Origin of the sequence: Mesorhizobium sp. WSM4306 (assembly GCF_007003975.1) — a bacterium.
Taxonomy (GTDB): domain Bacteria; phylum Pseudomonadota; class Alphaproteobacteria; order Rhizobiales; family Rhizobiaceae; genus Mesorhizobium.
In genome coordinates this window covers 112,281-204,339 of the sequence record NZ_VFTC01000008.1, presented here as the reverse complement: position 1 = coordinate 204,339, position 92,059 = coordinate 112,281, and the positions used below count along the sequence as shown (strand labels likewise).

Here is a 92,059-nt window from a genome sequence, read left to right as displayed (position 1 = left end):
GCTTGCCGCGCTGGTTGGTCGGCTTTGCCAGGTTGTCGGCGATGCCACCATCAACAAGCAGCGCAGAAGTGCCGCGCACGACGTCGAGACACGCGCCAGCATCGAGGCGATGCTGGCCTTCCTCAAGCGCGAGCAGCGGCGGCTGGAAGGCGAGATTGCCTCGATGATCGATGACGATCCGCTGTGGGCAAGGCTGGAGCAGGCCTTCCGTTCGCTCAAGGGCGTGGCCGGCCGCACCGTCGCCCGCCTGATGGCCGAACTGCCCGAGATCGGCCTCATCTCCAACAAGGCCATTGCCAAGCTGGCAGGCCTCGCCCCCATCGCCAACGACAGCGGCAGGCGCACCGGCAACAGGCATGTGCGCGGCGGACGCGCCGGGCCGCGTGGCATCCTCTTCATCGTCGCAGCCATCGTGGCCAAATTCGATCCTCATCTCAAAGCTTTCGCTCAACGGTTGCAACAGGCGGGAAAGCCCAAAATGCTCATCCGCATCGCACTCGCCAGAAAACTTCTCGTCATCCTCAATGCAAAAGCACGCGACGCGAGAACCGAATTCGCAAATGCAACTTGACACCCCAGATAGTCGCTCTCCCCCATTTCATGGGGGCGAGGAAACGCCAATCTCTGCGGCCGCGCCCTTAACAAGCTTGGGTTCCTCGCCCCCACAAAGTGGGGGAGAGGTGGCTCGGCGAAGCCGAGACGGAGAGGGGGCTGGCACCACTCACCCCGGAAAGATCGTAAATCCGCCATCGACGCGGATGACCTGGCCGTTGATAAAGCGCGCGCGCGGGCCGGCGAGAAAGGCCACCGCCTCGGCGATCTCTTCCGGCTCCGCATAGCGGTTCAGCGATCTCCGGCTCGAATCCATTCGCTCGGGATCGACCACGCGGGTCGCCTGGAAGCGTGCCGTCTTGGTGGCGCCGGGGCTGACCGCATTGATGCGCACGCCGTCGTCGATCAGTTCCTTGGCGAGGCAGCGCGTGTAATGCACGACCGCGGCCTTCAACGTGGAGTAGACGACCTCGGGCGAGCAGCCGAGGTGGGCTGCCGCCGACGCGATGTTGATGACGGAGCCGCCGCCGCGCTGCTTCATCGGCGGCACGAAGGCCTGGCAGACCAGCATCGTGCCGATCAGATTGTTCTCGGTGAGCACGCGGATGTCGTCCAGTTCGATGTCCAGCGCGTTGTTCGGGTTCGGCTTGCCGCCCTTGGCGCCGATGTCGCCGCCGGCACAATTGACCAGCACATGCACGTCGCCGAGATCGGCCTCGATCTTGCGCTTCATCTCGGCCACCGCCTTCTGGTCGCCAATGTTGCCGGTCACCGAGGTGACCTTCGTGCCATGCCGCTTCAGGCGCTCGACCACTTCGCCGAGATTGGCGAACTCGCCATATTTGGCCGGCGCCGTTTCGTCCATGTCGTGGATCGCTACATTGGCGCCGAGTTCCGCCAGGCGCTCGGCCATCACGCGGCCGAGGCCACGGCCGGAGCCGGTGACGAAGGCGGTCAATCCATCGAGTTCACGTGCCATCATCAGATCTTCTCCATCAAACCAAGGTTGCGCATGTTGGCGGCGCTGCGCCGGATCATGTCGAGCTCATAGGAAACCAGGGAAGCGTCGTCTTCGCGCTCCCAGGGGGTGCGGTAATCGGCATCGTCGGGCAGCCGGTTGCGCTGCGCTGCCGCCAGGCAGGCGGCGAATTCGCGCGCCGACTTCTCGGGATAGCCGTGCCACCAGTCGTCGCTGAAGAAGCGCACATGCCTCGCCTCCAGGGCGCCGGGTTCAAGAACGGCGGTCATGCGATCGTGGTGTTGGCGCAGAATGGCGAACAGCTCGGCAAACGGCACCGCCCCATCGCCGATGGCGCAACGGATCAGCCGGTAGCCTTCCCCAGTGAACTGCACACGGTAATCCTTGAGGTGGACATGGCGGACATAAGGTGCGATCCGCCGTGTAAAATCGAGCGGCGCTTCGCCGACCGGGAATGTGTTGCCGGTATCGAAGGTGACGCCGACACTTTCGCCACCGAGCGCGCAGAAATTGACCAGTTCCTGGCTGGTGAAATCCTGGTGGTTCTCGATCGCGAGGACATAACCTTCGGCATTCGCTCGCGGACCCCATTCCTGCAGTCTCTCTCGGATGATGCCGGCGTACTCGCTCCATTTTTCGCCGGCAGCGTTGCGGTCGCCACACAGAACCGGCGTCAGCGCCGTCCGGATGAGCTTGGCCCGGAGCAGGCGTGCCGCCCGAAATGCGTCGTCGAGCGGTTCGCCCACCAGAAGGCCGCCGCTGACGATCGGCGTGATCCCAAGGCCGGCGAGCCTTTCGCGCAGCGCGATCACCGCGTCGTCGGAAAGCTCGCTCAGCCATGGCACCCAGATCTCCAGCACAAGCGCGCCAAGTTCGGTCGCCAGCGCGATGAAACCTTCGAGCCCCGCTGGCCTCGGATTGGCGCGTGGCGTGCCGCGGCCCTGGAGGCCGAGATGATAGGTCAGGCCGTAGGGGTTCAGGCCAACCTTGAGCATGAAGCGATCCTTTGGTTCGGTCATCGCAGGCCGGCATCCACGGTGATCGACTGTTTGGTGATCATGCGGCTGTCGTCGGCAGCGAGGAACAGCACCGTGCGCGCGATCTCGTCGCCCAGCAGAACCCTAGGGATCAACTGGCGCTGCACGACCTGGTCGACCGAGGCCTGCGTCTTGTACCAAAGCTGCCTTTGCCGGTCGGTGATGACGGCGCCTGGCTCGATGGCGTTGACGCGGATGTTGTCGGGCCCGAACGCCCGCGCCAGCGCGAATGTCAGCCCGATCACGCCAGCCTTGGCCGTCGCATAGGGCGCTATGTCAGCCGCGCCGAAACGCCAGGCGATCGAGGAAAAATTGACGATCGAACCAAAGCCCAATTCCTTCATGTGCGGATGCACGGCCTGGGAGGCAAAGAAGTGGTGCCGCAGGTTCACGTCCTGGGCGTGGTCCCAGTATTCCTGCGTCACCTCGGCGACCGGGTGGCGATTGTCGTCGGCGGCGTTGTTGACCAGCACCGCGACAGGTCCGAGGCGGTCGCGCACCGTGCCGATCGCGGCCTGGAGGGCAGGGATGTCGGTCACGTCGCAGCGCATGAACAGCGGCGTGTGCGATGCCGTAGAGGCGAGTTCGCGCGCAAGTGCGGCGCCGGCCTCCTGCTGCAGATCGAGAAACGCGACGCGCGCGCCATTGGCGGCGAAGGCGCGGACCGTGTCGGCGCCGATGCCCGACGCGCCGCCGGTGATCAGCACGACACGGTCAGCCAGGCTCGGATAGGTGGCAAAGGACAAGGCGAAACTCTTTCAGATCAGGCGTTGGGTCGTCGGGTCGAACAGGCAGGCACGCGCCATGTCGATGCCGAGCGTCACCGTCTCGCCCATGCGTGGCGTGCCGTCGGGGTCGAAACGGCCGGTGATCTCCTTGCCGCCCAGTCGCAGAACGGCCATGGTCTCGGCACCTGTCGGCTCGACCAGTTCGACCACGGCATCGATCTGCGCGATGCCTGGCTTGCGGCGCGCCAGATCGGGATCGAACCGGTAGATGTGCTCCGGCCGGATGCCGAGAATGAGCTGTCGCGGCGTATCGGAGGCAAGCGCCTGGACGATCGGCAGGCTGGCCGTCTTGCCGTCGGCGCTCTGCAGGGCAACAGAAGGGCGACCGCCTTCCTGGCTGAGCTCGGCCGGCAGAAAATTCATCGCCGGCGAACCCATAAAGCCGGCGACGAACATGTTGGCCGGACGGTTGTAGATCGTGGCCGGCTCATCGAATTGCTGGACCTCGCCCTGATGCATCACGGCGATGCGGGACGCCAGCGTCATCGCCTCGACCTGGTCGTGGGTGACGTAGACCGTCGTCTTGCCGACGCGGTTATGCAGCTTCTTGATTTCGGTGCGCATGTCGACGCGCAGCTTGGCGTCGAGATTGGAAAGCGGCTCGTCGAACAGGAACAGTTTGGGATCACGCACCAGCGCCCGGCCCATTGCAACGCGCTGGCGCTGGCCGCCAGAAAGCTGGCCGGGCTTTCGCCCAAGCAGCGGTTCGATCTGCAGGAAAGCGGCGACCCGCTTGACGGCCTCGTCCTGCTGCGGCTTGGGCACGCGGCGGCTTTCCATGCCGAAGGTGATGTTCTCGCGCACCGTCATCGTCGGGTAAAGCGCGTAGGACTGGAACACCATGGCGATGTCGCGGTCCTTCGGCGCAACAGAATTGACCAATCTGCCGTCGATGCGGATCTCGCCGGAGGTAACAGATTCCAGCCCGGCGATCATCGCCAGCAGGGTGGACTTGCCGCAGCCAGACGGCCCGACCAGCGCGATGAACTCGCCGTTCTGCGCCTCGAGATCGATGCCCTTCAGCACCTCGACCGCACCGAAGTTCTTGCGCAGCGATCGGATGGTCAATGTCGACATGCAATGCCCTTCTTCCGGGACGGGACGATCGGCGACATCAGACAGGCTTCGCTCACTTGATCGCGCCTCACTTGATCGCGGCTCACTTGATCGCACCCTGGGTCAGGCCGCGGACGAAATACTTGCCGCCGAAGAGATAGATCAGCAGCGGCGGCAGCGCGCCGATCAGCACGGCGGCGCTCATGACATCGTAGGCGCGCACATTCGTGCCGCTTGCCGTCAGCGCGACCAGCGCGGCGGTGATCGGCTGTTGCTGCCCGGAGGTGAAGACGACACCGAACAGATATTCGTTCCAGATGCCGGTGAACTGCCAGATCACCGTGACGATCAGGATCGGTGAGGAGAGCGGCAGAATGATCTTGCGGAAGATGCGCCAGAAGCCGGCGCCGTCGATGCGCGCCGCCTTGATCAGGTCATCGGGGATGCTGACATAGTAGTTGCGGCAGAACAGGGTGGTGAACGAAATGCCCTGGATGACATGGATGAGGACGAGCCCGTAGACCGAATTGCTGAGGCCCAGATTGCCGAGGATGAACGCCCACGGCATCAACGAAATCTGGCCCGGAATGAAGACGCCGAGCAGCATGCAGGTGAACAGCGCTTCCGAACCCCTGAAACGCCATTTCGACAGGATGTAGCCGTTCATCGCGCCGACCGCTGTCGAGATGATCGTCGCCGGGATGGTCATTTTCAGAGAGTTGTAGAAGTTGCGCTGCATGCCCTCGCAGGTGCCGCCGATGCAATAGGTGCTCCAGGCCTGGCCCCAGGCGTCGAGGCGGAAGCTGCGTGGCAGCGAGATCAGCCCGTTGCGCGCGATCTCTTGCTGATCGCGGAATGAATTCAGCACCACGACCAGCAACGGGACCAGGTAGATCGCAGCGAAGATGACCAGCAGCCCATAGATGACGAAACGGGTGAGGAAATGACGGCGCGCCGCAACCGTGGCAGCGCGACGATCGAGCGACTGGTCCAGCGCTGCGTCAGCCATGGCCGGCTTCCTTGCGCCGCCGCCAGACCACCCAGAACGAATAGGGCACCAGCACCACGGCAAGAGCGGCAAGCATCATGATGGCGGCAGCTGCACCTTCGCCGATCTGGCCGCGTTGGAACATCAGGTCATAGACGTAGATGGCGGGGAAGGTGGTCGAGATTCCCGGACCGCCTTTGGTGAGGGCCGCCACGAGGTCGAAGGTCTTGATGGCGAACTGGATCTGGATGACGGCGACCGCCAGGAAGATCGGCGCAATCGTTGGCAGAAGCACTTTGCGATAGATGCGGAATGTCGATGCGCCGTCTATCTGCGCCGCCTTGATGAGGTCCTGATCCACCGAGCGCAGACCGGCGAGGAACAGCGCCATGGCGAAGCCCGAGGCCTGCCAGACACCGGTGATGATCACTGCGTAGATCGCATAGTGCCGGTCGCTGGCGAGTGCGAAACTGAAGCTCGTCCAGCCGAAACCACGCACCAGCGCCTGGATGCCGTCGACCGGGTTGTAGAGCCAGCTCCAGACCGTGCCGGTGACGATGAAGGAGACGGCCAGCGGATAGAGGAAGATCGTGCGCCAGGCCGCTTCGCCGCGCACGCGCTGGTCGATCAGGATCGCCAGCAGCAATCCCACGGCCATCGAGCCGACAATGTAGAAACCGCTGAACAAGAACAGGTTGTTGTAGGCGATGTTCCAGCGCCGGTTCGCCCACAGCGACGCGTAGTTGTCCAGGCCGACGAAGCCGTAGGTCGGCAGCAGCGAGGAGTTCGAGAGCGAGATGTAGAGCGTCCAGCCGGTGAACACGAAGACGTAGACGAAGCTCGCCACCAGGGAAGGGCCGAGCACCAGCAGGGGCATTGCGGAGCCCAGCCGCTCGCGCCAGGGGCGGGCGGGCGCCGGGACCGACAGGATCAGGTCGTGATTTGACATTCAGGGCGCGGAACTTGGATGGAGGAAGGCCGGGTGCGGAGACATTGCGCCCGGCCGTTTCCCGTCTACTTCTGTGCTTCGGCCGCGTCGGCCATCGCATTGGCGCCGTCCTCGGCCGACATGTCGGGCGTGGCCACGAACTCGGTGATGGAGTCCATGATCGCCCCGCGCATCTTCTGCGGGATGGTCATGTTGTGGGCCATCGAGCGCACCAGCGTGCCTTCCTTGATCGACGCCTGCAGATCCTTCTGCGAGAGCTGCTGGCACGGATTGAAGCCCTTCGACAGATCGATATCCAGGCGTGAGGGGATTGAGCCCTTGGCCTGGTTGAAGACCGTCTGGAACTCGGGCGACAGGATCAGGCTGGCAAGCAGCTTCTGGCCGTCGATGTAATCCTGGTCCTTCTGCTTGAAGAACACGACCGAGTCCGAGTTGAGGATGAAGCCGGGTTTGCCCCAATCGGTCGGCGCCTGGGCGCAGACATAGTCGGTGCCTTCCTTGAAGCCGGCGGCGGTCAAAAGGCCGATCGTCCAGTCGCCCATGATGTGGAACGCCGCGTCGCCCTTGCCGACGAGCGCCGACATCGAATCCCAGTCACGGCCAACCATGCCCGGATCCATGTACTTGCTCGTCATCAGCCGCATCTGCTCGAAGGCCTTGACCATCCCCGGGCTGCGCATGGATTCGACATCGCCTTCGACGAAGGCCTTGCGATAGAGATCGATGTCCTGGCCGTAGAGCACGACCTCGAACACCGTCGAATCCGTCCAGTCGGCGGTCGAATGCGAGATGCAGATCTTGCCTGAGGCGACGATCTTGTCGCAGGCCGCATTGAACTCGGCCCAGGTCTTCGGCATTTCCGCCACGCCGGCGGCCTGCATGACCTTCGGCGAGGCCCAGAGCCAGTTGATGCGGTGGATGTTCATGGGTGCGGCGACCCATTTGCCGGTTGGCTTCATCACCGGCAGCAATTCCGGCGCGACCACTTTCTCCCATCCTTCCGAGGCTGCCAGCTCGTCGAGATCGGCGGTCATGCCGGTCTCGTTCCACTCGGCGATTTCCGGGCCTTTGAGCTGCACGGCAGGCGGGGCATTGCCGGCGATCACGTCGGCACGCAGCTTGGCCAGCGTATTGGCCGTGTGACCGGCGATCGAGGTCTGTTCCCATTTGCCGCCCTTGGCGGTGAACATCTCGCCGAGCTTTGCGATCGCCTGCGCGTCCGATCCGGTCGCCCATTGGTGCAAAAGGTTCGTCTTGGGTTCGGCGAAGGCTGCCCCGGCGACAAAGGTGCAGGCAGCAGCAGCGGCCGCAAGCGCGGTCATGACGGACTTCATGGTTTCACTCCCATATAAAGTTGCACGGTTCGTATCGACCGCTTATGGCCGCGGTTTGAGGCCGCCGCCGGCGAGATGCGTTAATCTCGAGTTCTTTCCAAGATGACATATTGGAGCTATCAGTCAACGATGTTTATGTTGATCCATGACAAAACCTTCGCTTAGAGCCTGGCTGGTCGACAGACCGTCCGCGTCGCCGGAGAGCATGATCGTGCGCTGCCTGAGCGAGCGCGGCGTACTCTCGGCGTCGCAGATCGCACGCGTCACCGGTCTGGCGCGCTCGACGGTCTCAACCGCGCTCAACGGCTTGAGAAAGTCGGGGATGGTGATCGAAGCCCCGATCAGCAGCGATGGCATCAGAGGTATTGGCAGGCCAGCCGCGGCCGTGACGCTCAATCCGACAGCAGGCACCTGTGTCGGAATTCACCTGGCTCTTCAGCAGATACGGCTCATCGTCGCCGATGTCTCGCATTCCGTCATTGCCGAACAAACTATATCAATGCCCCTGGACTACCAGCCGCAACAGGCGGCCCAGATGGTCAAATCGGCAATTGCCCAATCTTACGCGGAAAACGGTTTGCCGGTGGCGGGGCTCCTGGGGGTTGGGGTTTCCGTCTCCGGCCCTGTCAGTCGCGATGGAGTGGTGCTGCGCGCGAGCATGGTTCCAACATGGGCCGGCGTCAACATACGCGACGTGTTCGGGCCCGTCCTGGAACAGCCGATTTTCGCCGACAACGAGAGCAACTGCTCGGCCATTGCGGAGCTGATGTGGGGTGCGGCCGTCGGCCAGGACGATTTCGTTCTGTTCAAGATCGATCTGGGTGTCGGCGGGGCCATTGTCCAGCATGGCCGGCTGGTGACGGGCATCGCCGGCGGCGCCGGCGAATTCGGGCACATCAGCATCGATCCCGGTGGCGATCTTTGCCGGTGCGGCAATCGCGGATGCCTGGAGCTCTATGCGAGTTTTGCCCGGCCGCTGGAACAGATTTCGCGTGTCGTGGGGCGGCAAGTCACTATGGACGATGTCATCACCATGGCCGAGCAGGGCGACGTCAGGGCACTGCGGATGATCGAGGATACCGCCGAGATCGCCGGCCGGGGTCTCGGCCTGATCGGCTCGGTGCTCAATCCGCCGCTTATCATCATCGGCGGCCACATGGCTTTGGCTGGCGACATTCTGCTGACGCCGCTGATCGCCTCCTATGAACGCCACACGCTCATCAAGTCCCGCGATATCGCTCCGGCCCTGCGCACACGCATCATCGTCGGCAAGCACACCGAAAACGATTCGCTGCTGGGCGCGGTCGGCCTCGTGCTGCGACACCAGACGAAGGAACTGTCGCTCGGCTGATCGTCAGCATCAGGCCGGGTGCGGTGCTCTTCAAATCAATTGCACGTATCGGCCGCCTTGAGCGCTTCGGCGCGGGAAGGTTGCTGCAAATCCGCGATCCGTCGAACAGCGGCGTAAAACCTTGGATAATCGCCCGAACACAAGTCGAACAAGCGAAGAAAGGCCGGAACCTGTTCACCGTAGACAGAAGTCGCGGCGAGCTTTGCGTTGTTGATCGGGGCAGCGAACCAGGCATCGTATCCCCGGTATCCTGCCCAGCGTTTGTCGCGCATCTGCCGGTAGCGCATCCGCAGCCTGTCGATCGTGGCTGTTTTGGCAGCCGCCATCCGCTCCGGCGTGCGGGGACTTGCATAGACCTGCCTTAACTCGTCGCGCGTTTTCGACACCAGTCCCAGAAAATCGGCGCTGCGCTTGCGATCGGTTTCGTAGCGGCGCAATCCGGCCCGATCGCCGGCGGCGCGGAGCCACTCCCTGACGCCGGTGGTTTCGACGGCAACGGCGAACGCCTCGTTGAATGCGGAATCGCCATCCACATAGAGCCGCTGATGCGCCAGCTCATGAAAAACAAGGCTTGCCAGATAGGTGTCATCCTGACGCAGCATGGTGCTTAGCAGCGGGTCACTGGACCAGCCCAGCGTGGAATAGGCGGTGACGCCCGAGACATACACGTCCAGCCCCTGTTTATGAAGCTCGACAGCGCTCTCGGTCGCCGATTTCCGCGAGAAGTAACCCCGGTACGGAACGCAGCCGAAGACCGGAAAGCACCATGTTATGGGCGCCAGCGAGAATTGCGGCGCGGCAAAAACCGCCCAGGTCACGGCGTCGCGATGGATATCGACATAGCTGCGGTAGCTGCTGTTGTCGGGCAGCGCCAGCTCATCTGTCGCAAACCGTCTTATGGTGCTCGCCGACGTCAGCTTGGTGCGCAAGGCGTCAGGCGTCGAAGGATCATGAATGAGTTTCCCGACATTCCTGCGCGCGACCATGATCTGTACATGGCCCTCCAGCGACTGCGCGTAATAGGAAATGCTTGTGCAGCCGGTCACCCCGGACGCCATGATCGCCGCGGCAAGCATCCGAAGAACGCGCTTCACTGTGTGCCCACCCTTGCCCGTCCCCATGCAGCGATGTCTCGATCCCTCATTTCTCAAACAGGCGCGCCGATCTTCGTCAAGAGCTGCGCGGCTGCGGGTCGGACTTTCGACTTTGGCTGGGTTGGCAATGCGGCCATTCGCCTTCGATGGACGCAAGTCCACCGGTATCGGCGGAGCCGCGAATCTGTGTTAAGCCGCGCTCAACCAACCAAAGGACGACAGCTGTGAGCGAACCCACCGTGGCCCAGGCGACCGAGAGCATCTATGCCTCGCTTCGGGCGGACAATGCCGACATCGACGCCCATATCGCGACGCTCAAGGCGGCGCTGGCTCGAGAAGGAATAAAACAGGCGGTGTTCGATCCGACCAAATTGGCGCAGAACAACCGCCAGGGCCGCAAGTTGATGCAGGCTTATTTTCGGCAGCGCGGCGTGAGCGTAAGTTTTTCGGACTAGCAGAGCCGCGCGCGTCGACTAGCTGCCGGCCATAGCCCAGACCGGAAACTCCCGCAGTATTGCCTTGTAATTGGTGAAGCGCTGCTTATCGAATAATATTGAGCGCAATATTGCAGTTGCCGCCGCCGCCATTTGAAATGGCCTGGCCCCAAACGTCCGTTGCTGAATCGGCGCGGGCAATCGGCTGCCTCACGAATCAACTTAAGTCAAGAGATACCGACTTGCGAGCCGGGTATTTTGCTGACATGCTCTGTTTTTTATGGGGTTTTGCACCTTGGCAGGTGCTCAAATGGAAGGGCAAAAGCATGGCAAAGGAATCTACGAATACCGCTTCTTCGGAAAAGAAGGCGGACGCAAATCTGATAGGTAACGCAGAAGGAAACGGGCTGAACTTCCTGGGAGTCCAGGCTCGCGAAAACGGGGGCCCCGCCGACGCTGTAGGTGTCGACAAGATACGTGACCTGCTGTTCGGCAACCAGATGCAGGACTATGACCGCCGCTTTTCCAAGCTTGAGGAACGCGTCTTGCAGCGCTTCAAGGATGTCGAATCCGAAGCCAAGCGCAATCTTGAGATGTACGAGTCGAACGCAAAGAAGCAGATCGATTCGCTTGCGGGGCAGTTGCGGACCGAAAAAGATTCGCGAGCCGACGCCGACAAGGAGATTGACCGGAATCTTCGCGAGCAAAACCAGGCACTTGAAAAGCAGGTGCGCGCCTTGTCGGATCAACTGAGCGCGCTTGAGCGCGACGTTTCGGACCGGATAAATCGAAACGATCATTCGCTGCGTGAGGAAATCAAGCAGAAGAATGAAGGCGTTCAGATGCTGATCGAGAAAATGTTTGCCGATCTCAGCAACGTCAAGACCGACCGAAATCTTTTGGCTGGCCTGTTTGTCGAGGTTGCAAAAGCTCTGAATCAGGATCCGGTCGGCAGCAAGGGCAACTCGGACCGTAGCTGGAAAGTGAGTTGATGGGACCTTGACGTCAACCGTCGACCCATTCAACCTACCGAAAAGAACAGCCTCGAACGATACAGAGATTGATCGCGAGGCTCTGGCTCGTCTTTTGATCGAAATTGCCCGGAACGTTGATCCGGACTACCGTGCGCGTTTCGAGGCAGTTCCAACCGCCGATCCTCGCATGGAAACGCTGCGCCAGTTGCTGGTCAGCCGCGAAATTTCGGAGCTTTCACGAGTCACGCATCTGCTCGACGAACCCGAGCAGCTTGCGGCAGCAGTGGGCGACGTTCTTCCCAGTGCGACAGCGCGAGCGTCTCATGCGCAACTCGGCGAGGCGCTTGCGCCAGCTGTCGAAAGGGCTGTGCAGCGGTCGATCCAGAGAAGCCCGCGCACGCTGACGGATATATTATACCCGGTGTTTCTGCCGGCAATTCGCAAGTCGATCGGGGAAAAGATCGACCAGACCTTTCAGTCGCTGAATGAAACTTTAAGGCATATATTTACCTGGCATGGGCTCAAGTGGAGATTTGAGGCCTGGAGAACGGGCGCTAGTTTCTCGCAAGTTGTTCTGAAGCATTCTCTTGTCTATCGTATAGAGCATGCCTTTCTCATTCATCGCAATTCCGGGCTTTTGATAGCGCATGTGACGGCCGATAATGCGACGAGCGAAGATCCTCAGCTCATCTCTTCGATGCTTAGTGCAATTCAGGATTTTGTGAAGGACTCGTTTAACGAGAAAGAACAGAGCGGCCTGGACACCATTCGTTTCGGCGACCTTCGACTCTGGTCGGAAGTTGGACCGTTTGCGACCCTGGTTTCGGTGATCCGGGGAAATCCGCCGGAGGAATTGCATGACATAATTCGCGATGTATTGCTTCGCATCCATGAGGAATCCTCACAGGCTTTAGAGCAGTTTGACGGCGACGGTTCGCAGTTGGTCGGCGTAGAGACGCAGTTGCAGACCTGCGTCGAGCTCAAGCAGGAGGAATCAAACGAGGGATTTCCGTGGCTGGTGGCGGCCGTGGCCCTGCTGCTTTTGAGTCTGGCAGGCGGTTGGTACTTTCTTTCCTGGCAATCAGCGCAGCGCTGGCAGGCTTATGTATCGCTCTGGCAGGCTTACGTGTCGCAACTGGAGGCCCAGCCGGGCATCATCGTTGCCGAACAACAAGTACGCGATGGCCAATTCTATATTGCCGGCCTGAGAGACCCGCTTGCCGCCGACCCGCAGTCGCTGTTGTCCGGAACGGAGGTCGATCCCGCCCAGGTTCATTCGCAGTGGCAATTCTATCAGAGCCTCGAGCCGGAGTTCGTGTTGAAGCGGCTGACGGCGTCGCTGGCTCCGCCGGATTCAGTACGACTTTCGGTCGTCAATGATCGCATCGTTGCCGAGGGTGACGCTCCCGACACGTGGATCAACCGGGCGCGCGCAGCGGCCCAGCAGCTTTCGGCAGGCGGGCCGGTCTTCGATATCTCGGGGGTTCGTGACGTAAGCCCCGAAGTACGCGAGGCGGAGCGCTGGCAGGCCTATGTGTCTCGACTGGAGACCCAGCCGGGCATCATCGTTGCAGAACAAAAGATAAGCGGCGGCCAATTCTATATTGCCGGCCTGAGAGATCCGCTTGGCGCCGACCCGCAGTCGTTGTTGTCTGGAACGCAGGTCGATCCCGCCCGGGTTCATTCGCAATGGCAATTCTATCAGAGCCTTGAGCCGGAGTTCGTGTTGAAGCGGCTGACGGCGTCGCTGTATCCGCCCGATACAGTGCGACTTTCGATCGTCAATAATCGCATCGTTGCCGAGGGTGAGGCCCCCGACAGCTGGATAGACCGGGCGCGTGCGGCGGCCCGACAGCTTTCGGCCGGCGGACCGGAATTCGACATCTCCAAGGTTCGCGATGTGAGCCCCGAAGCACGCGCGGCGGAGCACTGGCAGTACTATGTGTCGCGACTTGAGGCCCAACCGGGAATCATCGTCGCCCAACAAACGGCGAGGGGCGGACATTTCTACATTTCCGGCCTGAGAGACCCGCTAGCCGCCGACCCGCAGTCGCTGTTGTCCGGAACGCAGGTCGATCCCGCCCGCGTTCATTCGCAGTGGCAATTCTATCAGAGCCTTGATCCGAAGTTCGTGGTGAAGCGGCTGACGGCGTCGCTGAGCCCGCCGAAATCGGTTCAGCTTTCGATCGTCCAGGGTCGCATCGTTGCCGTGGGTGAGGCTCCTGCCGGCTGGATCAACCGGGCGCAGGCCGCCGCCGAACAGCTTTCGGCGGACGGAGTGGTTCTGGATGTCTCGCAGCTGCGTGAGATGAACCTTGCAGAACTTAATTATTTGCGAGAGGCCATCCAGACGACCGATATCTTCTTCTCTTCCGGCAAGGTTGTGCCGGGGCCAGAGCAGACGCCGGTCCTCGACCGATTGGCGGATCAAATAAAGGAATTCGCCGATAAAGCCCGCAAGTCAGGCGTAACTGCGCGGTTCATGTTGACCGGCCATTCGGACACCACGGGTCGTGAGACGGCCAACGCGTCGATCAGCGCCGCCCGCGCCGAGACAGTTCGTGCGCTTCTCAACAAGCGCGGCGTCGCTCCGGAACTGCTGCTGGTTCGGGGCGCGGGCACCTTTGAGCCGCTGGTGCCTGAAAATAGTCAAGCTGGGAGCTCCACCAATCGCCGGGTTTCGATTACTGTAAACCTGGACTAGCGGAGCCCACGAATGTTGCAAAAAAAGATCTGCATGCTGGGCGGCTTCGCTGTCGGGAAGACGAGCCTGGTTCGCAGGTTCGTGCAAAGCATCTTTTCAGAAACCTACCTGACCACGGTGGGCGTGAAAATCGACAAGAAGAGTGTCGAACTCCCGGGCAAAACCGTGGATCTGATTTTGTGGGATTTGGCCGGCGAAGACGATATCGGCTCATTCCGCGTCAGCTATGTTCGAGGTGCAACCGGGCTCGTGCTTGTCGTCGATGGAACCCGCGCCGCAACCCTTGCCGTGGCGGTCACGCTGCGCGAACGGGTCGAGGCCGAATTCGGCGCTATGCCGTTTGTATTGCTGATCAACAAATCCGATCTGGCCGATCGATGGGAAATATCGGATAGTGAGATTGACGAACTGAGGCAGCGTGGATGGCAAATCTATCTGACAAGTGCGCTCACGGGTGAGCACGTTGATGATGCGTTTCATCAACTTGCTTCGATGGTCACAAAATAGACCATGCATGGATTGCCAAAAGAAGTCGGAAATTGGATTTTCAATTTCTTCTACAATGGGCACGCTGTCGCATATGTAAAAATCGACGCCCTGCTGTGCGTAGCTGCCAAGGGCGGTAATGTCGAACATCACGGGCTCTCATCGCTTCGCATCGGCAAGCCTGTTGCCGAGCAGCTTGAATTCATGGAAGGGCTGCTGCCTTGCCCGGAGCTTCCGTTTCATATTCCCATGATCGAACTGCCCAGCGGGCGTGTCGCGGACCTTCATTTTTTTGCTGACGATGACTGCGTGTGGCTGGTCTTTCTTGACGCCTCCGCCGAACGCGCCAACAGGCAGCGGCTTCAGCAGAAGGCTTATGAAATGACGCTCCTGCAAGAGAGGGAGCGTCAACTCAACGAGAAACTGCAAGCGGCGAACGAGGCGTTGAGGAAGAGCCAGGAGGGATTGGCGCGTGAATACCAGCGCGCCGAAGCCCTGCTCCTCAACATTCTTCCGGCGTCGATCGCGGAACGGTTGAAAGCGCACAAGAAAATTGCTGACAACCACGCAGAGGTGAGTGTGCTTTTTGCCGACATCGTCGGCTTTACGGAACGAGCGCGGACCGTCGGTGCCGTGACGACGCTCGCTATTTTGAACTACTTCTTCAAGGCGGCAGATCGGCTCTCTGAACGATATGGCTGCGAAAAGATCAAGACAATCGGCGATTGTGTGATGGTGGTCGCTGGCCTGCCCACCGCGCGATCCGATCATGCAAAAGCCCTCGCGCAGTATGCCGTTGAGTTGCGCAAGGCGGTTAAGCGCGAACGCTTCGCAGGAGAACCGATAAGGCTCAGAATTGGAATTCACTCCGGACCAATCGTCGCCGGCGTCATAGGCAAGAGGCGGTTCGCCTATGACCTGTGGGGTGAGACCGTTAACCTCGCCTCACGCATTCAAACGTCCGCGGAGCCCGATGAAATCCGTATTTCTGATGCAACGCACCAACTGCTCGGACCAAAATTTGCTTGCGACCCACTCGGGGAAACGGAATTGCGTGGGGCAGGTCGTGTGCGAATGTGGCGGCTCCCGGCCTGATTTAACCGCTTGGCAGTGACGATCCTAGGGCCCATTGCGTCTCAAGCCAGCCCGGCCGCGCCGTCCGCCAGCATTTGCCCCGATAAGTCGAACGCAGCTTGTATGATTCAAGGCTAATATATGCTATCCCTGCGTCATGCGCGGACTGCTGGCACTTGGTATGCTGGTATGGGCGGCTACACCAGCAGCCGCAGGTGAGCAATTGTTCGACTCCGTCGCCGCTGGCGACAAGGGCGCCGTGGAGCAAGCCCTGGCAGGCGGTGCAGACGTCGACAGCCGGGCACGCGACCAGGCAACCCTCCTCATCGCTGCAGCGCTCGACAACCAGCCGGAAATCGCCGAATTTCTGGTGGGCAAGGGCGCCGACGTCATGGCGCGCAACTCGGGCGGCTTCACCCCGCTTCATGCGGCGGCCTACTCGGGCAGCCTGCAGATCGCCAAGCTGCTGGTGGAAAAAGGCGCGGTGCTCGATGATACCGCCAACAAGGCGGGTGCTACGCCGTTGTTGGTGGCCGGCGAGGAAAACCACGTTGAACTGGCCGAATTCCTTATAGCGAAAGGTGCGGATGTGAATCATCCCGAGGGGCATGGCTACATGCCGATAACGCGCGCATTCTGGAAGGGCAACACGGATATCATACGACTTTTCAAACGCCATGGTGCTACCTGCCAAGCCAAAATCCTTGGCGAGGCGAACGCGGCGAAGTGCGCCGAGATCCACGATTAACGGAGGATGCAGATGAGCACGATGATCAAGTCACGACTGGTTCGGAATTTGGGGGCGGCTGGCCTGGTCGCGGTAGCTGCGGTCGTCGGCGCGGGATCGGCCTGGGCCGACGATTCGGTAAACACCGGCTATTTCGGCGGTGTGGCGATCATGGGCTACGACACGGTCGCTTACTTCACTGACGGCAAGGCCGTGAAGGGCTCTGAAGAGTTCACTTATGACTGGCTGGGGACACCCTGGCATTTCGCCAGCAAGAAACACCAGGAAATGTTCATGAGCGAACCGGTCAAGTACGCTCCTCAATATGGCGGCTACTGTGCTGGCGAAGTCGTGGGCGGAGGGGTCACGGTCAATGTCGATCCGGAAGCATTCAAGATTATCGACGGCAAACTCTACCTGATCTACGACGTCGGCAATGCGGAAAAATTCGCCGAGCATGCAGCTGAAGAAATACCGAAAGCCGATGCAAACTGGCCGAAGGTCGCGGCCAATTTGGAACTCGACAAGTATCACTGAGACCAGGTTCGCCTACCGGACCACCGTGAAGTGAAACACCTTGCTTGTATTGGCATAGGAGTAGCCTTTGCCGGCTGCGTCGTTGCGTCTGTAGACGGGACCGCAGTCTGGGCGCCCGAACAGGTTCTCGCTCTGCTCGCACAAGAGATCGCCATCGACGTAGACGGTCTCGGTGACCAGCCGCGTCGTCGTGCGGAAGGCCGCCTTGCCGTCGCTCCCGATCTGAAGGAAGGCTGGTTGCAGACCGGGTTCGATCTGGCCTTGCAATGTATGGCCAATGACGAGGGACGCGATCTCAGCACCCTTCAACTGGTCGTGCTCGTCCGGGGTAAAGCCATAGCGCCATTGGGGTAGGCCTGCCTGGCGCAGTGCGTTGACGAGGATCGCCAGATCCTGCGGGTTCCGGAAATGTGCATGAGTCATCTGCCACCCAGCCAAAGAGTCCACGTAGCTGGACCCTGCTACGAGGCGGAGCCCAACTGCGATTTCGGCTTTGGCATCCGGTAGACGGCCGCCGCGGACATACGCGGCAGCGAGTGTAAACCGAAAGTTGCCAACCGTGGACGCATCGTCGCGGCTGCGTTCGAGAATCTCGATCGCTTTATCGACATTCCCCTGAAGAAGAAAAACCAACCCGGCAGTTTCCCTGTTGATGGCGGAGAGGTCGGGGTCGAGCCTGAGCGCTGTCTCGACCGCTGCGGCTGCCTCGGCATAATTGCCGGCGCATAACTGAACATATCCAAGGGCTGCTTGCGCCTCTGCATCGCCCGGACCGATTGAAACAGCCTTCTTGGCAGAGGCAATCGCGTCTTCGTAGCGGCGATTCACGACCTGCATGATACCGAGAATTGCATAGGGCGATGAAAGGTCCGGTTCGAGTTCCAAAGCTCGGCTCGCCTTCTCATAGGCTCGCTTGCGCGCGGGCGCGCTCTGGATGATGTCGTTGAAGGCTTCGCGCCAGATATAGACTGTCGTGCGCGCGTCGGCCGCAAAGGCTTCGGCAAAGGCGGGGTCGAGCCCCTCCGCCTTGTCGTAGAGCGTGAGCGCCTCCCGCAGCCCGGCCAGCAGGCCGCTGCGTGACGCCGTCTCGGCTTGTAGATAGTAGTCGTAGGCCTCGAGATTCTTCGTCGGCGGGCGCGCCATGCGCTCGCTTTCCGCTGCCGAAGCCCGGATGCCGAGCGCTTTGGCGATCTCCCCGCTCATCTCGTCCTGGACGGCAAACACGCCGGCCATGCCACGGTCGAACCGGTTGGCCCACAGGTTGTCGCCCGTTGCCGTATCGATGAGCTGGACGTTGAGGCGGATCTGCTCGCCGGTGCGGCGGACGCTGCCCTCGACGACGTAGCGAACGCCAAGGTCGCGCGCGACGTCGGCCAGCGCTGCAGGCTTGTTCTTGTAGGCGAAGACGGAATTGCGGGCGATGACGTCGAGACCGGAAAGCTTGGTGAGGTCGGTGATCAAATCCTCGGTGATGCCGTCAGCGAAATAGTCCTGGCCTGGATCGCCGCCGAGGTTTGTAAACGGTAGCACGGCAACCGATGGTCGTTCGGCTAGGGAAGATGTCCTCGATTGCCACACAAACAATCCTGCAAGGAGCACGACGAGCAGGACCGCGATTCCTGCCACCCCGATCGCCCGGGGGGATACCGGCCGGCGAACTGCCACCTTGATTTTCCCTGCGGCTGCGGGATCGAGCAGCAGCTGATAGGCGCGAATCGGATCGGCGATGTTCTTGAGGCGCTGCTCGCCAAGACTGGCAAAGCCGACATCAACCTTGTGCAGCGCGTGATCGAATGCCGTGCCCGAGATACATACACCCCCAGGCTCGGCCATAGCCTCAAGGCGCGCGGCGATGTTGACGCCATCGCCGTAGATGTCATTTTCCTCGACGATGACGTCGCCGAGATTGACGCCGATGCGAAACCGGATATGGCGGCCATCAGCGGTGCCCTTGTTGCGATCGGCCATCCGGCGCTGGATCATGACAGCGCACTGGATGGCATCGACGACGCTGGCGAACTCGACCAGCGCTCCATCGCCCATGAGCTTGATAATGCGACCGTGGAATTCCTTGATCGCGGGATCGACCAATTCGCGACGGCAGCCCTTCAATCGTTCGAGCGTGCCTACCTCGTCCTCGCCCATGAGGCGGCTGTATCCGACCACATCGGCAGCAAGGATTGCGGTAAGCCTTCGCTCCATGTCTGCCTGCGCCCTCCCGGTCGATCACGCGGCTTCGCTGCAGCCTATTCCAGTCCCGCGTCGGACGCGAGCGTAAGCAGCCGCTTTCACCGAGACGCGTGCATCTACTGAACCACCGTGAAGTGGAACACCTTGCTCGAGTTGACGAAGGAATAGCCGCCGCCTCCATCGTCACGGCGTTTGTAGACGGGTCCGCAGTCGGGGCGCCCGAACATATTCTCGCTCAACTCGCACAAAAGGTCGCCATCGACACGGATGGTCTCGGTGACCAGCCGCGTCGTCGAGCGGAAGGCTGCCTTGCCGTCGCTCCCGATCTGGAGGAAGGCCGGTTGGAGACCGGGTTCAAGCTGACCCTGCAGCGTGTGGCCCAGCACCAGCGAGGCGATCTCCTCGCCCTTCAAGCGGTTGTGCTCGTCGCCGGTGAAGCCGAACGGCCATTCGGGCAAGCCCGCCTGCTGCAACGCATCGATGATGAGAGCCAAATCCTGCGGGTTACGGTATTGCGCACCGTTGAGCCGAAATGCGGACAATGAATCGAACCCCGATACCGACATGGAGCGTAGCCCCTCGGCGACCGCCACCCTCGCATCCTGCAAGCGGCCGGCGCGGGCGTAAGCGGCACCAAGCGTGATCGTGAAATCTCCGACTGACGGCGCATCTTCGTGGGTGCGTTCGAGCGCCTCGATCGCCTTGTCGTTGCTACCTTGAATGAGAAAGACCAGACCGGCAATTTGCCGGTTGATGGGTGAAAGGTTGGGATCGAGCCTGAGCGCGGTCTCGACCGCCGCGGCTGCTTCGGCATGATTGCCGGCGAACAGTTGCACGTATCCTAGAGCTATTTGCGTCTCCGCATCGCCGGGGCCGAGTGCGACGGCTCGTTCGGCCGAAGCGATGGCTTCCTCGTAGCGGCGATCCACGACCTGCATGATGCCAAGAATCGCATAAGGCGACGAAAGGCCTGGGTCGAGTTGCAGCGCGCGGCTTGCCCTCTCATAGGCGCGTTTGCGCGCGGGCGCGCTCTGCATGATGTCGTTGAACGATTCGCGCCAGATATAGACTGTTGTGCTTGCATCAGCCGCGAAGGCTTCTGCGAAAGCGGGGTCGAGCTCCTCCGCCTTGTCGTAGAGCGTGAGCGCCTCCCGCAGCCCGTCGCGCCGGCCGGTCCGTGCTGTCTGCTCGGCCCGAAGGTAGAAGTCGTAGGCTTCGAGGTTTTCGGTCGGCGGGCGCGCCATGCGCTCGCTTTCCGCTGCCGAAGCCCGGATACCGAGCGCTTTGGCGATCTCCCCGCTCATCTCGTCCTGGACGCTGAACACTCCAGCCATGCCGCGGTCGAACCGATTGGCCCACAGATTATCGCCGCTTGTTGTGTCGATGAGCTGGGCATTGACGCGGATTTGCTCGCCTGTGCGGCGGACGCTCCCCTCGACGACGTAGCGAACGCCAAGGTCGCGCGCGACGTCCGCCAGCGCTGCAGGCTTGTTCTTGTAGGCAAATACCGAGTTGCGCGCGATGACGTCCAGACCGGAAAGTTTGGTGAGGTCGGTGATCAAATCCTCGGTGATGCCGTCAGCGAAATAGTCCTGGCCTGGATCGCCGCCGAGGTTTGCAAACGGCAGCACGGCAACCGATGGCCGCGATGGCACCGAGAACTTGTGCCACGCAAAAAAGCCTGCAAGCACGGCGAATGCCAGAGCCGCGACACTTGCCAGGAACATGACGCGCGGACCCGGCCGGTGTGGCGCGGCCGTGACCTTTCCCGATGCTGCGGGATCGAGCAGCAGCTGATACGCGCGAACCGGATCGGCGATGTTCTTGAGGCGCTGCTCGCCAAGACTGGTAAAACCGACGTCCACCTTGTGGACCGCGTGATCGAATGCCGTGCCCGAGATACATACACCCCCAGGCTCGGCCATAGCCTCGAGGCGCGCGGCAATATTCACGCCATCGCCGTAGATGTCATTTTCCTCGACGATGACGTCGCCGAGATTGACGCCGATGCGAAACTGGATATGGCGGCCATCAGCGGTGCCCTTGTTGCGATCGGCCATCCGGCGTTGGATCATGGCAGCGCACTGGACGGCATCGACGACGCTCGCGAATTCGACCAGCGCCCCATCGCCCATGAGCTTGATAATGCGACCGTGGAATTCCTTGATCGCGGGGTCGACCAATTCGCGACGGCAACCCTTCAATCGTTCGAGCGTGCCTACCTCGTCCTCGCCCATGAGGCGGCTGTATCCCACCACATCGGCAGCAAGGATTGCGGTAAGCCTTCGCTCCATATGCGGGTGTCCCGCCTCCCTAGTCAAAGCTTCGCCGACGAGCGTATTCTAGTACTTCTTTGATTGCGAGCATGCTCGGCCCCTGGGGCAGCGGTCAAAGCAACCATACCCCCTGGCCACTTACTTTGCGTTCAGCTCCACCATGTAAGGCTTCGCACTCTCAGGGGACCGTACGCCAATGCTGCACAATTACGACATCGACCGGCGGCTCCCGGCCTGATTTACCGGTTGGTAGTGCCGACACTGGAGCCCATTGCGTCTCAAGCTGGCCAAACATCATGGTTTCGAATGTTCGCATGAGCTGCGGACTGTCCATTAAGGTTGCCGCGTCCCCCAAGCTGCCCGCCCGCTTGCGGCCCAAAATACTGCAGGGCGGCAATGCGCCGCGTTCGCGACGTTCAGATTGCGATCCGGCCCTGCCTGAAAGCTCTCCGCTGCGGTCCGTCGCGCAATACAATGGGTCGAAATGCATATGGGTTCGCCCCCCAATGCTTTCACAAGGAAATCAGCCATTTGTTGCCTGGCTGCCATTCCGTTAAAGGCAGTTCGCAGTCAGAGGGAGACCGATAGACCCCCGTCGACCGCCAAAACATGTCCGTTGACGTAGGCGGCAGCGTCGGACGCGAGAAACACCACGGCTCCGCTGAGTTCCTCAGGTTGAGCCCAGCGGCCAGCAGGGGTTCGCGCCTCAACCCATTTGGTAAAGGCCTCGTCGTTAATGAGCGCGGTATTGAGCTCGGTGGCGAAATAGCCAGGGGCGATCGCGTTGATGGTGATGCCGTGACGCCCCATCTCAGCGGCAGTGGAGCGCGTCAGTCCATGCAGGCCCGCCTTTGCCGCCACATAGGCGTGAATGGTGGGACGGCCAAGGATCGCCGCAACCGATCCGGTGTTTATTATACGCCCGAATTTGTTTGGCAACATCAGGCGCACCGCGTCGCGGATCATGCGGAAGCAGGCCGAAAGATTGACGGCAATCACACGGTCGAAATCGTCGTCCTCCCATTCGACCAACGGCTTGCGATGCTGGATGCCAGCGTTGTTGATCAGAATATCGAGGCGGCCATGGCGTTCGACGATCCCCTCAAGCGCCGCCCTTGAGATCGCCGCGTCGGCAACGTCGAAAGGCAAGGCTTCGGCCCCGATCCGTTCCGCCGCCGCGGAGAGGGCGTCCATGCCGCGGGCGTTGACGATTACCGTCGCACCGTTTTCCGCAAGTGCCTTGGCCATGGCGAAGCCGAGGCCGCGCGAAGCACCCGTGACCAATGCGACACGGCCCTTGAGCGAGAATAATTCCGACATTGAAGCCCCCTGGAGCGAGATGAGAATGCTTCAAATCTAACCCCATCTCGCTCCAACGAAAGGGCGGGAGTTTCCTCGCGCCCAAAAGCACTATTTGGCGACGCAGGTATCCGCCGTCTCCGGAGTGCAGACGTCGAGGCCGGTGTAGGTCGGGTCAGCCGGCGGAGCCTTGCCGTCCTTCATGTCCTTCAATGCCATCATCGTCTTGTAGCCCATTTCGAACGGCCGCTGGCCGACCTGGCCAAGGGAGAGACCTTCCTTCATCTGATCGATCTGCACGGGAAGCGTGTCGGCGACGACGAGGGCCAGGGCCTTCGAGGCGATCTTGTCCTTATACGGGGCTACCGCAGCTCGGTTGGCATCTGGGATGAATTGCGGGAAGCCACCGGTTGGGATGAATGCGTCGAGGTTCGGGTTTTTCCCCATGATGTCCTCGAATTGCTGCACCGAAAGCGGGAAATCATCGTTGGTATAGAGTGGACAGCCTTCAATTTCGGTCCAGCCATTCTGGCCCGTCAGCCGGTCCCCGGGCGAGGCTGCCGATTTGGTGCCCGAAAGCGTATCGCGAATGCCCTGCATGCGCTCATTGTGGTTGGCCGCCGCCGCGCCGCCCGACTGGATGCAGATCGTGCCGCCTTTGGGCTTGATCTGCATGGCCAGCTTCGCAAGGTTCAAGCCGATCTCATAATTGTGGGTACCGATATAGGCGGCGCGAAGGTCCTTGTTCTCGGGCAGGAGGTCGGAATCCCAGGTGAGGACCGGGATCCCGGCTTCCTTGGCAGCCTGCAGCGCGACTGCCATCGCCGCGGCGTTCGATGGTGACACGGCGATGCCGTCCACCTTCTTGGCAACGAGGTCCTGAACGATCTGTACCTGCTCGTCGCCGCCGCCATGCTCGCCGGGACCAATATACATGCACTCCAAGGCCCCATTCGATTCGGCTTCGGCTTTCTTGCAGCCGTCGCGTGCCTGGTCGAAGAAAGGATTGTTCATGTTCTTAGGCACCAGGGCGAAGGTATATTTCGCCTGGGCACCGGAAACGGCGAGCACCATTGCGCCAAGCGCCACGGCCGCCGTCAGCAGATGTTTTTTCATGGGACGTTCTCCTCCTTGGTGTGACCCCGCAGGCCTCCCGCCGGCGGGTTTCTAGCGGCTACGTTTGGGCATCAAGGCTGCCAGCGACGCTGCGAGCATCGATCTGCCGCCGGTTTGCATGCCCAAAAGAACCGCAAGAACGATGAAGGCGCCCACGAAGGCACCCTGCCAATTTGAATCGATGCCGGCCATCAGGAGTGCATTCCTGATCACCTCGAGGAAGGCCGAACCGATTATCGCGCCGAACGCCGTACCGGCGCCGCCCATGAGGCTGGCTCCGCCAATGACTGTCGCGGCGATCACGCGCAGCTCATAGCCCTGGCCCATGGCGTTGATGGCCGAGCCGTTGTAGCCGAGCAGCAGCAGCGAGGCGAGCGAGGCGGTGAAAGCCGAGAAGACATAGGCCTGGAATTTGATCCAGTCGACCGGCACGCCGGTAAGCCGGGCGGCCTCCTCATTGCCGCCGATGGCGAAGAGATGCCGGGCCCAGGCAGTGAAATTGAACACGAAGCCGACGATCAGGGCCAGAATCACCATGGTCCAGAACTGCGATGACAGTCCCGGTATCCAGTGGGGTGCCCAGTCCTGCGGCCCATGCAGCGGCCATCTCGCCTGGCCGATCGCCTTCACGATCGGAGCATCGGGCCCGAACTGGTAGAGCATCTGGTTGGCCGAGAACACGACCGCCAGCGAACGCGCCACGGACAGCATGCCGAGGGTGACCACAAAGGACGGCATTCCGACATAAGCAACAAAGAACCCGTTGACCGCGCCGCAGGCCAGACCCGAGAAAAGGCCGATGGCGAAGGCGACGTACCAGGGATAGTGCCAGGTCAGGAACAGGCCGGCGACGATTGCCACCAGGCCCATGATCGAGCCGACCGACAGATCGATGCCACCGGTGATGATCACCACCGTCATTCCGAGCGCCATGAGGCCGAAAGGTGCGAAGTTGCGCGTGACGTTGGCGACGTTTTCGGAGGTGCCGAAGCTCGGCTCCATGGCTGTCATCAACATGACGAGGGCAATGAGCGCGATCGTCACCCAGAATGGCTGACTTGAAACCACATGCTGCAGCGCCGTCTTTTCTTTGGTCGGGACGAAGTCCGCCATGGCCGGCCCGACTTTTTCCCCGAGCGACTCCCTGACACTAACCGACTGCCGAGCACTATTCGCCACGGATGGCCCCCGTTATCAGTCCGGTGATTTCCTCGGGCGAGGTGTTGTCGACCTGCCTGTCGGCAACCTTCGAACCTCGTCTCAGCACGATGATACGATCTGCGACGGCGAAAACGTCAGGCATGCGGTGGCTGATCAACATGACCCCGACCCCTTGCGCCTTAAGGCGTCGGATCAATTCGAGCACTTCCGCCACCTGGCGTACGGAGATGGCGGCGGTCGGTTCGTCCATCAACACCAGCTTCGCGTTCGAAAGCCGGGTTCGCGCGATGGCTACCGCCTGGCGCTGCCCACCCGACATCTTCCTGACCAGGTCGCGCGGCCGGGTTTCCGATTTGAGTTCCTCGAACAGCGCTGCCGAGCGGTCGATCATCGCCTGCTTGTTGAGCACCCTGATCGGCCAGAAGCCCTTCTTGATCTCGCGGCCAAGAAAGACGTTCTGCGCGGCCGTCAGATTATCGGCGAGCGCCAGGTCCTGATAGACGACTTCGATTCCCTTGGCGCGGGCCTCGACGGGTTTGTGGAAGTGACAAACCTCGCCGTCCACGACGATTTCGCCGTCGTTCGGCGGGAAGTTCCCGGCCACCGTCTTGACTATCGTCGACTTGCCGGCGCCATTGTCCCCCATGAGACCCACGACTTCGCCCCGCTCTACCTGGAAGCTGACGTCGGTCAGGGCCTGGATGGCTCCAAAGTTCTTGGAAACGCGGCGAACTTCAAGCACCGGCATCGCGGTCCTCCCCGGGCAACATTTGCCAACCTTGTCCCGGTGTTATGCAAGGCAGCTAATCAGCGAAACGCATTCAACACAATGGTTATTAGATCCGCCTTATAAGATGGCAATCTTCCTCAGCAACGGCACACGAGAAGCCGCTAGGCCCTACATCAATTGCCATAATGGAGCAGGGAGTCCTCATGGAAGAGAAGCGTGAACTGAAATTCGCTGACGATATCATTAGCGCTCTGGACAACAGTGGCGATCGTCGGTTGCCGACACGTGGAGAGTTGCCAAGCCAACAGAGGAACCCTCAAGGACAATGACATCAAGCTGACAGAAGGCCACACCGTTTCGACCGTAATGAGGTCGGGAGTTGAATGGCAGCTATCCCTGAATCCGCCCTAAACCGGACCGCCCCCTTCCGGCCCCAAATGCGACATTCAGTTCTTCCGTTCCGAGGTCCGGCCGCAGGCCGAAACTGATCCGGGAGGGCATCCCATTCATCGCGGCCGTTTGGGCCAGAGCGTGTTGACCATCGAACAGCAACCTTCACAGCCGCCCCGTGGATTTGGCGTACCCCGTGGCCACTTACTTTGCGTTCAGCTCCACCATGTAAGGCTTCGCACTCTCAGGGGACCGTACGCCAATGCTGCACAATTACGACATCGACCGGTTTGGCGTGATCCACCAGATCGACGTCACGCCGATCAAATACGACAAGCAATACATGTCCTATTACGAGGACCTGAGCGACCGGACCATCAAGCTCGGCTATCAGCGGCTTGGCTGGGTGCTGGGGATCACCGGTGAGATCCCGCGGTCGGTGCTGGAGATTGGCTATGGCACCGGCACCTTCATCGAGGCCGCGAAGATTACCGGGGTTGCCGACTGTGCCGGCTGCGACATCACCAGGTTCCCGCTGCCCAAGGGTGTGCGCTTTGTCGATTGGGAGGAGGCGCTCGCCGGCTCGTGGGATCTTGTCGCCATGTTCGACGTGCTCGAGCACATCCCTGACCTGAGTTTTCTCGCCCGCCTTCAGGCCCGCCATCTGGCCATCGCCGTGCCCTATTGCCGCTGGCGTGAGCTCGGCGCCGATGGCGACGCGTGGTTTGAGACGTGGCGCATGCGCCTGCCCAACGAGCATTTGCACCATTTCGACCGGAACTCGCTGGTGGCGCTGCTGGCGCATCACAGCTTCGAGTGCGTGACGCTGAATGGATTCGAGGACGGCATCAGGCTGCGGCCGGGCGAGGCGGGTCCGAATATTCTGTCCGGCTTTTTCAGGAAGCTATAGGCCGGTTTCCTCGGCGGCAGACGATGCGGGCACTTGCGCATGGCTTGCGTGATGGCGTCTGGCGCGCTTGCGGCCCTCCTTCAAACGACGAGGCCCGCGAACGGGCCTCGTCTCGTCGACGGCTAATCTGTCAGCCCTTCTTCATTGCCTTCATGGCCATATCCATGTGCATCACGCAATCGTCAGCCTTGTTGGCCTTCATGGCTTCCTTTGCCATGTCCATTTCCTTCATGGCTGCGTCCTTCTTCATGGCGTCGCCGGTCATGGCGTCCATGTCAGCCTGCAACTTCATCATCGATGCGTCGTCGCATTTCATCATTGCATCGTCTGCAAACGCCGGTTGAGCGACGACCGCAGCCAAAGCAGCTGCTGCAAGTATGGATTTTAGCATGACGTTTTCTCCTACCTCTTCCCAATCGGGGATGAATCTCCCCCTTGTTGTTTCGGTGGCAGGCAAAAAACGTTACGCTGGCGGCCAGTTTAATATTTTCGTTCTTCGGGGGACCTCTTCAGAGAAACAGATTTCTCGGAGTGCTGCAGGCTGAAGCGTTGCCTGGCGCGTCACCCCTTGGCCTTCACCAGCCGCTCCAGCGCATCCACGATCAGATCGCAAAACTTCGCATGATCGAGCTTCATCGCCACGGTGTGGCGGAAGTCCGTCTGCTCGCTCGCCGTGCCGCCGAAATGGTGCATGCCGCCCATTTTTTCGAAATTGCAGACCGTCATGCCCTTGGTCCACCGTCCCGCTAGCTCGACGCGGATGTCGGCCTTCTCGGTGGTGAAAACGGTCGGGTCGATCATGGCCGCCACGCAGCAGGCGTCATGGATGGCGGGATACTCGATCTGTAAGAGGCCGCCATGCGTGGTGGCGATGAACGCCCAGATGTCGAGAATGAACCTGGCCATCGGGCCGCCGACTCCGCGCACCCGGTCCTGAAGCTCCTTGGTGGCCAGCGCCTGGTGCGTCAGGTCTAGACCCACCATGGTGACGTCCCAGTTGGCGCGGAACACCACGTCGGCGGCCTCCGGATCGCCATAAATGTTGAACTCCGCCGCCGGCGTGATGTTGCCGCGCGTGTAGGCGCCGCCCATGGCGACGACCCGCTTGACCCGTTCGACGATGCGGGGGTCCTTGCGCACGGCAAGCGCGATGTTGGTGTAGGGACCGACCGGCACCAGCGTGACCGTCTTCGGCTCATGCGTCATGACCGTGTCGATGATGAAGTCGACGGCATGGCGCTTGTCGACCTCGAACGAGGCTGGCGGCAGCACTGGGCCGTCGAGCCCGGTCTCGCCGTGGATCTCGATGGCCAGCACCTGATCGATGAGGAGCGGGCCGGGAGAGCCCTTCGCCACCGGCACCTTGATGCCATAGGCGGTGCAAACCGAAAGCGCATTGCGTGTGGTGTTCTCGACATTGTGGTTGCCCGAAACCGTGGTGATGCCGAGGAGGTCGATGTTCGGATTGCCCGCCGCCAGCAGAATGGCGATCGCGTCGTCATGCCCGGGGTCGCAGTCCAGGATGATCTTTTCCATGGTGATATCTCCTCCGTCGGCCGAGCTTGAGGGGACAAGAGACTGGCGTGTTTGCGCCGTCAAGGCTCGGGTTCTCAACAGATGTAGTGCCAACCAGCTCTGCCCGACGCCGGCGGCTTGGCCAGGCTGCGGAAGCGACCTTGCCATTTCCAACGCCAGGCCGGAGGATGTCGGCATGAAGAAAGCATATTCAAAACCGACGCTCGTCCGCAAAGGCCGGCTGTCTGCACAGACCGCCCAGCAAGCCCCATCCGAAGATTCGCTGGCTCCGGAATAACGGCTTGGTCGACAGCGGCTGAATCGACACTTCAGGCCAGCAGGCCAAGTGTCTGACATCGTTGCACGCGTGTACTCTTGCGCGGCCCTTCGTGGCGCTTCTTCAATTCCCTAAACTGGTTTGCATGCAAATGTTTCTGGCGAGCATGCTATGTGAACCGCTTCACCGTTGCCGCGCAATCGATCGGTTACAGAGGCCGTGCAAGAGCGGGCCGAGGCAGCGCTCTGCTGCTGCATGGAGGTAACCGATGTTTGAAAGTCTCACCAGAATTCGCGCCGCCTTGGCGCGCGCCAGCAGGCACAGGAAGACCGTGCGGGCACTGAATGCGTTGCCGACGGAGATCCAGAAGGACATTGGCTGGACAGAGTCGAAGGCGATCGATGAGATACGCCTGCCGTTCTAGGAGCGGCAGTGGTTGCGGCGCCGAAATCGCACACGCTGCATCGCGGCCGTGGCAAAGGGAAGGCGGGCTTCGCCGCGCTCCATTAGACGTTTCCGGCGTCGCTAATATAATCGCTCGCCAAGGATTGTTCGAAAGCGTACAGTGCGGCATCGTCAGCCACATCAATGGGCGCTGACGCTTGGGAGCGACCATCGCACTCCTGCCCCGACAGGAGGCATTGGAGACATGGCGGAGCAACCAAGACAGTCCGGTCCGAGCACCGAGGCCGTCGTGGCTTTGGCGCGGGAAACCGGGGCCTCCGAGCAGCAGATACAAGAGATCATTTCGCTGATCGGTAACGATCGCGCATCCATCCTGCGGGAAGCGCGGATGGTTGCGGCTGACCGCTCGAAGCGCTGATCCAGGAATAGCTGCTGGATTGATTTATGGGGCGTCGTCCCCTGATTTGTCGGTTTTGTACGAAGTACATTGGCTGATTTCGAGTCAGCTATCGTCCAACGACCGTTAGCATTTAGGCAGGGCGCCGACGGCTGGGAGATTACATGTGCTCTTGCCCTTGACGGGAGAGAGCGATGGACCAGTCGGTCAATAAGGAGAAAAGCGGCCTTTTGCGCCGCATGAACCCGGCTGACTTCGCATTGATAGCACCACATTTGCACCATCGTGTGCTCGACCTCAAAGCCCCGCTCGAAATGGCGGGAGAGCCGATCAAATCGGTCTGCTTCCTGGAAAGTGGCCTCGCCTCGGTGGTGGCGAGGAACCGGCCTGGAATGGATACCGAAGTGGGCATCATCGGTCACGAAGGCATGTCGGGCTCCGCTTTGGTGATGGGCGCCGACTGGGCGCCCCATGATTGCTATGTGCAGATGCCGGGCGAGGCGGTCTGTATCGATCTCGAACCGTTCAAGGCAGCGCTGCAGAAAAGCTCGACGCTTCGCGCCTTTCTGCTGCGCTATGCCCACTACCTGCATAGCCAGACCAAATCCACGGCGTTGAGCAATGCCCGCGCCAAGCTGGAAGACCGGTTGGCCAGATGGCTGTTGATGTGCGACGACAGGGTGGTCGGCGATCAGATCCTGATCACCCATGAATTCCTGTCAGTCATGCTCGGCGTCAGGCGCCCAGGCGTCACCATCGGCCTGCAGATACTTGAAGGGCGCGGCCTGATCCGGTCCAGGCGCGGCGAGATCGTCATTCGCGACAGGGACGGGCTGATCGCCGTCGCCGACGGCTTCTACGGCCAGGCCGAGGCCGAATACCAGCGGTTGCTGGGCTAAACTGGCACGGAGCTGAAATGGCCGGCGCGAATGCCGGTGAAGCATGTTGCCTGAGCCGCGCCGGCCATTTGCGGCCGTCTGGGGAGAGGCCGCCCGGCATATCTAGCATCGGCAAAAAAGCAGGCAACAAACCGCTGCGGTTGGTAAAAAACGTACAGTCGAAATGTGTTGAACCTTGGTTCGGCCAGAGTATGAATCGGATGTCGTGGACGGGGCGCTGGCTTGAGAGTTCGACAAGCTCCGCCCCTGATATGAACGGGGAAAACCGAAATGGCAGAAGTGCTTTTCGATGTATCCGCCTTTGATTGCGAGATCCTGCGCGCCGCCTTCATCAAATCGGTCGTGGAAGGCAATGTTCCGGAAGAGCGGTGGCGTGCGCTTGCCGCCTCGCTGGTGCGCGACCTGACTGGCCACGAAGACGTCGAGCCGGACCTCCTCGAGTGGATCACGCGCAAGTAGCTGAAGCGCTACCCCAGCCACCACCACAGCGCCGCCAGCACAACCATGATCGCCGCGATCGACAGCCCAAGCATGATGTAGCTGCCCTTGATGATGTCGCGGATGATCTTCTTGATGCTTTCGCGGTCGTTGAGGTTGGGGAAGGGTTCGTTGGGCAGCGCGACGCCGAGGAAGTCGCAGAGCGGCGCCCAGCCGTCCGTTACCTTGAACACCAGCAGCTTTTCCGGCGGCACCGCCGCCTTCACCTCCTCGGTATAGGCGTTGTAGCGTGCGATCGCCTTGGCGCGATCGTCCATCACGCCGGCCAGCGTGCGGCCCCAGACCAGTTTGCTCGACATGTCGCCGAATTTCCGGCCGAACGGCGTCAGCCACTCCAGGATCTTGAACTGCCAGACATTCTTGGTGAAGTAGATCGTGTCGATGGTGCTGTCGTACCAGGCTTCGGCGCCGCGCGGGTGCAGGGTGAGCAGCACCTTGGCGTCGGGATAGGCGGCCATCAATTCGCGCCACACGCAGCATCCCGGATTGTCGACCGTCGCAGTGTAATTGGCGAACACCCTGTTCCAGTCATGCTGGCTGCCGGGCGGACTGTTCGCCACCTTGCGCCAGAAATCGAGATGGCCCTTGTTGGCTTTGTTGATGATGACTTCCTGCATGTGGTAGCTCGGAAAGCCGAGCCTGTTCAGCGCGGCGAAAGTCGACCACGTGCCGGTGCGGCCGAAGCCGGCCCCTATGAGCTTGAGCGTCACTTTATCCCCCTCTTGAGACCGCTTTTCTTTTTATGCCGGTCGGCTCGCAATGAGGTTGCATCCACGCCTTCGGATGCGCAACAATTTTCCACGGTGAGCGATAAAAATGTGTTTGCTTTTCCGCCTGGGCCACGCGGAATGGCATTCTGGCTATTCCAGCAGGCGGGGGAGCCTGATAATAGGTCAGCTAGATTGACCTAAATGGTCGAACCATCCACGGGGAGGTGGGCTCATGAGTTTGATGGACCTGTTGGCGTCGCGCGCCTCGCGCATGAAGGCGTCGGAAATCCGCGAGCTGCTGAAACTGCTCGACCAGCCCGACATCATCTCGTTTGCCGGCGGCATTCCCGATCCGGCCTTGTTTCCGTCGCAAGCCATCGCCGATGCCTATGCCTCGGTGCTCGGCGGCCCCGACGCGGGCACGGCACTGCAATACCAGGTCTCGGAAGGCTATCTGCCGCTGCGGCGCTGGCTGGCCGGCCAGATGGGCAAGCTCGGCATCGCTTGCGACGAACACAACATCTTCATCACCTCCGGCTCGCAGCAGGCGCTCGATTATCTCGGCAAGCTCTTTTTGTCGCCCGGCGACACCGCGCTGGTGACGTGGCCGACCTATCTCGGCGCGCTACAGGCCTTCAACGCCTATGAGCCGCGCTACGACCGGCTGACGCCGGATGGCGGCAACATGACGCCGGCCGCCTACCAGGCGGCGGCTATGGCCGCTGGCGGCAAGGTCAAGTTTGCTTATCTGGTTCCGGATTTCGCCAACCCGACCGGCGAGACGCTGAACCGCGCCCAACGCGAGGCGGTGCTCGATCTTGCCGGCGGGCTCGACATCGCCATCATCGAGGACGCGGCCTATCGCGCGCTGCGCTATGACGGCGAGGGCGAGCCGCCAATCCTGGCGCTCGACTGCGAACGCTCCGGCGGTATCGACAATGCCCGCACGCTCTATTGCGGCTCGTTCTCAAAGATTCTGTCGCCGGGCATGCGCGTCGGCTGGGTCTGCGCGCCGCGCCGCGTCGTCGAGCGCCTGGTGCTGATGAAGCAGGCCTCGGACCTGCACAGCCCGTCGATCAACCAGCTGGTGATGCACCGCGTTTCCGAGGCTGTGTTCGACACTCAGGTGGAAAAGCTGATCGACGCCTACCGCGGTCGCCGCGATGCCCTGCTTACCGCACTCGAGGCCGAAATGCCCGACGGTGTGAGCTGGAGCCGCCCCGAAGGCGGCATGTTCGTCTGGCTGACGCTGCCCGAGGGCTCGGATGCCACAGCGCTGCTCGCCCGCTCGGTCAAGGAGGCGCGCGTGGCGTTTGTGCCGGGCAATGCTTTCCACGCCGATGGAACGGGGCGCAATACGATGCGGATGAGCTTTACCCTGGCCGATGACCGGGCTGTGGGTGAGGGCGTGCCGAGGCTGGCGAGGTTGATGAGGTGATCTCCCCCCTTGAGGGGGAGATGTCGCCGAAGGCGACAGAGGGGGTCGCCGCGCGTGAAGCGCTAGCCCCTTCTTCACTTATCTAGCCCCTTCTTCACTTATAGAGGGATCGTCCCGGATAAAGCGCTAACCTCCATCCGTCGAAGGAGGTTGAGCCCAGTCGATCCGACCCCCTCTGTCGCCCGAAGGGCGACATCTCCCCCTCAAGGGGGGAGAAGAGCTGCCTCACTCCGCCGCCATCAGCTTATCCTGCGTCTTGGTCTCGAAATCCCCGGCGTCGTGCCGCTCGTGCAGCTGCATCGCTGGATCGCCGAAGGCGCGGTTGACCATGCGGCCGCGCTGCACCGTCGGGCGTGCGTCGATCTGCTTGGCCCAGCGCTGAACATGCTCGTAGTCCTGCACCGACAGGAAGGTGGCGGAATCATTGTACTGCCGGCCGAGCGCCAGCCCGCCATACCAGGGCCATGTCGCCATATCGGCGATCGAGTAGGCGTCGCCGCCGAGATATTCCGATACGGCCAGCCTGCGGTCGAGCACGTCGAGTTGCCGCTTCACCTCCATGGCGAAGCGGTCGATGGCGTATTCGAATTTTTCCGGCGCATAGGCGTAGAAATGGCCGAAGCCGCCGCCGAGATAGGGTGCTGAACCCATCTGCCAGAACAGCCAGGACAAGGTTTCGGCGCGCGCCGGCTGTTCGGTCGGCAGGAATTCGCCGAACTTTTCCGCGAGATAAAGTAGGATCGAACCGGACTCGAAGACGCGGACTGGCGTCTTGCCGCCGCGGTCGAGCAGCGCCGGGATCTTGGAATTGGGATTGACGTCGACGAAGCCCGAGCCGAACTGGTCGCCATCGTTGATGCGGATCAGCCAGGCATCGTATTCGGCGCCCTTGTGGCCGAGCGCCAGGAGTTCCTCCAGCATGACGGTCACCTTGACCCCGTTCGGCGTCGCCAGCGAGTAGAGCTGCAGCGGATGCTTGCCCACCGGCAGCACCTTGTCATGCGTCGGGCCGGCGATCGGCCGGTTGATGCTGGCGAACGTGCCGCCATTGGCTTTCTTCCAGCTCCAGACTTTCGGCGGGGTGTATTCGGTCATGCGAGAAATTCCTTGGATTGGCGGGCGGAAACGCCTTGCGCGACGGCGCGAGACTGATGGCGGAAAAGTCGGCGGAACGTAGATACTGACAGAGATAGGTGCAATTCAGAAAGGTTCAACTTCCGTTGAACTATTATCAATGTGGGCGCCTTTTTCCTTCGCCCCGTTCACGGGGAGAAGGTGCCCGAAGGGCGGATGAGGGGCAGCGCGAGCCTCTGAAAATGATCGCCTTGTTGCCTAAGGCCTTGCGCCGTGTGCACCGCGGCATACGTATAGGAGATATCTTCCGCCCGACCGCCAGGATGAGAGCATGCCCATAGATCCCCTGTTCCCGCTCTTGCGTTCCGTCGTCGCCGTGCGCGCTACGGTTCCCGACGACGCCTTTACGGCGAACGCCCTGGGCACGCGCCGGGAAGGCAGTGGCGTCGTTATCCGCGGTGACGGGCTGGTGTTGACCATCGGCTATCTCATCACCGAGGCGGAAGAGGTCTGGCTGACCGACCAGGACGGCCGCGTGGTGCCCGCGCATGCGCTGGCCTATGACCAGGAGACCGGCTTCGGCCTGGTGCAGGCGCTGGCGCCGCTCGGCCTGCCGGCGGTGGCGCTCGGCGATGCCGAAAAGGCCAAGGTCGGCGACCCCGTGGTGTTTGCCGACGGCACCGGCCGCTCGGTCAAGGCGCACATCGTCACCAAGCAGGAATTCGCCGGCTATTGGGAATATCTGCTCGATGAGGCGATCTTCATCGCCCCGGCGCATCCGTCCTGGGGCGGCGCGGCGCTGATCGACCAGGACGGCAGCCTGCTCGGCATCGGCTCGCTGTTGTTGCAGATGAGCCGCAATGGCGAGGTCGCCGATATCAACATGGTCGTGCCGATCAACCTTCTGACGCCAATTCTCGACGATCTCCTGACGCGCGGCCAGGTGGCGAAGCCGCCGCGTCCGTGGCTCGGCGCCTTCTCGGCCGAGAGCAACGGTGCGGTCGTGGTGATGAGCGTCGCCGAAGGCGGCCCCGCCGCGAAGGCTGGCCTGCGCCAGGGCGACATCATCTCCGACGTGCGCGACGGCGAGGTCGACGGCCTCGCCGATTTCTACCGCAAGCTATGGCAGAACCCCGCCGGCTCCGAGATTCCGCTAAGGGTCGTGCGTGACGGCCGCGAAACCTGGCTCAGGGTCAAATCCGCCGACCGCAACAGTTTTTTGAAGAAGCCGCATTTGCAGTGAGGCTGCGCTCTTCCTTCCCCCTTGTGGGGGAAGGTGGATCGGCGCGTAGCGCCGAGACGGATGAGGGGTGTCCCAGCGGAGTGAGACGTTGGCGTTCCCTGGAAATAGTCATCGGCAACGCCCGCCACGACGAAGGCATCGTTGCGCGAGGTCCGGTTCCTGGTCTTATCGACGCTGCTGACAGAGACTGGCATCGACAGCCGATATAGCCGGTCCGGCAACAAACGAGGTGACGATGGCGCCGATCAAGGTCGATCCGGAAAAAGTTCGCGAATTCCCCGATCCCGAAAGTTTTTACGTCTGGCTGCGGGAGAACCACGCCGGCGAGAGCGACGTCTGGATCAAGGTGCACAAGGTCGGCTCCGGCCTCGCCTCGATCACGCCCAAGCAGGCCATCGACGTGGTGTTGTGCTTCGGCTGGATCGATGCCGTGCGCAAGTCGCTCGACGACAAGAGCTTTCTGCAGCGCTACACGCCGCGCGGCAAAAAGAGCATCTGGAGCAAGATCAACATCGACAATGTCGCCCGCCTGGTCGAGGAGGGCCGCATGACCGAGCACGGCTTGAAACAGGTCGAGGCGGCCAAGGCCGACGGCCGCTGGGACCGCGCCTATGCCAGTGGCAAAGACATGAAGATCCCCGACGATCTGCAGGCCGCCATCGATGCCGAACCTGAGGCGAAAGCGATGCTGGCAAAACTCTCCGCCCAGAACCGCTTCGCGCTCGCCTTCCGCACCCACAACATGAAGACCGAAGCCGGGCGCAGGAAGAAGATCGAGGCCTTCGTCGAGATGCTGAAGCGCGGCGAGACGATCTATCCGCAAGGTAAGAAGTGACTGAGGACTGAGCGATGAGCACCCAGACAGCCAATTCCGGCAAGGTCGCGCTCGTCACCGGCGGCAATCGCGGCATCGGCCTGGAGACCGGCCGCCAACTGGCGGCGCTTGGCTTCACCGTGCTGCTTGGCGCGCGCGATTTCGCCAAAGGCGAGGCGGCCGCGAGGCAACTCGGCGGCAAGGTGGAGGCCATCGCTCTGGATGTCGCGGCACCTGACGCGGCAGCCCTTGCCGCGGCCGAAATCGAGCGCCGCTTCGGCCGCCTCGACGTGCTCGTCAACAACGCCGCCATCCACTACGACCCGCGTGCGCGGGCGCTAAAACCCGACTGGACGGTGATCCGCGAAGCCTTCGAGACCAATGTCTTCGGCGCCTGGCGCATAGCTGCCGGCTGCGCGCCGCTGCTCAGCACCTCCGGCCATGGCCGACTGGTCAACGTCTCCTCCGAGGGCGGTTCGCTCGCCTCGATGGGCGCCGGCGCGCCGGCCTATTCGACGACCAAGGCGACGCTCAACGCACTGACCTGCATCCTGGCGGCCGAATTGCGCGGCGCCGGCGTGCTGGTCAATGCCATCTGCCCCGGCTGGGTCGCGACCGATATGGGCGGCCCAGGCGGGCGCCCGGTGGCGCAAGGGGCGGCCGGCATCGTCTGGGCCGCGACCTTGCCGGACGACGGCCCGACCGGCGGCTTCTTCCGCGATGGCAAAAGGCTGCCGTGGTGAATGAAGCCGAGATTTGCAAGGTAAGCCGCTGAAAAACATGGGTTTTCCACTCGAACGACGTGAAATCGAGATAAGAGTGGAAAAATCAGCCGGGTCAATGCCTTGGCCAGCAAGCAGCCGAAACCCAGCTCGTTGGGTCTGGAAGCCGCCGAGATGCCCGCACGCCATGCTACGAAAATAGCATTCTCGCCTTGCGAAATGTGATGCTAGGCTCCCGGCGCACCCAGGGCGGAGGGGTTGCCAAGAGGAGAAGTGGCGGGCGCGACGGACCGAATTTCAGAGAGAATCGGACCGAACTGTTGAACCATTGCAAGGCCGCCGCGTTTCCCGGCGTCGGCCACAAGGGAGGAACCACCTGTGAAAGCATCCTATCTCGTCTCCGCCGCGCTGCTTGCGGCGACCGCCATGCCCGCGGCAGCGGCCGAAATTTCCGACGGCAAGGTCAAGATCGGCATCCTCAACGACCAGTCGGGCGTCTATGCCGATTTCGGCGGCAAATGGTCGGTCGAGGCCGCCAAGATGGCCGTCGAGGATTTTGGCGGCAAGGTCCAAGGCGCGCCGATCGAGATCGTCAACGCCGACCATCAGAACAAGCCCGACATCGCCTCCAACATCGCCCGCCAGTGGTACGACACCGAGCAGGTCGACGCGATCATGGAGTTGACGACCTCTTCGGTGGCGCTGGCCGTCCAGGGGCTTTCCAAGGAAAAGAAGAAGATCGACATCGTCACCGGCGCCGCTTCGACAGAGCTGACCGGCAAGCAGTGCTCGCCCTATGGCTTCCACTGGGTCTACGACACCCACTCCCAGGCGGTCGGCACCGGTGGCGCGCTGGTCCAGCAGGGCGGCGACAGCTGGTATTTCATCACCGTCGACTATGCCTTCGGCTATTCGCTGAAGGAACAGACTGCAAAGCTGGCTGAATCAAGCGGCGGCAAGGTGCTCGGCGAAGTACGCTATCCCCTCGGCTCCACCGACTATTCCTCCTTCCTGCTGCAGGCGCAGTCCTCTGGCGCCAAGGTCATCGGCCTTGCCAATGCCGGCCTCGACACCTCCAACTCGATCAAGCAGGCGGCCGAGTTCGGCATTGTCGCCGGCGGCCAGCGGCTGGCAGCACTTCTCTTCACCCTTGCCGAAGTGCATGGGCTCGGCCTGCAGGCCGCACAGGGCGTGGTGCTGACCGAAGGGTTTTACTGGGACCGTGACGACAAGAGCCGCGACTTCGCCGACCGCTTCTTCAAGCGCACCAACCGCATGCCCAACATGGTCCAGGCCGGCACCTATTCGGCGGTGCTGCAATATCTGAAGGCCATCGACAAGGCCGGCACCGACGAGACTGAAGCGGTCGCCAAGCTGTTGCATGAACTGCCGGTCGACGATGTCTTCACCGCCAATGGCAAGGTGCAGGCCGACGGCTCGATGGTGCACGACATGTATCTCTATCAGGTCAAGAAGCCCGAGGAGAGCAAGAAGGACTGGGACTACTACACCTATCTGGCGACCATTCCGGGCGACAAGGCCTTCATCAAGGCCGAAGACAGCGGTTGCCCGCTCGTCACCAAGTGACAGCGGCGCAAGCTGTGGCCGGCCAGTCGGGCGGCGCAAAGGACACGCCGCGGGTGGTGCTTTCCGCCCGCGGCCTCAGGCGTGATTTCGCCGGTTTCGTTGCCGTCAATAATGTCGACCTCGACGTCCATCACGGCCAGATCCATGCGCTGATCGGACCGAACGGCGCCGGCAAGACCACGATCTTCAATCTGCTGACCAAATTCCTGCAGCCGACCAGCGGCAGGATCGAATTGTTGGGCCACGACATCACCCGCACCGCGCCGGCCAGGGTGGCGCGCATGGGGCTCGTGCGGTCGTTCCAGATATCGGCGACCTTTCCGCATCTGAGCGTGCTCGACAATGTCCGTGTCGCCCTGCAGCGGCCGAGCGGGCTGGGCTTCCAGTTCTGGCGCTCGCTTGCCGCACTCGACCAGTTGACACCGAGGGCACGCGAGCTTCTCGCCATCGTCGGCCTCGACGATGTCGCGCATCGTCTGGCCGGCGACCTTTCCTATGGCAGGAAGCGCGTGCTCGAGATCGCCACCACGGTGGCGCTCGATCCGAAGGTGCTGCTGCTCGACGAGCCGATGGCCGGCATGGGGCACGAGGATGTCGGCGCCATTTCCGGCATCATCCGCACACTGGCAAAAGACCGCGCGGTGCTGATGGTCGAGCACAACCTCACCGTCGTTGCCGATCTCTGCGACTGGATCACCGTCATGCAGCGCGGCCAGGTGCTCGCCGCCGGCGACTACGCAACGGTGAGCACGGACGAGCGCGTCCGGGTCGCTTACATGGGGACCGAGCCAGAGGACCGGACATGAGTGAGCCGCTGCTTGCCGTGCGCGATCTGCATGCCTGGTATGGCGAGGGTCATGCGCTGCACGGCGTCAACCTTGATGTCTTCCGTGGCGAGACGGTGACCTTGCTTGGCCGCAACGGCGTCGGCAAGACCACCACGCTGCGCGCCATCATGGGCCTGGTCCGCAAGCGCAGCGGCTGCGTCACTTTCGACGGCGGCGATCTGATGCGTCTGCCGCTGCACCGCGTCGCCCATCGCGGCATCGGCTTCGTGCCGGAGGAACGCGGCATCTTCGCCACGCTCACCGTCGACGAGAACCTGATCCTGCCGCCGGTGGTGGCCAAGGGCGGCATGAGTGTCGAGGAAATCTTCGATCTCTTCCCCAATCTGAAGGAGCGTCGCAACAGCCCCGGCACGAAACTCTCCGGCGGCGAACAGCAGATGCTGGCCATCGCCCGCATTCTGCGCACGGGCGTGCAGATGCTGCTGCTCGACGAACCGACCGAGGGCCTAGCGCCGGTCATCGTCCAGCGCATCGGCGAATTGCTGGCGACCCTGAAAAAGCGCGGCATGACCATCCTGTTGGTCGAACAGAATTTCCGCTTTGCCGCCCGCATCGCCGACCGCTTCTATTTGATGGAGCACGGCAAGGTGGTGGAGGGTTTTGCCGTAAGCGAGCTTTCTGCTCACACCGACCAGCTGCACGAGGTGCTTGGGGTATGATGACGCCATGACGATGATCTTCGGCATCCCCGTCCAGGCCTTGCTGGGCCAGATGCTGGTCGGGCTGATCAACGGCTCCTTCTACGCCATGTTGAGCCTTGGACTGGCCGTCATCTTCGGCCTGCTGCGCATCATCAATTTCGCTCATGGCGCGCTCTACATGTTTGGCGCCTTCATCGGCTATCTGATGCTCGTCCATCTAGGCATCGGCTACTGGCCGGCGCTGGTCCTGGTGCCACTCGTTGTCGGCGTGTTCGGCATGGCGGTGGAGCGCCTGGCGCTGTCGCGGCTCTACCGGCTCGATCCGCTCTACGGCCTGCTCTTCACCTTCGGCCTGGCGCTGGTCATCGAAGGCGTCTTCCGTTTCTACTACGGTGTCTCGGGCAACCCCTACGCAGTGCCGGCCCAACTCGCCGGCGGCACCAATCTCGGCTTCATGTTTCTGCCCAACTATCGCGGCTGGGTGGTGGTTGCTTCGCTCATCGTCTGCATCGGCACCTGGCTGCTGATCGAAAAGACCAGGCTTGGCTCCTATCTCCGCGCCGCGACCGAAAACCCGGAACTCGTCCAGGCCTTCGGCGTGAACGTGCCGCTGCTGCTCACGCTCACCTACGGGCTGGGCGCGGCGCTTGCGGGGCTTGCCGGCATCCTCGCAGCACCGGTCTACCAGGTCAGCCCGCTGATGGGCTCCGATCTCATCATCGTCGTCTTTGCCGTCGTCGTGGTCGGCGGCATGGGCTCGATCCTCGGCGCCATCGTCACCGGCTACATGCTCGGTCTCGCCGAAGGCCTGACCAAAGTGTTTTATCCCGAGGCATCGAACCTCGTCGTCTTCGTCATCATGGCGATCGTGCTGCTCTTACGCCCCGCCGGCCTGTTTGGAAGGGATGCCTGAGATGAGCGAGGCGAGCCTTCACGAACAGCGTACCGCCGCTTCCGTTCGGCTTGAGCGGGTATTGATAGCATTGGCCATACTGGCGCTCATCGCCGCGCCCTTCTTCGTCTACCCGATCTTCCTGATGAAGATGCTGTGCTTCGCGCTGTTTGCCTGCGCGTTCAACCTGCTGCTCGGCTACACCGGGCTGTTGTCCTTCGGCCACGCCACCTTCTACGGCGCAGCCGCCTATTTCTGTGCCTACGCCGTCAAGGCATGGGGCTGGCCGCCGGAAGTCGGCATCCTGCTCGGCACCGCGGGTGCTGCTGTGCTCGGGCTGGTCATGGGCTTCCTCGCCATCCGCCGGCAAGGCATCTATTTCTCGATGATCACGCTGGCGCTGGCGCAGATGTTCTATTTCTTCTGCGTTCAGGCGCCGTTCACCGAAGGCGAGGACGGCATCCAGGGCGTGCCGCGCGGACATCTCTTCGGCGTCGTCGATCTCAACGTCCCGCTCAACATGTACTTTTTCGTGCTCGCCGTTTTCCTCATCGGCGTTTTCGCCGTCTGGCGCATCGTCAACTCGCCCTTCGGCATGATCCTGCGTTCGATCCGCGAGAACGAGAATCGCGCCATTTCGCTGGGCTATTCGGTCGGCCGCTACAAGCTCGCCGCCTTCGTCATGTCTGCAGCGCTTGCCGGGCTTGCCGGCGCGACCAAGGCGATCGTCTTCCAGTTCGCCACGCTGACCGACGTCACCTGGCAGATGTCGGGCGAGGTGATCCTGATGACGCTGCTCGGCGGCATCGGCGCCATGGTCGGCCCGGTCGTCGGCGCCGGCCTCGTCGTCGGTCTGGAAAACACGCTCGCCACCTCGGGGTTTCCGGTGACCATCGCCACCGGCCTGATCTTCATGATCTGCGTGCTAGTCTTCCGCCGCGGCATCGTCGGCGAGATCTACGCACGGTGGTTGGCGCCCCCTGACGGCGGCCGCGACGGAGCCTGACGTCGTTCGCGCGCTTCAGTCCTTGGCCTCGCATGGGTGAGTACGGTGTCGCGATGCGGGGCCGGGTCGTTGATTCGAGCAGGCATTCTCCGGTGTTTGTATCCAGACAGGTGAATTTCGGTCGGATTCTTGTCTCCAACAGCAGTGAAATTGTCTTGCACCGCATGGATATTGCTGGCCTCTGGACAACAGTTTAACTGGTCAATAGGTTGCGCCTCCGACTGAAGACGCGCACGCAGAAAGACGCGGTTGTCCTTGAAAAAGAATGTCTTCTCGTCGGTCGACCTGCCGGCGCATCTCGACGATCGCTCGCGTTTCGCGCTCTGGCAGGACATCCATGTCGCCGAGATTTGGTCGGTCGAATATGCCATCTCCGGCAACCGGCCGTTCGAGGCGGCAATCGAAGCGACCGCCGTCGGGCCGGTGGTGCTCGGGCAGATGGCCGGAACGATCCAGCATGCCAGCCGCAAGGAGCGCAATATCGCCGACGATGGGCGCGACGGCTATCTGCTGCTGGTCAACAATGGCGGCACACTGCTGACGGGTGCCCAGGTCGGTCGTGACTATAGTGTGGGCAAGGGCGAAGCCGCGCTGGTCTCGGCTTCGGAAGCGCTGGAAATGTCCGGCAGCGACTGGAACATCTGGGCCAATGTGGTGGTACCCCGCGAAACCCTGGAGAAAGCCTTCGCCAATATCGACGACCGGCTGGCGCTGACCATCGGCGCCGGCAATGAGGCGCTCGATATGCTCAAGCGCTATTGCAGCTTTCTGGGATCGGGACCCGCCTTGGTCTCGCCGGAGCTGGTCACCCATGCCACCGAAACGATCGTCGACCTGATCGGCCTGGCGACCGGAGCGAAGGGCGAGCCCGCCGAGCTGGCGGGACTGCGCGGGCTGCGCGCGGCAAGGCTGCAGGCCATCCTGGACAAGATCCGGGACAATTTCGCCGATCCCGCCATTTCGGCCCAGCGCGTCGCCCAGCAACTGCGGCTATCCCCGCGCTATGTTCATGATCTCCTGCAGGAGACCGGGACGAGTTTCGCCGAGCGCGTTCTCGAACTGCGCCTGCAGAGGGCTCATCGCATGCTGGCCGACCGTCGCAACGACCGGATGCGGATCAGCGAGATCGCATTGCTCAGCGGCTTCTCCGACATATCCTACTTCAATCGCTGTTTCCGCCGTCGCTTCGGCTCGACACCGAGCAACGCCCGCTAAAAGACCCATGTCGCCCGAAGGCACATCCTCGCCCTCAGACTGGAGGGTGCGGAGCCGTTTTGGGATCTCCACATTCATAAAAAAGAAGAGTCTCAGCGCGTCGGTTGAATTCGTTCGAACGCTTTGCAAGCCCCATCACCTGATGCCGAACGGCCACACTGATCGCGCAAGTGCCGCAGCGCTTTCCAGGACAATTCCAGTGCGGCTCAGCCCAAGACGCCGCCGGCGAACAATGCAAAACCTCGACAACGCCCGGATCGCCGCGGAGCATTTCCACGACCGGGGGACGCAACATCATCGGGGTAGCAAACAGTGAAAACGATTCTTCTCGCCACAGCCTTCATTCTCGCGCCTGTCGGCATCGCGTCCGCGGCGGACATCAATGAAACCTCGCCCGTTGCCGCCGAGTATGACTGGTCAGGCCTCTATGCCGGCGTTCACTTCGGTTACGCGGCCGGAAAATCCGACCTTTCCATCCCCACCAGTGCCATTGAAGCTTCGCTCGATCCGGACGGTTTTATTGGCGGCATCCATATCGGCGTCAATCAGGAAATGGCGAACCGCTTCGTGCTCGGTGCCGAGGCTGACATTGCCTACAGCAATGTAGACAGTCTGACGACTTTTGCCGGTGCTGGCGCGTTGCTCAAGAGCGAACTCAAGTGGTCGGGGTCGGCCCGGCTACGGGCCGGCTATGCTTTCGATCGGACCATGCCTTACATCACTGCGGGCGTGGCCGCGGCCAAGTATGAAGTGACTGCGATCAGCACGGGCCCCGGCGGTACAATACCATTCCACGACGAAACCCATATTGGCTGGACGGCTGGCGCCGGCGTCGAGCACGCCTTCACCGACAAGTGGATCGCTCGCGTCGAATATCGCTACACCGACTTCGGCAGCAAGCCTCTCTCGATCGCAGCTGGTCTTGGTACGGCTGCGGACGTCGATCTCCAGACGCACGATATCCGGGCCGGCCTTAGCTACAAGTTCTGATACGCTGGCGAGTCAAATCTCGGACTCGCTCCGGGTTTTGCACGTGACGCACGAATTGACCGGTGTGAGTGAGCCGATCGGCTGATGCTGGATGCCCGCACCGGCCGATGATGTCGGGCGAAGTGATCGTGATGCCGCCCCTCGGCGGCGTCGGCGCCATGGCCGGTCCGGGCGCCAGGCATTCAATAGGTGATGGTCACCACAACCGTGTCGGTATAGACGCCGGCCGAGGGCGTTGTCTGCGGCGGTACGCGGCCGTAGACGGTGAGCGGCTGCGCCGCGCCGGTGCCGGTGCCGGCCACCATGCTTCCCGGCGTTCCCGCATCGCCCCAGGGCTGGGTGCGCGCATTGTCCTTGTAGAGGCCGTAGGTGACCCGCTCGGCGCCTTTCGACATCTTGCGGGTGGTCGGCGTGCCGCCGGTGGTACCGCCATCGAGCGAAACTGTGTAGGCGGTCGACGGGGTGCAGGTGACCGAGACCTGGCCGGTGGCGTCGACATTGGCGTCGAGCACGCCCTTGGAGCCGAAATCGATGTTCTGGGTGGTGACCAGGCAGTTGGCCGCAATCGTCGCGTTGATGGTGAAGGTCGGAGAGGCGGCCAGGGTGCCCAAGCCGGTGTCGCAATTGCTGCCCAGCAGGGTTGTCCGGTAGCGGAACTCGACCGGCCCGGTCGAAAACGTCGACAGATAGGTGCCGGGCGGAACGGTCGCCTGCCCGCCGGGAACCCGGCCATAGAGCGTCAAGGTGCCGGATGAGTTGCCCAGGACACTGGGGCTCAGCAGCAGCGGCGGCGGGCGCGAGGCATAGGCCCAGGCGTAGGAGCCCCAGACGACACTCATCGCCGGGTCCGAATAGATCTGGTAGTCGAGGCTGTTGGCGCCGCTCAGCATCTGCCTGGCTGCCGCCGAGGTTGCGCCGCCGGTGCCGGCGGCGAGATGCGGACAGACGAGGATGGGCAGCAGCAATGGCAAACTGCCGCTGCAGGTCACGCTGAGGGTGGCCGTCGATGTCGCCGCGGAGCCCGACAGCGTGTCGACAGCGCCGAAATTCATATTGGTGACGGTAAAGCTGCAGCTTTGCGCCAGGGCGAGCGACGGCAGCAGCGTCAGGAAAGCGACGAGGACGGCGCGCAGCATTTGGCCCGGCATTGTCATTGGCACACCACGTCCTTGATCGTCACTTGCCGGCCGCGCACCGCCTCGAAGGGGAAGGTCGCCCGGCACGAACTGCCGTCGCCGCGATCGACCTGTATGGAGTTCTGCCGGGCGAGACCCTTGATGTAGGCCTGCCCGTCATAGCCGACGACGAAGTCTTCCGCGCCGCCGTCGAGGCGTCCCGACAGCCCGGCTTCGAGCGGCGTTCCGCTCGCATCGACGAGCGTCACAAGGGCTGCCTGCGCCGCCTCCGACACGCCGAACTTCAGCACCACGCCATTGCGGTCGGCCGGGACGACGGTCTCCTTGGTGGTCGGGACATCGGCATCGACGGGCAGGTTCTTGGGGTCGATGGAGACCGTGTTCAGCTCATACGAATTGAGCCCGGTGACCAGGATGCGGCCTTTGCTGTCGGTCTTTCCGACCGGCCTGTTCTGATGCAGCACCTCGACGTCAGGCGTGCCGACATCGACGACGGCAAAGGCATCGTCGATGCGGTTGGTGGCGAACACGCCGCCGCCGGCGACCGCAATGGCGCCGTCCATCTGCCCGGTCACGCGAACATCATTGTCGAACTGCTGCGCGGCGGCCGCCAGGCGCGCAAACAGCGCCCGATAGCTGACCGATGCCGAGCGGTTGGGCGTTTCACCTTCCGACGTGCGCAGCCGCCAGCCGATGCTGCCGACCTCCGCCTGTTCGGACTTGGCTAGGTCGGCAACGACATTGAAGCCGTCAGGCCCTTGCTCGACGCCTGTCGAGGCCGTGATGTCGTCGTTGAACGGGATCGAAAGCCCGGCGAACACGCCATAGCTGCTGTCGTCGTCGAGATCGGCGAAGGCGGTCGCATAGAGCGTGCTGCGCTTGAAGATCGCCTGGCTGTAGGAGAGGCCGACGATCTGGCTGGGTTCGCCCTCGGCGCTCTTCAAATGGGTGTAGGAGAGATTGAGGCTGGAGAAATCGATCGGCATCGGCACGCTGAGCGTCACCTGGTCCACCGCGCGCGGCACGCCGGCGCTGAAACGCGTGAAGTCGTCTGGGTCGAGAACCGGCTGCGCCGTCACCGAGGCGATGTCTTCATAGCCGCCGAAGGCGCGCTGCATATGGGCGTTGATCGCCCAGCCGTCATAGCCGAATTCGACGCTGGCATCGACCAGCGAGCCGGTGCGCCCGTCATGATGGCTGCCGGCCACGGCCGCCGACGCCGCACCGTAAGGGCCGAGCGGAAAGGCAGCGCCAATGCCGCCATTGATCAGATCAGCACCCCCCTCGGCATGGGCTTCCAGCGTCAGCTGGTCGCTCATGCCGTAGCGCGCCGTGGCGGCGCCCATGACGCGGCCATCATAGTTGTCGGAGGAGATGCCGAAATTGCGCCGCGCCATGCCCGCCTCGACGGAAAAATCGAGCAGTCCCTGGCGCAGCAGCATGTTGGAGGCATAGAACGGCAAGGTGGCGGTGGTCTCGCGCCCGAGGCTGTCGCGCAGCACCACCTGCGCCTGCCCGGCGCCGGTGAACACAGGCAGATTGGTGACCTGGAAAGGTCCGGGCTGGATGTCGCCGGAATAGGTGCGCACGTTTTGCGTATAGACTTCGAGCGTCGACGGCACCGCCGCCGTGCCGCCGAAGGAGGGCAGGGGCAATGTCACCAGATCCGAGCGCAGGCTGAAATTGCGCTGCGCCTGGACACCGCCGAGATAGACCGGACGCGTCCACGACAGGCCACCGGAGACGAAGTCGCCGGCCCGGTAGGTCATCAGCCGGTCGGGGTCGGAATAGCTCCAGGTCGTGTTGAGCCGCCTGAAGCCGCCGAGCCTGCCGTCGGAATAGCCGGCGATGAACGACTGGCTGAGCGTTCCATAAGGGCTGAACACACGCGCGTCGAAGCCGCCCGAGATGCCCTGGAACAGCTCGTTGTCGCCGTCGAACAGTGTGTTTGAGCTGGCAAACAGCGAGTAGTTGAGCACCGTGCCGTAGCCCGATTGCGGCGCCGGCCGGTCCTGCAAGCGCAAGCCGAGATCGACGATGCGCGCCTCGCGGCTGTCATTGGCGGCGGTGACGTAGAGGCGCTGCGCCGCCTCGTCGATCTGAAACGACACGTCCGCCAGCTGGTCGAGCCTGACCAGGCCGGCGGCGTCGGCAGCACCCTTCGGCGGCTTCAGCCCGACCTCCTTCAGCTCTTGCGGCGTCGATGCCAGGCCGCCATCCGGCATTTCGGTGAAATTGCCGATCAGTTTCGTAGAGGCGTCGTTGATGAACACCTCCAGATAGAGGCTGCGCCCGGCGGGCGAAACGGGATCAGGCTCTTCAGGGTTCGTCACGGCCGGCAGCTCTTGCGAGTTCACTGCCGGGCAAGGTGTGAAAGTCGCGAGCGCGACGACAATCGCAGTGCTAGCGGCCCTTGACGGCAACTTTGGCATCGAAGGGTCCAAGATCGCTCTGTGCCTTCAAAAGCACGGAGCCCGCGGACAGTGATTTGCTGCTGCCGATCGGCCACTGCATGGTCGCGCCGCCCAGCACATAGCCGACAAGCCCGTTCCGGTTGCCGAGCTTCTTGCCGCCCTGGGTCAGCGTCAGGTTGGACAGGCGAAAGCGGCTCTCGCCGCTGTTGCTGGCGATGAGCATCAGGCTGCCGCCATTGCGCGAAAGGCTCCACGCGATCGCCGGCGCGGCTGCGTCGGCGTTGCGGAAAAACACCGGCACCGAATAGCGCAGCGCAAGCGCAACCGTACCGGCCTTCTTGCGCGAGGGGTCCGGCAGTTCGTCGACGATGACGCGGTAGCTTTCCTCGGCCCGCACCGGCGCCTTCGAGACGCGCACCACGCGAACCACGTATTGGGCGTTGGGTCCGAGCTTGGTCGATGGCGGGCTGGCGACCACGTCCGTGGTTGGCGTCAGCGTCTCGATGCCGCCGGACTGGCTCCATGCGAAGACCCTGATCTGCACATTGATCGGCCGCTTGGTGTCATCGTTGCTGAGGTTGAGGACCGCCGCGCTGTCGGGCGCGATCAACTCGAGACCTGTCGGCGCCACCCTGAGCGAGGCGGCGTGCGTGAGACCGGCGCACAGCAACAGAACAGCCGTGGCGCCAATGCATGAAAGCATGGATCGCATATCGTCCTCGTCGTGGCGTCGTCGGTCAGTAGGTTACGGTGATCGCAACGGTGTCGGTGTAGACGCCTGCCGCCGGCGTCGTTTGCGTTGGAACACGGCCATAGACAGTGATGTTCTGCACGCTGCCATTGCCGGTTCCCGAAACCGTTTCGGTGGGAATCGTTGTCCCCCAGAGCTGTGTGCGGGTGCTTTCCCTGTAGATCGTGTAGTTGATTGTCGCCGACGCCGGTCCGGTCATCTTGCGGACCGCGGTGGTCGCGCCCGCGCCAAGTCCGACACCCAGACCCACATCGTAGGTCTTGCCGGTCGTGCATTGCACGCCAATGGTGCTTGTCTGGTCGACATTCGCATCGATGACGCCGTGAGTGCCGAAATCAAGATCGCTTGCCGTCTGGACCTTGCATTCGTCGATAATGGTGATGCGCACCGTCATGCTGCCGGACGCGGTGGCGGCGATCGCGGGCAGGGTTGAAAACAACGATGCTCCCGCCAGCAGCGCGTATTTCAGCAATCTCATGCGTATGTCCTCCGTCGGGCAGACCGTTCCTCGCGAAACGGCCTTGACCCGGATTTCACCCCTGCAGCTCCTCCCGCTACGTGTTTCGCAAAGACATCACCATATCGGTAATATCAAAAGCGAACTTCGTGATGATTATTACGACTTAGATTCGGATTGCAACAGATTAATAACTACAGGACTATCAGATAACTTTGGTTAATATTTGGTTAACGGAGGTAAAATCGACATATTTTGGAAGTCAAAATTCGGCTGTCGATAATTTATTTTGGCTTTTGTGATGAAAAGGCGGAAATCGGTATCGAAGCATCTTGATTTTATAGAGTGTGACCTCCCGTCTCTTAATATCGATTATTTCGCAGCGTATGCCGACGCCAAGCGGCCGTCGCCGTCGCCGCTGGTCCGCATGGCCCGAAACGCTGTTCCGGCCACCCAAGCCTGGCAATCGTGCTGCCAGGGCGGCATTCCCCAAAACCGTGTTCCGCCCAGCCCAAGCACGGCTGTGCCGGCCGAGATAAATCCACCGCCGTCGGATCGCCGGGAGACATTTGCGAATCATTGTTGCCACGCTCGCCCCGATTTCCGGCGGCAGCGCATCGGCCGGGCGGGAGATGCGCCTGTTGTCCCTTCGAGCCATGATCGCACACCGGTAGCCGCGCGGACCGGTAGCCGCGCGGACCGGCTGCAGACGTCAAGAAAAGGAAGAACGATGAAGAAGACATACGAGAAGCCAACGCTTCAGAAGCGCGAAAAACTGACCCGCGTCACGGCAGTGATCATCCTGTCGGGCCCCGTCGAAAACGGCAGCTGACGCCTTCGATCGGCATCAAACCCACCGCTGACAAGGAGAACGGCCATGGATCAGCATGCGAACCCATCACCCGGCTTTCGGCGCAATCCGGGCAAGGTGATCACTGTCGAGCCCTTCAAGGGACGTGTCGTCGTGTTTGCCAATGGCGCCATCATCGCCTCGTCGGCGAAAGCCAAAATAGTGACCGAGCCGCCTTATCCCTTCTCATTCTACATCCCGTTCGAAGACATCGACTTCCGCAAGCTGGCGAAGGCCGATCTGTCGACCGAGTGCCCCTACAAGGGCGTCGCCAGCTACTGGAACGTGCTGCCGGCGGCCCGAGGTCGGCAGCGACGCGATGTGGGCCTACGTGCAGCCTTTCGACGAGATGGCGGCTATCCGCAACCACGGCGCCTTCTATCCCGACAGGGTCACCATCGACGCCACGCCGCGCTGAACGCGGGTAGCGATTTTCATGCCGGCCAAAGCTGCCCTCGGACCTGACCGAGGGCGCTGCGGTTCTGCGGCAACGGCATGCCGAAACAAAGACAACAAGGTCATGGACGAAAAGCAGAGAGCCATCCTCGACGAAATCCCGCGTCTGCGGCGCTATGCGCGCTCGCTGCTGCGCGACCGCGATTCCGCCGACGATCTCGTCCAGGACTGCCTGGAACGGGCGCTGCTGCGGCTGGACAACTGGCAGACGGGAGAGAGCCCGCGAAAATGGCTGTTCACGATCATGCATCATCTGTTCATCGACCAGATGCGCAAGGTGAACCGGCGTGGCGAGGCCTTGATGCTGCCGCTGGAAGCCGGCGAGGTGCAAGCCTCTCCCGCCGACCAGCTGGAGAATGTCGCGGCCCGCGAGATTATCGACGCGCTGCAGGCGATCAGCCCCGACCGCCGTGCCGCGCTGACCATGGTCGCCATCGAGGGCTTTTCCTACGCCGAGGCCGCCGAGATGCTCGGCGTGCCGGCCGGCACGCTGATGTCGCGCATTGCGCGCGGCCGTGAGGAACTGCGCGGCCTGCTCGACGACAATTCGCGCCGCCGCGCGATAAGGATCGTCGAGCCCGGTCCGGGCCGGACGACTCCCATCAGAGCGCCCATGGCATGACGAACCCCCGTCGCATGATCACGCCACACGGCATGATACGGCCCGATAGCGCCTCGTACGGGCGAGCCGGTAACGGTTTCTTGTCTGCTTCCGTCTATAATGGCGGGAATGGGGTGGACGAAACCAGGGCATGGCTGAAGAGAAAAGACGCAAGAGCGAGTTCTGGGCGCTGGCGCTCGAAAGCGCTCATCTCGGCGTATGGGACTGGGATATTTTGAGCGGCGAGTGTTTCTATTCGCCGACCTGGTCGCAAATGCTCGGCTACAAGGATGGCGAGCTTGCCAATACCAGCGATCTCTGGCTGAAGCTGACGCATCCCGACGACCGCGCGCGGGCGCTGGCCAGCGGCGAGCGCCACATTGCCGGCCTGAGCGCATCGATCGAGACCGAGCTGCGCCTGAAGCACAAGGACGGCCACTGGATCTGGGTGCTGGACCGCGGCGGCATCGTCGAGCGTGACGAGACAGGCAAGCCGGTCAGGCTGATGGGCGTCCAGACCGACATCAGCCGGCAGAAAGAGGCCGAAGCCGAACTGGAGCGGGTCAATGTGCGCTTCCGCCTGGCGCTGGCCGCCAGCGGCACCGGCATCTGGCATCACGATATCGATGCCAACAAGAGCTATTGGGACGCCCGCACCAGGGAGATATTCGGCCTCGTGGCCGACACTGACGAGGTGACCGCCGACCTCTGGCACACCTATCTGCACCCCGACGACAAGGTCGCCACCGAGCGCGCCCATCGGGCGCCGCTTGCGTCAGACGGAGTTGTCGCCTCGCAATACCGCATCGTCAGGCGCGACGGCGAAATCCGCCATGTCGAATCGCTGGTGCGCTTCATCGCGGCCCCTGAGACCGCGGGCCAGATCCTTGGCACCGTGCGCGACATCACCGAGGACAAGAAGCGCGAACGCGAACTCGCCTATGCCGCGCACCACGATGCGCTGACCGGCCTGTTCAACCGCGCCGCCTTCGACCGGCTGCTGGCCGAACACATCGCAACGGAGCGGCTGCTGCCGCTGGCGGTGTTCTATGTCGATCTCGACTACTTCAAGGCGCTCAACGATTTTGCCGGCCACGCCGCCGGCGACCTGGCGCTGAAGGGCATCGCCGCCGCCATCCTGGGCTGCCTGCCGGCATCGGCGCGTGCCGCGCGCCTTGGCGGCGACGAGTTCGCGCTGCTGGTGCCCAATTGCGAACCGGCCGCGGCCGAGACGCTGGCCGACGCCATTCTTACGGCGGTTAGCGACGCCGACCTTGGCCTGCCGGTGACGTCGCGCAAGCTCGCGGCCAGCATCGGCATCGCCTTTGTCGACGACACCGCCACGACGGTAGCCGATGCGCTGGCCTGCGCCGACGACGCCTGCTACGCCGCCAAGGCGGCCGGGCGCAACCGCTTCGCGGTGTTTTCGGCCGACGCGGCGTCGGGTTCCGGCGGCCTCAACGCGGCGCGTGTCGCCGCCGACACCGTCGACGCGATGGATGACGGACGGTTGAAACCGTTCGGCCAGGAAATCCACCTGCTGGGTCTCCCCTGGCGGCAGAGCCGCCATGTCGAAGTGCTGGCGCGGCTTGCCGGGCGCAGCGGCAAGCTTATCCCGCCGGGCGAGTTCATTCCGGTTGCCGAGCGCTTCGGCATTGCCTCGCGGCTGGACCGCTGGATCATCAGGACCGCACTGTCGCAGCACGGCCCGGCCATGAAATCGGGCGCCATCACGCTCGGCTTCAACCTGTCGGCGCAGACGCTGAGCGACCCGCTTTTGTGGGATTTCGTCGACGCCGTCATCGCCGAGACCGGGGCGCCGCATTCCGGCATCGGCTTCGAGATCACCGAGACGGCGGCCGTCACCAATTTCGACGCCGCCGAACAGTTCGTGCGCAAGGCGCGCGAGCGGCAATGCCGTGTCAGCCTCGACGATTTCGGCGCCGGCATGAGCTCGTTCGAATATCTGCGCCGCTTTCCCGTCGATCAGATCAAGATCGACGGCTCGTTCATCCAGAACATTGCGCAAAGCCGCTTCGACCGCGAGATCGTCTCGGCCATTTCAGGCATCGCCAGGAGCCTCGGCTGTTCGGTGGTCGCCGAAAAGATCGAACAGCAGGCCGCGCTCGACATTTTACGCGACATGGGCGTCGCCTACGGCCAGGGTTTTCTGCTGCACCGGCCGGAGCCGCTGAAAGCGATCGTGGCAAGGGCGAGCGCCGAGGCGCCGCGCAAGCGGTTCGGCTGAAACGGCGAGTTCAGTTGAAGTGGCAACTCGCTGGTAAGAAATTCGGTCACCTCGGCCGACCGCAAGACGACATCGGCATTTGCCGCTGAGGCAGAATCTTCCTTTGGGGGAGATCGGCACTCAGCGGTGCGCGTGGGTATCGTTACGCTTGCGAGTTGCTGCGGCCTTCTTTGCCGACGCCGACTTGCTGGCCGAAGAGCGCGAGGCTGACGCCTTGCCGCCGAGCCTGCCGCCCTTGTGCGCCGCCGGATGACCGGTGTCTTTGCCGCGGCCCGAGCCGCCTTCCTTCTTGCCGCCGCCATCGTCTTTGTTCACCGTCGCCCAAGCACGACGTTCGGCCTCTTTTTCAGAGACGCCTCGATGCTCGTAGCCTTCGGCGATATGGTCGGCCTTACGCTCCTGCTTGTCGGTATATTTCGATTTATCTCCACGCGGCATTGTCTCCTCCTTCGTTTTCGTGATGCGGGCAGTCGCCATCCGCATGCCCGCTTGACAGCAGCCTTCAGCTTAGCTGGCGTCGGCCTTTTCCTGTTTGCGCTGCGCGGCCTCCTTCTTGCGGCGCAACACCTCGTCGGTGCCGACAAGATCCTTCGACCCGCCGGAAATCGAGGTCGACACAACGGCCGGCGGATCACTGGCCGGAAAGCTGTCCTCGAGCCCGGATTGAAGCTGTTCTTCGAGCGTATCGGGATTCTCCGAGCGACCCTCCGCGCGGCGCTCGCCGACCGCCTCGACGTCGCTCTTGCTGTCTGGGTGGGCGCGGGCCTCTGATATCGTCGACACCACCAGCTCGATGGCAAACTCTTTCATTGCCTCGGCTTGCGGCTCATCGACGTCGGCGTTTTCGATCAGGCGGATCAGCGACTTTTCCACGTCGCTCAGTTCCTTGGTCCCCTGGCTGCGCGCCAGTCGTTTGGCCAACGAACTGATGAGAACGGGACCGAATGTCGAATAGGCAAGCCTGCGCATGTCGTCGACATGCTCGGGATGAAGGTTTTGCAGGGACATGGTTCGTGCCTCCAATCGATTAGCTGGCCAGTAGCTCCTGCCGCTGGGCCTCCCTTAGGAAACAGAGGGGAGGGCAAGAGGTTCCATGCCATGGGTCGACAGCCTGCTGACGCTCAACGCCACAGCGACGCCATGGTCAGTGACGCTTCGAAAATCTGCTCCCTGTTCTGGTTCAGCATCTTGACGGTGATCCGCCGGTGCTCTCCCTCGGGCATCTCGTCGCGCGCGACATCGTGCAATATGCGCAGCGCCTCGGCTCCCGCACGCTCGCGGCTTGGAAACAGCTGCCCCTCTTCATCGATCTGGTTTTCGGTGTTGTAGAGGTCGAAGTAGAACCGTTCCATGTGCGGCATCCCTGCATGAGAACGGTAAATCCCTTTTCTCGCTCATGGTTCCATCCGCCTGATTCCTAAACAGATTTCTCGCAATCGTCTGGGCAAAATGCCGGCGCGCCATCACAGATGCAACCACACCCGATCTGCGGCGTTGAGCTGAGCCCAGCAGTTCCTCCTCCACCCATTCGGATGGAAAACCATCGATGCTAGAGCCACTCTATCTGAACCTTGGCCAGCATGACGCCCTCTCCGAAGAGGAGAAGGGACTGCTCGCCGGCGCCATGACCATCGAGCTCGATTTTGCCACCGGCCAGGACATCGTTTCTGAGGGATCGAGACCCGGCTACAGCACGCTCATCATCGAAGGTCTGGCGGCGCGCTACAAGGTGCTGGAGGATGGCGGCCGGCAATTTACCTCGTTGCAGGTGCCTGGCGATTTTGTCGACCTGCACGCCTTTCTGCTCAAGACCATGGACCATGGCATCATCGCGCTCTCGCCATGCCGGGTCGTCGCCGCCGACCACAGCCGGCTGCGCGCCATCACCGAACAGGCGCCGCATCTGACCCGGTTGCTGTGGCTGGACACGCTCGTCGACGGCGCCATCCACCGTGAATGGATCGTGGCCATGGGCAGGCGCTCCAAGACCTCGCATCTGGCGCATCTGGTGTGCGAGCTGTTCGTCCGGCTTCAAGTGGTCAAGCAGACCAACGGCATGAGTTTCCGGCTGCCTTTGTCGCAAGCCGAACTGGCCGACGTGCTGGGGCTGTCGATCGTCCACATGAACCGGGTCATCGGCGCGCTGCGAAGACTCGGCGTCATCGGCTGGTCAAATTACATAGTGACGATCCTGGACTGGCAGCAGCTGGTGGAAATCGCCGAGTTCGACCCGACTTATCTCAGCATGAACCGCGAGCCGAGGTAGGTCATCGGCGTTCCGAAGGGACGCGACTTCGCCTTAGCCGGCCTTTGAATGATGTCCGTTCAGCGACGCCAATTCGTCGAGCATGGCAAGGGCGGCACTTGGCTTCGCCGGCTTCAGCAGGCCCTGTCGAGCGGCGGCATTCTTGAAAGCGGCAAAGGCGATGGCCGGGCGGCAAATTCCGTTCAGCGCATCATCCACCAGCCTGACGGCCGCCCTGTAGGCCTGAGCGTCCTTGTTCTTCCACTTTCCGTCCAGCGCCCTCCTGGCGTCGGCGATCGACGACACCGTCATCGTACTGCAGTCCACGAATTTGATCGTCAGGGGAAGAAATCGGCTCATGAGAAATTCACCATCCGAACCATTCGCGCGTCCGCCACAAAAGCCCGGCGAAAGGCGCGGCCAGAAACGCAGCTGCACCCAGGACGAGAATGGGATTGTTTGTCCGTATAGATTTCATGGATAGCCTCCGTAAACGGGATCGCCATAAACGAGGAAATCGTAAAGTGGTTGCGGCCAGCGCAAGCTACATGTTGCTTGCCGGCCGGATCGGTTGGCGTGGCCGGTAGGGCGGTCGCGACTGCGACTTCAACGGGATGTCTGCGAGCGAGTTGCGGATCGGCCTGAACAGTATTGGCGGCGACGCGGCGCGCCGGCGCAGCAGTGCGGCCGACAGTTTGGCAACCAGATTTCGAACCTCCATGGACTCCTCCCTAGAGTTTTAGAGTCCCCCTTTCGCACTCACCTAGCACCTGACGCCTGTGCCTCGCATTTAACTTTGATGTAGGCCGGACGAATGCGCGCGCTTTCACGCAAAGCCTGCCGCCAACCTTTTTTCCCGGCCAACCTTTTTGCCTGGAGTGCGTTGTCCTCCGACACGGAAGGAGAAACCCATGCTGACCAAAACCTCGAAGGCGGTGCGCAAGCAGCGCAGCGTGCAACGCAAGGTCGATACCGACGATCGCCGCAAGCCGGAGGCTAAATCATCGGCCGCCATGCAGGCCGGCGCCCGGCTCTATCCCGAGCCGCCTTTTCCGAAGCAGCATCATCCCAAGCCCGGCGAGGAAGCCGAGATCAAGCCGGCGCCGCTTTATGATGCGCCGTTCTGGCAGGGCTCTAGGAAGCTCGACGGCAAGGTGGCGCTGATCACCGGCGGCGATTCCGGCATCGGCCGCGCCGTGGCAGTCTTGTTTGCGCGCGAAGGCGCCGACGTCGCCATCGTCTATCTCAGCGAAGACAGGGATGCCGAAGTGACTAGGCAGGCGGTCGAGGCCGAGGGCCGGCGCTGCCTGGCGCTGCGCGGCGATGTCGCCAGCCGCGCCTTCTGCCGCCGCGCTGTGGAGCGCACGGTCAAGCAACTCGGCAAGCTGGACGTGCTGGTCAACAACGCCGCCTTCCAGGTCCACTCGGCCGATTTCGCCGACCTCACCGAGGAGCATTTCGACACCACGCTGAAGACCAACCTCTACGGCTATTTCCATATGGCTCAGGAGGCGGTGGCGCATATGAAGCCGGGCTCGGCCATCATCAACACCGGCTCGGTCACCGGCATAGACGGCTCGAAGGAACTGGTCGACTATTCGATGACCAAGGGCGGCATCCACGCCTTCACCCGCGCGCTGTCTGGCAATCTGATCGGCAAGGGCATCCGCGTCAACGCGGTGGCGCCGGGGCCGGTGTGGACGCCGCTCAACCCGTCCGACAAACAGGCGGCCGATGTTTCGCAGTTCGGCGCCAAGACGCCGATGAAGCGCCCGGCCCAGCCCGAAGAGATCGCACCGGCCTATGTGTTCCTGGCCTCGCCGCAATGCTCGAGCTACATCACCGGCGAAATCCTGCCGATCGTCGGCGGCTATTGAGGGCGGCTCAGGCTGGCGGTGACGCATCCGAGCAGCGACGTCGTAGAGCTGCTGCAACCGGATGACTTTTCGTGCATTCTTGTGCATGGCCACCACGCTTCGCCCCGAGACGCCGGCAAAATGCTGCTCCTATTGCGGCTCGCGCGACCACGAATATGAGGATTGCCCGAAGCGCAAAGCCGATGCCGAGCGGCAGCGGAAGGAGCAGCAGGAGCAACGGGAGCAACAGGGGCGGGGGCCGGCGCGTGAGGGATTTCTAGCCAGCTGAATTCAGGACATTGTGCGAAGACGAGCGGCCGCCGGCGTCAGCCGATGCTCGACCATGCCCCTTCAAGTCGACGCTTCCGACGAAAGCCATAAGCAGCGCCATTCCCTCCGGCCAGTCGCCAAGACCGCTGTCGCTGTTGATGTGGCCGAGCGGCCCGGCGATGTGCAGCGCGCTGCCCCATTGCCCGGCCTTCGCCTTGCCATAGCCATGCGGGTCGTAAGGATCATCGGTGCTGGCGACGATCAGCGAAGGAAAGCGGAACGGGACGCGCGGCGTGTCGGCAAAGGGAATTGCGTAAGCCGGATAGACCGGCGATGCCGGATCGGGAACCGCAACCAGGAACGCGCCGCCGATCTGGCAGCTCGACACCGTCTGCCAATGCGCCACCAGCAGGCAGCTGAGGCTGTGGGCGATGAGCACCGGCGGCGTTGTTGCCTGTGACACCGCGGTTTCCAGCGCTGCCACCCAGTCGTCGAAATCCGGCAGGTCCCAGCTCGCCGGGCTGAAGCGGCGCATTGCCGGGTTGGCCTGCTGCCAGCGTGTCTGCCAGTGGGCCTCGCCCGATCCGCCGCTGCCCGGCAAGATGATGAAGTCGGTCATGGAATGTCCTGTCTCCTGGTGAACGATGCCGGCCAATTCTAGGTCTTCTCCTCGTCCACGGAATGAGAGATCATCGGAAAGCAGCGAAGAATTCCGATGGATTGAAGGTCTACATGGCAAATGGCGATTACCGGCCGCGGCTCGACCCCACCGATGTGGCGATCATCGAGATCATGCAGGAGGATGGCCGCATCGGCGTTTCCGAACTCGGCCGCCGCGTCGGCCTGTCCCAGCCCGCCACGTCGGAGCGGGTGAAGCGGCTGGAGGAGCGTGGCATAATCGCCGGCTACCGCGCGGCGATCGATCCCGCCGCCCTCGGTCTCGGCACCATGGCGATGATCCGCCTGCGCACCACGCATGAGCACATCCAGACCTGCCTGAAGAAATTCGCCGCCATGCCGGAAGTGGTCGAGGTGTTGCGGGTGACCGGCGAGGACTGTTTTCTGGTCAAGGTCGTCGTCCCGTCGCCGCCCGACCTCGAAATCATCGTCGACGCCATCGGCCGCTACGGCGCGGTGACGACCAATGTCGTGCTGCGCGCCGAGCCGCCAAAGCGGTTGGGGCGGGAGCTGATGGCGAAGCTCTGAGCGGCGATTCCAACGCGCCGCCAAGAGGTCCCGTTTTGCCAGCCAAGAATTTTTGCGCGATGATGTCGGATCGGCGGCGTGCCGCCCGTCCTTGGAGCGAAACCCCTAGCAATCCCAGGAGAACATTATGGAAACCGTTCAATCGCCGTGGCAGACCGCGGCCATTCTCATCGCTCGCCTGATCCTGGCCGCCATGTTCGCGATGGGGGTGGCCTTCAAGTTCATGGATATGGGTATGACCGCCGGCTACATCGCCGCCGCCGGTTTCCCGTTCCCGCTGTTTCTGGCCTGGTGCGCCGCGATCCTGGAAGCGCTGCTGGTGATCGCCTTCCTGACCGGCGCGTTCTTCACGCCGGCGGCTCTGGTCGCCGCAGTCTACGTGATCTTCCTCGGCTTTGCTTTCCACGGCCCGTCGCACTGGGCCGGCAACCAGGCCGAGTTCGGCGCTTTCATGTCCCATTTCCCGTTCGCCGCCGGCCTGCTGTTCGCCGCCGTACATGGACCGGGCAGCGTGCTGGCCTCCAAGCTCGGCAGGGCGTGAGACCGGAGAGCCTCACATCTGGTCGTTGTAGGGTTCCTTCATCTGGCCGACCATGCGCGCCAGCTTCGAGAAGGACGGCATGTCCGTCTCCGGCTGGCATTGATTGGCCAGTTCCAGCAACCGGATCGGGAAGTTGACGGCGTCGCGGCTGGACTCCGACATGCCGCCAGACCGTTCCTCACCGGTTTCAATGGCCTCGGCCTTGCGCAAGGCGATGTCGATCTCCTCGACGGTAAGCACGCCCTTACGCACCAGTACCTGGTTGATCGAAGCGACGGCCATCAGCAGGCCTTCGAGTTGCAGATTGGCGACATTCATGGCGTTTGCTCCCATTGGCCAAAGCAATTCCAGGAAAGGTGTGAAGCGGTTTTCCGATCGGAATTGCGTAAACAAAACTCCAGCGTCAACGCATGAGCGCCTGTTCCGATCCAGAGGGAGGCGAATGCCGAGGTTCCGGTGCGGTCCTACTCTTCCATCCAGCGACGGCCGTATTCGGCCCACAGCGCCTTGACCTCCCTGCTGCCGAGGCGTGGGGCTGCGCCGTCGCCGTAGGCGATCGACACGGCGCTGATGTCGTAATGGGGGTGGGCGTCGATGACGAAGCGGATCGCTTCGCCGAGCGGCCTTCTGCCGATGACCGGATCGGCCTGGCCCTGGCCGACGCTGCGGACGCCCGAAACAGTGGCTGGCGCATGCCGCATCCTGAACACGGATGCCATGGCTGGTTTGTCCATGCTGCATTCTCCCCGAGTCGGAGGGGAATGATTCCATAAGCGCCAGCTAATGGCCAGTCGGTGGCCGCCTCGGTAGTGTCTCAGTTTGAAATCTGACGCGGCGCTTGTCGTACCCAATGCCGAATTCCTGTACGCTTAGCGGAAAGCATGGAGATTTGTTATGAGATCGACGGTCAGCAAACCTGAGGACGCCGCGACTGCCTTTGCCGATGCTTGGAATCGGCACCATATGGACGACTTCGCGGCGTTGTTCGCCGACGATGCAAATTTCGTCAATGTCGTAGGCGTGTGGTGGAAGAACCGCGCCGAGATCGAAGCGGCGCACCGTGCGACGCATGAAAGCATGTTTCGTGATAGCCAATTGGATGGTAACGTTTCGTCAGTTGTTGAACTAGCGCCCGGTGTCAACGCCATCCACTACACCTGGACCCTGACCGGCGCATTCGCCCCGGACGGCTCGCCCGCTGGAATCCGGAAAGGTATCCTGCTTCTGATTGTGAAGGAAGAACGGACGGGCTGGCGAATAAAGGTGGCTCAGAACACGGACGTTGTTCCGGGAATGATGGCTCCTCCTTCCAACGCAAATAGATAATCACGCCCACCGGACCTAAAGGCCAAAGGTGGCAAGTTGCGGGGTGCGGTGATGCCGTCGTCAACCCGGCGTTCTGTCAGATGATCGACGTTGCATCCGGCTGGGCTCGTCAGCCACCATGATCGTCCTCCGGCAGGCAAACGTCGCAGGAGGGTGTCGCGCTACGCCTTGGTCTTGCGCTTGGCCGGTGCTTTGGCGGCGGGCGTCTCTGTCCTGACGCCGAGCCCGAACTCCTTTGCCAGCTCGGATCGCTTGGCGGCGTAGCTGGGCGCCGTCATCGGATAGTCGCCGGGCAGGTCCCATTTGGTGCGATAGGCCTCCGGCGTCATGCCATGGGCGGAGCCGAGATGGCGCCGCAGCGACCTGAACTTCTTGCCGTCCTCAAGGCAGTAAATGAAATTCGGCGTCACCGAGCGCTTGCGATTGACGGCAGGCTCCGGTGCCGGTTGCGGCGGAGCAACGGGATTGTCCACGGCCGCGAGCGCCGAGTTGACGCTCTCGATCAACGCCGGCAAACCTTCCGGAGGCACCGAATTGTTGCGCACGAAGGCCGCGACGATGTCGGCGGTCAAATTTATATTTCGGATTTTGTCGTCAGACATGGCTTCTTCCGCCCCCTTGATGCCAAAGAACAAATTATCAGACAAACTTGCCCTGCGGCATGGCACTTTAGCACATATGCATATGACTTGACGATAAATATGGTAGCGCTAACACCGCTTGAGTCCTTGACCGAAGTAGGAATTGTTTCTTATTTCCTATTGACGGATGAGGGCAGCTATCGTATCATTTCTCCATGGTGCTGATTTGCGCCAGCAACCCGCCGCCGAGGCGGGTTTTGTTTTTCAGGCAATCTGTTGCGAGAACCGAATGCCGGCGGGACAGCGCCCCCTCCGTCCTGCCGACAGAGGGGCGCGAAGGAACGCTATCCTCGGTTCATTCTGCAATATCCACGAGAAATCCCATGTCCAACCGCTATGCCACCATCATCATCGACGATGACGGCCACGAGATCGTCAGCGCCATCGGCCTGTTCGAAGGCATTGCTCCGCAGGCGCGTATCGGCCGCGTCGAGCCGGTCGCGCCGGGCGTGCTGATCGGCATGATCCGCGGCGGTCCCGTCGATGCGATTGGCGGCTTCGGCTTTCCGCGCGGCGCGCACGACGGAAGCGCGATCGGTCTTGCCAGGGCAAGCCTGAAAGCCGCGCCTGCCGAAAACAGCCACGCGCCAGCCGCTGATGCGGCCGGCCGCAAGACCACCCGGAAACCGGTGAAGGCAAAACGGCGCAAGTCCGGCAAAATCAAGCGGGCGAGACCGGCAAAGCAGGTTGCCGCCAGCAAGGCTGAGCCCGCCGGGATCCCGGATCATGGCTGACCGAACGGCGCCGCGTGCGCGCCCTGGCCGCAAGGCACCCGCCGGCGCCGCCCCGAAGCGGACGAAGAAGACACTTGGCGACGATTTTCTCGACGCCGTGCGCGCCGATTTCCGCGCCCACGGCGCCGGTGTCATTGCCGCGGTCCGGGCCGACAAGCCCGACCAGTATCTGAAGATCGTGCAATCGGTGCTGCCCAAGGACCTGGCCAAGGATCTACATGTCTCCACCGACAATCTGGAGAGCCTGAGCGATGACGAGATCCGCCGCCGCATCCGCGGCCTCGAAGCCGTCCTCGGTCCGTTCGGCGACCAGCCGGGCGGCGCGCCGCCACTATCTGGCGCTGCTGCAGGAACTGGACCGAAGACGCAGGACTAACCTGCTTGCATCTTACACGCCGTATGAACGCCAGGCCGAGTTTCACGCCGCCGGCGCCAAAAACCGCGAGCGGCTGTTCATGGCCGGCAACCAGCTCGGCAAGACCAGGGCCGGCGGTGCCGAATGGGCCATGCACCTCACCGGCCGCTATCCCCAGTGGTGGCAAGGCAAGACCTTCGACGCCGCCGTGCGGCTATGGGCGGCCGGTGTGACCGGCGAGGGCACGCGCGACAACCCGCAACGCGTGCTGGTCGGCCCGCCGCAGCAGCAGGCCGCCTGGGGCACCGGCATGATCCCCGCCGACGCCATTTTGCACACCACCATGGGCCGCGGCGCGCCGGGCGCGCTCGACAGCATCGTGGTGCGCTGGGGCGGTGGCGGCGACGTGCAGGCCGATGAATCGGTGCTGTCGTTCAAGAGCTACGAGAAAGGCCGCGAAAAGTGGCAGGGCGAAACGCTCCACGGCGTCTGGTTCGACGAGGAGCCGCCGCTCGATATCTATTCCGAAGGATTGACGCGAATCAATGCGACGGGCGGGATAACGATCGTCACTTTTACGCCGCTGCTTGGCATGAGTGACGTGGTGCTGCGGTTTTTGTCGGCGGGTGAGGCTCCTCCTTCTCCCCCTGTGGGAGAAGGTGGATCGGCGCGATAGCGCCGAGACGGATGAGGGGTGTTCCAGCGGAGTGAGGCGTTGGCGTTCCGCGAGCTGAGCGCTGGTGCTGCCGCAGCGACGCCCGGTATCTACCTCAATGCGGAACAAGTAGAGAGACCTTTAAACGAGGTGCAAAGAAGCAACGCAAATACAGCTGATTGGTTATGACGTAGGTACCTTCGCAGATATGGTATTGGCCGTCTGGGGATTCCTGCACGCGGTCCGGTGGGATGACAAAATTATGCGGCAAATAGATGTAACCACCGTCGATCCTTGACCGCACCGAAGACTGAGGTATGGCGCGGCAATCAGAACCACCGCAACACTTGAATTTCGTCTGCGGGTCAATCCTGTCTTTGTACCAGTCGTGGGCGCTAGCGGCCGTCGCCGCGGCGATACACATCGCCGTGAAGATGAATCTTCGCATGGCATTCCTCAAGCATCTGGCAGGCGCTGCTCGCTGGAGTGTCTACGTATATTAGCGTCCCGTTGAGAATACCATTGGCCGCCGACTGACAGACGCAGCTCCGGCAAGCGACGCTGGCTACTGAAAGAGTGAACCGGTCGAACGCGGTCGCTGAGAGTGATTGGTTTGACCCTTCCTGGCTATGAATGACCGAGGTGAGGACGGCAGCGACGTGCAGGCCGATGAGTCCGTGCTGTCGTTCAAGAGCTGTGAGAAAGGCGTCAAAAGTGGCAGGGCGAAACGTTGCACGGCGTCTGGTTCGACGAGGAGCCGCCGCTCGATATCTATTCCGAGGGCCTGACCCGCACCAGCGCCACAGGCGGCATTACGATCGTGACCTTCGCGCCGCTCTTGGGCATGTGGGATGTGGTGTTCCTCACTGCCGATCAAGTCAACGACATGGTCGAGAAACCTGCATGATAGGCGAGGCTCGTGAAAATTCACGCGCCATGGAGAATGCCGGCAGTCGATCGCATCGACAATCGCCGTGGCACGATCTACTACGTCAACCGACCCGGAATATCGCCTGGACCTCGGAGAAAGCGTAATGGGCCACGCTGCAATAGCACTTGTCGTCGGCGCCCTTTTCCTGATTCTTGCGGCGTTTCTGCTTTGGATGGCTAACCTATCAAGGACCGTCATGGGCAAATGCCGCGAAAGAGATCGCCAAAGACATTTGGGAAAATACGGTAGCGGTGAAGGCTCTCAGCGAACGCATCGACAAGATGGAGCGTTAGCGCAACAAGCATAGGCTAGTACTTAAGCATGCGAGAGGAAGAACGGCGTTCTATCATTCGATCACTGGTTGACTTGGATCGGCCGGTTGCTGAGATTAAGGCGCGTCTGGCGCCGCTTCCCTGGGATTATCCAAAACCGCTCGTAAGGCTAACCTACAATCACATTCGAAGCGTTCTCTTACGCTTTCTGGCGGGGAACCTTGACGCGAAGGACCTAGAGGAATGGGCCGAACTTGTTGAAATGCGAGACGACATCGAGTTCGCGGACGAACGGACGAAAGAGGTAATCCACATGCTGTCCACGCCGCAAATCCACTTTCCTATCGACGGTCAGCTTGCTCAGCTTCTGCTCTCGCCAATTTCAAACTGACCCAATACCGAGACTTCGGATGAAGGCTCCGAAGCTCGCTATCCTCGTCGCGATTTCCCATGCATGACACAACAGCCTGCCAGTTCGACCACTGGCTTGTGGATCGGGTGTGCAGATGAGCCGTCACGTCACCTTCATGACCATCGACGATGCCGGGCACTATTCGCCGCAGGAGCGCGCCGCGATCGTTGCCGCCTATCCCGAGCACGAGCGAGAAGCGCGTGCGCGCGGCATTCCAGTGCTGGGCTCCGGCCGCATCTTTCCGCTTCCCGAGGAGCTGATCGCCTGCGAGCCGTTTCGCCTGCCGCGCTACTGGCCGCGGATCGGCGCGCTCGATTTCGGCTGGGACCATCCGTCGGCCGCCGTCGAGCTTGCCTGGGATACGGAGGCCGATGTCGTCTACGTCACCAAGGCGGCCCGCGCTTCGCAGCAGACGCCGGGCATGCAGGTGTTGGCGCTCAAACCCTGGGGCGAATGGCTGCCCTGGGCGTGGCCGCGCGACGGCCGCCGCGAGACGCTGGAAGGGGCGGGCACGGCGCTCGCCAAACAATATGCCGCGCATGGGCTGAACATGCTTTCGGGCCACGCCCGCTTTGCCGATGGCTCGGTCTCGGTGGAGGCCGGGCTGATGGAGATGCTCGACCGCATGCAATCCGGCCGCTTCAAGGTGTTTTCGACTCTGCTGTCCTGGTTTGAGGAATTCCGCCTCTACCACCGCAAGGACGGCCAGGTCGTCAAGCTGCGCGACGATCTGATGGCCGCGACGCGCTACCGCAAGCTGACGCTCGCCTATGTCAGCGGCGCGGGAACCTTGCCGACGACGGCCAACGGCATCTGGCTGATGTTCGACCGCGCCGGCGACAAGGGTGCCGACGGGACAGGGGCGGGGGATTTTTCGGGGCCCGCATCTTCGGCGACCGACAACATTGTCACGTTCGCCGGCACGACGGGGAAGGCGGGCAAGGATAGCGGGGTCAAGGCATCCGACCTGATCGCCGGTCCGGCTTCGGCGATCGCCGATAACATCGCCACCTTCAACGGCACGACGGGCAAGCTGGCCAAGGACAGCGGGGTCGCGGTGTCGAGCCTCGCGCCAAAGGCCAGCCCGACCTTCACGGGAACGCCCGCCGCACCGACGGCGGCACCAGGCACCAACACGACGCAGCTTGCGACGACGGGGTTTGTCGCTGCGGCCGTTGCCGCTCTGTCAACAGTGTATCAGTCGGCTTCGGCCGTGCTCACGGCTCTGGCCGGCATCGGCACGGCCGTTGCCGGCGACATCATCTATGCAAGCGGTGCCGGAACATGGGCGCGCAAGGCCAAGGGGTCGGACGGGCAGATCCTTCAGCTAGCAAGCGGTCTGCCGGCGTGGACAACGATGCCGTTCACGAAGTCGTTTGAGAGCACTCCGCAAACTATTGCGTCGGGGGGCTCGATCACGTTGGCTCACAACCTGGGGGCTCAGCCAAAACTTTATCTATGCTTTCTTGTGTGCACAACGGCTGAGGGTGGATATTCGATTAACGATGAAGTCCCCCTAGTCATTGGACCGCAGGAAACCAGCACACAGCGAGGCCTTAGTGTCGTGCCTGACATCACCAATCTTGTTGTCCGTGTGGGCTCTCAAGCGGGCAGCGCATTCCAAATCTTCCGTAAGGATACCGGCGCTTACGCTAACATTACAAATACCAGTTGGAGGCTTGTTGTGAGGGCCTGGGCCTAAACCTCAAAGAGGCGACACGCAGAACCGAGGAGCGGGGAGACTTGCAAAACCAAATATTGCAGCCAATAAGCTGCGTATGAAATTTCTCCTGCCAATCGAAACAGCGGCGCACCGCGTCCGAGCTAAAATATTCGCAAGGCTGATGTCATTTGGTTGGTTCCGCTCCCTCAGCCTTCTGACGATGAAAGAGGACATCCTGCTGCTCACCAGGCAGTTCGGGGACCACAAGCTAATTTTTTCGCCACACGAGACCATTGGCCGGGATTTGTTCCGAAAGGGTCACTACCAGCGTGACCTAGCGACCAGGGTTCTGGAATTGATCGGGACGCCACCCGGAAGCACCCTGCTGGAAATCGGCGCCAACATCGGAACGCACAGCGTTTATCTGATGCTCAGTGGCAAGTTCGAGCGTGCAATTTGCATTGAGCCAGACCCGCGCAATTTCAAGCTTCTGCAGCAAAACTTGGAGATGAACGACCTCTCCGGCTCGGTGACAGCCTTGCAGTATGCCGCTGGTGACAGGGAGGGGTTGATCGATCTCTACTTCGAGGATGCCAATTTCGGCGCGAGTACCGTCATCAAACCGGAGGGAAAGCAGCGCTCGGTCCAGGTACCGCTTCGCCGCGTCGATGTCATCCTTTCGGAAGCCGGCACCAGCCCGGATGACATCGGCCTGGTGTGGATGGACATCGAAGGCGCGGAGCCGGAAGCCTTGAGTTCGATGGCCGATTTGGTGCAGCGTCAGGTTCCCATCCTAATGGAATACAGCCCGCAACGATATGACCCGGCAAAGACCCAGAAAATAATCGAGCTGGCCAGCGAGTACCGGCGGTGCATCGTCTTCGGCAGATCCGAAAGTGAAATGGATATTCGCGGCGTAACTGAGCAGCGCGACGTTCTACTGCTGCCGTAAGGTCCACGCCTTCCCGCTGTGCGCCTAGGTAGACCGCGAGCGCTTCTGGCGCCAAATGTCTAAAGGAGTTCGCCACAAGCGATATCGGGGCGCCTTCAAAATCTGCTGGCTGACCGGGGCGGATCCGTAGGTGTCAAAAAAATTCATGGACGCGCGGCTTCGCGAATGCCTTTTTGCCCCGCGTGTTGTAGTTCCGGATTGGCAACTGTGTGGGCTGATCGCCCGCCCCTCACGCATCGCCCCGCCTTGATGCCAAAGTGGTAGAGGCCTCCGAAAGACCATTACTCCTTGTGTTCGGGCGTCAGCAGTAGCGTCTCCACTGAATACCCAGCGAACGTTTCGGAGCGATCGGTCGCGACGATAATTCTGGCACCAGGGCAATAGTGCAAAAGCTTGAGGGCGCTCAGTAGCGCTCCGCGATGGTAAAGCTCGCTGTCGCCATAGGCGATGTAGCAAAGACGTCAGTAGAGGCCATCGGCCGTTCTACTTGGAAACTTCCCCACAACCCAAAGAGGCACTTCCATGGACCGCAATTTCGCGCGGGCGCTTGCGCTCGTCCTCAAATCGGAAGGCGGCTGGTCCGACAATCCGGCCGATCCGGGCGGCGCCACCATGAAGGGTGTGACGCTGGCCAATTTCCGCCGCTATGTGAAGGCGGACGCCAGCAAGGCCGATCTGCGAGAGATCAGCAGCGAGCAGGTGGCGACCGTCTATCGCCGCTTCTATTGGGACGCCGTCGCAGGCGCCGAGCTTCCCGGCGGTGTCGATTACGCCGTCTTCGACTTCGCCGTGAACAGCGGGCCGGGCAGGGCGGCGAAATATCTGCAGGCGGCGGTAGGCGCGGTGCAGGACGGCAGGATCGGCCCGGCCACGCTGAGCGCCGTCGGCGTCAGGCCGACGGGCGCCGTCATCGACGACCTCTGCGACGCTCGCCTGGCATTCCTGCGGCGGCTGCCGACCTGGCCGGTTTTCGGCAAGGGCTGGAGCGACCGTGTCCGGTCGGTCCGTTCCCAGGCGCTGTTGATGTCTGCCCCTCAGCCCGCTTCTGCGTCTTCGGCGGATCCATCGGGCCCACGACATCCGCCCGGGCCATCCACCGCACCCGGCTCTACGCCATCGCCTGCGCCGGCCGGTGCTCCCGTCGCGCCTCCCGTCGAACGCCTGCCGTTCTGGGCCGCGCTGTTTCAGATCCTGCAATCCATCTTCGCAAGGAGCCCGACATGATCGCCGTTCTCATCCGCATTATCCTGCGCTACGGCGCCGGTGTTCTCGTGGCGCGCGGCCTGCTTGGCGCCGATGACGCGGCAGCGTTTTCTTCCGACCCCGACATCCAGGCCGGTTTGGAGGTCGGCGCCGGCCTCGCCATCGCCTCGGCTACTGAGGCCTGGCATTGGCTTTCCCGCAAATTCGACTGGGAGCACTGACATGGAAGGGCTTCAACAACTGCTCATCGCCTATCTCGAAGCCGCCAAACCCTACGCCATCGGCTTTGCGGCCGGGCTCATGGCCGGGTGGCTGCTGTGAGCGCGCTGCTCGCCGTCCTGCTCGGCAACAAAGCGCTGCTGGGCTTTTTCGCATCGGTCATCGCCGCCCTCGGCTGGGGCTTTCACCAGCGCCTGGCCGGTGCCAGGGCCGAGCGCGCCAAACAGGCGGCCGCTGAAGCCGCGGCGCGCGCAGTGGCCGACCAGGTGCAGAACGATATCGGCGCACTGCCGGCGGACGCTGTTCGAAAGGAGCTGAAATCATGGGCAAGGGATTGATGATTGCGCTGCTCGTGGCGCTGGCCGGTTGCACGACTGCTTCGGGCGGCTTCTGCACGGTCTCGAGCCCGCTGCACCTGTCGGCCAAAGCCGTCGATTCGCTCTCGGATGCCGAGGCGAGAATGCTTTTGACGCACAACCGCAAAGGACAAAAGCTCTGCGGGTGGAGGCCTTAAGCCGATGCACGACCTCTTCGACATGCTTGGCGTCAAGGGCCCCGTCGTCGTCGCCGGTTTAGCCGGCGGTGTGCTGCGGGCGCTGTCGCGCCATCGCTACAAGTTGCGCGAGATGATCGCCTCGCCGATCTGCGGGGCGCTGGCGGCGGCCTATCTGACGCTGCCCGCCGTTGCCTGGTTCAAGGCGACAGGGTTGCCTATCCCTGATCCCGCCGACGACACCACGACGCTCGCCGCCGCCTTCCTGATCGGCGTCTCGGCCATGTGGATCTCCGACATCGTCTTCGAGGTGATCGTGCGGCGGTTCGGCTCGGCAGGCAACGAGTGATCCACTTGAGGTGCTGGAATAACCCAGCGACATTGCCTACTTAAGGAGCAATCCAAAGGAGGTATAATATGGCGACGTCCACCGAACGTGCAGTGCTTGCCGGCGGCTGTTTCTGGGGCATGCAGGATCTGATCCGTCGCTATCCCGGCGTGATCTCGACCCGAGTCGGCTACAGCGGCGGCGATGTGCCCAACGCCACCTACCGCAACCACGGCACCCATGCCGAAGCCATCGAGATCGTTTTCGATCCCGCCAGGATCAGCTTTCGCACGCTGCTCGAATCGTTTTTCCAGATCCACGATCCGACGACCAGGAACCGTCAGGGCAATGATGTCGGAATGAGTTACCGCTCGGCGATCTTCTATACCAGCGATGAACAGAAGCGCGTCGCCGAAGACACCATCGCCGATGTCGATGCCTCGGGGCTTTGGCCCGGCAAGGTCGTCACCGAACTTGCACCAGTGAGTGATTTCTGGGAGGCGGAGCCCGAGCATCAGGACTATCTCGAGAAATATCCCAACGGCTACACCTGCCACTTTGTCAGGCCGGGCTGGAAGCTTCCAGTCCGCGAAAAGGCAGTTTCATAGCCCGGCGGTAACCGGCCGATACCGGTACCGGTTCAGAGTTGAGAACGCCGCACCCCGAAAGGGTGTGGCGTTTTTTGCGTTTGTTCGCGGCGTTTCCGCCGCGAACGTATTCGGAGAGGATTGGCCTAGAAGCCGAAGAATTGCCGGCCGATCATGTATCCAAGCGCGACGACGACCAGCGGAAACAGCGCAGGCGCCAGCCGCCCAAAAGGGGAGTTCTTTTGCTGTTGCCTGGGGATGGTCCTGGCTGCATTGCCGAGATTCTTGGTCATTGCGCATAGTAGCAAGCGCTGATTAACGATTCCGTAACCCGGTGATAAAGGCGCAACACTGACAGCGGACGCGGCTTTTCGCAATTCCAGCGTGACCTTGACAATGCCCAGCCCGTGACGCAACTGAACCGTCTTTGAGAGGACTGTGAGGCAAGATCAATGCGGGTGACGCTCGTTTTGAAGGGCGTAGTACCCTGCCGGGGTTACGGCGGGATTCAGCGTCAGGTCGAATGGCTGGCAACGGAGATGGTTCGTCTCGGCCACCATGTCGTCGTCATCGCCGGTCCTGGTTCCAGCCACCCGCTCTTCGAAGTCCGACATGCTTCGACCGATGCCGAATGCCGGGCGGCCATTCCGCACGACACGCAAATCGTCCACACACACAGCTGGCCTGTCGAGGTGCCATTTCCAACGCTGAATACGCAGCGCGGCTTTATGCCGGATCAGCCCATGCCGGTTGCGAACTGGAGCTTTATCAGCGCCAATCATGCCCGCCAGCATGGGCGCAAAACCTTCGTCTACAATGGCTTTCCGGTAGACGACTATCGTTTGTCGGCGGTAAAGGGCGACCGCCTGCTGTTTCTCGCAGGCATTGCGCGATCGAGCAAAGGCCTCAACCGCGCCGTCGATCTCGCCAAAAAGTTCGATTTCGGTCTCGATATCGCCGGTGGCTCGCGTTGGAAGCTTCTGGGCCGAAGTCAGACCCGCCGCGAAGGTCTGTTTTTCAAAAGCCTCGGCAGCCGATACCGTTTCCACGGCATCGTTGACGGTGAGCCCAAGCTTCGCCTTCTTGGCGAGGCGCGAGCCTTCCTCAATCCGATCGCCTGGGAGGAGCCGTTCGGCAACGCACCGGTCGAAGCCATGCTGTGCGGCACCCCGGTACTGACGACTCCGCGAGGAGCGTTGCCCGAGACCGTCGATGCCGACAGCGGCCGCTTCTTTGAGACCGATGAAGAATTTGCGGCCGCTTTCGAAGCCGTCGCCGACCTTACGCCTCAGCAATGCCGCGAATCGGCTGCGACGCGATTTCCGATCCAGAAAGCGGCGCGTAGCTATCTGGATCTCTATGCCCGCATCCTTGACGGCGAAGCGCTTCCTTGACGACTACCGATCCAATCCTCTTCGTCGGCTTTCCGGCAGTTGGCGACTTCGTCCGTTGTCACTCCGCCATCCAGATCATTGCCGAGCGATTTCCTGATCGTCCCATAGATGTCGTCACCTCGCCGGTTGCGGCACCACTGGCGGGGCTGATGCCGCATGTCCGGAAGGGCTGGGCGCTTGCCAAGCGTCATCAGCGGCCAGGTTTCGCAGAGCGCGGCCGTCTTGTCGGCGAGTTGCGAAAGGAGAACTACGGGACGGCCTATCTGATGACCAGCAGCACCAAGGCGGCGCTGATGGCGTTCATGGCCGGCATTAGGGAGCGCGTCGGCTATCCGCAGGAATTGCAATTCGGCCTCCTCAATCGCTTCCCCGCCGGCTGGCTGGCGCATCTATGGGCTTTCGGCCCGCGCAAGACGCGGCTCTTCGAGGAGGTCTGCTCGATTGCATCGCTTGGCGAAAAGCCGGCTGCGGGGACAGAATGGCCGGCACCCCGGCTAGTGGTCGATCCGGCCGAGCTGGACCAATGGCGCCTGAACCAGAAGATCGATCCCGGCAGGCCTGCGCTGGCACTCTATACGGCAGACATCGAAAATTTCCGCTCGTGGCCGATAGAGCGCTTCATCTCGGTCGCCAGAGACCATCATGATCGCGGCTGGGCAATCTGGATTGTCGGCGGACCGCGCGAGCGCGCCGGCGCTGCAAAAATCCGCGCCGCCATTCCTGAGGCGATCGACTTCACCTCGACTCCGTCGATTGCTGACGCGATGTGCCAGATCGCTGCGTCGACCATGTTCCTCGGGGTCGACGGCGGCATTTCCCACGCCGCCGCTGCCCTGAACGTCCCATGTGCGCTTATCTACGGGCTAAATCGCCCCTATGTGCACGGTCCCGTAAACAACCATGTTCGCTTTATCGAGCCACCGCTCTCGACGCCCAGCTGGGTCAAGGATACGCGCGGGATCAGCGAAGTCCGCGTGAGGGAGGCGCTGGCTGGCCTTTCAGCCGGTATTCACAACTGACGGTGGCCTTGATGGCCTCCGGCGCCTGATCCAAAACGCGCCCGTGAGGGCGCCGCCATCGCTCCGTTTCGGCTTTACCCCTTGGCCCTGCGGCTTTCGGGCTCGTGATTGCCGACCCAATGCGCGCGAATGCGATCACTGGCTTCAAGGTAAGCCATATCGATGAGATAGGTCAGAAGCTTCTCGCCATCGGCTTCGGCTTTCTGCCGAAGTTCCCGCAGTATCCCTTGCGCGAACTGCAGGTTCTCCATCTTGCTCGGCTGGTCCATCGGTGCCCCCAATGTCTGCGCATGAACTGTGCGCTGACTATGCTTGCATGAAGATTGCGGTGAAGCTCACGGTGGAGCTGTATCAGGTTGTATTAGCGCTTGATCAACGACCCTATTGCGCTTTTTGCGAAAATGTCGATATTTTATGCCGCCAATCGGACCGCGACGATGCACGAAGACGAGGGCAGTTTCCCTGACAAGATGCAGGCCATGATGGATGTCATCGCCGGCAGCGCGTCGTCCAGCCGGGACGGACACGCCGACCTTGGCCGGCTCAGGGTCGACGCCGCCAGCGCAGCGACGGTGTTGGTCGAGTTTTACGGCGACGCTGCTCTTGAGCGCGCCAGCTTGCTGGAGCGCCGCTCGCCTCAAAGCCATTTTGCCCGCATGGTGACGGCTGAACTCCGCGGTCGCGGTAAGATTGCCCGCACAGGCTAACAAGATGTGCTCCAAGCCGATTTGCGCCTCATCGTCCTGCCGTCAAGGCGTTGGCGTCGCCGTAAACGCGGTCACGCTTGATGTCCCAGGTCCAGAACCCATCAATCGGTGGATATTGCACGTGCGGACTGCCACCTTGCCCATGCGCTGACTGCATGAAAACCGCCCTATTCGGCTTCAAGATTCGCTACACTATGTGACAAAAAAGGAAACAAACAAGTTGTCCTTTTGTACGAGCTCGCAAGATTTCTTTATGTCGCGCCAAACATACTTGGACAGCATAGTTGGCGTAACGATATTACGTGGTCTTAAGCTCTCGCTTTTAAATAACCAGCGCCGCTCTGCAACCGCAAGACGAATTCCAACTGACCCGCTGCCCCGGTAAATCGATTGCCGGTTACAAAAAGACAGCGAGCGTCGAGCCAGGCATGGGGCAATGGTTCCACGGCAACCGCAGCACAAGCCAGACGATCGACCGCCCGCCTTTGGCTCGACGCCAAGGCGGGCCTTTTTTGCGCTTCGACTGGCTAAGGCTCTACGGTGCGTACACTACGCAGATTTGCGTCGCGACAAATGGCTTAACGCGGTTCAGCGCCTTCAGAAACCGGTTCAGCTGTCAGGCCATCATTTGTCGACCCGTCTTCCACCCGGTCATGCTCGAACTGCCGGGCGCCAGGCAATGGTTGCAACCAGTGTTCGCGGCGGTTGACCCAGAGCTCATAGCTGGGCTCCAGTCCTTCAGTGGGGACCTCATCGAGGCTGCCAATTGTCAGCTCCACCTCATTCTCACGAACCAGCGGAACCCGACCGCCGCAGGTTGGACAAAAGCTTCTGTCGCCATAGCTGCTGACGATACCCGTCGTTTCAAATGCCTCGAGCGGCCACACCGCGAACGCCGAAAAAGTCGACCCACTGGCCTTGCGGCAGTCCTTGCAATGGCAAAGGCCAACCCGAAAGGGATCTCCCGTCACCGAAAACTGGATACCTCCGCAAAGGCAGCTGCCGCTTCGCTTTGTATCATTGGGCATGACCGCTCCTCCGTCTTGTTGGGCATCACACGGCTACACCTCGCAGCGCCATGCACAGAATCAATTCACGCGGAGCGCAAGGGTTCCGCGTTGCCTCGCGCATTGCATTTGCTGGCGCGCCCAGTTGGCTCCGTCAGTTCGGGAAGTCGAACACCGGCTCCCGGCACCAATAGACGCGGCATTGTCCATCACGTGTTGGAACGGGGGCGGCAACCGGCACCTCCGGCCAGTCGCAGTCGTTGCCAAATTGACGAACGTAGCGATCGTAAGTGTTGCGGCCTGTCGTCAGCACGGCCGAGTGATGGCTCTGGATCAGGCGCTGTGTCTCCTCGCAGGTCATCGTTCGCGTGTCCGGTCGCGCGTAGGCCGTGGTTGTTGCGACAAACAACGCTGTTCCGACGATCCATACGAGCCTTTGGAATGTCATAGCGGTCCTTGTCTTAGAACACCGCCAGATATTTCAGCAACGAAATGATGCCGATAATGATGACAACGATCTGCGCGATCTGTCTCGTGCGGCCGTCGAGAGGCAGGCGCTGAACGAGATAGAGCACAAGGATGATCACCAGAAAGGTGATCAGAATGCCGATAAGTACCGATGAAGCCATGTCCCTCACTCCGTTTGGCTAGATCTGAATAAAGTATGCAGCGGCAAACGCTCTCGCCGTTGATTGGTTCCTATCGGTGCGAGCCTGACCGGTTAACAGCAAGGCCGCGAAACTGCGTTCCGCTGCCTTAAGCTGGGTTGCGCTTGGTGGTCGGCATTTTGCGCGAGCCCCGAAATTGACGCCGCCCGCGTAGGAAATCGCCCTTCCGCAGGAGAACAACTTCCGCCCCAAGGGTGCGACGGGAACCGAAACCTCGCACGTGCATTTCAGCTATTGCAACAAGCTGCAATAAATCGAGCGTGTAGGGGAATTCGTGGCAGGGGAATATGTCGACGTCATCCAACAACTGGAGCCTGGAATTCCAGGAGTCTCCGCTGCCCAGTTGATGAAGGCGTTGCCCGTTGCCGTCTACACGATCGACAAACAAGGCCGTATCACATTCTTCAACGAGGCCGCGGCTGATCTGTGGGGGCACCGTCCTGTAATAGGCAGAGACCTTTGGTGCGGCTCCTGGAAGCTGCGACATCTCGACGGCCGGCCGATGGCGCATGGCGAGTGCCCAATGGCAATCTCCATGCTTGAAGGACGCGATATCGCGTGGGATCAAGCGATTGCGGAGCGACCGGACGGTGAACTTATTCCGTTCAGAGCCCACCCACGCCTGCTTCGCGACGAGTCGGGCGAAATTGTCGGCGCCATCAACACGCTGCTTGATCTGCGCACACAGACGCAGGCCGACGAGGCGCGAATGCGACTTGCCGCGATCGTGGAATCGTCCATGGATGCTATCGTTTCGAAAGACATCAACGGCATCATCACCAGCTGGAACAATGCGGCCGAACATTTGTTCGGCTACACGCCCTCCGAGGCAATCGGCCGGCCAGTGACAATGCTCATACCTCCCGAGCGTCTCGGCGAGGAGACCTCGATCATCTCGCGCATACGTGACGGGGAGGGTGTGCCATCATACGAAACCATGCGCCTGCGCAAGGACGGCAGTCTCGTCCCGGTCTCTCTGACGGTCTCGCCGATCCGCGATGGCATCGGGCGGATCATCGGCGCTTCCAAGATCGCGCGCGATATCAGCTCCCACAAGGAGAGCGAGCGACGCATTCGTCTGCTCATGCGCGAAGTCAATCATCGGGTAAAGAACCAATATTCGGTCATCATTTCGATGATCCGCGAGACCAGCAAATCGGCGGCCACGCCGGCAGCTTTCGTCGAACAGGTGCGAGAGCGCATCGCGGCGCTTTCGCAATCCCACGATCTCCTGGTCGATGCCGAGTGGCGCGGCGCGACCGTCGGTGACCTGATCAAGGCGCAACTCAAAGCCTTCGCGGCGCAGGACCGTCTGTCGGCAGTCGGGCCGATGGTCACACTTCAACCAAATGCCGTGCAGTATCTCGGCATCGCCTTCCACGAGTTGGCCACCAATTCAGCAAAGCACGGAGCGCTCTCGCGCCAAGGCGGTCGAGTCGAAATCGAATGGAACGTGATACCGGCAGCCAACGGTGTCGATACCTTTCGTCTGATGTGGTGTGAGCTGGACGGCCCGCGCCCGGGCGTAATTGCGCGCCGCGGTTTCGGCTCTGTTGTGCTCAAGCGGGTTGCGCCACAGGCGCTCAGCGGCACCGGACTGTTGGAGTTCAAGGAAGATGGTGTAGTCTGGACGCTCGAAGCGCCGTTAGGCTCCGTCCAAACCTCTTTCGCGGAGTTGTAGCGGATTGACGCAGAATTAGAGCGGGTCGCGCTCTCTGCGCACGAGGTTACCCTTCCAACCGGGCAGGTGGAGCAGCCTGGCTACTGATGGCGTCGGACCTGTCGATGCCACGCAGTTCGCACGGATCGTCTGGAATCGATGTGAATCGCCCCGCCTCGACGGCAGTCAGGCCATCGAGTTCCATCGCCGCGCCATAAAGTTGGGCCACTTGCATCACGAGCCGCTCCACGTCCTCAAGGGCGATGTTCTCGTCCAAGTTGTGCGTTCGCACGTCCTCTGCCACAGCGGCGATGTTGACCATTCCGCGAGATCGTAGCGCCGCCAGGACCCGTGAATTGAGATCCTCACGAAGCTGAGCTGAATATCCGTAGCGCATGGAAAACCTCCCTTTCAGGAGCTGTTTGTCCTTCTTGATCAACATGCGCCCATCACTGTCGAATGGCAAGAAAAATCCTAAATATCGCCAAATAAATCAATTAGTTAGTAGGTAGCGACAGTTGTGCAATCGGCGCTTCATTCTCATCGTTGGTCTTGGATGTGGGTTGCCAATCAGCCGCTCTTGACGCCCTATGCGGAGACCACTAATTATACTCTTTCTGAGACGCATACTAACTCGTCTTATTTTTGGTCCTGGCGGTTGGAGCGCAAAATGGCCGAACTGGAACGACCCGAGCGACTGCAGATCATGCTGACGGCCGAGGAATTGGCTGCCTTGGAAAACTGGCGCTTCGAAAAGCGCATGCCAAGCCGGTCCGCGGCGGTGCGGGAACTGCTGCGGCGCGGCCTGGATGCGGATGGATTCCTGACTGCTGGACAAGGAACAAAGTCCCAGGACTTTGGAATTCTGAGCAGCAGCACGAATGGCGACGGATCGTCGGGCGAATAATCCGGCGGCGACTACCATCAATCGCCTCTGGAAATGCCGCTATCAATTATGCGGGCGTGTGGCGAAAAACGCACGCGGCCCGCTCGCAGCGGATACTTACCGCTACGGCTGCAAGCCCGCTCCGGTTCGCCGGGCGGGCTTTTTTCGTTTACGGGAGATTTGCGCACCGGCACGTCGAACCGGAACATGCTGGGCGTCTCACACCAATCTTGTCGGGATTGTTTTGAGATCAGTTCAAGTGTCCCGTCCGCCACACTCCAGACAGGCGACACTGTGACCTGGGCAGCTGAGCCGATGTGTCCCCCCGGGGCAGCAATGTCCGTTCGAACTCATCCATCGGGCGCAAACAAAGACCTTGCGGGCTCCTTGGCAGCGCGGACATTCCATCGGGCGCGCCTGCAAGGCCTCGTTCTCCGAAACGCGGCATTCCCTTTCAAGAATCTGGACCATCTGAAAATCCCAAGGCCGAAAACGGCTAAGCTATTCATACCCTGAAAGGATAAATTAGAATTTAATTATATAAGCCACGACCTTGGCAACAGCGAAGTTTCGCGAACGGCAGCTCACGGCAGGCCGCTGCGCTTGTCTTAATCATAATCCCGGCCGGTCAGCTCCAGCCGCTCCCGGCGCTGGTCAGCCCGCGATTTGCCCACCGATTTTCACATCCGGATCGTCATCGGCGCTTTCGCTTTGCTGGAGCGGCGTTAAAGCTGCGCGGCAAATGCCTGAGCGGAAAGCAATCCATTCCGGCGTCGGTTCGTTTGAAACGGGGATGGTCTGCCAATGACATTGATGGGCGCGGCGGCATTGCTGATCCTCATCCTGACCTATGCCGGCGTCGCCATCGGCCGCATCCCGGGCCTGCGTCTCGACCGGGCAGGGATCGCCTTGCTCGGCGGTGCTGCGATGATCGCCATCGGCACGCTCAGCATGGAAGATGCCTATCGCGCCATCAACTTCGACACCATCACGCTGCTGCTCGGCATGATGATCGTAGTTGCGCACCTGAAAGTCTCGGGCGCCTTCCGCGCTCTCGGCGCTTACGCCATCGAGCATGCGCACGCTCCGTTCATGCTTCTGGTGATGGTGACGCTCCTGACCGGCATCCTGTCGGCGTTCCTGGTCAACGACGCCATCTGCCTGGTCATGGCGCCGATCGTCGTCCACGTCACCCGCGTCATCAACCGCAATCCCATTCCCTATCTGATCGCTACCGCCACCGCGTCCAACTGCGGCAGCGTCGCCACCATCACCGGCAACCCGCAAAACATGGTCATCGGTGCGCTGTCGGGAATTTCCTATCCGGCCTTTTCGGCCGCGCTTGCGCCGGTTGCTCTGTTCGGCCTTGTCGCCGTCATCGTCATCGTGCGCGTCGTCTACCGGACCGAATTCGCGCGCAGTGCCGAACTCAGCCCGGAAGTCTATCGCGGCCGCATGCTGCCTGGTCAGGTGCTGAAGGCAGTAGTTGTCTGCGTCGGCCTGGCGGTTGCGTTCTTCGCCGGCGTTCCGGTGGCCAAGGCAGCGCTGATTGGCGGCGCCATCCTGCTGCTCACCCGCGCCATCAAGCCGGCACGCATCTACCGCGAGATCGACGGGCCGCTGCTGTTCATGTTCGCCGGTCTGTTCATCGTCGTTGCCGGCGCCGAGAAAACACTGCTGACGCCCGATATCATTGCTTCCGCCAAGAACCTGGGCCTGGGAGACGTCTGGCGGCTCTCCGGCTTTACGGCTGTGCTTTCCAACGTCATGAGCAATGTTCCGGCGGTGCTGGCGCTGAGGCCATTCATACCCGGCCTGGAAAACCCTGAGCGTGCCTGGCTGGTGGTGGCGATGAGTTCGACGCTGGCCGGCAACTTCACCTTGCTCGGCTCCGTCGCCAATTTGATCGTCGCCGAACAGGCGCGGGCGGCCGGCACACAGCTGTCCTTTTCAGCTTTCTTCAAGGTCGGTCTGCCGTTGACGCTGCTGACGCTTGCCACGGGCACGGCTTGGCTGGCGGCTGGCTTCTAAAGCAATTTCAGGAAAAGTGAGAAGCGGTTCTCCGTCCGGAATTGCGTCAAAACAAGAGCAGAGCGGTTCAGCGTTTTCGTGAAACGGTGAAACGGTCTAGGAGCCGGTTTTTCGTCCCGACCGTGCCCGAACCAGCGTTGCAGCGGCATGTCCCGCCGCCTCGACATAGCCTGGGTCGCGGTGGATCAGCATGACCGAGAAGGCGCCGTCCATCAAAAGCACGATTTCGCGCGCCAGGGTCTGCGGCTCTGCGACGCCGTGGCCGGAGAGTTCGCCAGTCAGCCAGGTCTCGAAATTCTTCTTGTGCCGTGACCCGGCCTTGACGGCGGGATGTCCCGGCATCGAAGCGAGTTCCGCTGCCGTGCGCAGGAAGCCGCAGCCTTTCCATTTCGGATTCTTCGCCACCCGCGCCAGATTGGTGAAGATGGCCTCGACCTTGCGCTCGACATCGCCTTCGGCCGCTTCGAACCAGCCAGACATCTGCCTGATGTTCGGCTGGTCGCGACCGTCGAGATAGGCGGCGATCAGATCGTCCTTGCTCTTGAAGTGATAGTAGAGCGTGCGCTTGGTCAGCCCGGCTTTTTCAGCCACCGCATCGACGCTGACGCGGCCGATCCCTTCGGCATAGAACAGCTTCGTTGCGGCATCGACTATGCGTTTGCGGGTGGGGATCGGCGCTTCGCTCATCCATCAAGTATACCGACTAGTGAATATACATACAATCGAAAGCCTGATCCTTTCCGGTGATTAAATGCAGGAAAGGGAAGAGACATGACCGAGCTTGTGCTCACCGAGGCCCGCAACGGGATCGCCATCCTCACACTCAATCGCCCCGAAAAACTCAACGCCTTGAACTATGCGCTGATCGATCGCCTGGTTGTGCTTCTGGATGCGATGGAGACAGATGATGCCATCCGCGCCATTATCCTCACCGGCGCAGGAGCGCGCGCCTTCTCCGCCGGCGGCGACATCCATGAATTCTCGGGCAGCGTGGCCAACGGCGCCGACGTCGCGCTGCGCGACTTCGTCATGCGCGGACAGAGGCTGACGGCAAGGCTGGAAGCGTTTCGCAAACCTGTCATAGCCGCCGTCAACGGCATCGCCTTTGGCGGCGGCTGCGAGATCACCGAAGCCGTGCCGCTCGCCATCGCCAGCGACCGCGCCCTGTTCGCCAAGCCTGAGATCAACCTCGCAATGCCGCCCACCTTCGGTGGCACACAGCGGCTTCCGAGACTGGCCGGGCGCAAGCGGGCGCTCGAACTGCTGTTGACCGGCGATTGGTTCCCGCCGCCGCGCGCCCTCGAACTCGGCCTCGTCAACCAGGTGGTGCCGCACGAGGAGCTGATGCCGGCCGCGCTCGATCTCGCCCGACGCATCGTCGCGCACTCTCCTGCTGCAATTGCCTCGATCCTCACCGCAGTGGCGCGCGGCTTAAACCGCAGCATAGCCGAGGGTTTGCTGGTCGAGGCCGAGCAGTTCGCCCGCATGGCCCCGACCGCCGACCTGCGCGAAGGCCTCGACGCCTGGATCGGACGGCGCAAGGCCTGCTATGACGGCTCATGGGCGCATGTCACCCGGCCGGATGAAGCCAGACGGGCGTCACTGGAGCAGGACCGGCTTGCGGAACAGCGTTAAGGGGTCACCGTGAGGCGGCCTTTCATGTTGGGGTGGAAGCGGCAGAAATAGTCGACCGCTTCCACTGTCTTCAACACCAGGCCTGCTTTTGCCTTGGGCGGGATCATGACTTCCCATTCGCCTTTGACTGTGGCCGTATGTGCGAACACGTCATTGTTCACCCACTCGATCGTGTCCCCGACCTTCGCTTCGACAGTCGCCGGTGAGAACACCAACCTGTCGATGGTGACCTCAATGGTTTCGGCTCGTGCCGGAACGACACCGATTGTCAGCGCCAGTGCAATCCACAGATGCCGCCTCGACATGTGCCTCCTCCCTATTTCAGCATGCCGGCGACATGTTCGGCATGCTGCTCGTGGCCCTGGAAAATCTTCAGGCCGGTCTCCAGCAGGCTTTTCAGCTCGGCATTCTGAGCTGATGGGATCAGCACGGTTTCGAGCGCGCCATTGACCTGCTTGTGGTAGGCGACCTCGTTTTCGATATAGGCCTTGTCGAAGGCGGCACCTTCGAGCTTGGCGAGCTTGGCGCGCTCCTCTTTCGCTGCCGCGCTCAGCGCTTGACTGGTGGCGTTGTCTTCCGGCGTCACCTTGAGCTTCTTGACCAGGTCGAGTGCCTGTTTGTTGACCGCCTCGTGGTCGCGCTCCATGTCCTTGGCGAAATTGACGACCTCCTTGGTCTTTGACGTCTTGATGGCCAGTTTGGCGGCCTCGATGTCGATCGTGCCCGCGGTGTAGGCGATATGGGCGATCTGCGGGTCGGTAGGCTTGTCCGCAGCCTGCGCCAGCGGGGCCGTGCCCATCAACAGGACGGTGGCGAGCGCGGCTATGTGTCGAGTAAACATGGCATCTCCTTTGCCCGACCGCGAAGGCGGCGGGCTTCATCTGGGTTGACGCGTATTGGATGCGGGAGGGGGAGAAACGTTCCCTGGGAATCGGCGAAGGCCGAAGATCAGCCTTGCAAGCCGAGCCGCTTCATCACCGCTTCGGTCAATCGCTCGCAACGCCGGCCAGCGAAGGGAAAGGCATCGAGCAGCACCGGGCCGATTTCGTCATCCAGCGCCTTGCGCACCAGGGCACGCGCTCGGTGCAATCTGGTCTTGACGGTCTCGGGCCGCACGCCAAGCAGATCAGCCGTTTCCTCGATGTTCAGGCCCTCGATAACGCGGGCAATGAAGACTGTCCGATAGACATCGGGGAGATTGTCGGTCGCTCGCTCGACCAGCCCGAGAATCTGCCGCTGCGCCATCGTCCGCTCCGGATCGTCACTTGGGTTGAGGGGGAACTGGATGATTTGCGCTTCCTGGCTTGCAGGCATAGCCATGGTGCGCCGCCTCTTGCGCAAGCGGCCGAGCGCTTCGTTGATGACGATGCGCGACAGCCAGGTCGCCAGGGAAGCATCGCCACGAAACGTCGCGAGAGCGGCAAACGCCCGGACATAGGCCTCCTGGACGATGTCCTCGGCCTCGCTGTCATTGCGCACGACGCCACGCGCGATGCGATAAAGCCGCTGATTGTGCATCTTGATGATGGCACGGAAGGCGCCCGCCTCGCGCGCCATTGCGCGGTGGACAAGCTGCATGTCGCCGGGCGCGGAAACCGCGACAGTTTGTATTGCTGACTTCCTGGTCACGACGGCTCTCCCTGGCCAGACGCTTGATCGGGACCTTGGATGCTGCCGCAGACAAAAGGTTCCCGACCTTTTCGGCACCTGGAGCGATCTATCCTACAGCTTCTGGCCGCGCCTTGTCTGCCGTCTGTATCCGAGCGGCTGCCGCCAGGAGATCGCTCTGCGTGATCAGGCCGAGGATGCGGCGCTCGCCGTTGATGATGACCGCGGCATGGCTGCGGCCGTCGGTGAGTATGGGTAGCAGGCTCATCGCCGGCGTGTCGGGGGAGGCGGTGCCGGCGTTCGACATCACGCCTTTCACCGTTTCTGTGGCTCTCGTCAATTCGCGAAGGCCGACGGCGCCGACCAGCCTTGCCTCCGCATCGACCACCGGCAAGGTGCGGATGTTGTGGTCGAGGAGTTGCTGTCGCGCCTGATCGGGCGAGGCGTGCTCAGGCACCGACACCACGTCGCGGGACATGATGTCGGCGCACAGCAACGTTCGGTGCGAGCGGACCATGGCCTGCAGTTCGACCTGGCGCAGCAGCAATTCGAGATCGCTACGGTCGATGTCGAAAGTCTCGTCCAGCGCACCAAGCGCGGCATCGATATCCTCGGGCCGGAAGCCGACGCGCTGCACGGCCGGCGGGTCTGCCGTTCCATGGCTGTTGGCGGCAGGGGCGGGCCGGTGCGGGTAGCTGCGCCGCGACAGCCTGTGGAAAGCATAGCCGAGTGCGACCAGAATGATGGAATTCAGCGCCACCGGCACGAAGGGAAACAGGAAGCCGGCGCTGGTCACCGCCGGTCCGCCGAGGACGGCGGTCAACGCGGCGGCTCCGCCCGGCGGATGCAGGCAGCGCGTGAACGACATGGCAGCGATCGCCAGCGCCACGGCCATACCCGTGGCGAGAGCCGGCTCGTGCACGAAATGCGCAACGATCACGCCGATCAGCGCGGATATGGTGTTGCCGCCGATGATCGACCATGGCTGCGCCAGCGGGCTCGCAGGCACCGCAAACAGCAGCACCGCCGACGCGCCCATCGGCGCCACCAGCAGCGGCACATGCGGGCCGTTGCCGAGCACCAGCGCGCCGATCGCTCCGGTCAGCGCAATGCCGATCATTGCGCCGATACAGGCGATGAGGCGCTCGCGCAGCGTCGCGCCGGCGAGAATGGGGACGAAGAGACGAAAGGCCATGGTAAGCTCAGTCTGGCTGGAAGTTGCGGCTCGAAGCGCCTTGCAATGCGAGCTGACTGCCCGCTTTGAAAGTCAATCCAATCCGAAAAACCCGCATATTCGGGAAATAACATTGCGCACAGCCGAGCAATGAGCGGCTTTGCGACATCGGGCGTCTCACAACGCTTCCCAGCCAGTCTTTTCAGGCTTTTGTGCCGGTTTGCGGATTCAGCTTGGTAGGTTGCGGTTCATGCTGCCGCGGCCGCTGCCAGTCCGCGCAGGATGTCGGCCTTGAGGTCCTCGACGTCCTCGAGCCCGATCTGCAGGCGGATGAGCGGGCCGTCATAGGGGCCCTTGGCGACGGTGCGATCGCCGAGGAAGACCGGCACGGCAAGGCTTTCATAGCCGCCCCAGGAATAGCCGAGGCCGAAGATCTTCAGCGCATCGAGGAAGGCGTGCTGCTGTTTCTGGCCACCGCCCTTGAGCACAATGGAAAAGATGCCGCTCGAGCCGCAAAAGTCGCGCTTCCACACGGCATGGTCGGGATGGCTGGGGAGCGCGGGGTGCAGCACGCGCGCAACGCCGGGCTGCCCTTCGAGCCAGGAGGCAATGGCGAGCGCGCTCTTTTGATGGTGATCCAGCCGCACGCCCATCGTGCGCAGGCCGCGCAGCACCTGGTAGACGTCGTCGGGACCGGCACAGCAGCCCATCGTGTAGAACGTCTCGCACAGCTGTTTCCAGCAGTCGGCATTGGCCGACACCGTACCCATCAGCACGTCGGAATGTCCGGCCGGGTACTTCGTCGCCGCATGGATCGAGATATCGACGCCGTGGTCGAGCGGGCGGAAATAGAGCGGCGTCGCCCAGGTGTTGTCCATCATGACGATGGCGCCGGCCGCGTGCGCTGCCTTGGCAATGGCCGGCACATCCTGCACCTCGAAGGTGTTTGAGGCCGGCGATTCCGTGAGCACGACCTTGGTGTTGGGCTTGATCAGCTTGGCGATGCCGGCGCCGGCATATGGATCGTAATACTCGACCTCGACGCCCAGCCGCTTCAGCATCGTGTCGGCGAAATTGCGGGTCGGGTGATAGACGGAATCGACAATCAGGATGTGATCGCCCGCCGACAGGAAAGCCAGAAGCGGAATGGTCACCGCCGCAAGGCCCGACGGCACGATTATCGTGCCGGCCGAGCCTTCCAGCGCGTCGATCGCATGCGCCAGCGCGTCGGTGGTCGGCGTTCCGCGCGTGCCGTAGGTGTATTTCTGGCTGCGCGCCGCCATCGTCGCGGCATTGGGGTAGAGCACGGTCGAGGCATGCACGACCGGCGGATTGACGAAGCCGAAATAGTCGTGCGGGTTGTTGCCTGAATGGGCAAGCCGCGTGTTGATGCCCAGTTCGCTGCCGTCTGTCGCCATGGTTCGCCGCCTGTCAAAGGATGTCAGGAGATCAGCCATAAAGCGGTGGCAAAGCCCGCGCAACAGCCGTGGACCCGCCAAGCGGTGGGGTTTAGATGGGCCAATCCATCGCGGTTCGCGCCTCCAACAAAGCATCGCTATAGTGACGGCGGAGTCTGCCGCGAGCTATGGACTTGTGCGACTGCTTCTTTGACTGATTTGTTTGCACGGGTTGCCGATTTCCTGGTGCTCTTGTGTGCATTTCAGGCATTCGCGGCAATTGGTTTTCAAAGCTGTCGTGAATCGGTCATTTCCCTTGACCTCACAGGAATAATCGCCTTCGATGCAGTTCGTGAATGGGAGGGGCCGGGCGTCGGTTACGACGCGGGGTTCCGGAATGCACCGGATGGGAGCCGGGTTCACGCGGGAAAAAGATCAGGATTTGCCTGAGGATCAGGGTTTACCTGAAAACAGAAAAGGGTCTGTGGGTTATGAAACACATTGCAATTGGCATTCTCGGCGCCGCTGCGCTTGGATGGATGGCTTCGTCTGCGTCGGCGACCACGCTCGGCGACGTCAAGGCGAAGGGCTTCATCCAGTGCGGTGTCTCGACTGGTCTGGCCGGTTTCTCGGCGCCTGACGACAAGGGCGACTGGAAAGGCATCGATGCTGATTTCTGCCGCGCCGTCGCGGCTGCCGTCTTCGGTGACGGCACCAAGGTCAAGTTCACCCCGCTTAGCGCCAAGGAGCGCTTCACCGCGCTGCAGTCGGGCGAGATCGATATCCTGTCGCGCAACACCACCTGGACCATCAATCGCGATACCGCACTTGGCCTGAACTTCATCGGCGTCACCTACTATGACGGCCAGGGCTTCATGATCAACGCCAAGAAGCTGCCGGGCGTCAATTCGGCGCTGCAGCTTTCGGGTGCGGCGGTCTGCGTGCAGAGCGGCACCACGACCGAGCTCAACCTGGCCGACTACTTCAAGGCGAACAAGATGGAGTACAATCCGGTCGTTTTCGAAAAACTGGAAGAGGTCAACGCCGCCTATGACGCCGGCCGTTGCGACGTCTATACGACCGACCAGTCGGGTCTCTATGGCATCCGTCTGACGCTCAGCGCGCCGGCCGACCATGTCGTGCTGCCCGAGATCATCTCCAAGGAGCCGCTCGGTCCGGCCGTGCGCCAGGGTGACGACCAATGGTACCACATCGTCAAGTGGACCTACTTCGCGCTGTTGCAGGCCGAGGAACTGGGCATCACCCAGGCCAATGTCGAGGAGCTGAAGACCTCGGATAATCCGGAGATCAAGCGCGTGCTCGGTCAGGAAGCCGAAACCAAGATCGGCACCGACCTCGGCGTGAGCAATGATTGGGTCGTCAACATCGTCAAGGCCGTGGGCAATTACGGCGAGATGTTCGAGCGCAATGTCGGCACCGGCAGCCCGCTGAAGATCGCGCGCGGCATCAATGCGCTGTGGACCAAGGGCGGCCTGCAATACGCGCCACCGATCCGCTGATCGAAATGTGATCCGGAAGGCAGATCGTCTGCCTTCCGGTTTCTCTTTCCAGGGGATGGTGCAATGGCGTCGCAGGAAGTTCTTCGCGAGGAGCCGAGCCGGGGTTCCTTCATCAACGATCCAAAAGTCCGCGGGATTTTTTTCCAGGCGGTGGTTGTCATCTTGCTGGTGGCGGGCGTCTGGTGGATCGTCCACAACGTTATCGAGAATCTGCAGCGCCTGCATATCGCTTCCGGGTTCAGCTTCCTGAAAAACCGCGCCGGGTTCGACATCCCAGTCAGGCCAATCGCTTACACCTCGGACTCGACCTATGGCGATGCCATCATTGTCGGGCTGATCAACACCATCATCGTCGCCCTTGCTGGCATCGTCACCGCGACCATCATCGGCTTTGTCGTCGGTATCGGCCGCTTGTCGCGAAACTGGCTGATTCGCAAGATCTGCACCGTTTATGTTGAGGTGTTCCGCAATATCCCGCCGCTGCTGGTGATTTTCTTCTGGTATTCAGGCGTGCTGGCGGTGCTGCCGGCGCCTCGCGACAGTTTCAATTTGCCGTTCGGCTCTTTCCTCAACCAGCGCGGCTTCTATTTTCCACGGGCTATCTGGGGCGAAGGTTCCTGGCTGATCTTCGTCGCTTTGCTTGTCGGCATCGCCATGGCGTGGTTCGTAGCCCGCACGGCGCGCCAGCGGCAAATGGCGACCGGCCAGCAATTCCCGGTGTTGTGGACTTCGCTGGCGCTGATCGTCGGCCTGCCATTGCTGGCCTACGCACTGGCCGGCTTTCCGCTGAGCTTCGATTTTCCCAAACAATCGACCTTCAACCTGACCGGCGGCTTCCAGATCGGACCCGAGTTCCTGTCGCTCTATCTGGCGCTGTCATTCTACACGGCCGCCTTCATTGCCGAGATCGTGCGCGCCGGCATTCTCGGCGTCAGCAAGGGCCAGACCGAGGCGGCTGGCGCGCTTGGGCTGCGGCCGGGATCGATCCTGCGGCTTGTCGTCGTGCCTCAGGCTATGCGCATCGTCATCCCGCCGCTGACCAGTCAGTATCTCAATCTGACCAAGAACTCGTCGCTGGCCATCGCCATCGGCTACCCGGACCTGACGGCAATCGCCGGCACGGTGCTGAACCAGACCGGCCAGGCGGTCGAGGGCGTGCTGATCATGATGGTCGTCTACCTCATAATTAGCTTGGTGACCTCGGCAGTCATGAATGTGGTCAACGCCAGGATGGCGCTGGTGGAGAGGTAAGGCCATGCAGGAACATGATACCTCCTGGGTACGCACCGAAATGGCACTTGCGCAACAGCCGCCGGCCGGAGTGCGGGGGCCCTTGGCATGGGTTCGCAAGAACCTGGTCGGTTCGGTGGGCGACGTCATCCTGACCGTACTGGCTATTGCGCTGGTGGTGATGATCGTGCCGCCCATCATCAACTGGGCCTTCATCAACGCCCAATGGGTGGGGCCGGATCGCACGGTATGCGCCACGGCAGGGCAAGGCGGCATCCAGCCGGACGGCTGGTCCGGCGCCTGCTGGGCCTTCGTCAACGCCAAGTTCGGTCAGTTAATGCTTGGCCGTTATCCGATCGAAGAACGCTGGCGGCCGATCCTGGTCGCCATTCTGTTCGTGGCGCTGCTGGTGCCGCTGCTGATCCCCCGCGTGCCGCGCAAGGGGTTGAACGCCATCCTTCTGTTCCTGGTACTGCCGATCATCGCCTTCGTGCTGCTGGTTGGCGGTATGTTTGGCCTGCCTCATGTCGAGACGCAGCTGTGGGGTGGGTTGCTGGTGACGCTCAGCCTGTCATTTGTCGGTATTGCAGTGTCGCTGCCAATGGGGATCGTGCTGGCGCTCGGCCGACGCTCCAAGATGCCGATCGTCAAGACGCTGTGCGTGATCTTCATCGAGTTCGTTCGCGGCATCCCGCTGATCACGGTTCTATTCTTCGCCAGCGTCATGCTGCCGCTGTTCCTGCCTGCGGGCGTTTCCTTCGACAAATACCTCAGGGCGTTGATCGGTGTGTCGTTGTTTGCCGCTGCCTACATGGCCGAAGTGATACGCGGTGGTCTGCAGGCGATCCCCAAGGGTCAGTATGAGGGTGCGGATTCGCTGGGCCTCGGCTACTGGCAGAAGATGACGCTGATTGTACTGCCGCAAGCGCTGAAGCTGGTCATTCCCGGCATCGTCAACACCTTCATCGGCATGTTCAAGGACACCAGCCTGGTGATCATCATCTCGATGTTCGACCTGCTTGGCGTCGTCAAGCAGAACTTCGCGGACGCCAATTGGGCGACGCCGCAGACCGCGAGATCTGGCCTGATCTTCGCAGCCTTCGTCTTCTGGCTTTTCTGCTTCGGCATGTCGCGTTATTCGATGTACACGGAACGCCGGCTCGACACCGGCCACAAACGCTAAGAACAAAAAGGGGAACCTGCCATGGCTATAGAAAATGCCGTCAGCGCCGAAGAGATCAAGGTCGATGCCAAGAAGATGCACATCTCGACCACCGATGTCGCCATCGATATCATCGGCATGCACAAATGGTATGGCGAGTTCCATGTGCTGAAGGACATCAACCTGAAGGTGATGCGCGGCGAGCGCATCGTCATCTGCGGTCCTTCGGGCTCCGGCAAGTCGACCATGATCCGCTGCATCAACCGGCTGGAGGAACACCAGAAGGGAAAGATCATCGTCGACGGCAAGGAACTGACCAACGATCTCAAAAAGATCGACGAGGTGCGTCGCGAGGTCGGCATGGTGTTCCAGCACTTCAACCTGTTCCCGCATCTGACCATCCTGGAGAACTGCACGCTGGCGCCGATCTGGGTGCGAAAGACGCCGAAGAAGCAGGCCGAGGAAATCGCCATGCACTTCTTGAAGCGCGTGAAAATCCCGGAACAGGCCAACAAATATCCGGGCCAGCTGTCCGGCGGCCAGCAGCAGCGCGTGGCGATCGCGCGTTCGCTGTGCATGAACCCGCGTATCATGCTGTTCGACGAGCCGACCTCGGCGCTCGACCCTGAAATGATCAAGGAAGTTCTGGAGACGATGGTGGGTCTGGCCGAGGAAGGCATGACGATGCTGTGCGTCACCCACGAAATGGGCTTTGCCCGCAAGGTCGCCAACCGGGTGATCTTCATGGATCAGGGCCAGATCGTCGAACAGAACACGCCGGCCGAGTTCTTCGACCATCCGCGCCACGAGCGCACGAAACTCTTCCTGTCGCAGATCCTGCACTGAGCATTTTCCATGCGAACCAGAAAAGCCCGGCCGCAATGCGGTCGGGCTTTTTTGCTATCTGGGGCCGGACGATGACGTCGGGAGACCGCAAAGCCGCCGCCGCATGAGAAAAGCCCTGCGTTTCCTGGCCATGTTGGTTGTCGCGGCCGCACTTGCCGCAACACTCGGCACTTTGGTGCCGCGCCCGCTCTGGCCGGCGGCCGCTGCGGGTGCGGGCACGCGCCACATTCTTGTGCTGAAGAATCCGATCCACACCGACATCGCCATTCCGGTTGATGATGCCGTGCGTCAGCGTTTTCGTTTTCTGGTCGATGCCGGCATCCCCGCCGATGCTCCCGAGGTGCGCTATATCGTCGTTGGCTGGGGTGGCCGCGCCTTCTATCTGGAGACGCCGAGCTGGTCTGAGCTGAAGGCAGTGCCAGTGCTCAAAGCATTGACGCTGGACGCCTCGGTCATGCATGTCGATATCGCCGGCGCCATCGCCGAGCCGCATCCCGATGTCACCGGCTTCGACATCGATGAGGCGCGGTTTGCGGCACTGCTCGATTACATCGACGCGAGCTTCCAGCAAGGACCGTCCGGGCCGCTCGTCATCGAGAATGCGGCCTATTCCCGCTTCGACCGCTTCTTCGAGGCGAACGGCCATTTCAATGCGCTGGTCGGTTGCAACACCTGGACGGCGGCGGGCCTGCGCACCGCCGGTCTGCGCACCGGCTGGTGGAACCCGATGCCGGCCTCGCTCGGCCTGTCGATGCGGCTGTACAACTAGGCGAAACCGGCATCCCGGCGACTTCTAGCGCCGGATGATTTTCTGCGGCTCCCAGCCGTAGAGCCAATCGAGATCGGCCGCGAGCTTTTCGGGCGAGCGCATGGCCAGGAACAGGTTGCGGGCGACAGCCACCGGGCCGGCGGCGTGCCAGGCTAGGCGGTTGACGGCGCCGCGACGTGCGGCTTTGGCGACCCGCGGCCGCCGCAGGTTTTCCCAGATCTGAAGACTCCTCGCCGGATCGGCAGGGAAATCGGCGGTGACGTCAGCCAGCGTCACGGCATCCTCGATCGCCATGGCCGCACCTTGTGCCGCAAAGGGCGTCATCGCATGCGCGGCGTCGCCGATCAGGGCGATGCCTTGCGGGCTCGTCCACCGCGCTTGTTCGACGGTATGGATCGGAAAAGCCGTCCAGGGGCCTGCCAGCGCCACAAGCTTGGCCAGGCCCGGCGTTGTGCCGCGCGTGGCGCCGTCGAGAACAGCTGGGTCGGCATGGCCCGACCAGCCTTCGTCAATACGCTCGCCCTTGGTGAAGGCGGCGAGATTGAAAGCGCGGCCGTTGCTGACCGGATAGGCGACCATGTGGAAGCCGGGATGCAGGAATGTGGTGACGCAGTCGGCGGCGGCGATGGCGGCAAAGGCTTCTCCGGCGGCACTCTCGGCCGCAACTGTTGCCCGCCAGGCGAGTTCGCCCGAGAAGCGGCTTTTGCCGAAAGCCGGTTCCTTACTCGTAAGCAGCGCCCGAACCGATGACCAGACGCCATCGGCGCCTACCAGGAGCCGGCCACGTGCCTCGATGGTGTTGCCATCCGCTTCGGCGGTCACGGCAACATCTGGCGCATTGACGGCGATGCTGCTGACGCGTGCACCCGTGACAAGCTCAATCCCCGTCCGCTCAGCCACCTGCGCCAGCAGCGCCGCCTGCAGATCGGCGCGGTGGGCGACGAGATAGGGCGCCTGCCAGCGCGCTTCGGCGGCTTGCCCAAGTGGCACCCGTGCCAGTTCGCGCAACGTTGCCGCGTCCTTCAGCACCACCGCTTCCGGCCGTAAGGCCGCCGGCAGCAGCCGGTCGAGCACGCCGAGTTTTCGAAGAATGCGTGTTGCATTGGGCGAAAGCTGAATGCCGGCGCCGGCCGCTTCGAGGCGAGACGCCTGTTCGAACAGCTTTACGGGATAACCGCGTTCGGCGAAGGCAAGGGCCGCGGTCAGCCCAGCAATGCCAGCCCCGGCGATTATGACC

General features: G+C 62.0%; 101 protein-coding genes and 3 pseudogenes (1 of these 104 running past the window's edge). 60 read left to right on the top strand and 44 right to left on the bottom strand.

Features of this window, described 5'->3' with window-relative positions; translation table 11 throughout:
• Nucleotides 1-571: transposase (locus tag FJV77_RS12760; protein ID WP_142867140.1), on the top strand; the 571-nt coding region annotated here is incomplete at its 5' end.
• Between the two features lie 150 nt (nt 572-721).
• On the opposite strand, the gene FJV77_RS12755 is transcribed toward FJV77_RS12760, so the two are convergent.
• The 7 genes from FJV77_RS12755 to FJV77_RS12725 all read right to left on the bottom strand — a co-directional run bounded on the left by FJV77_RS12755 (nt 722) and on the right by FJV77_RS12725 (nt 7,683).
• Nucleotides 722-1,534 (bottom strand): SDR family oxidoreductase, encoded by an 813-nt coding sequence (locus FJV77_RS12755; RefSeq protein ID WP_142867139.1) that lies wholly within the window; start codon nt 1,532-1,534, stop codon nt 722-724.
• A complete protein-coding gene (locus tag FJV77_RS12750) occupies nt 1,534-2,550 on the bottom strand; it encodes a sugar phosphate isomerase/epimerase (protein WP_246691243.1) in 1,017 nt (338 codons plus the stop codon). The genes FJV77_RS12755 and FJV77_RS12750 overlap by 1 nt, the downstream gene beginning before the upstream one ends.
• Nucleotides 2,547-3,314, bottom strand: a complete 768-nt coding sequence (locus FJV77_RS12745) for an SDR family oxidoreductase (protein WP_142867138.1) — start codon at nt 3,312-3,314, stop codon at nt 2,547-2,549. The genes FJV77_RS12750 and FJV77_RS12745 overlap by 4 nt, the downstream gene beginning before the upstream one ends.
• Nucleotides 3,315-3,326: 12 nt before the next feature.
• On the bottom strand, nt 3,327-4,433 hold the full coding sequence (gene ugpC / locus FJV77_RS12740) for a sn-glycerol-3-phosphate ABC transporter ATP-binding protein UgpC (protein WP_142867137.1): 1,107 nt from the start codon (nt 4,431-4,433) through the stop codon (nt 3,327-3,329).
• Between the two features lie 82 nt (nt 4,434-4,515).
• Complete coding sequence (locus tag FJV77_RS12735; RefSeq protein ID WP_142867136.1) at nt 4,516-5,421, bottom strand: carbohydrate ABC transporter permease; 906 nt, start codon at nt 5,419-5,421, stop codon at nt 4,516-4,518.
• Nucleotides 5,414-6,349: a sugar ABC transporter permease gene (locus FJV77_RS12730; RefSeq protein WP_142867135.1), complete on the bottom strand. Its 936-nt coding sequence runs from the start codon at nt 6,347-6,349 to the stop codon at nt 5,414-5,416. Before FJV77_RS12730 ends, FJV77_RS12735 begins: the two co-directional genes overlap by 8 nt.
• Before the next feature lie 65 nt (nt 6,350-6,414).
• Complete coding sequence (locus tag FJV77_RS12725) at nt 6,415-7,683, bottom strand: ABC transporter substrate-binding protein (RefSeq protein ID WP_142867134.1); 1,269 nt, start codon at nt 7,681-7,683, stop codon at nt 6,415-6,417.
• 145 nt (nt 7,684-7,828) lie between these two features.
• Here FJV77_RS12725 and FJV77_RS12720 point away from each other — a divergent pair, with 145 nt between their 5' ends.
• The gene (locus FJV77_RS12720; RefSeq protein WP_142867133.1) at nt 7,829-9,034 is read left to right on the top strand and encodes an ROK family transcriptional regulator; all 1,206 of its coding nucleotides are present in this window, start codon (nt 7,829-7,831) and stop codon (nt 9,032-9,034) included.
• Between the two features lie 35 nt (nt 9,035-9,069).
• Here FJV77_RS12720 and FJV77_RS12715 read toward each other — a convergent pair whose 3' ends face one another.
• Nucleotides 9,070-10,110, bottom strand: a complete 1,041-nt coding sequence (locus tag FJV77_RS12715; RefSeq protein WP_142867160.1) for an aminopeptidase — start codon at nt 10,108-10,110, stop codon at nt 9,070-9,072.
• Nucleotides 10,111-10,352: 242 nt separating this feature from the next.
• Here FJV77_RS12715 and FJV77_RS12710 point away from each other — a divergent pair, with 242 nt between their 5' ends.
• The 7 genes from FJV77_RS12710 to FJV77_RS12680 all read left to right on the top strand — a co-directional run bounded on the left by FJV77_RS12710 (nt 10,353) and on the right by FJV77_RS12680 (nt 17,064).
• Nucleotides 10,353-10,583, top strand: a complete 231-nt coding sequence (locus FJV77_RS12710) for a hypothetical protein (protein WP_112561833.1) — start codon at nt 10,353-10,355, stop codon at nt 10,581-10,583.
• 98 nt (nt 10,584-10,681) lie between these two features.
• Entirely contained in the window at nt 10,682-11,554 is an 873-nt protein-coding gene (locus FJV77_RS12705; protein ID WP_246691242.1) for a hypothetical protein, read from the top strand.
• A 7-nt stretch (nt 11,555-11,561) separates the two neighbouring features.
• Nucleotides 11,562-14,240: an OmpA family protein gene (locus FJV77_RS12700; protein WP_142867132.1), complete on the top strand. Its 2,679-nt coding sequence runs from the start codon at nt 11,562-11,564 to the stop codon at nt 14,238-14,240.
• A 12-nt stretch (nt 14,241-14,252) separates the two neighbouring features.
• A complete protein-coding gene (locus tag FJV77_RS12695; protein ID WP_142867131.1) occupies nt 14,253-14,747 on the top strand; it encodes a Rab family GTPase in 495 nt (164 codons plus the stop codon).
• A 3-nt stretch (nt 14,748-14,750) separates the two neighbouring features.
• Nucleotides 14,751-15,821 (top strand): adenylate/guanylate cyclase domain-containing protein, encoded by a 1,071-nt coding sequence (locus tag FJV77_RS12690; RefSeq protein WP_142867130.1) that lies wholly within the window; start codon nt 14,751-14,753, stop codon nt 15,819-15,821.
• 136 nt (nt 15,822-15,957) lie between these two features.
• Entirely contained in the window at nt 15,958-16,548 is a 591-nt protein-coding gene (locus FJV77_RS12685) for an ankyrin repeat domain-containing protein (protein WP_142867129.1), read from the top strand.
• Between the two features lie 12 nt (nt 16,549-16,560).
• Nucleotides 16,561-17,064 (top strand): YHS domain-containing (seleno)protein, encoded by a 504-nt coding sequence (locus FJV77_RS12680; RefSeq protein WP_246691241.1) that lies wholly within the window; start codon nt 16,561-16,563, stop codon nt 17,062-17,064.
• Nucleotides 17,065-17,076: 12 nt separating this feature from the next.
• Here the strand turns inward: FJV77_RS12680 and FJV77_RS12675 are convergent, their stop codons facing one another.
• From FJV77_RS12675 to FJV77_RS12650, 6 genes are all read right to left on the bottom strand, one after another.
• On the bottom strand, nt 17,077-19,266 hold the full coding sequence (locus FJV77_RS12675) for an adenylate/guanylate cyclase domain-containing protein (RefSeq protein WP_142867128.1): 2,190 nt from the start codon (nt 19,264-19,266) through the stop codon (nt 17,077-17,079).
• A 104-nt stretch (nt 19,267-19,370) separates the two neighbouring features.
• Complete coding sequence (locus FJV77_RS12670; protein WP_142867127.1) at nt 19,371-21,548, bottom strand: adenylate/guanylate cyclase domain-containing protein; 2,178 nt, start codon at nt 21,546-21,548, stop codon at nt 19,371-19,373.
• A 552-nt stretch (nt 21,549-22,100) separates the two neighbouring features.
• Nucleotides 22,101-22,850 carry a glucose 1-dehydrogenase gene (locus FJV77_RS12665; RefSeq protein WP_142867126.1) on the bottom strand — a complete coding sequence of 250 codons (750 nt, stop codon included), beginning with the start codon at nt 22,848-22,850 and terminating at the stop codon, nt 22,101-22,103.
• Nucleotides 22,851-22,940: 90 nt separating this feature from the next.
• Nucleotides 22,941-23,945 (bottom strand): sugar-binding protein, encoded by a 1,005-nt coding sequence (locus tag FJV77_RS12660; protein WP_142867125.1) that lies wholly within the window; start codon nt 23,943-23,945, stop codon nt 22,941-22,943.
• A gap of 51 nt (nt 23,946-23,996) precedes the next feature.
• A complete protein-coding gene (locus FJV77_RS12655; protein WP_142867124.1) occupies nt 23,997-25,058 on the bottom strand; it encodes an ABC transporter permease in 1,062 nt (353 codons plus the stop codon).
• Nucleotides 25,059-25,113: 55 nt separating this feature from the next.
• On the bottom strand, nt 25,114-25,854 hold the full coding sequence (locus FJV77_RS12650) for an ATP-binding cassette domain-containing protein (RefSeq protein ID WP_142867123.1): 741 nt from the start codon (nt 25,852-25,854) through the stop codon (nt 25,114-25,116).
• Nucleotides 25,855-26,488: 634 nt separating this feature from the next.
• Between FJV77_RS12650 and FJV77_RS12645 the strand changes: the two genes are divergently transcribed.
• Nucleotides 26,489-27,136, top strand: a complete 648-nt coding sequence (locus FJV77_RS12645; protein ID WP_142867122.1) for a class I SAM-dependent methyltransferase — start codon at nt 26,489-26,491, stop codon at nt 27,134-27,136.
• 130 nt (nt 27,137-27,266) lie between these two features.
• On the opposite strand, the gene FJV77_RS12640 is transcribed toward FJV77_RS12645, so the two are convergent.
• A complete protein-coding gene (locus FJV77_RS12640) occupies nt 27,267-27,593 on the bottom strand; it encodes a hypothetical protein (RefSeq protein ID WP_246691239.1) in 327 nt (108 codons plus the stop codon).
• A gap of 104 nt (nt 27,594-27,697) precedes the next feature.
• Nucleotides 27,698-28,672 (bottom strand): nucleoside hydrolase, encoded by a 975-nt coding sequence (locus FJV77_RS12635; protein WP_142867121.1) that lies wholly within the window; start codon nt 28,670-28,672, stop codon nt 27,698-27,700.
• A 524-nt stretch (nt 28,673-29,196) separates the two neighbouring features.
• Between FJV77_RS12635 and FJV77_RS12625 the strand changes: the two genes are divergently transcribed.
• From FJV77_RS12625 to FJV77_RS12615, 4 genes are all read left to right on the top strand, one after another.
• On the top strand, nt 29,197-29,352 hold the full coding sequence (locus tag FJV77_RS12625; RefSeq protein WP_142867119.1) for a DUF1127 domain-containing protein: 156 nt from the start codon (nt 29,197-29,199) through the stop codon (nt 29,350-29,352).
• 225 nt (nt 29,353-29,577) lie between these two features.
• A complete protein-coding gene (locus tag FJV77_RS32345; RefSeq protein ID WP_185970295.1) occupies nt 29,578-29,751 on the top strand; it encodes a hypothetical protein in 174 nt (57 codons plus the stop codon).
• Between the two features lie 173 nt (nt 29,752-29,924).
• Nucleotides 29,925-30,629: a Crp/Fnr family transcriptional regulator gene (locus FJV77_RS12620; protein WP_142867118.1), complete on the top strand. Its 705-nt coding sequence runs from the start codon at nt 29,925-29,927 to the stop codon at nt 30,627-30,629.
• A 270-nt stretch (nt 30,630-30,899) separates the two neighbouring features.
• Entirely contained in the window at nt 30,900-31,088 is a 189-nt protein-coding gene (locus FJV77_RS12615; protein WP_142867117.1) for a hypothetical protein, read from the top strand.
• 8 nt (nt 31,089-31,096) lie between these two features.
• Here the strand turns inward: FJV77_RS12615 and FJV77_RS12610 are convergent, their stop codons facing one another.
• Nucleotides 31,097-31,837, bottom strand: coding sequence for a sulfotransferase family protein (locus FJV77_RS12610; RefSeq protein WP_142867116.1), 741 nt, complete (start codon nt 31,835-31,837; stop codon nt 31,097-31,099).
• A gap of 232 nt (nt 31,838-32,069) precedes the next feature.
• Here FJV77_RS12610 and FJV77_RS12605 point away from each other — a divergent pair, with 232 nt between their 5' ends.
• A complete protein-coding gene (locus FJV77_RS12605) occupies nt 32,070-33,275 on the top strand; it encodes a PLP-dependent aminotransferase family protein (protein ID WP_142867115.1) in 1,206 nt (401 codons plus the stop codon).
• Nucleotides 33,276-33,500: 225 nt separating this feature from the next.
• Here FJV77_RS12605 and yghU read toward each other — a convergent pair whose 3' ends face one another.
• A complete protein-coding gene (yghU, locus tag FJV77_RS12600; protein ID WP_142867114.1) occupies nt 33,501-34,370 on the bottom strand; it encodes a glutathione-dependent disulfide-bond oxidoreductase in 870 nt (289 codons plus the stop codon).
• 310 nt (nt 34,371-34,680) lie between these two features.
• Here yghU and FJV77_RS12595 point away from each other — a divergent pair, with 310 nt between their 5' ends.
• From FJV77_RS12595 to FJV77_RS12550, 10 genes are all read left to right on the top strand, one after another.
• Entirely contained in the window at nt 34,681-35,592 is a 912-nt protein-coding gene (locus tag FJV77_RS12595) for a S1C family serine protease (RefSeq protein ID WP_142867113.1), read from the top strand.
• Between the two features lie 235 nt (nt 35,593-35,827).
• Entirely contained in the window at nt 35,828-36,427 is a 600-nt protein-coding gene (locus FJV77_RS12590) for a YdeI/OmpD-associated family protein (protein ID WP_142867112.1), read from the top strand.
• A gap of 14 nt (nt 36,428-36,441) precedes the next feature.
• The gene (locus tag FJV77_RS12585; protein ID WP_142867111.1) at nt 36,442-37,149 is read left to right on the top strand and encodes an SDR family NAD(P)-dependent oxidoreductase; all 708 of its coding nucleotides are present in this window, start codon (nt 36,442-36,444) and stop codon (nt 37,147-37,149) included.
• Between the two features lie 357 nt (nt 37,150-37,506).
• Nucleotides 37,507-38,715, top strand: a complete 1,209-nt coding sequence (locus FJV77_RS12580) for an ABC transporter substrate-binding protein (protein WP_142867110.1) — start codon at nt 37,507-37,509, stop codon at nt 38,713-38,715.
• A 14-nt stretch (nt 38,716-38,729) separates the two neighbouring features.
• Nucleotides 38,730-39,521 carry an ABC transporter ATP-binding protein gene (locus FJV77_RS12575; RefSeq protein WP_142867156.1) on the top strand — a complete coding sequence of 264 codons (792 nt, stop codon included), beginning with the start codon at nt 38,730-38,732 and terminating at the stop codon, nt 39,519-39,521.
• Nucleotides 39,518-40,222, top strand: a complete 705-nt coding sequence (locus FJV77_RS12570) for an ABC transporter ATP-binding protein (protein ID WP_142867109.1) — start codon at nt 39,518-39,520, stop codon at nt 40,220-40,222. Before FJV77_RS12575 ends, FJV77_RS12570 begins: the two co-directional genes overlap by 4 nt.
• A 7-nt stretch (nt 40,223-40,229) precedes the next feature.
• Nucleotides 40,230-41,117, top strand: a complete 888-nt coding sequence (locus FJV77_RS12565; RefSeq protein ID WP_142867108.1) for a branched-chain amino acid ABC transporter permease — start codon at nt 40,230-40,232, stop codon at nt 41,115-41,117.
• A 1-nt stretch (nt 41,118) separates the two neighbouring features.
• The gene (locus FJV77_RS12560) at nt 41,119-42,102 is read left to right on the top strand and encodes a branched-chain amino acid ABC transporter permease (RefSeq protein WP_142867107.1); all 984 of its coding nucleotides are present in this window, start codon (nt 41,119-41,121) and stop codon (nt 42,100-42,102) included.
• Nucleotides 42,103-42,351: 249 nt separating this feature from the next.
• On the top strand, nt 42,352-43,317 hold the full coding sequence (locus FJV77_RS12555) for an AraC family transcriptional regulator (RefSeq protein WP_246691238.1): 966 nt from the start codon (nt 42,352-42,354) through the stop codon (nt 43,315-43,317).
• 312 nt (nt 43,318-43,629) lie between these two features.
• On the top strand, nt 43,630-44,307 hold the full coding sequence (locus tag FJV77_RS12550) for an outer membrane protein (RefSeq protein ID WP_142867106.1): 678 nt from the start codon (nt 43,630-43,632) through the stop codon (nt 44,305-44,307).
• A gap of 182 nt (nt 44,308-44,489) precedes the next feature.
• On the opposite strand, the gene FJV77_RS12545 is transcribed toward FJV77_RS12550, so the two are convergent.
• The 4 genes from FJV77_RS12545 to FJV77_RS12530 are packed head-to-tail and all read right to left on the bottom strand — an operon-like array spanning nt 44,490 to nt 49,086.
• Nucleotides 44,490-45,443, bottom strand: a complete 954-nt coding sequence (locus tag FJV77_RS12545) for a spore coat U domain-containing protein (protein ID WP_142867154.1) — start codon at nt 45,441-45,443, stop codon at nt 44,490-44,492.
• A gap of 14 nt (nt 45,444-45,457) precedes the next feature.
• Complete coding sequence (locus tag FJV77_RS12540) at nt 45,458-47,875, bottom strand: fimbria/pilus outer membrane usher protein (protein ID WP_142867105.1); 2,418 nt, start codon at nt 47,873-47,875, stop codon at nt 45,458-45,460.
• Nucleotides 47,847-48,569 (bottom strand): molecular chaperone, encoded by a 723-nt coding sequence (locus tag FJV77_RS12535; protein WP_142867104.1) that lies wholly within the window; start codon nt 48,567-48,569, stop codon nt 47,847-47,849. The genes FJV77_RS12540 and FJV77_RS12535 overlap by 29 nt, the downstream gene beginning before the upstream one ends.
• Before the next feature lie 25 nt (nt 48,570-48,594).
• Nucleotides 48,595-49,086 (bottom strand): spore coat U domain-containing protein, encoded by a 492-nt coding sequence (locus tag FJV77_RS12530; protein WP_142867103.1) that lies wholly within the window; start codon nt 49,084-49,086, stop codon nt 48,595-48,597.
• Nucleotides 49,087-49,795: 709 nt separating this feature from the next.
• Between FJV77_RS12530 and FJV77_RS32650 the strand changes: the two genes are divergently transcribed.
• From FJV77_RS32650 to FJV77_RS12515, 5 genes and pseudogenes are all read left to right on the top strand, one after another.
• Complete coding sequence (locus tag FJV77_RS32650; RefSeq protein WP_210246565.1) at nt 49,796-49,897, top strand: putative RiPP precursor; 102 nt, start codon at nt 49,796-49,798, stop codon at nt 49,895-49,897.
• A gap of 45 nt (nt 49,898-49,942) precedes the next feature.
• Nucleotides 49,943-50,149: pseudogene (locus FJV77_RS33380) on the top strand (DUF427 domain-containing protein); the annotation flags it as partial.
• 85 nt (nt 50,150-50,234) lie between these two features.
• Nucleotides 50,235-50,333 carry a hypothetical protein gene (locus tag FJV77_RS33375; RefSeq protein ID WP_348643823.1) on the top strand — a complete coding sequence of 33 codons (99 nt, stop codon included), beginning with the start codon at nt 50,235-50,237 and terminating at the stop codon, nt 50,331-50,333.
• Between the two features lie 102 nt (nt 50,334-50,435).
• A complete protein-coding gene (locus tag FJV77_RS12520) occupies nt 50,436-50,993 on the top strand; it encodes an RNA polymerase sigma factor (protein ID WP_142867102.1) in 558 nt (185 codons plus the stop codon).
• 130 nt (nt 50,994-51,123) lie between these two features.
• On the top strand, nt 51,124-53,220 hold the full coding sequence (locus FJV77_RS12515) for an EAL domain-containing protein (RefSeq protein WP_142867101.1): 2,097 nt from the start codon (nt 51,124-51,126) through the stop codon (nt 53,218-53,220).
• A gap of 120 nt (nt 53,221-53,340) precedes the next feature.
• Here the strand turns inward: FJV77_RS12515 and FJV77_RS12510 are convergent, their stop codons facing one another.
• The 3 genes and pseudogenes from FJV77_RS12510 to FJV77_RS12500 all read right to left on the bottom strand — a co-directional run bounded on the left by FJV77_RS12510 (nt 53,341) and on the right by FJV77_RS12500 (nt 54,572).
• Nucleotides 53,341-53,658, bottom strand: coding sequence for a plasmid stabilization protein (locus FJV77_RS12510; protein WP_142867153.1), 318 nt, complete (start codon nt 53,656-53,658; stop codon nt 53,341-53,343).
• Between the two features lie 165 nt (nt 53,659-53,823).
• A pseudogene (locus FJV77_RS12505) lies at nt 53,824-54,228 on the bottom strand (hypothetical protein); the annotation flags it as partial.
• A gap of 113 nt (nt 54,229-54,341) precedes the next feature.
• Nucleotides 54,342-54,572 (bottom strand): hypothetical protein, encoded by a 231-nt coding sequence (locus FJV77_RS12500; RefSeq protein WP_142867099.1) that lies wholly within the window; start codon nt 54,570-54,572, stop codon nt 54,342-54,344.
• Between the two features lie 194 nt (nt 54,573-54,766).
• Between FJV77_RS12500 and FJV77_RS12495 the strand changes: the two genes are divergently transcribed.
• On the top strand, nt 54,767-55,486 hold the full coding sequence (locus FJV77_RS12495; RefSeq protein ID WP_142867098.1) for a Crp/Fnr family transcriptional regulator: 720 nt from the start codon (nt 54,767-54,769) through the stop codon (nt 55,484-55,486).
• Nucleotides 55,487-55,519: 33 nt separating this feature from the next.
• Here FJV77_RS12495 and FJV77_RS12490 read toward each other — a convergent pair whose 3' ends face one another.
• Nucleotides 55,520-55,825: a DUF982 domain-containing protein gene (locus FJV77_RS12490; RefSeq protein ID WP_142867097.1), complete on the bottom strand. Its 306-nt coding sequence runs from the start codon at nt 55,823-55,825 to the stop codon at nt 55,520-55,522.
• 184 nt (nt 55,826-56,009) lie between these two features.
• Nucleotides 56,010-56,186, bottom strand: a complete 177-nt coding sequence (locus FJV77_RS32340) for a hypothetical protein (RefSeq protein WP_185970293.1) — start codon at nt 56,184-56,186, stop codon at nt 56,010-56,012.
• Nucleotides 56,187-56,376: 190 nt separating this feature from the next.
• On the opposite strand from FJV77_RS32340, the gene FJV77_RS12485 reads away from it, so the two are divergent.
• A complete protein-coding gene (locus FJV77_RS12485; protein WP_142867096.1) occupies nt 56,377-57,342 on the top strand; it encodes an SDR family oxidoreductase in 966 nt (321 codons plus the stop codon).
• A 256-nt stretch (nt 57,343-57,598) separates the two neighbouring features.
• Here FJV77_RS12485 and FJV77_RS12480 read toward each other — a convergent pair whose 3' ends face one another.
• Entirely contained in the window at nt 57,599-58,210 is a 612-nt protein-coding gene (locus FJV77_RS12480) for an alpha/beta hydrolase (RefSeq protein ID WP_142867095.1), read from the bottom strand.
• Between the two features lie 113 nt (nt 58,211-58,323).
• On the opposite strand from FJV77_RS12480, the gene FJV77_RS12475 reads away from it, so the two are divergent.
• Together FJV77_RS12475 and FJV77_RS12470 are read left to right on the top strand one after the other, a co-directional pair.
• Entirely contained in the window at nt 58,324-58,797 is a 474-nt protein-coding gene (locus FJV77_RS12475) for an Lrp/AsnC family transcriptional regulator (RefSeq protein ID WP_142867094.1), read from the top strand.
• 127 nt (nt 58,798-58,924) lie between these two features.
• Nucleotides 58,925-59,338, top strand: a complete 414-nt coding sequence (locus FJV77_RS12470; RefSeq protein WP_142867093.1) for a DoxX family protein — start codon at nt 58,925-58,927, stop codon at nt 59,336-59,338.
• A 12-nt stretch (nt 59,339-59,350) separates the two neighbouring features.
• Here FJV77_RS12470 and FJV77_RS12465 read toward each other — a convergent pair whose 3' ends face one another.
• Together FJV77_RS12465 and FJV77_RS12460 are read right to left on the bottom strand one after the other, a co-directional pair.
• Complete coding sequence (locus FJV77_RS12465) at nt 59,351-59,656, bottom strand: hypothetical protein (protein WP_142867092.1); 306 nt, start codon at nt 59,654-59,656, stop codon at nt 59,351-59,353.
• A gap of 146 nt (nt 59,657-59,802) precedes the next feature.
• The gene (locus FJV77_RS12460) at nt 59,803-60,072 is read right to left on the bottom strand and encodes a hypothetical protein (RefSeq protein WP_142867091.1); all 270 of its coding nucleotides are present in this window, start codon (nt 60,070-60,072) and stop codon (nt 59,803-59,805) included.
• Between the two features lie 160 nt (nt 60,073-60,232).
• On the opposite strand from FJV77_RS12460, the gene FJV77_RS12455 reads away from it, so the two are divergent.
• Complete coding sequence (locus FJV77_RS12455; RefSeq protein ID WP_142867090.1) at nt 60,233-60,664, top strand: SgcJ/EcaC family oxidoreductase; 432 nt, start codon at nt 60,233-60,235, stop codon at nt 60,662-60,664.
• A 161-nt stretch (nt 60,665-60,825) separates the two neighbouring features.
• Here the strand turns inward: FJV77_RS12455 and FJV77_RS12450 are convergent, their stop codons facing one another.
• Nucleotides 60,826-61,266 (bottom strand): MucR family transcriptional regulator, encoded by a 441-nt coding sequence (locus FJV77_RS12450; protein ID WP_142867089.1) that lies wholly within the window; start codon nt 61,264-61,266, stop codon nt 60,826-60,828.
• Between the two features lie 362 nt (nt 61,267-61,628).
• On the opposite strand from FJV77_RS12450, the gene FJV77_RS12445 reads away from it, so the two are divergent.
• The 13 genes and pseudogenes from FJV77_RS12445 (at nt 61,629) to msrA (ending at nt 70,130) form a co-directional block, all read left to right on the top strand.
• Nucleotides 61,629-62,039, top strand: a complete 411-nt coding sequence (locus FJV77_RS12445) for a hypothetical protein (RefSeq protein WP_142867088.1) — start codon at nt 61,629-61,631, stop codon at nt 62,037-62,039.
• Nucleotides 62,032-62,415 carry a hypothetical protein gene (locus tag FJV77_RS12440; RefSeq protein WP_246691237.1) on the top strand — a complete coding sequence of 128 codons (384 nt, stop codon included), beginning with the start codon at nt 62,032-62,034 and terminating at the stop codon, nt 62,413-62,415. The genes FJV77_RS12445 and FJV77_RS12440 overlap by 8 nt, the downstream gene beginning before the upstream one ends.
• Nucleotides 62,375-63,013, top strand: a pseudogene (locus tag FJV77_RS12435) (terminase family protein); the annotation flags it as partial. The gene FJV77_RS12440 and the pseudogene FJV77_RS12435, both read left to right, overlap by 41 nt.
• Before the next feature lie 766 nt (nt 63,014-63,779).
• Nucleotides 63,780-63,956 (top strand): hypothetical protein, encoded by a 177-nt coding sequence (locus tag FJV77_RS12430; protein ID WP_246691236.1) that lies wholly within the window; start codon nt 63,780-63,782, stop codon nt 63,954-63,956.
• 345 nt (nt 63,957-64,301) lie between these two features.
• Nucleotides 64,302-64,643, top strand: coding sequence for a hypothetical protein (locus tag FJV77_RS12425; protein WP_142867086.1), 342 nt, complete (start codon nt 64,302-64,304; stop codon nt 64,641-64,643).
• Between the two features lie 115 nt (nt 64,644-64,758).
• Nucleotides 64,759-66,366 (top strand): terminase family protein, encoded by a 1,608-nt coding sequence (locus FJV77_RS33370; protein WP_348643822.1) that lies wholly within the window; start codon nt 64,759-64,761, stop codon nt 66,364-66,366.
• A gap of 76 nt (nt 66,367-66,442) precedes the next feature.
• Nucleotides 66,443-67,279 carry an FkbM family methyltransferase gene (locus tag FJV77_RS12415; RefSeq protein WP_142867085.1) on the top strand — a complete coding sequence of 279 codons (837 nt, stop codon included), beginning with the start codon at nt 66,443-66,445 and terminating at the stop codon, nt 67,277-67,279.
• Nucleotides 67,280-67,801: 522 nt separating this feature from the next.
• Nucleotides 67,802-68,503 (top strand): glycosyl hydrolase 108 family protein, encoded by a 702-nt coding sequence (locus FJV77_RS12410; protein WP_142867084.1) that lies wholly within the window; start codon nt 67,802-67,804, stop codon nt 68,501-68,503.
• On the top strand, nt 68,500-68,703 hold the full coding sequence (locus tag FJV77_RS12405) for a hypothetical protein (RefSeq protein ID WP_142867083.1): 204 nt from the start codon (nt 68,500-68,502) through the stop codon (nt 68,701-68,703). The genes FJV77_RS12410 and FJV77_RS12405 overlap by 4 nt, the downstream gene beginning before the upstream one ends.
• A gap of 96 nt (nt 68,704-68,799) precedes the next feature.
• Nucleotides 68,800-69,039, top strand: coding sequence for an ABC transporter permease (locus tag FJV77_RS12400; protein WP_142867082.1), 240 nt, complete (start codon nt 68,800-68,802; stop codon nt 69,037-69,039).
• Nucleotides 69,024-69,215, top strand: coding sequence for a hypothetical protein (locus FJV77_RS12395; protein WP_142867081.1), 192 nt, complete (start codon nt 69,024-69,026; stop codon nt 69,213-69,215). The genes FJV77_RS12400 and FJV77_RS12395 overlap by 16 nt, the downstream gene beginning before the upstream one ends.
• A 4-nt stretch (nt 69,216-69,219) precedes the next feature.
• Nucleotides 69,220-69,543 carry a hypothetical protein gene (locus tag FJV77_RS12390; RefSeq protein ID WP_142867080.1) on the top strand — a complete coding sequence of 108 codons (324 nt, stop codon included), beginning with the start codon at nt 69,220-69,222 and terminating at the stop codon, nt 69,541-69,543.
• A gap of 68 nt (nt 69,544-69,611) precedes the next feature.
• Nucleotides 69,612-70,130, top strand: a complete 519-nt coding sequence (msrA, locus tag FJV77_RS12385; RefSeq protein WP_142867079.1) for a peptide-methionine (S)-S-oxide reductase MsrA — start codon at nt 69,612-69,614, stop codon at nt 70,128-70,130.
• Between the two features lie 125 nt (nt 70,131-70,255).
• Here msrA and FJV77_RS12380 read toward each other — a convergent pair whose 3' ends face one another.
• Nucleotides 70,256-70,525 carry a hypothetical protein gene (locus FJV77_RS12380; protein ID WP_142867078.1) on the bottom strand — a complete coding sequence of 90 codons (270 nt, stop codon included), beginning with the start codon at nt 70,523-70,525 and terminating at the stop codon, nt 70,256-70,258.
• Nucleotides 70,526-70,561: 36 nt separating this feature from the next.
• Between FJV77_RS12380 and FJV77_RS12375 the strand changes: the two genes are divergently transcribed.
• Nucleotides 70,562-71,503, top strand: a complete 942-nt coding sequence (locus FJV77_RS12375; RefSeq protein WP_142867077.1) for a glycosyltransferase — start codon at nt 70,562-70,564, stop codon at nt 71,501-71,503.
• Nucleotides 71,500-72,522 carry a lipopolysaccharide heptosyltransferase II gene (gene waaF, locus FJV77_RS12370; RefSeq protein ID WP_142867076.1) on the top strand — a complete coding sequence of 341 codons (1,023 nt, stop codon included), beginning with the start codon at nt 71,500-71,502 and terminating at the stop codon, nt 72,520-72,522. The genes FJV77_RS12375 and waaF overlap by 4 nt, the downstream gene beginning before the upstream one ends.
• Nucleotides 72,523-72,596: 74 nt before the next feature.
• Here the strand turns inward: waaF and FJV77_RS12365 are convergent, their stop codons facing one another.
• Nucleotides 72,597-72,791, bottom strand: a complete 195-nt coding sequence (locus FJV77_RS12365) for a hypothetical protein (RefSeq protein WP_112392710.1) — start codon at nt 72,789-72,791, stop codon at nt 72,597-72,599.
• Nucleotides 72,792-72,959: 168 nt separating this feature from the next.
• Here FJV77_RS12365 and FJV77_RS12360 point away from each other — a divergent pair, with 168 nt between their 5' ends.
• Entirely contained in the window at nt 72,960-73,229 is a 270-nt protein-coding gene (locus FJV77_RS12360; protein ID WP_142867075.1) for a hypothetical protein, read from the top strand.
• 578 nt (nt 73,230-73,807) lie between these two features.
• Here the strand turns inward: FJV77_RS12360 and FJV77_RS12355 are convergent.
• From FJV77_RS12355 to FJV77_RS12345, 3 genes are all read right to left on the bottom strand, one after another.
• Nucleotides 73,808-74,257 (bottom strand): GFA family protein, encoded by a 450-nt coding sequence (locus tag FJV77_RS12355; protein ID WP_142867074.1) that lies wholly within the window; start codon nt 74,255-74,257, stop codon nt 73,808-73,810.
• A 133-nt stretch (nt 74,258-74,390) separates the two neighbouring features.
• A complete protein-coding gene (locus FJV77_RS12350) occupies nt 74,391-74,597 on the bottom strand; it encodes a hypothetical protein (protein ID WP_348643821.1) in 207 nt (68 codons plus the stop codon).
• Between the two features lie 100 nt (nt 74,598-74,697).
• Nucleotides 74,698-74,865, bottom strand: coding sequence for a Thivi_2564 family membrane protein (locus tag FJV77_RS12345; protein WP_023694668.1), 168 nt, complete (start codon nt 74,863-74,865; stop codon nt 74,698-74,700).
• A gap of 313 nt (nt 74,866-75,178) precedes the next feature.
• Between FJV77_RS12345 and FJV77_RS12340 the strand changes: the two genes are divergently transcribed.
• Nucleotides 75,179-76,585 carry a PAS domain S-box protein gene (locus FJV77_RS12340; RefSeq protein ID WP_246691235.1) on the top strand — a complete coding sequence of 469 codons (1,407 nt, stop codon included), beginning with the start codon at nt 75,179-75,181 and terminating at the stop codon, nt 76,583-76,585.
• 46 nt (nt 76,586-76,631) lie between these two features.
• Here FJV77_RS12340 and FJV77_RS32900 read toward each other — a convergent pair whose 3' ends face one another.
• Nucleotides 76,632-77,006, bottom strand: coding sequence for a hypothetical protein (locus FJV77_RS32900; RefSeq protein ID WP_246691234.1), 375 nt, complete (start codon nt 77,004-77,006; stop codon nt 76,632-76,634).
• A 228-nt stretch (nt 77,007-77,234) separates the two neighbouring features.
• Here FJV77_RS32900 and FJV77_RS12330 point away from each other — a divergent pair, with 228 nt between their 5' ends.
• Both FJV77_RS12330 and FJV77_RS12325 read left to right on the top strand, forming a co-directional pair.
• Nucleotides 77,235-77,471 (top strand): hypothetical protein, encoded by a 237-nt coding sequence (locus tag FJV77_RS12330; protein WP_142867072.1) that lies wholly within the window; start codon nt 77,235-77,237, stop codon nt 77,469-77,471.
• A gap of 783 nt (nt 77,472-78,254) precedes the next feature.
• Nucleotides 78,255-79,481: an anion transporter gene (locus FJV77_RS12325; protein ID WP_142867071.1), complete on the top strand. Its 1,227-nt coding sequence runs from the start codon at nt 78,255-78,257 to the stop codon at nt 79,479-79,481.
• Between the two features lie 96 nt (nt 79,482-79,577).
• Here FJV77_RS12325 and FJV77_RS12320 read toward each other — a convergent pair whose 3' ends face one another.
• Nucleotides 79,578-80,168, bottom strand: coding sequence for a TetR/AcrR family transcriptional regulator (locus FJV77_RS12320; RefSeq protein ID WP_142867070.1), 591 nt, complete (start codon nt 80,166-80,168; stop codon nt 79,578-79,580).
• An 84-nt stretch (nt 80,169-80,252) separates the two neighbouring features.
• On the opposite strand from FJV77_RS12320, the gene FJV77_RS12315 reads away from it, so the two are divergent.
• The gene (locus FJV77_RS12315; RefSeq protein WP_142867069.1) at nt 80,253-81,116 is read left to right on the top strand and encodes a crotonase/enoyl-CoA hydratase family protein; all 864 of its coding nucleotides are present in this window, start codon (nt 80,253-80,255) and stop codon (nt 81,114-81,116) included.
• On the opposite strand, the gene FJV77_RS12310 is transcribed toward FJV77_RS12315, so the two are convergent.
• The 5 genes from FJV77_RS12310 to FJV77_RS12290 all read right to left on the bottom strand — a co-directional run bounded on the left by FJV77_RS12310 (nt 81,113) and on the right by FJV77_RS12290 (nt 85,316).
• Nucleotides 81,113-81,421: a cupredoxin domain-containing protein gene (locus FJV77_RS12310; protein WP_142867068.1), complete on the bottom strand. Its 309-nt coding sequence runs from the start codon at nt 81,419-81,421 to the stop codon at nt 81,113-81,115. The genes FJV77_RS12315 and FJV77_RS12310 overlap by 4 nt on opposite strands.
• Nucleotides 81,422-81,432: 11 nt before the next feature.
• Complete coding sequence (locus FJV77_RS12305; RefSeq protein WP_142867067.1) at nt 81,433-81,957, bottom strand: DUF4142 domain-containing protein; 525 nt, start codon at nt 81,955-81,957, stop codon at nt 81,433-81,435.
• Nucleotides 81,958-82,064: 107 nt separating this feature from the next.
• Nucleotides 82,065-82,745: an RNA polymerase sigma factor gene (locus FJV77_RS12300; RefSeq protein WP_281408579.1), complete on the bottom strand. Its 681-nt coding sequence runs from the start codon at nt 82,743-82,745 to the stop codon at nt 82,065-82,067.
• An 88-nt stretch (nt 82,746-82,833) separates the two neighbouring features.
• Nucleotides 82,834-83,919, bottom strand: coding sequence for an HPP family protein (locus FJV77_RS12295; protein WP_142867066.1), 1,086 nt, complete (start codon nt 83,917-83,919; stop codon nt 82,834-82,836).
• Between the two features lie 227 nt (nt 83,920-84,146).
• Nucleotides 84,147-85,316 (bottom strand): cystathionine beta-lyase, encoded by a 1,170-nt coding sequence (locus tag FJV77_RS12290; protein ID WP_142867065.1) that lies wholly within the window; start codon nt 85,314-85,316, stop codon nt 84,147-84,149.
• Between the two features lie 470 nt (nt 85,317-85,786).
• On the opposite strand from FJV77_RS12290, the gene FJV77_RS12285 reads away from it, so the two are divergent.
• The 5 genes from FJV77_RS12285 (at nt 85,787) to FJV77_RS12265 (ending at nt 90,822) form a co-directional block, all read left to right on the top strand.
• Entirely contained in the window at nt 85,787-86,815 is a 1,029-nt protein-coding gene (locus FJV77_RS12285) for an amino acid ABC transporter substrate-binding protein (RefSeq protein WP_142867064.1), read from the top strand.
• Nucleotides 86,816-86,878: 63 nt separating this feature from the next.
• Nucleotides 86,879-88,066 carry an amino acid ABC transporter permease gene (locus FJV77_RS12280; protein ID WP_142867063.1) on the top strand — a complete coding sequence of 396 codons (1,188 nt, stop codon included), beginning with the start codon at nt 86,879-86,881 and terminating at the stop codon, nt 88,064-88,066.
• A 4-nt stretch (nt 88,067-88,070) separates the two neighbouring features.
• A complete protein-coding gene (locus FJV77_RS12275) occupies nt 88,071-89,228 on the top strand; it encodes an amino acid ABC transporter permease (protein WP_142867062.1) in 1,158 nt (385 codons plus the stop codon).
• Nucleotides 89,229-89,249: 21 nt separating this feature from the next.
• Nucleotides 89,250-90,053, top strand: a complete 804-nt coding sequence (locus FJV77_RS12270; RefSeq protein WP_142867061.1) for an amino acid ABC transporter ATP-binding protein — start codon at nt 89,250-89,252, stop codon at nt 90,051-90,053.
• Nucleotides 90,054-90,156: 103 nt separating this feature from the next.
• On the top strand, nt 90,157-90,822 hold the full coding sequence (locus FJV77_RS12265; protein WP_142867060.1) for a TIGR02117 family protein: 666 nt from the start codon (nt 90,157-90,159) through the stop codon (nt 90,820-90,822).
• A gap of 24 nt (nt 90,823-90,846) precedes the next feature.
• Here FJV77_RS12265 and FJV77_RS12260 read toward each other — a convergent pair whose 3' ends face one another.
• Nucleotides 90,847-92,059 carry the 3' portion of an FAD-dependent monooxygenase gene (locus tag FJV77_RS12260; RefSeq protein WP_142867059.1) on the bottom strand. The gene runs 23 nt beyond the window's last position, so 1,213 of the gene's 1,236 nt are visible here — the last part of the coding sequence; its start codon lies beyond the right edge, outside the window; its stop codon occupies nt 90,847-90,849.

What these genes read in the sequence shown, in the direction of transcription:
- FJV77_RS12755 (WP_142867139.1), bottom strand. Translation starts at nt 1,534, where the DNA reads ATGATGGCACGTGAACTCGATGGATTGACCGCCTTCGTCACCGGCTCC.
- FJV77_RS12750 (WP_246691243.1), bottom strand. Translation starts at nt 2,550, where the DNA reads ATGACCGAACCAAAGGATCGCTTCATGCTCAAGGTTGGCCTGAACCCC.
- ugpC (WP_142867137.1), bottom strand. Translation starts at nt 4,433, where the DNA reads ATGTCGACATTGACCATCCGATCGCTGCGCAAGAACTTCGGTGCGGTC.
- FJV77_RS12735 (WP_142867136.1), bottom strand. Translation starts at nt 5,421, where the DNA reads ATGGCTGACGCAGCGCTGGACCAGTCGCTCGATCGTCGCGCTGCCACG.
- FJV77_RS12730 (WP_142867135.1), bottom strand. Translation starts at nt 6,349, where the DNA reads ATGTCAAATCACGACCTGATCCTGTCGGTCCCGGCGCCCGCCCGCCCC.
- FJV77_RS12725 (WP_142867134.1), bottom strand. Translation starts at nt 7,683, where the DNA reads ATGAAGTCCGTCATGACCGCGCTTGCGGCCGCTGCTGCTGCCTGCACC.
- FJV77_RS12720 (WP_142867133.1), top strand. Translation starts at nt 7,829, where the DNA reads ATGACAAAACCTTCGCTTAGAGCCTGGCTGGTCGACAGACCGTCCGCG.
- FJV77_RS12715 (WP_142867160.1), bottom strand. Translation starts at nt 10,110, where the DNA reads ATGCTTGCCGCGGCGATCATGGCGTCCGGGGTGACCGGCTGCACAAGC.
- FJV77_RS12695 (WP_142867131.1), top strand. Translation starts at nt 14,253, where the DNA reads ATGTTGCAAAAAAAGATCTGCATGCTGGGCGGCTTCGCTGTCGGGAAG.
- FJV77_RS12690 (WP_142867130.1), top strand. Translation starts at nt 14,751, where the DNA reads ATGCATGGATTGCCAAAAGAAGTCGGAAATTGGATTTTCAATTTCTTC.
- FJV77_RS12685 (WP_142867129.1), top strand. Translation starts at nt 15,958, where the DNA reads ATGCGCGGACTGCTGGCACTTGGTATGCTGGTATGGGCGGCTACACCA.
- FJV77_RS12680 (WP_246691241.1), top strand. Translation starts at nt 16,561, where the DNA reads ATGAGCACGATGATCAAGTCACGACTGGTTCGGAATTTGGGGGCGGCT.
- FJV77_RS12675 (WP_142867128.1), bottom strand. Translation starts at nt 19,266, where the DNA reads ATGGAGCGAAGGCTTACCGCAATCCTTGCTGCCGATGTGGTCGGATAC.
- FJV77_RS12670 (WP_142867127.1), bottom strand. Translation starts at nt 21,548, where the DNA reads ATGGAGCGAAGGCTTACCGCAATCCTTGCTGCCGATGTGGTGGGATAC.
- FJV77_RS12665 (WP_142867126.1), bottom strand. Translation starts at nt 22,850, where the DNA reads ATGTCGGAATTATTCTCGCTCAAGGGCCGTGTCGCATTGGTCACGGGT.
- FJV77_RS12660 (WP_142867125.1), bottom strand. Translation starts at nt 23,945, where the DNA reads ATGAAAAAACATCTGCTGACGGCGGCCGTGGCGCTTGGCGCAATGGTG.
- FJV77_RS12655 (WP_142867124.1), bottom strand. Translation starts at nt 25,058, where the DNA reads ATGGCGGACTTCGTCCCGACCAAAGAAAAGACGGCGCTGCAGCATGTG.
- FJV77_RS12650 (WP_142867123.1), bottom strand. Translation starts at nt 25,854, where the DNA reads ATGCCGGTGCTTGAAGTTCGCCGCGTTTCCAAGAACTTTGGAGCCATC.
- FJV77_RS12645 (WP_142867122.1), top strand. Translation starts at nt 26,489, where the DNA reads ATGCTGCACAATTACGACATCGACCGGTTTGGCGTGATCCACCAGATC.
- FJV77_RS12635 (WP_142867121.1), bottom strand. Translation starts at nt 28,672, where the DNA reads ATGGAAAAGATCATCCTGGACTGCGACCCCGGGCATGACGACGCGATC.
- FJV77_RS12625 (WP_142867119.1), top strand. Translation starts at nt 29,197, where the DNA reads ATGTTTGAAAGTCTCACCAGAATTCGCGCCGCCTTGGCGCGCGCCAGC.
- FJV77_RS32345 (WP_185970295.1), top strand. Translation starts at nt 29,578, where the DNA reads ATGGCGGAGCAACCAAGACAGTCCGGTCCGAGCACCGAGGCCGTCGTG.
- FJV77_RS12620 (WP_142867118.1), top strand. Translation starts at nt 29,925, where the DNA reads ATGGACCAGTCGGTCAATAAGGAGAAAAGCGGCCTTTTGCGCCGCATG.
- FJV77_RS12615 (WP_142867117.1), top strand. Translation starts at nt 30,900, where the DNA reads ATGGCAGAAGTGCTTTTCGATGTATCCGCCTTTGATTGCGAGATCCTG.
- FJV77_RS12605 (WP_142867115.1), top strand. Translation starts at nt 32,070, where the DNA reads ATGAGTTTGATGGACCTGTTGGCGTCGCGCGCCTCGCGCATGAAGGCG.
- yghU (WP_142867114.1), bottom strand. Translation starts at nt 34,370, where the DNA reads ATGACCGAATACACCCCGCCGAAAGTCTGGAGCTGGAAGAAAGCCAAT.
- FJV77_RS12595 (WP_142867113.1), top strand. Translation starts at nt 34,681, where the DNA reads ATGCCCATAGATCCCCTGTTCCCGCTCTTGCGTTCCGTCGTCGCCGTG.
- FJV77_RS12590 (WP_142867112.1), top strand. Translation starts at nt 35,828, where the DNA reads ATGGCGCCGATCAAGGTCGATCCGGAAAAAGTTCGCGAATTCCCCGAT.
- FJV77_RS12585 (WP_142867111.1), top strand. Translation starts at nt 36,442, where the DNA reads ATGAGCACCCAGACAGCCAATTCCGGCAAGGTCGCGCTCGTCACCGGC.
- FJV77_RS12570 (WP_142867109.1), top strand. Translation starts at nt 39,518, where the DNA reads ATGAGTGAGCCGCTGCTTGCCGTGCGCGATCTGCATGCCTGGTATGGC.
- FJV77_RS12565 (WP_142867108.1), top strand. Translation starts at nt 40,230, where the DNA reads ATGACGATGATCTTCGGCATCCCCGTCCAGGCCTTGCTGGGCCAGATG.
- FJV77_RS12560 (WP_142867107.1), top strand. Translation starts at nt 41,119, where the DNA reads ATGAGCGAGGCGAGCCTTCACGAACAGCGTACCGCCGCTTCCGTTCGG.
- FJV77_RS12545 (WP_142867154.1), bottom strand. Translation starts at nt 45,443, where the DNA reads ATGCTGCGCGCCGTCCTCGTCGCTTTCCTGACGCTGCTGCCGTCGCTC.
- FJV77_RS12540 (WP_142867105.1), bottom strand. Translation starts at nt 47,875, where the DNA reads ATGCCAAAGTTGCCGTCAAGGGCCGCTAGCACTGCGATTGTCGTCGCG.
- FJV77_RS12535 (WP_142867104.1), bottom strand. Translation starts at nt 48,569, where the DNA reads ATGCGATCCATGCTTTCATGCATTGGCGCCACGGCTGTTCTGTTGCTG.
- FJV77_RS12530 (WP_142867103.1), bottom strand. Translation starts at nt 49,086, where the DNA reads ATGAGATTGCTGAAATACGCGCTGCTGGCGGGAGCATCGTTGTTTTCA.
- FJV77_RS32650 (WP_210246565.1), top strand. Translation starts at nt 49,796, where the DNA reads ATGAAGAAGACATACGAGAAGCCAACGCTTCAGAAGCGCGAAAAACTG.
- FJV77_RS33375 (WP_348643823.1), top strand. Translation starts at nt 50,235, where the DNA reads ATGTGGGCCTACGTGCAGCCTTTCGACGAGATGGCGGCTATCCGCAAC.
- FJV77_RS12520 (WP_142867102.1), top strand. Translation starts at nt 50,436, where the DNA reads ATGGACGAAAAGCAGAGAGCCATCCTCGACGAAATCCCGCGTCTGCGG.
- FJV77_RS12515 (WP_142867101.1), top strand. Translation starts at nt 51,124, where the DNA reads ATGGCTGAAGAGAAAAGACGCAAGAGCGAGTTCTGGGCGCTGGCGCTC.
- FJV77_RS12510 (WP_142867153.1), bottom strand. Translation starts at nt 53,658, where the DNA reads ATGCCGCGTGGAGATAAATCGAAATATACCGACAAGCAGGAGCGTAAG.
- FJV77_RS12500 (WP_142867099.1), bottom strand. Translation starts at nt 54,572, where the DNA reads ATGGAACGGTTCTACTTCGACCTCTACAACACCGAAAACCAGATCGAT.
- FJV77_RS12495 (WP_142867098.1), top strand. Translation starts at nt 54,767, where the DNA reads ATGCTAGAGCCACTCTATCTGAACCTTGGCCAGCATGACGCCCTCTCC.
- FJV77_RS12490 (WP_142867097.1), bottom strand. Translation starts at nt 55,825, where the DNA reads ATGAGCCGATTTCTTCCCCTGACGATCAAATTCGTGGACTGCAGTACG.
- FJV77_RS32340 (WP_185970293.1), bottom strand. Translation starts at nt 56,186, where the DNA reads ATGGAGGTTCGAAATCTGGTTGCCAAACTGTCGGCCGCACTGCTGCGC.
- FJV77_RS12485 (WP_142867096.1), top strand. Translation starts at nt 56,377, where the DNA reads ATGCTGACCAAAACCTCGAAGGCGGTGCGCAAGCAGCGCAGCGTGCAA.
- FJV77_RS12480 (WP_142867095.1), bottom strand. Translation starts at nt 58,210, where the DNA reads ATGACCGACTTCATCATCTTGCCGGGCAGCGGCGGATCGGGCGAGGCC.
- FJV77_RS12475 (WP_142867094.1), top strand. Translation starts at nt 58,324, where the DNA reads ATGGCAAATGGCGATTACCGGCCGCGGCTCGACCCCACCGATGTGGCG.
- FJV77_RS12470 (WP_142867093.1), top strand. Translation starts at nt 58,925, where the DNA reads ATGGAAACCGTTCAATCGCCGTGGCAGACCGCGGCCATTCTCATCGCT.
- FJV77_RS12465 (WP_142867092.1), bottom strand. Translation starts at nt 59,656, where the DNA reads ATGAATGTCGCCAATCTGCAACTCGAAGGCCTGCTGATGGCCGTCGCT.
- FJV77_RS12460 (WP_142867091.1), bottom strand. Translation starts at nt 60,072, where the DNA reads ATGGACAAACCAGCCATGGCATCCGTGTTCAGGATGCGGCATGCGCCA.
- FJV77_RS12455 (WP_142867090.1), top strand. Translation starts at nt 60,233, where the DNA reads ATGAGATCGACGGTCAGCAAACCTGAGGACGCCGCGACTGCCTTTGCC.
- FJV77_RS12450 (WP_142867089.1), bottom strand. Translation starts at nt 61,266, where the DNA reads ATGTCTGACGACAAAATCCGAAATATAAATTTGACCGCCGACATCGTC.
- FJV77_RS12445 (WP_142867088.1), top strand. Translation starts at nt 61,629, where the DNA reads ATGTCCAACCGCTATGCCACCATCATCATCGACGATGACGGCCACGAG.
- FJV77_RS12440 (WP_246691237.1), top strand. Translation starts at nt 62,032, where the DNA reads ATGGCTGACCGAACGGCGCCGCGTGCGCGCCCTGGCCGCAAGGCACCC.
- FJV77_RS12425 (WP_142867086.1), top strand. Translation starts at nt 64,302, where the DNA reads ATGCGAGAGGAAGAACGGCGTTCTATCATTCGATCACTGGTTGACTTG.
- FJV77_RS33370 (WP_348643822.1), top strand. Translation starts at nt 64,759, where the DNA reads ATGAGCCGTCACGTCACCTTCATGACCATCGACGATGCCGGGCACTAT.
- FJV77_RS12415 (WP_142867085.1), top strand. Translation starts at nt 66,443, where the DNA reads ATGAAATTTCTCCTGCCAATCGAAACAGCGGCGCACCGCGTCCGAGCT.
- FJV77_RS12410 (WP_142867084.1), top strand. Translation starts at nt 67,802, where the DNA reads ATGGACCGCAATTTCGCGCGGGCGCTTGCGCTCGTCCTCAAATCGGAA.
- FJV77_RS12405 (WP_142867083.1), top strand. Translation starts at nt 68,500, where the DNA reads ATGATCGCCGTTCTCATCCGCATTATCCTGCGCTACGGCGCCGGTGTT.
- FJV77_RS12395 (WP_142867081.1), top strand. Translation starts at nt 69,024, where the DNA reads ATGGGCAAGGGATTGATGATTGCGCTGCTCGTGGCGCTGGCCGGTTGC.
- FJV77_RS12390 (WP_142867080.1), top strand. Translation starts at nt 69,220, where the DNA reads ATGCACGACCTCTTCGACATGCTTGGCGTCAAGGGCCCCGTCGTCGTC.
- msrA (WP_142867079.1), top strand. Translation starts at nt 69,612, where the DNA reads ATGGCGACGTCCACCGAACGTGCAGTGCTTGCCGGCGGCTGTTTCTGG.
- FJV77_RS12375 (WP_142867077.1), top strand. Translation starts at nt 70,562, where the DNA reads ATGCGGGTGACGCTCGTTTTGAAGGGCGTAGTACCCTGCCGGGGTTAC.
- FJV77_RS12365 (WP_112392710.1), bottom strand. Translation starts at nt 72,791, where the DNA reads ATGGACCAGCCGAGCAAGATGGAGAACCTGCAGTTCGCGCAAGGGATA.
- FJV77_RS12360 (WP_142867075.1), top strand. Translation starts at nt 72,960, where the DNA reads ATGCACGAAGACGAGGGCAGTTTCCCTGACAAGATGCAGGCCATGATG.
- FJV77_RS12355 (WP_142867074.1), bottom strand. Translation starts at nt 74,257, where the DNA reads ATGCCCAATGATACAAAGCGAAGCGGCAGCTGCCTTTGCGGAGGTATC.
- FJV77_RS12350 (WP_348643821.1), bottom strand. Translation starts at nt 74,597, where the DNA reads ATGACCTGCGAGGAGACACAGCGCCTGATCCAGAGCCATCACTCGGCC.
- FJV77_RS12345 (WP_023694668.1), bottom strand. Translation starts at nt 74,865, where the DNA reads ATGGCTTCATCGGTACTTATCGGCATTCTGATCACCTTTCTGGTGATC.
- FJV77_RS32900 (WP_246691234.1), bottom strand. Translation starts at nt 77,006, where the DNA reads ATGTTGATCAAGAAGGACAAACAGCTCCTGAAAGGGAGGTTTTCCATG.
- FJV77_RS12330 (WP_142867072.1), top strand. Translation starts at nt 77,235, where the DNA reads ATGGCCGAACTGGAACGACCCGAGCGACTGCAGATCATGCTGACGGCC.
- FJV77_RS12325 (WP_142867071.1), top strand. Translation starts at nt 78,255, where the DNA reads ATGACATTGATGGGCGCGGCGGCATTGCTGATCCTCATCCTGACCTAT.
- FJV77_RS12320 (WP_142867070.1), bottom strand. Translation starts at nt 80,168, where the DNA reads ATGAGCGAAGCGCCGATCCCCACCCGCAAACGCATAGTCGATGCCGCA.
- FJV77_RS12315 (WP_142867069.1), top strand. Translation starts at nt 80,253, where the DNA reads ATGACCGAGCTTGTGCTCACCGAGGCCCGCAACGGGATCGCCATCCTC.
- FJV77_RS12310 (WP_142867068.1), bottom strand. Translation starts at nt 81,421, where the DNA reads ATGTCGAGGCGGCATCTGTGGATTGCACTGGCGCTGACAATCGGTGTC.
- FJV77_RS12305 (WP_142867067.1), bottom strand. Translation starts at nt 81,957, where the DNA reads ATGTTTACTCGACACATAGCCGCGCTCGCCACCGTCCTGTTGATGGGC.
- FJV77_RS12295 (WP_142867066.1), bottom strand. Translation starts at nt 83,919, where the DNA reads ATGGCCTTTCGTCTCTTCGTCCCCATTCTCGCCGGCGCGACGCTGCGC.
- FJV77_RS12290 (WP_142867065.1), bottom strand. Translation starts at nt 85,316, where the DNA reads ATGGCGACAGACGGCAGCGAACTGGGCATCAACACGCGGCTTGCCCAT.
- FJV77_RS12285 (WP_142867064.1), top strand. Translation starts at nt 85,787, where the DNA reads ATGAAACACATTGCAATTGGCATTCTCGGCGCCGCTGCGCTTGGATGG.
- FJV77_RS12280 (WP_142867063.1), top strand. Translation starts at nt 86,879, where the DNA reads ATGGCGTCGCAGGAAGTTCTTCGCGAGGAGCCGAGCCGGGGTTCCTTC.
- FJV77_RS12275 (WP_142867062.1), top strand. Translation starts at nt 88,071, where the DNA reads ATGCAGGAACATGATACCTCCTGGGTACGCACCGAAATGGCACTTGCG.
- FJV77_RS12270 (WP_142867061.1), top strand. Translation starts at nt 89,250, where the DNA reads ATGGCTATAGAAAATGCCGTCAGCGCCGAAGAGATCAAGGTCGATGCC.
- FJV77_RS12265 (WP_142867060.1), top strand. Translation starts at nt 90,157, where the DNA reads ATGAGAAAAGCCCTGCGTTTCCTGGCCATGTTGGTTGTCGCGGCCGCA.